The following is a 93,758-nucleotide window of genomic DNA, read 5'->3' on the forward strand; positions in this document are numbered from 1 at the left end:
CGATCGGCGCGGAGCGGTGGATCCCCTGGGTCCGGGATGCCGACGTCTTTCTGGTCGACGGCGGCGACGCGACGTATCTGTGTCATTGGATGCGAAAGTCCGGGCTGGCCGATCTGCTGCCTTCGCTGCCCGACATGGTCTGGGTGGGCGTGAGTGCGGGAAGCATGGTGATGACTCCGCGGATCGGAGCGGACTTCGTCGAGTGGCCCTCCGCGCCGGACGACACCACCCTGGGAATCGTCGACTTCTCGATCTTCCCGCACCTGGACGCTTTCCCGGACAACACTCTCGCTGCCGCGCAACGGTGGGCTGCTGACCTCAACGTCCCGGCCTACGCTATCGACGAGCAAACGGCCATCAAGGTCGTCGACGGCTCCGTCGAGGTGGTCTCCGAAGGGCAATGGACGAAGCTCGGGTGATGCCCGGACCGCTATCCGGATCTGCCGCGTACGGCGCTGCGCGGAGCGTGATGCCTCGGGTGCTGCAGTGCTCACCCGGCGTTCGGCCGGGTTCTCGGAACGACGGGATGAAACAGGGCCGTGAAGATGCGCTGGGGTGTCTCGCTCATCCACCGCGTCGTACGAAGCCTGCCACCGAGGCCGGCAGTTCGTCCTGCGGCATGTCCTCGAAGCCAGGACGGGCGAAGTCAAACAAGAGCACGACGCGGTCGCTGGAGCCGTAGTTCCACGCCTCATGCATGACGGTGTCGTTGAAGACAAAGGTCTTACCTTCGCGCCACTGCCGGGTCTCGTCGCCCACTCGCAGTGCGCAGTCCTCTGGCACGACCAGCCCGAGATGCGCGCGGTAAACGGTCGTAACCCACCCCTGATGTGGCTTGATGTGGGTGCCAGGAGCCATCCGAGAAAACCCAGCGGTCGTCAGGTGAGGGACCGTCGTCAACGCGGAGGCAGTGTTCGGGCAAGCTTCGAGCGCCTCCTCGATCCGTTCCCCGAAGGCGACAAGCCCGTACACGCTCCAGCCCTGGCCGTACATCTCGCGTTGCACCCACGGCTGATAGGTCTCCTGCGGCAGAGCAAGGCACTCATCCCGGATGGCCTCCCACCGTGCCCGAAGATCGGCCAGGAAGGGAAATTGCCGCTGATCCACGAACATGAGAAACCATGATGCACCAACGACGGGTGATGCGGGCTACGGCGCCGCCTCGTGACGATCGTGGCCCTCGTGGGCACCTCCAGCGGTAGACGCACGCTCATGCCGCCGAGCGGGCGTCAGGGGCCGCATCTGCGAGACCGACCAGTCAGCCGACTGCTCGTGGCCAATGTCTGCGCCAACTGCGGCGTACAGAGTGATCCCGCTTTCGTGACCTTTGCCGGTATATCTGATTGTTGGGCATTTGGCTTGGTCCCGAGGCGGTCGAACGGCGGCGGGATCATTGCGGACTCAGCTACCGCAGACGCCTGGCCAGGTCGAGCACCTCGGGCAGTTGCTCGCCGGTCAACCGCCGGGCATCCCAGGCCAACCGGGCAAGTTCAACGTGGTTGCGGTGTAGACGTGGATCGGTGGCCGCAGCAACCCCGGCAACGGCGGCCAAGTCGTCGTCGGGAATACCCAGGACGGTGGCGAACGCGGTCACGTACTGCGGCGTCAGCCGCGTACGACCAGGTCCCAGCATCGCCATCGTGGAGGACGACACCATCGGCCCGTCGCCGATGAAGTACAACACCTTCGGGCTGTACGGCCCGATGTTGCGGTTCCGCAGTAGCCGCAACATCATCTCACCAGGCCCCAGCGGGTAGCTGTAGCGCGGCCACACAGGCGGCCACGCCGGCGGACGCTCGGGTAACGACCGGACGAACTCGTGCAACCGGCGCAGCGACTGCGGCGCGAACTTGGCCGCCATCTCCAGTACCGTCCCGACATGCCAAGGCCCGGTACCGCTGGCAGGCACCAGATCAGGCGGCAGATCGAGCCCGGCGACCACGAACGGATCCGCCGTGTGCAACCCGAGCATCGGCGCCAGCCGCCGCACCAACGAAGGACTGGCCGCGCCGCCGGTCAGCACAGCGTCGAGTTCCGGCCGCAGAGGACCCTCTGCCGCGGCAACCTCCCGCCACCGATGCGCCAACAACCGCCCCAACGCGGTTCCGCTCCCAGCCCCCACCATCGCGGTCAGCGTAGCCACCAACAGGCACCCACATCCATCGAGGGAAACGCCCTGATCTGCCGCGAAGCGCTCGTCACCGAGGGGAGATGTCAGCGTCCGGTCGTGCCGAGGAGAGTGCGTTGTTGGTTCCGAGCAGAGCCGCAAATAGGCCTATGGGTGAGAGGCGCTGGTAGGTTGCCGGGTATACGTACTTGATGATCCGGATCTGTCTGGACGTGCCCGGGTAGTCCTCGCGCAGCGGTCCCGCCGGAGGCCGTGCATGACCGCCACCGACATCCGCTCAAAGGCCGTACTCCGCCTCGACGACCGGACCGAGGCGGCGCCCTGCGAACTGGTCGAAGCGATGGTCAGGTTCGAGGAGCGCTACGGCGGCCTCTGGTACCCGGTCCTCGGCTCCAATGGTATGGAATACGGCCTCGATGGTGATGCGGCAGTTCACCGCAGCCCACTCGGGGCTGCCTTCACTGGCATCCTGGACGGCGACTGGGCCTGGGGCGTCGATGTTCTCGCTGACGGCCGGACCGCTATGGGACCTGGCCGGTGGACTTACCGCGTGATTGATCGCTCCGTCGACCAGCGCCTGGAGAGTCACGCACTGCTCTTGACGGTCAGTGGCTGGTTTCACCGAACCTTCACCTGCTACACGCCACGTGACGTCGTCCCAGTGGCGGACGAGCGGCGCTTACCGCCACGTGCACCCGAGGCAACCGGACCGACCGAGCTCTGGTGGCTGGACGAGGATGCCAGCGTCGCTCTCCAAGCCAAGCTGAGCGCCTGGCCGCGTGAGCGAGACGAGTGGACGGTGCGGTACTTCACCCGAACACCGGCGCAGGCTGCCGACGCCAACCCCACGGTCTTCGGCGCAACAGCCCACGAGACGGTACCGGCGCTGTGGTGCACACTGTGTTCCCACGCGGTCAACCCGGGGCGCACCTGCCACCGTGCACACCCGTACTGATGAACGACGCGGATGGCTAACCCGCAGACAACGAGATCGCCGCAGTCGGGGGCTGGCGGGCACCGTGATCGGGTACACGGATCTGCCGCGAAGCGCTCGTCACCGACGTCGGCGCCGGTAGCCGACGTCTTGACGTGCCGATGTACGGATGGTTGATCACGCCGTCTGTCGGACACAGTGGCGATTGCCGAGTCAGCGGATTGTGGCGATGAGGCGTTGCAGGGCGGCGTGGGCGGGTGGGCCCCAGGTGGGCTTGCCGCCTGGGCGGCCGTGGACGCCGTCGTCGCCGATGAGGATTCCGCCGAGGGCGCGTGCCATCGCCCAGCCGCGGGCGCGGCGCATGGTGGGGTGTCCGGGGTCGGTTGGTAGGCCGCGTAGAAGTGGTCGGTGGTGTTGTCCGGTAGCAGGAGCCACGCGGCGGCGAGGTCGTATGCCGGGTCGCCCGCGCAGAGGTCGCCGAAGTCGATCACGCCGCAGAAGGTGCCGTCGGCGGTGAGGATGTTGGCTGGGTGCAGGTCGGCGTGGAGCCATAGCGCCGGGCCCGTCCATTGAGGCGCGGTGACCGCGTCGTGCCAGACGGCGCGGACGGCGTCCGGGTCGTGGATCAGCCCTCGCTCGGTGGCGGAGGCCAGCCCTTTGGCGAACTGGTCGGCGTGGTCGGCCAGTGGTCCGCCGCGGTCCCGGCCTGCGGGCGCGCCGCTGGGGGACGGTTGGTGAAGGGCCGTCAGGAAAGTGGCCAAGGTTTTGGCCGCGTCGGAGGCTCGCGTGACGGGGATCCGGTCGGCGGGTGTGCCCGGAACCCAGGTGGTGATGAGCCAGGGCCGAGGGAACCGTTCGGAGGGCTTGCCGAATCGCTGCGGGACCGGGATCGGTAGCGGAAGGCGCGGGGCAAGCGTGGGCAGCCAGGCGTACTCCTTGCGCAGCAGCGCGTCCGCGGACACGGTCGCCCAGGGAAGCCGGACGGCCAGGTCGTCACCGAGCCGCCACAGCTGGTTGTCCCACCCACGCGCGCCCAGCCGAACCGGACGATCGGCGAGGTCCGGGTGCTGGTCGCGCACCAGATCACGGACCAGGTCGGTGGTGATCTCGATCTCGAGATGGGTCATGCGGAGCAACAGTAGCCTCGCGACATCGCCCGATCACCCGGCAGTGGATCGCCGTCAACTACTGCTCACACCGGTCCGTATCGCGCGTCGTCTGGCCCGACGTCCGCTCACCCTTCAGACAGGACACCCTCCACCCACGCATGCCGGACCCGCATGCGCTCATGCCGCGATCAGCTCACTACAGAACGTCAAGGCACGTCGAGTCGGCAAGCTCGCGGACATGCCGATGGGCGCGCGTGCCTTGCCGGGATAGCGTTGGTGGCGTGACGGAGCCTGACTACAGCCTCGCGAAGATCACGCTCCTGGAGTTCGACGACTCCGTACGCAAGCTGCCCGGTATGTATTTCGGGGTAGGCAGGGAAGATCCTCGTCTGGCGACTCGGGTGCTTTGCGCGGTTGTGGGGCACGCGTTTCATCCGGCAACCAGGGTCGCCGCGAGCCACACGCCCGACGTCGTAGCGGAGATCACCGCTGATCTCGTCTTCTCGGTGACCGACGACCAGGCGGACATCCTGCCCGGCCGGGGCATGCCGAAGTTCGGCTACTACGACTCGCTGCTCACCTGCGATCGGTGGTCGAGCGCCGCAGCGGCGGCCGTGAGTTCGCAGACCTTCGTCGAAGTCTGGCGACATGGGCGCGGTTTTCGGCAGAGCCTCGTCGGCTTACGGCCGGTCGAGCCACCTGCGGAGTTCTCCGCTCCCGCCGGAGCCGGCACCCGTGTGGCCTACATCCTCGATCGCGCCTACTTCGGCTCGGCCGCGATCACAACCGATCTCGCCAGCCTCGACGTGCACGGCCCGCACTGCACCAACACCACGGGGCCCGGCAAGGTCGTCATCCGAGACCGCAGAGAGCGGAGTCGCCCGAACGAATACCGGTGTGCCTGACTCGGGCATCCGGATCTGCCGCTGATATGGCGCGCCAGCCGTCCCGACACCGTCACTGTCAGCCCGGCATCCAGGTCGGCCGCCGCGCCGTCAGACCATGATCGTTGCTGCGGATCTAGCCACCAGCATCAGGGTCGGCGTGACTCACCGTGATTGCTGGACCGGCCATCAACGCGAATACAAGACAGTTGGCCTACCTGACCCTGCCAGTCCGGTAGGCCAATTGGGTCCGAGCTGGTTTGCCGAGGCCCTGGGGAAGTACTTGAGCATGATGCTGAGCAGTGCGGAGGGATGCGCCGCCACCACGTTTCCGGTAGCGGCGCACACTCGATCGGCGGCCGGCCCGCTAAGAGGTGAGCCTCTTGGCCATGACGTGCTCCCGACGCAGGCCGTCGGGCATGAGGTCGCCGGGCTCACCCGTGTCACGGAAGCCGTTCCGCTGGTAGAGCGCCCAGGCGTTCTTGTTGCTCTCCACCACGGCCAGGCGCAGCGTCCCCGCGCCCACCAGCCGAGCCCACTGCTCGACCGCCCGCACGAGGTGGTCGCCCACGCTCCGGCCACGTCCCAGCGGCGCCACGTACATCGAGATCAGCTCGACCACGCCGTCCTGATCGGTCGGCACCCCGCTGGCCATGCCGACGGGCTGCCCGTCGAGCGTCGCCACTACGTTGTATGAGCCGGGGATGGCCAGCCGACTGCGCCAGCGTTCCTCCCGGTCGCCGTCGCCCTGCCAGTCCGCCAGTCGGGAACCGAAGGCGTACGCCGCCTCCGTCAGCGCGGCGAGCCGCAGTTCCCGCCAGACCTTCCAATCGCCCTCGGTGAGCACACGCGTCTCGATCACGCCGCGAAGGCTGCCGCAGGTGTGGAGACCAGGCAACCTAGTTCCCGTCGTAGGGGCGGTACGTCGGTTCACTCATCTACCGCTGACCTGGCGTCACCGTACGTAACAGGTGAGCGGCAGCGTCCGGTGCGCGGTCGTGCCGAGTTGAGTGCGTTTAGCCAGCCAGCCCGTCGGAGCTCGGAGGCGCTCGGCTCGACTGACCTAATTTTGCCACCTACTCGATCGCTACTTCGCCGGCGTTAGCAAGATTCGGTGAGTCCACTCCAGCAGACGGGTCACACGGAACGGGCCGGTCCAGCCGACCGGCGGGGCATTATCCTCATACTCGACCGCCGACCAGCAGTCGTCGAACATGACTGTGTACTCGCGGTTGCCTGGAAAAACGTTGGTGACAGTTCCCACGACAACTTTACCCTCGGAGTACCGTCTGGTGATCGCGGCCCATTCCTCACCAGACCAGCGCAAAAAGCGGGCCCCACGACCTCGCATCCCGGCGTCCAACGGAAACAGCCGCACCTGGCCGGGCCGGTGTTGCCCCACCTCGAAGAGCCCAGCCTTGCCGACCGGAGGCCAGTCGGTCGGGTCATCCGGCAGGTGTAGGACGTCAACCCATCCTTGCGGCGGCTGGCCAAGGTCTACCAGAACCCCTGCCCGTCCCGCGCCCATCGGGACGGCACTCACGGTGCCTCGCACCCGATCGCCCACCGGGAAGGCGAGACGTGCCGCGAACAGCTCGTCAGCGCTCGTCGCCAACCGGCAGTCCTCCCTTCACGCCGCGTGCATCCATCACCTGCATTATGGTCCCCTGCCGGTCGTTGCAGATGCACTCATCTGCCGCGATCAGGGTGGGGGAGCGTGGAGTCAGTGTGCCGTCGGTGCCGGCCTGCGGCGAATCCGCGACCACATGTGGACGAGGATCGGTGGCAGCGCGATCGCGGCGCCGGCGAACGCAAGTGCCCGGGTGCGCCGTTGCTGGATCTCTTCACGTAGTTCTTCGTAGGTGGCCTGGTGTTCGATGACGTCGCTGCGGGACCGTACGCATTCGTCGCCGGGCCCGATCAGGGCATCGTGGTTGGCCGGGTTGGCCTCGAAGCAGGCGATTCTGGTCGGCTTCAGTTCCCAGTTGACGCGGTCCCAGTCGACGTCGATCCACGACTGCGATGTGCACATGTCGCCTGAGCAGGAGGTTCGCACCGGCAGCTCCCAGCCGGAACGCAGCATGAGAGCGCCGAGGAACAGGCCCAACAGGACAGAGCTGAGGGATACGACCGCGCGCATGTCAGGTTGGACCGCTGGCAGTCGTGCCTGGTTCCACCAGAGGCTCCGCGCGGTCATTGCGATCGACAAGCCGATCCGCCGGCGACGGGTCCTCGGTGGCGCGATCAACGAATACCCCGAGCCGCTTAATCCACTCGCAAATCCCCAGCTCACGAATGCGACACACAATTTCGGCACGGTACAGGGGCTCCGCGCGGGCGCCGACGACTACGTGGTGAAGCCGTTCTCCATGGCGGAACTGTAGGCCCGGATCGGGGCGGTGCTGCGCCCGACCGCCCGCGCCGCGCGGGCCGAGGCGACGCTGTAGGTCGCCGACCTGCGGGCCGACCTCTACGCCCGGCAGGTCTGGCTCTCCGACCGGGAGGTGAACCTGACCCGCAAGGAGTTCGACCTGCTGATGGCGTTGGCCCGGCAGGCGGGCACGGTCGTGTCCCGCGAACGGTTGCTGATGGACGTATGGCAGACCACCCGGAAGGCCGGGCACACCCTCGACGTCCACGTCGCGGCTCTGCGCGGCAAGCTCGACGACGTCGGCCTGGTGGAGACCGTACGCGGGGTGGGCTACCGGCTGCGGCGAGCTGACGACACCGGCCGATTCTCAGATCATCCTCAAGAAATCCCGCCCCGTCGGCCGCTGGCGGCACGGCTAGCGTGTGCTGTCGCCACCGTGTCATCCCCCCTGTTCTGGAGCTTCTATGAGAGACAGACGGACGGCCATCTTCTCCGTCCTGCTCGCCGCGACCCTCGCGGCGACCGTTGCGCCCACACCCCACGCGTCCGCGGCCGGCCCCGGCGAGGAGCGCTTCCAGCCGAGTGTCACCTATGACCTGTCGGTGACCGACGCCGAGCGCGACGCGATCCACGCGGAAGTCGAGGCGTTGGCTGGACGCGTCAACAGCGCGCGGGCGGGGGACGGCAGCTACGACCCGCTCACTCTGGTCGGGGCGATGCTGGACGGGTCGATCTACGACTCCATCTCCCGGGGCGGCACGGCCGCGACGGCGTACCCCTTCCCGGTCAGCAACACCGAAGCCAACCAGCACGAGTACGACCGCAAGGTCGCCAAGCTCGCCTGGGTGGTCAAGCTGGCCACCGACCTGGGTTTCCCGGTGGTCGTCCAACGCCAGCCCGACAAGTACGTCTACGCGGAGATCGGTGACCCGGACGCCCCGGAGATGGTCATGGCGTTGAGTCACCTCGACTCGCCGACGGCTTCCGTTTCGCCGGCCCAGCTGGCGCGCTGGCGGGACGCCGATGGCAACCTCGGCACTCCTGGCGCGTACCACTCGCCGTACGTCAAGGACGGTTGGGTCTACGGGGCGGGCATCCAGGACGACAGCGGCCCGACGCTGGCGACGCTGCTCGCGGCCAAGGCGCTACTCGAGGCGGGGTTGCCCCTCGACCGACGCATCCGCATCGTCATGGGAATCTACGAAGACGGCGGTCCCGGCACGCCCTCGACGACGAACACCGCCACCTTCCAGTCCATCCCGTACAACTCGAACCCGAGCTTCTACGACAACTGGGCCTACAAGAACCTCAACCGCGAGGAGATCCCGATCGCGGCCTACACCTCCGACTCGCGGTTCCCGGTCATCGTCGGCAACTCCGGATCGGTGACCCCGTCGGTGTCGATGAGCCTGTCCGCGGACAGCACCAAGGCCTTCCGGCTGACGGCTGCCACAGCCGGCGTCACCCTGCGCGAAGGCGACCCGACGCTCAAGGACATCGCCTACGGCAGCACCACGCAGATCGCCTCGCGGGCCATTTTCACCCTCGACGTGGCGGGGGCCGGCTCCGCCGAGCGCGGCCGGTTCGTGTCGGCGATCACCGCTGCCGCGACCACGAAGGGTTGGCTCCCGGCTGCTTCCGGCACCACCCCCAAGGTGCAGACCACGATCACCGGCGACTCGCTCACGCTGGAGATCAACACCGATGTGGCGATGGAGATGCCGACCCCGCAGTACGGCAAGAATGCCGTCGTGTGGGGGATGTTCCTCCTCTCCCAGGGCCTCGGCGCACTGGGAAGCACGGCCGCCGACCTGCAATTGAAGAAGGCCGCCGACGGCATCACCGACCTGTTCTTCCGCGACGGTGTCGAAGGCGAGGCCTATATCGGCAAGTACATGGGCATCCCGGCGAACCTGTTGCGCAACCCGAGCAACGGCACGCCGAACCTCACCTTCGCCCTCATGGGCGGCATCAGTTCAGAGACCCCGACGAGCTTCTACACGGACGCCTCCGGCAGCCTCAGCATGCCGATGTACGTGCGCAGCATGCACGTCACCGCGGCTGACTCCGGCCAGGCGACGGCGGCGGTCACGGCCGCCTTCCAGTCGAAGGGGTTCACCATCGGCAACCTCGGCCCGCCCGTCGGCGCCGGGTTGTACGTCACGCACGACAACCCGCTGACCGCTCTTCAGTTCGGGAGCTACCAAGCCTCGATCAACCGCAACCCGGGGGCGTTCCCCGATCCGTATTCCCTCCGGGACGTGGTCTATCCGCAGGGCACGACCGGTGGCACCCTGGCCAGCAGCTTCCGCAACAAGATGACCGCCTTCGGCGCCGTCATCCCGGGTAACGAGCGCTGGTGGCACACGGCCAACGAGCGGATGAAGGTCGACTCGGCAGTGCAGATGACCAAGATCATGGCCGATGGCATGCTGGAGATGGCCCGGTACTCCGGGCCCGCCGGTGCCAAGTTCATGTGGGCAAGCATCCCGGGGCTGAACTCCGACCGGGCGGACCTCGACCTGCTCGACGTCACGATCGGAACCTACAAGGACGCGTCGGCGGCTGTCGGCACGAGCCAGTTGGGCACCCAGGCCCTGCTCGGCGCCACCTCGTTCAACATCCCGATGTGGAACGGGCGCGGCAACTCGACCCCGACGGCGTCGGCTTTCGCACTGGGGCACGCCCCGGGAGGGGTCTACTTGCCCCTGACCGACACCGAGTACCTGAACACCACGTACGTGGCGCCGATGCGTCTGGAGTTCAAGGTGGAGCGCCCCGACTACATGTCGGACGCGGCTTGGGCGAAGTTCGTGGCCGGCGGCTACGGCGACTTCCAGTTCAACATTCTCGTCGGCGACGCGGTTGTGCCGCTGGCCGTTCCTGCGGGGCAGAGTGCGGACAAGTATTTCTCCTCGCGCATCTCGGCCAACAACCCCGACGCCATCTACCTGTCGGTCAACCTCGCGATCACCGATGCCCCGTACACCGGGGTGCAGGCCATCCTCGCGGATTCCAAGACGGACCTGTACACGGTCAATCCGACGTACTTGGCCTCAAACCCGGATCCGTTCCCGGGGCGCGGGGCCATCGAACAACGGGGCTTCTTCCTGTTCGGTGATGGGCAGAAGAACGCGGAGTTCTCTTCGCCCGACGCGGTCTACGTGACAGTCGCCAACGCGGTCATCGATGCGAAGCCGTCGGCGGTGGTGAAGAAGTTGAAGGGCAACACGAACGAGTTGACCATCACGGTGAAGCAGACCCGCATCGACGGCAGCGAGTCTCCTGTGACGGCCACGTTCACCATCGACAACAACGCTGCTGGCACTTACACCGTCGGCGATTACAAGGTATACGTCGATACCAAGGGCAACACCCAGGTGCGGTCGATCTCCATCGTGTGACGCGTGTGAACCGGAAGTTCAGCGCGCGCACGAGAGGGGGCTTACTACGGTAAAAGGCCCTCCGGCTGACGAAGTTTGTTCGCCCGTTTCTGGTGCGACGAGCCGTGGGCCAGGTGTGGAAACAGACGTGGTGGCTTCCCGCCCGGCGGGGAGCCACCACGTGTTTCTGCGAGCAAGAAAACCCTACGTATGCAATTAGATCCCGACTCCTTGGCTGGCACGTCGTAAGCCGCGTTCCTAACGGCATGACCTTGTGTAAAGCCTGGTGTGGTGAAATTGTGCGCCGTTTCACTCGGCGCTCGATTTTCTGGCCTTCGGGCCTGCTGGGGCAATTCACCAACGGCCGCTTCGGGTACGTCCTGGCGTCGGAGCCGACCTGTGGTGCGCTGGAGGAGGTCGATCTGTTCGCTCCGGCCGACGCCAAGGAGATCGGCACGGTCGAGCAGCAGCGTGAATCGGCTCTCCGGTTCTACGGACTGCGCCATCAGCGCAGCTGAAGAAGGTAGCGCGCCGGGCCATCCACGGGCCGGTAACCGTGGCGCGCAGCGGTCATGAGCGGCGGCAAACCCCTGGCCGAGCACCAGCTCGTCGCCCGACACGTGGCCAGCTGCTGGCCGCGGAGAAGACCGCGACGAGGATGTGCGCACGCCAGCCACGGCTGGGACAGCCGGCCGCCTGAAATGGTGTCGGCGACCGTGCTGGCGAAGTACCTGAACTCCCAGCACGCCGCGGCGAGTGCCGCGACCGCAGTCCAGGTGCTCGCCTCCGCGGCGCGCGGGACAGCCACCCCGTCGCACGGGCGTACCGCGACGCCAAGCTGATGGAGATCATCGAGGGCAGCAACGAGATCTGCGAGCTGATCCTGGCCGAGCACGCCCTCGGCATCTACGCCTGATGAACCACCGAGAGGACACGGGTGAGCGAGAAAGCCACGACCATGGTCAAGTGCCTGGTCTGGGATCACCCTGCCCGAGTTCACCCCGGCCGCCAGGACGGTGGATTCAGGAAAGCGGCGCGCGATGTACCAGGCGAACCTTCGCCGCGACGCCGAACGGGCCGAGTTCGGCGGCCCCGACGAGGCGTTCCTGTGCTCACTCGACCTCGAACTGCGGATCCTGCGGGCCACTGAGGTCGAGCTGAGCCGGGTGGAGGAGTTGACCCTGTGTACCAGCCAGATGAACGCGACCGGCGTGCACTATTCCGACGAGACGCTACGCCGACTGCTCGTCGACGAGGGCCACGACGTGCTCGTGGCCACCTTGACCGACAGGTTCGGGGCGCACGGCGCGATCGGGGTGCTGCTGGTGGAGCAGCGCCCCACGGTCTGGCACCTGAAACTGCTGGCCACCTCGTGTCAGGTGGTGTCCTTCGGGGTCGGCGCGGTCATCCTGAACTGGCTGGCGGGTGAGGCCGCCGCAGCCGGGGCCCATCTGCTCGCGGACTTCCGGCGCACCGAACGGAACCGGATGATGGAGATCGCCTATCGGTTTCGCCGGGTTCGACGACCGGGACTGCGACAGCCGGCGGTCCGTACCCGCGGCCGAGGTCGACGGCGTGCAACGCCTGCACCTGCTGGTCGAGCGCCGCGACCCGCCAAGCACCATGCGCCTGATCATTCCCAGCCTCGCCACGCCGGCACTTCAGGAGCAGACACCAGTGCGGGATGACCCGGGACAGGCCGGCCGGTCGTCTCCCGGCGCGATCCTGCGGCCCGGAGACGACCGGCTGCCGGCCGGCCAGCCGGACGTTCTGCGCGCCAGAGTCACCCCGTCGGCCAGGGGCAGGACACACGCCTCCACCAGGTCGTCGGTGTGGATGAGTTCGTTCACCTCGCGGATGGCGACGGTGTCCGGATCGTCGGCGGTCGGATCGATGACCCGACCGAAGAGCAACGTGTTGTCGATCGGGTGCCCGACCAGGCCCACCTCAGGCGTCGGGCACGTCGAGCTGGCTCAGCCGGGCGGCGGGGTGGGAGGTCACCTGTTCCAGTAGGCGTTCCAGGCCGCCCGCGAGGCGTTCGACGGTTTCCCGGTGGAACAGGTCGACGCGGTACTCCACGGAGCCGAGCACCCCCTGCGGCCGGCCGTCCGCGTCGCGCCGTTCCGCGAACCGGTACGACAGATCGAACGCCGCGGTGTGGTTGCCGACCGGTTCCGCCTCCACGCCGAGCCCGGCTAGGGCGACGCCGGATGAGATCGCGGGTTGGGTCCCCGTCCTGACCTGGGCCAGCGGGTGCCGGCCGGCCGGGTGCACCGGGTCGAGCTGCTCGACCAGCCGTTCGAAGGGCAGATCCTGGTGCTGGTACGCGGCCAGGTCCGTGGTCCGTACCCGGACCAGCAGTTCCGCAAAGGCCGGGTCCCCGGCGGTGTCGACCCGAGTGACCAGCGTGTTGGCGAAGCGTCCGACGAGCCGTTCCAGGGCGGCCTCGGCCCGACCGGACCCCGTGACCGCGAACGGCAGATCGGTGCCCGCCCCGAACCGGGTCAGCAGTGCGGCCACCGCCGCCTTGAGCACCATGCTGACGGTCGTGCCGCTGGCCCCGGCCAGTCCGGCGAGCCGGACATGCAGGTCGGCGTCGATGTCGACCGGGACCAGGCCGACGTGTGACCGCGAGTCGGCCGGCCGGGCCCGGTCGAACGGCAGCACGAGTGCGTGCGGTATGCCGTCCAGGTATCCCTTCCAGAAGGTCAACTGCCGCGCCGTGACGCTGTCCGGGTCGTCGACGTCGCCCAGCAGATCCCGCTGCCACAGGACGTGGTCGGCGTACTCCACGGGCAACGGCTGCCAGCGCGGCGCAAGGCCGGCGAGCCGGGCACCGTACGCCTCGGTCAGGTCGCGCAGCAGCGGATGCCATGACCACTCGTCGGCGGCGATGTGGTGCAGGACGAGCACGAGCGCCGAGCGGTCCTCGTCCACGAGGAACAGCATGGCCCGTATGGCGGGCTCCCGCTGGAGGTCGAAGGGCTCCTGGGCGACGGCCGTGACGGAGTCGGCCAGCTTCTCCGCGCTCACGTGTTCGACGACCAGGGGCGGCTGGACCGAGGTGGCGTCGACGATCCGCGCGACAGGTGCCCCCTGGTGCTGCGGGAACAGGGTGCGGAGCACAGCGTGCCGGCGTACGACATCGGTGAGCGCGGCGTCGAGCGCCGCCACGTCGACCCGACCGCTCAGGTGGAGAAGGTACGCCCCTTGATCGGCTGGGGAGGTGCCGGGCGTCTGATGCCGGAACCAGAGATGTCGCTGCGCGTGCGACAGGGGCACCACGTCACCGTCGGTACGTCGGGTCAGTGGCGGACGACCGGTCGCGGCGGTGATCTTCGCGGTGATCGCGGCGACGGTGGGCGACTCGAACAGCTCCTGGATGCTCACCTCCAGCCCGAGGACCGCTCTGATCCGCGTGACCAGGCGGACAGCGGTGAGCGAGTGTCCCCCCAGTACGAAGAAATTGTCGTCCGGGTCCACCACGGGATGGCCGAGCGCCTGGGCGAAGAGCTGGCAGAGCAGTTCCTCCACCAGCGACCGTGGCGCGCGACCGGTGGTGGCGGCGAGGGTCGGCTCCGGCAGGGCCGACCGGTCGAGCTTTCCGTTGACGGTGTGGGGCAGCGCGTCCAGCAGCACGAATGCCGCCGGCACCATGTAGCCGGGCAGGACCAGCGAGAGATCGTCGCGGAGCCGGCGCTGGTCCGGCGCGGTCCCGTCGTGGGGCACGACGTATCCGACAAGGCCCTCGTCCCCGGTCGGCAGGGTACGGACGGCCACCGCGCCGGCGCGTACCGCCGGTTGTCGGACCAGCGCCGCCTCGACCTCGCCGAGCTCGATCCGGAACCCGCGGATCTTGACCTGGTCGTCGGCCCGGCCCAGGTACTCGATGTCGCCGTCCGGTCGGAGCCGTGCGAGGTCACCTGAACGGTAGCCGCGGATTGTCCGCCCGTCGGCGTCGGTCAGCTCGACGAACCGTTGCCGGGTCAGCTCGGGCTGCGCGTGGTATCCGAGCCCGACACCCGGACCGATGACGACGATCTCGCCCGCGTCGCCTGGTGGCACCGGACGGAGCTGGTCGTCGGCCAGCAGGAACGAGGAGTTCGGCAGCGGTACCCCGATGAGGCTCGCCCCCTGGAGCAGGTCGGCCTCGCGGACCCGGCGGTAGGAGGCGTGGACGGTCGTCTCGGTGATGCCGTACATGTTGATCAGCTCGACCGCCTCGTCGCCGTACTTGGCGACCCACGGTGCAAGGCTGGCGAAGCGCAGCGCCTCGCCGCCGAACACGACCCGACGCACCGACAACCTGTCGTCGTGCCGTTGCTCCTCGGCGATCAACTGGTTGAAGGCGGTCGGCGTCTGGCTGAGCACCGTCACTCCCCGGTCCCGCAGCAGCCGCCGGAACAAGGCCGGATCCTGGACGGCGGGCTCCGGTACGACGACCACGGAACCGCCGTAGAGCAGCGCCCCCCACATCTCCCAGACAGCGACGTCGAACGCGAAGGAGTGGAACATCGACCACACGTCGTGAGCGTCGAACGCGAAGAGGGAGTCCGTCGAGTCGAACAGGTGCAGGACGTTGCCGTGGGATATCCGTACGCCCTTGGGCTGGCCGGTCGTGCCCGAAGTGAAGATCATGTACGCGCAGGCGGAGGAGTCCACCGACGGCGGTGAGTAGCGCAGGTCCCCTGGCCGATCGTGGTCCAGCCGGATCACCGCGGTGTCCGGTGGCAGGTTGCCTGCCAGGTCGCTCGTCGTGATGACCAGGGAAGGTTCGGCCACGGCGAGGATGCGTTCCAGCCGGGCCCGGGGGTTCGCCGGATCGAGCGGAACGTACGAGCAGCCCGCCTTGATCACCGCGATCGCCGCCAGGACCAGGTCGGCGGTCCGGGGCAGGAAGATGCCGACGTGGGCGCCAGGGTCGACGGCCCGGTCCTGAAGCTGCGCGGCCACCGCCTCGGCGGCCTGGTCCAGCTCGGCGTAGGTGAGCACTCGCCCGTCCGCGATGACGGCTGTCCGGTCGGGATGACGACGCACGGAGTGGGTGAAGCCGGCCAGCAGGGTCTCGGCCCAGCCGCCGACACCACGGCGCGATTCGGTTGGGGTCATGCTCATCCTTCACTCGCGGTGACGCAAGCACGGCGCTGACGGTGAGCCCGGCCAGTTCGGGGGTGCCTGCTCGGCAGTGCCGATACGGCACGGTCCAGGCGCGCACCAGAGAACAGAGGCCCGGCGAATTCTCAGATCATGTCGTTGATGCATCGGCCTGTCTTCAACCAATGGTGGAGGGCGTGCGCCCAGCCTCCACCATCGGTGGAGGTCCGGCACCGTGCGTGGCCGGCCGCCCCGACCGGCGACCGGCGACCGGCTCCCGCCTTCCACGCCGATTCCACAGTGTTTCCACAGCCGAGTGCTTCACTGGGCCGAGATCCATTGATGAAAGAGAGTGTGCCGCATGGCGCTGGAGCCAATAACGCGTGGGCTGTGGCGGTACCGCGGCGTTGCCGGCGAGCCCAGCCGCCCTGCCGCCCGTACCGTGGTGGTGGCGCCGTACGGCGGCGGCAGCGCCTACTCCGTACACGAGTTGCTGCGGCACGTGGCACCCACCGCCGACGAGACGCTCGTCCTCCAGTACTCGGGACGGGGACCACGTATCGGTGAGCCGCCCACGGCCAGCCTGCACGATCTCGCCGACCAGTTGGCACAGGACATCGACCAGCACACTGTCGGCAACCTGGTGCTCCTCGGGCACAGCCTGGGCGGGCTGCTCTGCTTCGAGCTGGCACACCGGCTCACCCGCTCCGGCCGCCACGTCGAACTCGTGGTGATCTCGTCGGCCCAGCCGACGGCGTTCAAGACACTGTGCGCCGACGAGATCCAATCACGCGGTGTCGAACAGTGGGTCGCCGTCCTCCGGGAGGAGAACGCCGTCACCGAGGAGATCCTCGACGACCCGGAGATGCGGCGCCTCGCGATCCAGGCGATCCGCTCCGACACGCTGCTGGCCGCGCGGCACGTCGCGTCGCCCCAGCCCCTGCCCTGCCCGATGTTGATCGTCGGAGGCGACGCCGACCCCGACATCACTCCCGAGCACCTGCGTGGCTGGGAGGACCTGACCCTCGGGCCGGCGACCACCATCCTGCTGCCCGGTGGCCACTTCTACTACCGCGACCGGGAAGCGGAGCTCGGCGATCTCATCCGCCAGCAGCTACCCCTGCCGTGCGGGACCGGCTCGGCACCGATGTGCCCGACGCGGGGAGAGCGAGGATGACACAGTCGTCCGACCGCGCGGACGGTTGCCGCCGGAGGGGAGGCGAGTCGTGAAGCGCAACCGCTGGCTGCTGCGCGACCCGTCCGACGAGTCCGTCGGCCGCATCTTCTGCTTCCCGTACTCCGGCATGGGCGCGTCGATGTTCAACCGGTGGCCCCGCTGGATCGACGGGATCGAGGTCTGCCTCGTGCAACTACCCGGTCGGGAGAACCGCGTCCGTGAGCCCCACTACCGCAGCTACGCGCAGTTGGCGGACGTACTGTCCGAACAACTCCTACCGCTGCTCGACCGACCGTTCGCCTTCTTCGGTCACTGCGCCGGCGCGTTGCCGGCGTACGAGACGGCGCGCCGCCTGCCCGTCGACCGGCTGCCGCACCCGGCCAGCCTCGTGGTCTCGGCCCAGGTCGCGCCGCACCACTGTCCGCACGACCGGTTCCTGGCCCTCACCGACGAGGAACTCCTCGACGAACTGGCCGACCTCGCGGTGCGGCGCGGCGGGCAACCGGATCCCGCGATGCTGGCACTGAGCATGGCGGTGCTGCGCGAGGACCTGGAGGCCAACCGCCACTACCGACGCGACGAGCCGGCGCCGGTCCCGATGAACATCTCGGTGCTGCACTGGGCCGACGACCCCGAGGTGACCGAGGCCGAACTGCGGGGCTGGGAGCACTACAGCGACGACGTGCGGTTCGACGTCCTCGCGGGGGGCCACTACGAGTTCCTGAACGGACCCAAGACACTGCTTGCCCTGCTGTCGGCGCAACTACAGGAGCGTGCCCCGCGATGATCGACGAGCTGTTCCGGCAGATCGCCCCACGGCACTCCGCCCGGACGGCGGTACGGGCCTGGGACGGCGAGTTGACCTACCTCGAGCTGCACCGGCGCGCCGACCGGCTCGCCCACCGGTTGCAGCAGGCGGGCACGGCCCCGGGGGCGGTGGTCGGAGTGCACCTGCCACGTTCCGCCGCGGCCGTGGTCGGCCTGCTGGCGATCCTCCGGTCCGGCGCCGCGTACGTCGCGCTCGACGACCGCTACCCGTCGGAGCGCCGCGATGCCATCCTGCGGGACGCGGCCGTCGACCTGGTCCTCACCACACCCTCCGGACTGCCGGACCTGCCGACCGGCTGCCGGGCCCTGACGGTGCCGGACGCCTTGGACGACGGGCCGGCAGCCCCGTCCGTGGTCCGGGCCGGCCCGGACCACCTCGCCTACCTTGCCTACACCTCGGGCTCCACCGGCAGGCCCAAGGGGGTGTGCGTACCGCATCGGGCCGTCGTCCGCCTGGTGGTGGAGAACGGCTTCCTGCCGATCCGCGACGACGACGTGTTCGTCCAGTACGCGCCGCTGGCGTTCGACGCGTCCACGCTGGAGGTGTGGGGCCCGCTGCTCAACGGGGCCTGCCTCGTCATCCCGCCGCCGGGCGATCTCTCGCCGGAGGAAATCTGCGCCTACGTCGCCGCACAGCGCGTCACGGTGCTGTGGCTCACCGCCGGCCTGTTCCACCGGGCGGTCGAGGCCGGCCTCGACAACCTGCGTGGACTGCGGCACCTGCTGGCCGGCGGGGACGTCCTCTCCGTACCGCACGTGAACCGCGCCGTGGCGGCGCTGCCCGACACCGTACTGATCAACGGGTACGGGCCGACGGAGAACACCACCTTCAGCACCTGCCACCGGATGACTTCCGTGGTCACCGGCAGCACCGTCCCGATCGGGCAGCCGATCCACGGCAGCACGGCGTACGTCCTGGACGATCGGCTCAGGCCGGTGGACGACGGTCAGGTCGGCGAACTCTACGTCGGCGGGACGGGCATCGCCCACGGATACCTCGGTGACCCCGCGCTCACCGCGACCCGCTTCGTCGCCGACCCCTTCGCCGCCACCCCCGGCTCGCGCATGTATCGCTCGGGCGACCTCGTCCGGCGGACCGGGGAGCAGCTCGAGTTCGTCGGCCGGCGGGACCGGCAGGTCAAGATCCGGGGCTTCCGGGTCGAGCCGGCGGAGGTGGAGGCCGTGGCGGTCGGGGCGCCGGGCGTGACCGACGTCGCGGTCGTGGTGCAGGACGACGCGCGCGGGAGCAGGCGCCTGGCGGCCTTCTTCACCGGGACCGCATCCGTGCTGGAGCTCCGCAGACGGCTGAGCGAGGTGCTGCCGTCGTACGCCGTCCCTGCTCGGGTGACCAGGCTGGACGCGCTGCCGCTGACCGCGAACGGCAAGGTCGACCGGACGGATCTGGCTGGCCGGGAGTCCCACAGCCGTCCCGAGGTCAGCGCCGATCACCGGAAACCGGCTACGGAGCTGGGGCTGAGCATCACGCAGTTGTGGGAGGACCTCATGGACCTCGACGGCATCGGTGCCGACGACGACTTTTTCGAACTCGGCGGCCACTCGCTCCTCGGGGTGCAGATCCTCGCGGAACTCCGGCAGGCACACGGCGTCGAGGTGTCCCCGCTGTCGTTCTATCTGGACCCGACCCCGGCCGGACTGGCCCGCAGCGTGCAGGCCGCCCACCAGATGCAGGAGATCCGGTGAGGATCTCCAGCGGCGCCCAACCCCTGACGACGCCGGTGGCGGACGTCGACCTGTTCGCCCCCGACTTCTACGCCACGGGTGACCCGCACCCGGTGTGGGCCGAAATGCGGGCCCGGCACCCGCTGCACCGGCAGGAACTGCCGGACGGCCGGACCTTCCTGTCGGTCACCAGGTACCGGGACGCCTGCCGGGTGCTCAGCGACCACCGCGAGTTCACCTCGGAGCAGGGCAGCCTCCTGCAACAGTTGGGCCACGGCGACCAGGCGGCCGGACTGATGTTGGTGTCGACCGACCCGCCCCGGCACACCGAGCTGCGCACCCCGCTCAACCGCGTGCTGACCGCCAGGGCGGTGCGCGACCTCGAACCGGACGTCGTCCGGGCGGTCCGCCGGATCCTGCTGCCCGTGCTCGATCGTGCGGAATGGGATCTCGCCGAGTGCGTCGCCCAGCTGCCGATGGCGGTCGCCGGGATGCTCATGGGAGTTCCCGAACCAGACTGGGCCGAGCTGACGCGGTGGACCGCGATGGCCGCCGCGCCAGCGGACCCCGGGCTGTGTGTGCGTCATCCGGCCGCAACCCTGGCCATCGCCCACCACAGCCTGTTCGACTACTTCGCCAGGCAGTTGCGCGACGACGGATGCCAGCGACGGGACGACCTGATCGGGCACCTGGCCAGCATGCTGGCCGGTGGTCGGCGGCTGACCACCGAAGAGGTCATCTACAACTGCTACAGCCTGCTGCTCGGCGCGAACGCCACCACCCCGCACGCCGTCACCGGCACCGTCCTCGCGCTGATCGAACACCCGGCGCAGGCCGTCGCCGCACCGGAGGCACTGACCGGCCTGGTGGAGGAGGGCCTGCGGTGGACCTCGCCGGCCAACAGCTTCCTGCGCTACGCCCGGCAGGACGTGGAACTCAGCGGCGGCCTGGTCCGTCAGGGCGAGGCGGTCGCGGTCTGGGTCGGGTCGGCCAACCGGGACGGGGAGGTCTTCACCGATCCCTACCGGTTCGAAATCACCCGCCCGGACAATCGGCACATCGCCTTCGGATTCGGCCCGCACTACTGCCTGGGCGCACCGCTGGCGCGGATGACGCTGGCCACCTTCTTCGCCGAGTTGTTCCGGGTGTTCGAACGGATCGAGCTCAACGGTCCGGTGGAGCACCTGGCATCGAACTTCATCGCCGGCATCACACACCTGCCCGTGCTGACCCGGCGGCGCACGGCATCCCCGAGGGAGTTCGCCGAATGAGCGACACGACGCAGGCCATGGTGGAGATCTGGCGGAGGCACCTCGATGACCAGCCGATCGGCCCGGATGACGACTTCTACGCCCTCGGGGGAGACTCGCTGATCGCCCTACGGGTCGTCGCGGACGCCAACGCGCGGGGCATTCCGGTCGAGCTGCGCGACCTGATGTTCTTTCCGACCGTCAGCGAGTTGGTGGCGGCGGTGGCCGGTCGCGACGGACGTGCCGACGGGGTGGGGGACTATCAGCCGTTCAGTCTCCTGGACCCCTACGACCGGGCGCTTATGCCGGCGGAGGTACGCGACGCCTGGCCCACCTCGGTCCTTCAGGTGGGGCTCATCTACCTGAGCGAGGCGTCGGGCGACCCCCGTCTCTACCAGGACCTCATCGGTGTCGAGGTGACCGGGCCGTTCGACAAGGCGTTGTTCACGGCCGCGCTCGACGAGCTGTGCGGCCGACACCAGGCCCTGCGTTCCTCCTTCGACCTGGGCGGTTTCAGCGTCCCCGCGCAACTGCTGTGGTCCTCGGTGGACCCGCCGTTGACCGTCGAGTACGCCACCACAACCGAACCGGTCACCCGCTGGCGTGAGACGCAGCTGTCCCAGGCCATCGACTGGGGCCGTCCGCCGGTCCTCCGTTGCCACGTGGTGGCACTCGAGGGCTGCTTCTACGTCACCCTCACACTCCACCACGCCCTCCTCGACGGCTGGAGCTACGCGCGACTCTGCTACGAGCTTCTCGCGCTGTACGACGCGAAGCTCACCGGCCGGCCGGCGGACCTGCCGCTGCCACCGGCCTCCGGGCAACGGGAGTTCCTCCGGCTGGAACGGGAGGCCATCGACAACCGGGAGGCCGCCGACTTCTGGCACGCCGAGGCGGACGTGCCCGGGCTGCTGCTCGACCGTGGGCGTTTCGGCGGCGCGGCCGACCCCCGGGAGATGCTCACCTTCGAGGTCGGGGAGACCCTGCTGGAGGGCCTCAGAGCGGTGGCCGGCACCATCGGCGTCCCCCTGAAGAGTCTGGTTCTCGGCTGTCACGTCCGGGCCCTGAGCACCTGGACCGGTCGGGACCGCGACGTGGTGACCGGGTTGACGGTCAACGGGCGGCCGGAGATCGCTGGCGCGGACCTCCTCGTCGGACTGTTCCTCAACACTGTTCCCATCCGGGTGCCGGTGGTGCCCGAGGACCAGGTGGAACTGTGTCGCAGCGCCCTCGCCGCCGAGCAGCGGGGGATGCGTCACCGGCGGTACCCGCTGGCCATGATCGAGCAACGGCTGGGCCGGCCACCGTTCGACACGGCGTTCAACTTCACCCACTTCCACGTGTACGACCAACTGGAGCAGTTGACCGCGATCAGGCCCGGCGCGTGGTGGGCCTTCGACAAGACCAGCTTCCCGTTCATGGTCGACTTCATGATCAACTCGCGTGACCTGGGCACCGCCGTCGCGGTGGCCTACGATCCCGACCTGTTCGACAAGGCGCAGGTGACGACGTACCTGGAGTTGTACCGTGGTGCGCTGCACGCGGCGGCGGGGATGCCCGACTGATGGCCGGCCCGCTGGTTGTCGTGTACGACCGTGGCGCCGCGTCGGCCGCGGAGATCGCCGTCGGACTGGGGACGCTCGGCCCGGTGGCGTTCCTGGTCAACCCGAGCGGATACACCGACCGGACCGGGGAGGTGCTGCGCCGGCTGGGTGACGTCGTACCGTTGACCGGCGACCGCGAGGCGGATCTGGCGGCGGTGCGTCGGCTCACCCCGGCGGCGGTCCTGACCTTCTCCGAGCCGATGCTGCCGGTCACCGCGTGGCTGGCCGACGCGCTCGGCCTGCCGTTTCACCCGATCGCCACGACCGGGCTGCTGACCAGCAAGGTGCGGCAACGTGAGCGCCTGCGTGTGCGCGGCGTCGATGACGTACGTAGCCGCCCGATCTCCTCGATCGACGAGTGGGCCGCCGCCCGGGACCACGTCGGCCTGCCCGCCGTGGTCAAGCCCGTCTACGGCCAGGGCAGCCGGAACACGTACGTGATCACTGACGACGCGGTGGCGCACCGGGTGCTCGCCCCACTCCTGCCGGCCGGCCGCGCGTCCACAGTGGTGGTCGAAGAGCTGCTCGTGGGCCGATCGGGCGGACCGTACGGCGACTACGTGTCGGTGGAGAGCTACCACGGGCCGCAGGGGCTGCGGCATCTCGCCGTCACCGGGAAACTCCCGCTGGTGCCGCCCTTCCGGGAGACAGGGCAGTTCTGGCCGGCGGCGGTGACCGACGTCGAGCGGAAGGAGATCCTCGATCTCGCCACGCGTGCCCTCACCGCGTTCGACCTGGGCCCCGGTCTGACCCACACCGAGATCAAGCTGACCGAGCGCGGGCCACGGATCATCGAGGTGAACGGTCGCCTGGGCGGCCACATCGGCGCACTGGCCCGGCACTGCGCCGGCTTCGACGTGGTCCGTCTCGCCGGGCAGCTGGCACTCGGCCAACCGGTGACCGTGCCCCCGATCGACCAGCCGGACAGGGTCCACTTCCAATACCACACGTTGGCTCCGGTCGAGCCCTGCGAACTCATCTCGATCAGCGGCGCGGCCGACGTCCGCCAGGTCGACGGCATCGACGGCTTCCGGGCGTACGCACGGGTGGGCGACGTCCTCGACGCCGACGTGATGACCCGGCATCTCGACCTGCACTGGGGGCGTTGTGACCGGCCTGCCGACCTGGCCGCGCTCATCGCCGCGGCGCAGCGTCGGATCTGTTACGAGTTCCGGTTCCGCGACGGGACCCGGCGACTGAGCGCAGCCGAGCTGCATCGGGAGGTGCCGGTATGACGGTGGTCCAGGATGCGACGCGCCAGTTCCGGTCGCGATCGAAGGCCGACGGTGGCGAGACCCGCGCCAGGATGCGGACCCGGGTCCTGGTCGCGGACCACGATCCGCTCTGGCGTCACCTGCTGTACGACGTGCTGAACGGCGACAGCCAGCTCGACGTCGTGGCCGAGGTGGACAGCCGCCGACCGCTGGCGGACTGGCCGCTGCAACGTGTCGAGGTGGCCGTCCTCGGAGCCAGCCACGGGGAACCGATGGTCGGTGCGATCCGACAGTTGACCGCCCGGCGGATCAGGGTCGTCCTCCTCTGCCTGGACTGGTCCCGGCGCAGTCTCGACGCCGCGGTGGCGGCCGGCGCCGCCGGCTGCCTGGTGAAGGAGACCGATCTCAGCGGTGTGGCCGGCAGCGTGCAGGCGGTCGCCGGCAGGAACCGGGTGTTCTCCGCTGCCCTGCTGAATTTCTACGTCGACCCGGCCGGGGTGAACCGGCCGTCCCAGGACGCGGTGCAGAAGCTGACCGCCCGGGAACGCGAGGTGCTCTGCCGCCTCGGCGAGGGACTCACCACCGCCGAGGCGGCGGAACTCTGTGGGGTCTCGAGCGCCACCGTCAAGAGCCACGTCTCGCACGCCCTGGCCAAGCTCGGCGCCCGTAACCGCCTGGAGGCGGTCCTCATGGTGCGTGACACTCTGGGCGCCCCGGTGCCGGGGGCGTACTGGGCCCCGGATGCCGCCGCGGGCTGACCACATGGAGCCGGGTTGTCGAACACGATCAGCAGCCGACGGTCGACGAGCAGGCTGCGGTACAGCGCCAACTGGCCGTCCACACCGACTGGCGCGTCCCGACGGAAACCGTACGTCGCAGGATCCTCCGTTGGAGTTCGTGAAGGTCGGGTGCGTCGAGGCCACGGCACGCCAACAGGGTCAGCCCCTCCCGACAGACCTCAGCCGCCTCGTCCACCCGCTGGTCGGCATAGAGCGCCAGCGCCAGCAGGCGCCGCACCTTCTCGTTGTACGGGTCGACGGCGATCATGCCGGCGAGTTCGCCCGTGGCCTCCAGGTAACTGCCGATCTCGACCAGCGCCTCGGCGCGGATCTGCATCGCGGAACGGCGCAGCGCGTCCAGACGGTTGATCTCGGCCGTGGCGCCCCACCAGTGGGCGATGTCCGCGAAGGCGGTGCCCCGCCACAGAGCCAGCCCGTCCCGGAGCAGCTTCGCCGCCTGCCGCGCCTCGGTGGTACCGCCGGTTCGCAGCAGCCGGCTGCCCTCCACCACCGCGCTCTCGAAGACCTGTGCGTCGATGCTGCCCGGCGCCACCTCCAGCAGGTAGCCCCGGCTGGCCGGCGTGCCCACAGTCCGCACCGTGGCCACCGGACCGCCCTGGCCGGGCGGGAGTCCGAGCTTCTGGCGCAGGTGTGAGACGTGGCTGCGGAGAGTCGTCTCGGCTGCCGCGGAGGCGGACTTTCCCCACAGCAGGTCGACGAGTTGGCCCGCGTCGACCGGTCGGCCGGCGTGGAGCACCAATGCCGAGAGGAGACCGGAGACCTTCGGCCCGAGTTGCACGGTGTGATCGAGGTGCTCGAGGCGCAACGGCCCGAGGACGGAGATCCTCGTCGTCGCCGACCCGGACCGGTGGGCGGGTGCGGATCTTTCCTGACTGAGGTTCGTGTTCATCGGATTTGCGGCGTGGAAACCCGGCCGTTCAGGGCCGGGAGGAAACGCCGCTCCCTTCCCCTCGCTGATCGTCTTACATGGACGGTTGGTAGGTGTGAGGCGTGGGGTGAGGTGGTGAAGCGGGCATACAAGTACCGCTTCTACCCATCCGCTGAGCAGGCCGGGCAGTTGAACCGCACCTTCGGGTGTGTGCGTCTGGTGTACAACCGGGCGTTGGAGGCCCGGACCCGGGCGTGGGCGGTTGACCGGCAACGCACCACGTATGTGCAGTCTTCGGGGTGGCTGACCGGGTGGAAGCGCACCGATGGGCTGGCGTTCCTGAACGAGGTGTCGTCGGTGCCGTTGCAGCAGACGTTGCGGCATCTGCAGGCCGGGTTCGTGGCGTTCTGGGACAAGCGGGCCCGGTATCCGCGGTTCAAGTCCAAGCGCAAGTCGCGGGCGTCGGCCGAGTACACGCGCTCGGCGTTCCGGTGGCGTGACGGCCGGCCCACTCTGGCCAAGATGAACAGTCCGCTGAACATCGTGTGGTCCCGGTCCCTGCCCGCCGGGGCGGAACCGTCGATGGTCACGGTGTCCCGGGACGCTGCCGGCCGCTGGTTCGTGTCCATTCTGGTTGAGGACCCGGCGGTGAAGCCGTTGCCGCCCGGTGCGGCGGAGGTTGGTGTGGATGCGGGCATCACCAGTCTGCTCACCCTGTCGCGTCCGATGCCTGGGGTGAGTGACGAGCAGGGCAGGGTGGCCAACCCGCGGTACGGGCAGGCCGACCGGCGGAAGCTGGCCAAGGCGCAGCGGAACCTGGCCCGCAAACAGAAGGGTTCCGCGAACCGGGCGAAGGCCCGACTGAAGGTGGCCCGGATCCATGCTCGTATCGCCGACCGGCGGCGGGACCATCTGCACAAGCTGACCACTCGCCTCGTCCGTGAGACCCAAACGGTCGTGATCGAAGACCTCAGCGTGCGTAACATGCTCCGCAACCGGCGCTTGGCCCGCGTCATCTCCGACGCGGCCTGGGGTCAGTTCCGCAGCATGCTGGAGTACAAAGCCCAGTGGTACGGCCGTGAGGTGATCCCCGTCGACCGGTGGTACCCGTCGTCCAAAACCTGTTCGACGTGCGGGCGGATCAACAGCACCCTCGCCCTCAACGTGCGCACCTGGACCTGCCCCGGCTGTGCAACTGAGCACGACCGGGACATCAACGCCGCGACAAACATCCTCGCCGCTGGGCTGGCGGAGAGGTAAAACGCCTGCGGAGCTGATGTAAGACCTCAAGGGAATCCTCCCGGCAAGGCAATCGGCGATGAAACAGGAAACCTCACGGGCGACCGTGGGAATCCCGGCCCTTCAGGGCCGGGAGGATGTCAAGGAGAGATCAGGATCCGACGACGGGTCGCGTGCGTCGCCTCGGCGGACGAGCAGGCGCAGACGAGCGAACAGACCATTTCCGCCCTCACAATCGGTGGCTGTGCGGCACTGGTTCTCCCCATGAGTCACATCCGGAGCGGCCAGTGGGTACGGCGGTGGAGCAGGACTGCGAATCAGTGGTCAGGCGGTGGCACGGGTTACCCGCGCCGGCAGGTCGACGCGGCTGGCCGTGTCGACGGTACGGGTGGTGTACCGGTTGATGTCGATCTCCGGCCCGGCGCCGAAGACGTGGCTGGTCAGGCGTGGGGTGCTGGCGGCGGCGTGGGAGTCGCCGTCGGCGTAACCCAGCACGACCACGGGTGTGGTCAGTGCCTCGACCGACAGCAGCAGGTCGGCGAAGTCGCCCGCCGGGGCCCGACCGATGGGCTTGGCGGGTACCGGTTCGAAGCCGAGGCGGGTCTTGAACAGGAACAGGCCGGGCTTGGCGACGTGTCCGTAGAGGTTGGGGTCGTTGCCCAGGGTCACCTCGGGAAATCCGCGCCTGCGGGTCTCCTCGAAGGCGTGCAGGTAGATGACCCGGGCGAGGCTGTGTTGCCGCCAGCGGGCCTCGACGGCGGAGAAGAGCAGCCACACCGAGTTGTCCTGCGGGAACTCCCGGCACAGGCAGCCGCCGACCAGTTCACCCTTCTCGTAGGCGAACACGCCGAAGGTCGTCGGATTGTCGATCATGCCGGCGCGCATCGGGCCGGCCAACGAGAGGCCGAAGGTCATGCCGTTGACCCGGCTCTCGTACAGGGTGAGGAACGGGTCGAGTTGGTCGGCGCTGAGCGTCTGGTGCACCTCGATGTGCACGTCGGCGCTGGCCGCCCGGTCGATGGCTCGGCGGAGGTCCTGGCGGGCCTTGCGGGCGAGCCGGGCGGCGTAGTCGTCGACCGAGCGTGGAGTGGGCGCCCGCCAGCTCAGCCAGATCGGCTTGCGAATGAACCCGGCGTGGGCGAGGTCCGCCCAGGTGTCGCGGGGCGGTTCGGGAACCCTGATGAGGGCGACCGGGGGTAGGGCGCCGGCGCGGTGTGCGGCGAGTGCCTCGTGCGCGTCTGCTTCGGCGATGGGAAGCCCGTAGTCGTCTCGAACGTGCATGTCGTGGGCGCCTTCCGCAGTGTTGACCGGTCGCGTATGGATCGGGGAGGGGGACTGTCGGGGGTTGCCGGCAGCTTGCCGGGCCGGGCGACGCGCGCCGTGCCGGGCGGCCCGGCCGCGGACGCCGGGAACGGTAGCGATCGGGTGGCCACGGTGGTGTTCACGTCCGGACCGGTTCGGTGGTGTTGGCCATGGTGGGCGGTGGTTCGTCCAGGCGGCGCCACCGGGCGGGGCGTAGCACCAGGGTGAGCGCCACCATCAGGTACAGCAGTCCGCTCAGGGTGATCGCGGCGGTCAGTCCGAGGGCGGAGGCGGCCCAGCCGCCGAGCACGCCGCCGATCGGGATGCTGGCCCAGGAGAACGCGGTGGCCAGGCCGAACATCCGGGCCTGCAAGGGTGGCGGGGTGCGTTCCAGGATGGTCGCGGCGATGATCGGGTTGACGGAGGACAGCGCCAGGCCGCAGACGAAGGTGATGGCGGTCACCACCAGCAGGTCGTGGCTGAACGCCATGACCAGGAAGCGCGGGGCCCCACCGACGAGCAGCCCGATCGTGAAGGTGACGTAGCGGGGCAGCCGGGTGGCGGCGATGGAGAAGCCGATGTTGCCGACGATCGCGCCGAGGGCGAGCGCACCGCTGACCGCGCCGAGCGCGGCTGGGTTGTCGAGCACCTGGTCGACCCAGAGCGGGATGTAGACGGCGACGCTGGCCTGGTTGAACAGGTTGATGATGAACATCACCGCGAAGATCCCGACGGCGACTTGGTCCTGTCGCAGGTGGCGCAGCCCGATGCCCAGCGCCTTCAGGTACGGTTCCCGCTCCGTCGTGGCGTCGTGGATGGGCCGTCCGATGGACGCCGGGATCAGCGCCGTCACGACGGCGGCGGCCACGGCGAAGGTTGCCGCGTCGATGAGGATGGCCTGGGTGATGCCGAACCAGGCGATGATCACACCGGCGACCGGTGCGCCGACGAGGATGCTCATCCGGTGCAGACCGTCGTCGATGGCGCTGACCCGCGCCATCGAAGCGCCCGCCGCGGCGATGGTGGCGTGCGCCATCGCCCGTTTGGCGTTGTCGCCGAGACCCCGGACGACGCCGATGACGGCGACCAGCCCGAGCAGCAGGGCGAACCCGAGCTGGTAGGTGGCGGCCAGCAGCACCATGCCGGCGGCGCTGGCCAGGTCGGCCGTGATGGAGACCCGACGGGCACCGAGTCGGTCCACCAGCGGCGGGCCCAGCGCGCTGGTCAGCACGTAGGGCAGCATCTCGGCCGCGACGACCAGGCCCATCCGGGTGGGGCTGCCGGTGCTGACCAGGACCAGCCAGGGCAGCGTCACCGTGGACACCCGGGTGCCGGTGTCGGAGATCGTTCCGGCGGTGAGCAGCCCGACGAGGGCGGCCCGGCGCCGGTTGGACACCGTCACTCCGGTGAACCGACTGCCGCGCCGGTACGGGCGAGATAGCGGTCACGCAGTGTGCGTTTGTCGACCTTCCCGTAGCCGATCATGGGCAACGCGTCGACGAACTCCACGTCACGCGGCGTCCAGTTGGTGTCGAGGCGTTCGGTGATCAGGTCGCGGAGTTGCTCAGGGGTGACGGTGGCACCCGGTACGGGCACGACGAAGGCGTACGCCGCCTCACCGTAGGCGTCGTCGGGCACGGCGACGACGGCCGCGTCGTGGACGTCGGGGTGGGCGGTCAGGACATCCTCGATCGGTCCCGGGTAGACGTTGACGGCGCCGGGACCGGTGACGATGAGCTCCTGGTCGCGTCCCACCAGGTAGAGGTAGCCGTCCTCGTCGAGGTGCCCGGTGTCCCCGGTGCGCAGCCAGCCGTCGACCAGTGTCCCGGCGGTCAGCTCCGGCTGTCCCCAGTACCCGGCCATCACCAGCGACCCGGTGATCCACACCTGGCCGTGCTGCCCGGGCGGCAACTCCCGTCCGGCCTCGTCCCGGATGGCGATGCGTACGTCACCGTAGGCACGCCCGCAGGAGCGCAGCAGGTGGGGCCGGCTCGGGTCGTGTTCGTCGCCGTTGAGTTCGGTGATCAGGGGCGCCTCGCTCATCCCGTACGCGACGCGCACGATGGGCCCGAAGCGTTCGAGTGCCTGGGTCAGCCGGGCGGGGGCGACGGTCGAGCCGCCCAGGGTGATCATCTCCAGGCTGCTCAGGTCAGTCCGGCCGAGCAGCGGGCAGTCCAGCAGCTCGTACAGGCGGGGTGAGGCGGCGTTCGTGCTGGTGATGCGCTCCTGCTCGATGAGCGTGAAGAACTGCCTGGCGTCGAAGGAGTCGCACATCACCTGCGTCCCGCCGGCGAACAGCATGCCCATGACGCCCAGTTGTGAGCTGACGTGCCAGAAGACGCCGTAGTAGAGGTGGCGGGTCGGGCGGCCCTCGCCCGCCCACCTGGTGGCGAGTTCCAGGATTGTCTGGAACAGCACGTTGCGGTGGTGGACCAGCTTGGGACGTCCGGTCGTACCGCTGGTCTGGAACACCGACGCGGGTTCGCCCGTGGCGTCGGCCGGGTCCAGGGCCCGCCGGGGTGCCTGCCACAGGTCGGTGCCCAGGGCGGCGGGGCCGAGGCTGAACACGGCCGGGGCAGCCGACCGTCGGGCCAGTTCGACGCCGGCCTCGGCGTGGGTGCGGGGGTCGTACACCAGCGCGTCCGGGCGGGCCTGGCCGAGGAAGTCCAACTGGTGTTCCAGAGGCGCGTGGGCCACCCAGATGGACCGGCAGCCCAGCAGGTGCAGGGCGAAGTGCAACATGACCACGTCCGGGTGGTTGTTGGCGACCACCGCCACCGCCCGGCCCGCGACCATTCCCTGCCCGTTCAGGGCCTCGGCCAGGTGCAGGACGCCGTGCCGCAGGTCGGCGTAGGTCAGCCGGCGGCCCTGGTGCACGATCGCCTCCGCCGGACCGTACTTCTCGAACAGCGCCAACGCCTGCGGGACGTAGTTGGCGGGTACAGCGGTTGGGGTGTCCACGGGGCGATCTCCTCGGGCCGGAAGCTCGGTGTGTGGGGGCGCTAGGACGACTCTGAGCCGAGCCGGATCGCGCGCGCGACCTGCTCCCGGCGCAGCCTGTCGACCTCGTCGGCGACGTTCTCGTCCTCGGTCATCAACCGGTCGAGGTTGGCGTCCTGGTAGCTGAGCACTCCCATGTCGGCAAAGGCCCGCTGCAGTTTCGGGCCGAACAGGCCGATGTCCTTGAGTGTGGGCACGATCCGGGAAAACAGCTTGGATCGGAAGTACTGGTAGTGCTCGGAATCGCGCATGAAGGCCATGCACTCGGCGGCGTCCAGGTCGAGCGCGGTCCAGACCTCCTCGCCGACGAAGCGTTGCTGGAGCATGTGGCAGGCCTCGATGCAGAATTCCTCACGTTCGTCGCGCTCGGCCTGGGTCAGCTCGGGGTAGTAGTCGCGCAGGGCCAGCCGACCGAAGGCCACGTGACGCGCCTCGTCCTGCATGACGTAGGCGTTGAGCGCCTGGGCGAGTGGTTCCTTGGAGTAGTCGCGGATCTGCCCGAAAGCGGCCAGGGCGAGACCCTCGATGAGGACCTGCATGCCCAGGTAGGTCATGTCCCAGCGGGAGTCGGAGATGATGTCGTTGAGCAGGCCCTTGAAGTGCGGATTGATGGGGTAGGCGAAGCCGATCTTCTCCCGCAGGTAGCGGGAGTACGCCTCGACGTGGCGGGCCTCGTCGACGACCTGGGTCGCGGCGTAGAACTTGGAGTCGATGTCCGGTACGGTCTGCACGATCTTGGCAGAGCAGATGAGGGCACCCTGTTCACCGTGGAGAAATTGGGAGAACTGCCACGAGTTCATGTGTAGCCGGACGTTTGCCTTTTCTCTGCGGTTCATTGATTGCCAGGTGCGCGACCCGTAGATGGCCACCGACTCTTCCGGTATGCCCATCGGGTCGTCATGATCAATTTCGATGGTCCAGTCGAGTCGTTCCGCCGCGTTCCACTGCCGCTGTTTGCCCTTTTCGTAAAGGGTGAGCAGTTTGTCCCGGCTCTCGTCGTAGTCCCAGTCGAATACGGTGGTGTTCCCTGCCTTGATGTGCCAGCCCGTCTGGTCGACGGGGAGGGCGTACAGCCGGGTGCTCAATGATGCCTCCGCCTCATAAATGGCTAACGTCGATTATGGACTTGTGGTTGTTTGTCGGGCACTGGGGAGTTCCCTAGGATCAGGGGCATCCGTAGGTCCGGGTCTGCTGCGTGGTGCGGCTTTTGCGTCGAGAGTCATGTCACAAGAGCCAATCGAATCCTGCTAATGTCTTATTGGCGGATGGCGGCGTATCGTCGAAGACGGGAGTCGATCTAGAATGGCTGGTCCCGGGGTTACATGGAAACCAGTCGGTGGCAGCGGGTATGCGTCGGGACAGTGGTGCTGATGCCCCCGTTCGTGGGTCGTGACCCCGAACTTGCAGTCCTGCGCAGCGCCCTGGAGGCGACAGGCCGAGCCGGCGTCCGGGTCGTGGCGGTGACCGGTGATCCCGGCATCGGCAAGACCCGGCTGCTCAGCGAGTTCGGTGAGCTCGCCCGTCGCCGGGGAGCCCGGGTGGTGTCCAGTTCGGCCACCCGGGGCCAGCGGTCACAACCGTTGGCCCCGCTGCTCGACGCGCTGGTCGACTGCGACCGCTGCGCGAACCGGAAGACCGACCCGGGTGAGGCGCCGACGGGGGCCACCGCCTCGATCCAACTGGTGCGCGATCTCGTCAACCGGACGGGCGACGCGGACGCCAACAGCCTGGTCGTCCTCGTCGACGACATGCACTGGGCCGACGAGGCGACCATCGCGCTGCTGACCCAGCTCGTGCGTACCCCGTCGCCGGTGCCACTGCTGGTCGTGCTGGCCTACCGGCCCCGCCAGGCCCCGGTACGCCTGCACGCCGCGCTGGTCGGCGCGCCGGGTGACGAGTGGGTGCGGGAGGTGCCGCTCGGGCCGATCAGCGAGAAGGACGCGCAGACCCTGCTCGGTCCACAGTGCAGGACGCCGTGGCAGTGGGCGGTCTACCGACACAGCGGCGGCAACCCGTTGCACCTGCACGCGCTGGCCGCCGCCGCCACCGGGCTGTGCAGCACCGCCTCGGTGGTCGTCGGCGAGCTGCCCGTCACTCTGCGGATGAGGCTGGTCGGGGAGCTGGAAGCCACCTCCCCGCTGAGCCGCATCGTCCTCGACGCGGCGGCGGTGGCGGGAGAGGTGTTCGAGCCGGCGCTGGTCGCGCAGATCGGCCAGTGCCGTGACGCCGAGGTGCACCGTGCGTTGGACGAACTGGCCGAACTGGACGTTGTCCGCCCGGTCGCCGGTGGCCGGCTGATCAGCTTCCGGCATGCCGTGTTGTGGCGGGCCGTCTACGACGCGGTCAGCCCGGGTTGGCAGCTGGCCGCGCACGACCGGGCGGCGGCCGCGCTGTGCCGGCGCGGCGCCCCGCCCGAGGCTCTGGCCCCACACGTCGCCCGCACCGCCCGCCCCGGCGATCTGACTGCGGTGTCGATACTGCACCGGGCCGCCATGGCGGCGCAGCACCACGCCCCGGTCACCGCGGCGCACTGGCTCCGTGTGGCCCTGCGGCTGCTGCCGCATCGACCCGACCACGACCTGCGACGCGTGGTGCTGCTGGTCCGCCTCGCCCAGTTGGCCGCCGTCGTCGGTGACCTGGTGGCGAGCCGCAACGCGCTGCACGAGGCGCTCAAGATGCGCCAACGTCGCCCGACGACCCGTCGCGCCCATGCGGTGGCCCTCTGCGTCATGGTGGAGCTGTCGCTGTCCCGACGTGCCGAGGCGGGCGCGTTGGCCCGGGCGGAGCTGGCCACGTTGCCCGCCGCCCAGAGCATCGGACGGGCCATGCTCAGCTTCGAACTCGCCTGTCTGGAGTTGGCCGCGGGCCGCGCCGACGTCGCCCGCGAACTGGCCGCCGTGGCGTACACGGCAGCCCAGCGCCATCAGGCCCGCTCGGCGGAGGCCACCACGCTCGCCCTGCTGGCGGTGGCGGACACCGCCGCGCTGGACATACCGGCCGCGCGTCGCCGCCTGGATCAGGCGGTCGACCTGCTCGACGCGATGCTCGACGGCGAGTTCGTTCGCAGTCTGCGGGCCGCCAAATGGGTGATCGAGGCGGAGATACTGCACGAGCGCTTCGACGACGCGCTACGCCACCTGGACCGGGCGGTCTCCGGCGCCCAGCACAGCGGGCAGCTGCTGCTGCTGGCCCGGCTCTACGCGGCCCTGGTGGTGACGTTGCAGGTCAAAGGAAGGCTGCCGCAGGCACAGGAGTGCGCGCAGCGGGCGGCGGAGGTGGCCACCGCGGTCGGCGGGGAGCGGGAGATCGCCGTGGCCCGCATCCTGCGGGCATGGTTGGACAGCCAGGTACGGGCGACGGCGGAGACCTACCCGGAGGTGGATGCCCTGCCGGTGCTGCCCGACGGACCGTACTCGCTGTTGGCCCGCCGGTTGCTGGTGGAGATCGGGCTGGCCGGCGGGAACGTGGCCGCGTACCTGACCCGCACGCAGCTCGGTGACAGCCCCGGCCCGTCCGCTTCCGACCTGTGCTCGCAGGCCAGTTGGTGCGAGGCGATGACGCGGGCGGAACTCGCCGCCGGTCGGACCGAGGTCGCGGCGCACTGGGCCGACCGCGCCGACGCGGTCGCCGCCGTGCTCGACCTGCCAGGCCACACCGGTCTGGCCCTGCTCGCCAGGGCACAGGTGCTGGCCACCGACGACCCGGCGCGGGCGGTGGCCACCGCGCAGGTGGCGGCACGGGAACTGGCCGCCGCCGGCATGGTGGTGGACGCTGCCCGGGCCCGGATGGTCGCCGTCGGACCGCTGGCCGCACTCGGCCTGGTCGACGACAGCTACCGGGAGATCAAGGCGGTGCAGGCCGCGTTCGAGGGGTGGGGCGCGCACCGGCTGGCTCGACAGGCCGCGTTGGAGCGGCGTCGCCTCGCGGCGCGTTCGTCGCGCCGTACGGGCCGGGACGACCGCGAGGAGTCGGCTGGCCTGAACCTGCTCACGCGTCGGGAACGGCAGGTCGCCGTGCTGGTCAGCCAAGGTCTGACGAACCGGCGCGTGGCGCAGGAGCTGTTCGTGACCGAGAAGACGGTGGAGATGCACCTGGCGAACATCTTCGCCAAGCTCGGCGTGTCCTCCCGAGCGGTGGTAGCCCGTCTCATCGGGGCCACCGGGCAGCCGGTCGGTGCGGCGGTGCCGGCCGGGGAGGCGGCAGCGACCTGAGGGTGGCCCGGGCCGTCGGTGCACCCGTGGCCGGCGGCCTTCCGCCGAGGCGCCGGGTCACCCCGGACCGTCACCGCGGACGTGGCCCCGCCGCGCCGTGGCGGCGTCCCCGCCGTGGGGACTGAACACGGCGTGGTTGGCACCCCCGGCGCCAAGGGCGGCCGGTCACAGCGGGATGTTGCCGTGCTTCTTGGCCGGACCGATGACCCGCTTGTCGACCAGGGCGCGCAGTGCGCGGACGACCGTGGGTCGGGTCTCCGACGGCAGGATCAGGTCGTCGACGCAGCCGTGCTCGGCGGCCCGGTAGGGCGTGAGCAACCGGTCCTCGTACTCGTGGACGAGAACCTGGCGCAACAGCGCGGGGTCGTCGGCCTGGGCGAGGGTACGCTGGTGCAGCAGCGCGACCCCGCCCGCCGCGCCCATCACGCCGATCTGCGCGGTCGGCCAGGCGAAGCACAGGTCGGCGCCCAGCTCCCTGGATCCCATGACCGCGTACCCGCCACCGAAGGCCCGCCGTACCACGATGGTGATCTTCGGTACCGTCGCCTCGATGTAGGCGAACGCGAGTTTCGCACCCCTGCGGATGATGCCCTGGTGCTCCTGGGCGGTACCGGGCAGGTAACCGGGCACGTCGACGAGGGTGAGCACGGGGATGTTGAACGAGTCGCAGAAGCGGACGAACCGCGCGGCCTTCTCCGCGGCGTCGATGTCGATGGCACCGGCCAGGTGCAGCGGCTGGTTGGCGACCACCCCCACCGTGACGCCGTCGACGCGGGCGAAGCCGCAGATGATGTTGGGGGCGAAGTCGGGGTGCACCGGCAGCAGGTCGCCGTCGTCGACGATCCGCCTGAGCACCTCGTGCATGTCGAACGGGGTGGTGGCCCGATCGGGTACGAGCGTGTCGAGTTCCCGGTCGGCGGCGGTGGGCTCCAGCAGGGACGCCGGTGGCCAGACCGGGGCCGGGTCGAGGTTGTTGGCCGGCAGGTAGGACAACAGGTCCCGGACGTAGTCGATGGCCTCGGCCTCGCTCGCGGCGGCGTAGTGGGCGTTCCCGCTCCGGGTGGCGTGCACCGTGGCGCCGCCCAGGGCCTCCATGCTGACCCGTTCCCCGGTCACCGCCCGGATGACGTCCGGGCCGGTGACGAACATGTGCGAGGTGTTCTCCACCATGACCACGAAGTCGGTGAACGCCGGGGTGTAGACGGCCCCGCCCGCGCAGACACCCATGATGAGGGAGATCTGCGGGATCACCCCGGAGGCAGTCACCATCCGACGGGCCACCTCGCCGTACGCGGCCAGCGCCAGCACCCCCTCCTCCACCCGGGCGCCGCTGGAGTCGTTGATGCCGACCACCGGGCAACCGACGTGCAGGGCGTGGTCGAGGATCTTGCAGACCTTGGCGCCGAAGACCGCCCCCGCGCTACCACCCCGGTGGGTCGCGTCGTGCGCGTAGACACACACCTGGCGGCCGTCGACCGTGCCGAAACCGGTGATGACACCGTCGCCGGGCGGCTGCGGCCCGGCGTACCCCTCGACGTCCCGGCGGGCCAGCCGGTCGGTCTCCACGAACGAGTCGGGGTCGAGCAGCGCCAGGATCCGCTCCCGCGCGGTCATCCGGCCCCGGGCAGCCAGCCGGCGGGCGGCCCGCGGGGAGCCGGGCTGCTCCGCCTCGGCGCGTCGGCGGCGCAGCTCGGTTACCTTCTCGGCGGTGGTCGGGGCGCGCAGGTCGGCGACGGCGCCGGCCGGCCGGCCGTTGGCCCGGGCCGGCCCCGCCGCGGCGGTCATCGGCGGGTGTCCGCGCGGCGCCGGGGTCACTTGCGGGTGTCCTTGACGATCTCGCCGTCGCGGACGACGAGGACGACCCGGTCCGGGTCCTCGAACAGGTGCGGCTCGCCGAGCGGATCGAAGTCCACCGCGACGAGATCGGCCAGCTTGCCCACCTCGACCGACCCGACCCGGTCGGCGACCCGCATGATGCGGGCGTTGACCGAGGTGGCCGAGACGATCGCCGCCATGGGCCCCAGGACGCGGGCCTTGAGCGCGAGCTCCAGTCCGCGGTGGTTCTGGTCCGGTCCGATCAGGTCGGAGCCGGAGCCGACCAGCACGCCGGCCTCGCGGGCCAGCAGCATGGCGTCGATCATGCGCTGCGCGGTGTCGCCGACCCGGTCCCCGAAACCGGGAGCGAGTCCCTGCCGCGCGGAGTCGGTACGCATCGTCTCGGCGATGGCCAGGGTGGGCACCAGGTGCACGCCGTGGGCACCCATCAACGCGGCGGTGGCCTCGTCGATGCCGGTACCGTGTTCGACGCAGCCCACGCCCGCCTCGACGGCGTTGCGGATACCGGCGCCGTTGTGGGCATGCACGGTGACGTAGGTGTTGCGGGCGCGGGCCTCGGCGACGGCGACTGCGATCTCCTCGACGGTGTACTGGGTGTCCTCCAACGAGTCGGACACCGAGATGACCCCGCCGGTGACGGCCATCTTCAGGAACGACGCGCCCTGACGGAAGCACTCGCGGGCGGCTCGGCGGACCTCCTCGACGCCGTCGGCGTTGGGGGTCATCCCGGTCAGGCCGCGTACCGACAGGGGCGACGGGCCCGCCGGGGCCAGCGGCGAACCCAGCCGGCCGTGACCGCCGGTCTGGGACAGCGCGACCGCGGCGGCCCAGATCCGGGGACCGGGTACCAGCCCTCGTCGCACCGTACGCAGCACCCCGAGGTCGAGGCCACCACAGTCACGGATCGTGGTGAACCCGGCGTCCACGGTCTCACGCAGGTTGCGGAAAATGTCGGCGGCCCGTTCGGCCACCGACAGTTGCCCGTTGAGCATCGCGTGGACGTCGCTGGAGTAGCCCACGTGGGTGTGCGCGTCGATCAGCCCCGGCAGCAGGGTCAGCCCGCTCAGGTCGACCAGGTCGGCGCCGTCGGCCTGAACCCGGGTCCCCACCTGCGTGATCCGGTCGGCGTCGATCCGTACGGCCCGGTCGGTCACCGGTTCGTCGCCGAGCCCGTCGATGAGCGTGGCGCCGGTCAACAGCATGGTCATGTGAGCAGTTCCTCCTAGGCGGCGGCGGGGGAAACGGCCGGCGTCGTGCCGGGACGGTCCGGACCGGCGTTCGGCGGCGCGGGCAGGACCCCGCCCCGGGCGAGGAAACCCAGCATCCGCGCGAACAACGCGGCGTCCAGCTCCGGTGGACGGGCCAGGCCGGCCGGCAGCGCCGACCAGACGTTGTCGCAGCGCATCCGGGGCATGTCCCGGTCCGGGGTGTCGCCGAGCATCGCCATCAGCGGGGCGAGGTTGTTCGACGTCTCGTCGGCCTCGATCTGTTCGGTGAGCTGGTGGTGCCAGCGTTGCCAGTCGACGCTCGGCACCCGGTAGCCGCAGGTCCGCAGGTGGGTGAACATGTCGTTCCAGTCCAGCGGGTCGGGGTTGACGGTGTGGAAGGTGCCGCCGAGGGTCTCCGGCCGCAGGGACAGGGCGACCACGGTGCGCGCGACGTAGTCGACGCTGGCGGCGGCGAAGGCGTACCGGCGGGCGGGGGCCAGACCGAGGTCCAGGCAGCCCTGGATGACCTTGGTGACGTAGTCCTCCCGGTTGGTCGCGCCGGTGCGGCTGTCCCCGAGCACGGCACCGGCCCGGTAGACCGACACGGGTACGCCACGTTCCCGGGCGAGGCCGATGAGACCCTCGGCGACCCACTTGCTCTGGCTGTAGGCGGTGTCGTGCCCCACCGGCGGCGGGAGCGGGTCGTCCTCGTGGATCTGCCCGACGCCGGCGGCGACGGCTCCGGCGAGCACGGCCAGGGTGGAGATGTGGTGCACCGGCGTCGGCCGGCCCCGGGTGGACAACCGCAGTACCTCCTCGGTGCCGCGCACGTTCGTGGCCTTGAGGGACCGGTAGGGGCGCACGAAGTTGACCCAGGCACCACAGTGGTAGATCGCGTCGACCTCGTCGGCGAGGGCGTCGAAATCGGCCGGCGCCAGGCCGAGTCGGGGTCTGGCCAGGTCGGCGGGGACGACGCGCAGCCGGTGCGCGGGTGGCATCGGCAGGCCGTAGGAGGTCAGGGCGGCGTGCAGGCGTTCGGTGCCCTCCTCGGGGTTGGCGGCCCGGACCAGGCAGACGATCTCGGCGCTGGTCTGCCGGGCCAGTTCGGCGCAGAGGAACGCGCCGACGAACCCGGTGGCACCGGTGAGCAGCACCACCCGAGGGGGCCCGGTGCGGGCCGGCGCGTCCTCGTCAGGGGCGACCGCCGGGTCGAGGACGACCTCGGCGGCGAGGTCGGGGCCGCTGCCGCGCACCTCGATCAGCGGTCGCCCGGACACGGCGGCCTCGATCCGGGCGGCCAGCCCGGCGACGGTGGGGCTGGCCAGGACGTCGCGGGCGGTGAGCTGGGGCGCGCCGAGACGGCGTAGTTCCCGGGCGGCCTGCGTGATCATCAGGGAGTGGGCGCCGCAGTCGAACAGGTCGTCGGTGACGCTGACGCGGTCCACGCCGAGCAGGTCGCACCACACCCGCGCGACCTGACGTTCCCGTTCGTCACGGGGGCCGAGGTAGCCGTCGTCCGGTGCGTCGTCCGGGTCGACGCCGGAGGCCGAGGCGGCGGAGACGTCGGGGGCGGCGGCCGGTCCGGCGTCGGCGCCGACGGCGGTCGCCCCCGGCTCCACCCAGTACCGGCGGCGCTGGAACGGGTAGCCGGGCAGGCTGACCCGTCGGGCCGGCCGCGCGGTGTGCAGCGCCGGCCAGTCCACGCTCACCCCGGCCTGCCAGAGCCGGCCCACCGCGGCCATCAGGTGCGCGGTGTCCGGCAGCCGGTCGCGGGGGTGGCCCAGCGAGGCGACCGCGGCCGGGGTGGGGGCGAGCCGCTGTCCGGGTACCAGCGCGGTCAGCGCCCGCCCGGGCCCGACCTCCAGCAGCACCCGGTCGGGCGTGGCCAGGACGGTCCGCAGCGCGTCGGCGAAGCGTACGGGTTGACGCAGGTGACGCGCCCAGTAGTGCGGGTCGGTGGCGTCCTCGGCGCGGATCCAGGTGCCGGTGACACAGGAGACGAACGGGGTGTGCGGTGGACGCAGGTCGCACTCCTTCACCCGGGCGGTGAACTCGTCGAGCATCGGTTCGACCAGCCAGGAATGGCTCGCCGCCGGTACGTTGATCCGCCCGCAGTCCACGCCCCGGCCGGCCAGCAGCCGGTCGAGGGCGGCGACGTCGTCGTCCGGGCCGGCCACCACGGTCAGCTCCGGTGTGTTCACCGCCGCGATCGACAGCCTCTCGTCGAGCAGTTCCGCGACCTGTGCCTCGGGCAGCGGTACGGCGAGCATCCGGCCCGGGGCCATTCGGGCGAACAACTCACCACGGGCGTAGGTGACGGCGAGCGCGTCGCCGAGGGTGAACACCCCGGACAGACAGGCGGCGACGTACTCGCCGAGACTGTGGCCGAGCAGGGCGACCGGCTCCACGCCCCAGGACATCCACAGCATCGCCAGCGCGTACTCCACGGCGAACAGCGCGGTGACCACGCCGGGTCCCTCGGCGCGGCCGAGCGCGCGTCCCCGTCCCGACCCGCCACCGCCCGGGAACAGCAGCGCGGTGAGGTCGACGTCGAGCCGGTCGCGGAGCAGGGCGGCGCAGCGGTCGATCTCCTCGCGGAACACCGGCTGGCTGCGGTAGAGGTCGACACCCATGTCCCGGTGTTGGTTGCCGCCGCCGGGGAACATGAACACCGCCCGGTGGACGGACTCCGGGGCGGTGCGGGTGACCAGCCGGTGCGGGTCCTCCCCCCGCAGCACGGCCACCAGGTCGGTCAGGTCGGCGCAGGCAGCGAACCTGCGTACCGAAAAGGCATGCCGCCCGTCCTGGAGGGTGAAGGCGACGTCGGCCAGGTCGAGGTCCGGGTGGTCCTCCAGATGGTCGGCCAGCCGGCGGGTGGCGGCGTCGACGGCGGTGCGGCTGCGCGCGGACAGCGGTACCAGGTGCCAGCCGGTCGCGGGCGCCGTGCCGGCCGGGTCGGGGATGGGCGGTGGCTGTTCCAGGACCACGTGGGCGTTGGTGCCGCCGACCCCGAAGGCGCTCACCCCGGCGCGGCGTGGTCCGGCACCGGCCGACCACTCGGTGACGCGGGTCGGCACGTAGAAGGGCGACGTGTCCAGGTCGAGGTCGGGGTTGGGGGAGCGGAAGTTCCGCATGGGCGGGATCCGTCCGTGCTGTACCGCCAGGGCGGCGCGCATCAGGCCGGCGGCTCCGGCGGCGGCGTCGAGGTGGCCGATGTTGGCCTTGACGGAGCCGAGGGCGCAGAAGCCCCGCCGAACGGTGCCGAGGCGGAACGCCTGGGTGAGCGCGGCGACCTCGATCGGGTCGCCCACCTGGGTGGCAGTGCCGTGGGCCTCCAGGTAGCCGATGCTGCCCGGCGAGACCGCCGCCAGGGCGTGCGCGGCGGTGACGACGCGGGCCTGCCCGTCAACGCTCGGCGCGGTGAAACCGGCCTTGACCGCGCCGTCGTTGTTGACCGCGCTGGCCCGGATCACCGCGTAGATGTGGTCCCGGTCGGCCAGGGCGTCGGAGAGCCGGCGCAGCACCAGGGCCACGGCGCCGTTGCCCGGTACGGTCCCCTCAGCGTCGGCGTCGAAGGGCCGGCACTGCCCGTCGGGGCTGAACACCCCGCCGTAGGTGTGCGAGTAGCCGGCCTTCAGCGGCAGGTTGATCGCCACCCCGCCGGCGAGCGCCAGATCCGACTCGTAGGTCAGCAGGGACTGGCAGGCCAGGTGGGTGGCGACCAGGGAGGTCGAGCAGGCGGTCTGCACGGTGTACGCGGGGCCGTCCAGGTCGAGGAGGTACGCCACCCGGGTGGCCAGGAAGTCCTTGTCGTTGAAGATGCGGGCCAGGGGTGCCATCGCCGAACGTTGGAAGCGGGGGTTGGTGGCGAGGTTGGCCATCAGGTACTTGTTCATGAACATGCCGGCGAACACGCCGACGGCGCCGTCGGTGCGGTCCGGGGTGTGGCCACTGTCCTCCAAGGCCGCCCAGGCGGTCTCGCAGAAGACCCGCTGCTGCGGATCCATCGTCTCGGCCTCGGCGGCGTTGTAGCCGAAGAACTCCGCGTCGAAGTGGTCGGCGTCGTCGATCATCGCGCCCGCCGGAACGTACTCGGGGTCGGCGAGCAGGTGCGGGTCCACGCCGGCGGCGCGAAGTTCGTCGGGGGTGAAGCGGGTGATCGAGCCGACGCCGTCGAGCATGTTGGCCCAGAAGCCGGCGACGGTGTCGGCACCGGGTACCCGGCAGGCCATGCCGATGATCGCGATCGGTTCGACCCCGTCGGGCGGACCGCCGTCCGGGGCGGTTCCGGTGCTGTCCAGGTATGCGGTCACGGCCGGTCAGCTCCTTCGCGCCCGGCGTGATACGGCGGCGGACAGGGCGGCGGCGCGTCGCCCGGCGGCCTGCTGGGTCCCGGCCAGCGCGTCGGGGCGGTCGCCGGTGGTGGCGCAGGCGGCGGCGAGCGCGCGTACCGACGGGTAGCGGAACAGGTCCACCAGGGACAACCCGGTCACGTCGCGGGCCAACAGCCGGGCCCTGGCCTGGACCGCCAGCAGCGAGTTGCCGCCGAGGTGGAAGAAGTTGTCGTCGAGACCGACCCGGTCGCGGCCGAGTAGTTGAGCCCACACCTCGGCGATGGTCTGCTCGATGTCGGTCCGCGGAGCCAGGTAGCGGTCGGGCCCGGCGGTGTGCGGGTCGGGCAGCCGGTTGCGGTCGATTTTGCCGTTGGAGGTCAGCGGCAGCTCGTCGAGGACGGTGACGGTGGCCGGCACCATGTAGTCCGGCAGTGCGCGGGCCAGCGCGGCCCGCAGGGCAGCCGGGTCGGGTGCCGGTTTGCCGGCGCGGGCCGGCTGGCAGTAGGCGGCCAGGCTGCGGCGGGCACCGTCACCGCGTACGACGACCACGGCGGCACGGACGTCCGGCTGGGCGGCCAGCACATTCTCGATCTCGCCGAGTTCGATGCGATGGCCGTGGATCTTCACCTGGTGGTCCAGCCGACCGAGGAACTCCAGCGTGCCGTCGGGGCGCCAACGGGCCAGGTCGCCGGTGCGGTACAGGCGGGAACCGTCGGCGGCGAACGGGTCGGGAACGAAGCGTTCCGCGGTCAGCGCGGGGCGGCCGTGGTAGCCACGGGTGACGCCCGGACCACCGAGCAGCAGTTCACCGGGCACGTTGACCGGAGTGGGCCGCAGGTCCGCGTTTACGACGTAGGCGCGTACGTCGGCCAGAGGACGGCCGAGCGGCACGGTCGCGGCGACCGGCCGGTCACCGGTGACCCGCTGGGTGCTCGCCCACACGGTCGCCTCGGTCGGGCCGTACATGTTGTGCACGCCGCCACTGACCAGGCCGGCGAGGTCGGCGCCGAGCGCGGCGGGCAGCGACTCCCCACCGACGACCAGGCGGCGCAGGGCACGCAGCGCCGCGCGGGTGTCGGGATCCTCGGCCAGCACACCGGCCAGCGACGGGGTGCACTGCAGGTGGGTGACGCGGTGGCGGCGCAGTTGCACGGCGACGGGCTCGTCGGCCAACGCCACCCGACGGCGTTCCTCGCTGATGTCCCGGGCGGCCCGCAGGTGCGGTAGGGCGGCTAGGACGTGGTCGTGGTCGACCCCGAAGTCGATCAGGCAGGCGACCTCGTCCACCTCGATCGCCTTGAGCCGGTCCACCAGGTCCGCGGCGGCCTCGGGGGTGCCCAGCAGGGCGGCGGTGTCGAAGAACCGGTCGAAGGCCTGCTCGACCAGGGCGTCGAGTTCCTCCTCGGGCAGGGCGCGGAAGTCGCTGCTGCTGCCGGACACCGCGCCGAGACCGGAGAGCAGGTCGAAGGAGCTCTTCAGGTACCCGTACAGCGGCACGCGGACCAGCTCGCGCACGTGCTCGGTGTCGGTGCCGAGGAAGGTGTGCAGCATCAGGGTGACGTGGCCGGAGCCGGCGTGGCCGGCCTCGCGCCAGGCCCTGCGGTAGATGGTGATCTTCTCGCCGAGTTCTTCGACCGAGTGGCCGAGCAGGTGCGTGAGCAGCCCAGCCCCGATCTCACCGGCCATCCGGAAGGTGTCGGGGCTGCGCGCGCTGGTGACCCAGACGGGCAGTTCGGGCTGCACCGGTGGCGGGTACACGCGCACGCTGACGTGGTCGCCACCGGGACGCGGACGGCTGACCGTTTCGCCCCGCCAGAGCCGGCGTACCTCGTCGATGCCCGCCAGCATCAGGTTCTTCCGGTCGGCGTACCGCTCCGGAGCGAGGACGAAGTCGTTCGGTTGCCATCCGGAGGCGACCGACATGCCGACCCGCCCGCCGGAGAGGTTGTCCACCACGGCCCACTCCTCGGCGACCCGGAGCGGGTCGTGCAGCGGTACGACGACACTGCCGGCCCGGATCTGCACCCGTTCGGTGATGGTGGCGATGGCGGCGGCGGTGACCGACGGGTTCGGGTAGAGCCCGCCGAAGTCGTGGAAGTGCCGTTCCGGGGTCCACACGGCGGTGAACCCGTGCCGGTCGGCGAAGCGGGCGCCCTCGACGAGCAGCCGGTACCGGTTGTCGGCGGCGCCGCCCTGGTCACCGCCGAAGTAGAAGAGGCTGAAGTCCATCGGCCGGGCCTGCACCTCGGCGGGCACCGGGGCGCCGGTGGCGGTCGCGGCGCCGGAGGTGGGTTCGTCACCCCGGACGACGACCTCGAAGCCACGGGTGAGGGTCCACAGCAGCTCCAGCACGGAGATGTCGAAGGAGGCGCTGGTCACCGCCAGCCAGGTCGGCCCGATCGGGTCCCGGCCGCCGTCGGCGTCCGGACCGAACTCGCGGTCCATCCCCGCGAAAAAGGTACTCACGTTGCGGTGGGTGACCAGCACACCCTTGGGACGTCCGGTGGATCCGGAGGTGTAGATGACATAGGCCAGGTCGTCGGCGCGCGCCGGCCCGGCCGCCCCGGTCGGTGCCGGGTCGGCGGGTGGGGTGCCGGGGGCGACGGTGGTGACCGGCAGGCCGCCCAGCCGGCCGGCGAGGTGGTCGGTGGTGACCACCACCCGGGCACCGGAGTCGGCGACCATGAAGGTGAGCCGGTCGGCCGGCAGGGCGGCATCCAGCGGCAGGTATGCTCCGCCGGCCTTGAGGGTGGCCAGCAGGGTCACCACCAGGTCGGTGCCGCGGTGCAGCAGGACACCGACCGGCACGTCCGCGCCGACGCCGTGGCCGCGCAACGTGGCGGCGAAGCGTTCGGCGCGCTCGTCGAGTTCGCGGTACGTCAGCCCGGGCTGGTCGCCGGGGCCGGCGTCCCGCACGGCGACCTGGTCGGGGGTGCGCCGGGTCTGCGCGGCGATGAGGTCGTGGACGAGCACGTCGGTGCGGCGTTCGACGCCGGTGGCGTTCCACTCGGTGAGCAGCTGGTGGCGCTCGTCCGGGGTCAGGACGTCGAGCTGGCCGACCGGGGTGTCCGGACGGGCCAGAGCCGCGGCGAGGACCTGACGGAAGCGGGCGGCCATCCGTTCGGCGCTGTCGGGATCGAACAGGTCGGTGCTGTACTCCAGGCGACCAGTCAGGTCCGGCCCGCGCCGGGTGAGGGACAGGGTGAGGTCGAACTTCGCGGTGGCGGTGTCACCGGGGACCGGGGTGACCGTGCAGCCGGGCAGGGCCAGCCCCGCCGCGTCGGTGTCGTGGTAGCTGAACAGCACCTGGAACAGCGGGTTGTGGGCCAGGTCCCGGCTCGGGTGCAACTCCTCGACGAGCTTCTCGAACGGCAGCTCCTGGTGAGCCAGGGCATCGCGGGTTTCGTCGCGGGTCCGCTCGACGAGCTGCCGGAAGGTCGGGGCGCCGCTCAGGTCGATGCGCTGGACCAGGGTGTTGGCGAAGAAGCCGACCAGTGGCTGGATCTCGGGGCGTTGCCGGCCCGCCACCGGCGAGCCGACGACGACCTGCGCCGTACCGGTGTGGGCCCGCACGACGATGGCGAAGGCGGCCAGCAGCACCGCGAACGGGGTCGCGGCGGCCTGCCGGGCCAGCGCGGTCACCGTCCCGGTGACATCGGAGTCGAAGCGCAGGTCCAGGTGCGCGCCGCGGTAGGTCTGCGTGGGCGGGCGGGGCCGGTCGGTGGGCAGGCTGGCCAGCAGCGGTACGTCGGCGAGCCGGTCCCGCCAGTGGTCGACGAGCCGGTCGAGGGTGGCACCGGTCAGGTGACCGCTCTGCCATTCGGCGAAGTCGGCGTACTGGACGGGCAGGTCGGGTAGCTGCCGCCTGTTGTAGGCGGCGGTCAGTTCCCGCTCGATGATGGAAAGCGACCAACCGTCGCAGACGATGTGGTGGACGGTGAGGCACAGCCAGTGGTCCTCCGGGCCCAGCCGCAACAGGGTGGCCCGCAGCGGCGGGCCGTTGACCAGGTCGAAGCGGGTACGCGCCTCGGCCCCGGCCAGCGCCTCGGCCTCGGCGGCGTCGGCCACGTCGAGCACGGCCAGGGGTGTCTCCGCCGGTGGTAGCACGACCTGGCGCGGCTGGCCGTCCACCGCCCGGAACACGGTACGCAGCACCTCGTGCCGCCGTACCACCGTGGTCAGGGCCTGCCGCAGGGCGTCGATGTCGAGTCGGCCACGGATGCGGTAGCCCAGCGGGATGTTGTAGACGGGGTTGTCGGGGGTGAGCTGGTCGAGGAACCACAGCCGTTGCTGCGGGTAGGACAGCGGGTGGCTGCGCTGGGCCAGCCGTCGGGTCAGGTGTTGGGCCAGCAGGGCCCGCCGCGCGTCGGTGCCGGTGTCACTCATCGGTCCGCCTCGTTGTCCGCGAAGTCGTGCAGCAACTGGTCGACCTGCTCGGGGGTGAGTTGGTCGAGGTTCTGCAACAGGTCCTCCATCTGGTGCCAGTTACCGGCTGCGATGCCGCCCGGCCCAGCCGCACCGCCGTTCGGCGTACGGGTGTCGAGGGCGGCGACCAGATCGGCGACGGTGGGGGTCCGCAGGAAACGGGCCAGTGCCACGTCGGTGCCGAACGTCTCGTTCACCCGGGCCACCAGCCGCATGGCGAGCAGGGACTGCCCACCGAGGGCGAAGAAGTCGTCGTCGAGGCCGACCTGGTCGAGCCCGATCAGGTCGGCGCAGATCGCGGCGACGGTCCGCTCGGTGTCGGTTCGTGGTGGACGGAAGGCCACCCGCAGGCTGATGCGTTCGACCTCGGCGGCGGGCAGGGCCGCCCGGTCGAGTTTGCCGTGCTCCGTGAGGGGGAGGGCGGCCAGGGACACGTACGCCGCGGGCACCAGGTAGGGCGGCAGCCGCTCGGCGAGCCAGGCCCGCAGGTCCGTGGCGCTCGGCTCGGCCTGGCCGGCTGCGGGAACGACGTAGGCGACCAGGCGTCGACCGGCCTGGCTGTCGACGACGACCGCCGTGCCGGCCACCGCAGGGTGGTCGAGCAGGGTGTTCTCCACCTCGCCCGGCTCGATGCGGAAGCCGGAGATCTTGACCTGGCTGTCGATCCGACCGAGGAACTCCAGTACCCCTCCGGTGCGCCAGCGCACCACGTCACCGGTGTCGTAGAGGCGGGAGCCGTCGGCGTCGAACGGATCGGGGACGAACCGCTGCGCGGTCAGCGCGGGCCGGCCGGCATAGCCCCGGGCAAGACCGGGACCACCGAGGTAGAGCTGACCGGGTACGCCCTCGGGCACCGGGCGCAGCTCGTCGTCGAGCACGTACGCGGTGGTGTTGGCGATGGGTCGGCCGATGGGTACGGAGGTGGCCTCGTCGGGCAGGTCGGTGATGTGGTGCACCACGGCGAAGGTGGTGGTCTCGGTGGGGCCGTAGCCGTTGAGCAGCCGGGCCGGGGCGTGCGGGCTGCGCAGTAGTTGACGGATGCGGACCGGGTTCAGCGCGTCCCCGCCGACGAGCAGGTTGGTCATGGTGGCGAAGCTGTCCGGCCGATGCGCCATGACCTCGTTGAACAGGGCCGAGGTGAGGAACATGGTGGTGATGGCGGACCGACGCAGCTCGTCGCCCAGGTGACCCGGGCTCAGGATGGTGTCGCGGGGGATGACGCAGACGGTGCCGCCGTGCAGCAGGGCGCCCCACACCTCGAAGGTGATCGCGTCGAAGGACGCGTCGGCGACCTGGGCGATGCGTTCGTGCGGGCCGAACCGGACGAAGTCGGTGCCGCAGACCAGGCGCAGGATCGCGTGGTGTGCGACGGCCACTCCCTTGGGTCGGCCGGTGGAGCCGGAGGTGTAGAGGACGTAGGCGGCGCTGTCCGGGCGGGCGGGGGACTCCGGGACGGCGTCGAGCTGGTCCTCCGGCCCGGCCTGCGGGTCGTCGCCGGTGACCACGTCCACGTCGTCGGTGGGCAGCAGCCCGGCCAGGTCGGCCCGGGTGACCACCACGCGGGCCCCGGAGTCCGCCAGCAGCCAGCGCAGCCGTTGCGCTGGGTAGCCGGGGTCGAGCGGGACGTACGCGCCGCCGGCCTTGAGGACGGCCAGGAAAGCGGTGATCAGGTCACTGCCGCGTTCGAACAGGACACCAACCGGGGTGTCGGCGCGGACACCCCGGCGGCGCAGCAGCCGGGCCAGCCGGTCGGCGCGGGCGTCGAGGTCGGCGTAGCTGAGGGTCTGCCCGGCGGACTCGACGGCGGGGGCGTCCGGTCGCCGGGCCACCTGTTCGGCGAACAGTTCGGGCACGGTACGGTCCGCTGGGAAGGCGGCGGCGGTGCGGTTGTACGTGTGGACGATCCGGTCCTGCTCCGCCGTGTCGAGCAGTGGCAACCGGCCGACCGGCTGGTCGGGGTCGGTCATGGCCGCGTCGAGCAGCCGGATGTAGTGCCCGGTCATCCGTCGCATGGTCGACGCGTCGAACAGGGCGGTGGCGTACTCCCAGATCAGGGTGATCGCCGCGGCGTCGTCGCGGTGGCCGTGCCCGGCGTGCTGTTCCGCGCGGGGCAGGACCACGATGTTCAGGTCGGTCTTGGCGGTGCCGTTGTGGCGTTCCAGGACGGTGCCGGTCAGCCCGGCGAAGCTCAGCCGCGGCATGGGGGAGTCGTGGAAGCTGAACATGGCCTGGAACAGCGGGTTGCGGGACGGGTCGCGCACCGGGTCGATGGCCTCCACCAACCGGTCCAGCGGCACGTCGGCCCACTCGTAGGCACGCGCGGCGCGGGTGTGCACCCGGCGGACCAGATCGGTGAAGCCGGGACGGCCGGACAGGTCGACGCGCAGCGGCAGGGTGTTGACGACCATCCCGATCATGCGTTCGGTCTCGGCGAGCCGCCGGTTCGCCACGCCACTGCCGATGATCATGTCGTCCTGGCGGGCGTAGCGGCTCAGCAGGGCGGCGAAGCCGGCGAGCATGGTGGCGTAGAGGGTGACCCCGTGCCGGCGGCTGTACGCGCGCAGCCGCGCACACAACTCGCCGGCCAGGTCGATCCGCAGTGACGCGCCGGTGAAGCTCTGGGTCAGCGGGCGAGCCCGGTCCAGGGGCAGCGCCAGCTCGTGCGGTGCGCCGGCCAGTTCCCGGGTCCAGTGCGACAGGTGCCGGTCGAGCGCCTCGCCCCGCATCCACCCGCGCTGCCAGAGCGTGAAGTCGCGGTAGCGGCAGACCACCGGCGGCAGGTCCGGCTCCCGACCGGCGGCGTAGCTGCCGTAGAGGGCGGTGAGCTCGTCGATGAAGACGGCGAAGGACCAGCCGTCGTGGACCAGGTGGTGTTCGACGTGGACCAGGGTGTGGTCATCAACGGCGTGCCGGATCAGCGCCCACCGGGCAAGCGGTGGGCTGGCCAGGTCGAATGGTTCGCGCAGGTACTCGGCCACGGTCTGCTCGGCCCGCTGGCCGCGCTCCGGCTCGTCGTACGCGGACAAGTCGACCACCGGGAGATCGATGGCGCAGTGGGCCGCGGTGCGTTGCTCGGGACCGTCCGGACCGGCGACGAAACCGGTACGGAAGATGTCGTGCCGGCGGATGATCTCGTTGAGCGCGGCCCGTAGTGCCGCCCGGTCGAGCTGCCCGCGCAGCCGGATGGTGGCCTGGGCGTGGTACGCCCGGTTACCGGGGTCGAGTTGGTCGAGGAACCAGATCCGCTCCTGGGGCAGGGACAGCGGCACGACCGCGTCGGGTGCGGCCGGGCGCAGCGGCGGTGGGCTGGGTGCGCGCTCGGTGTCGTCGGCGTCGTCGAGCGCGGCGGCCATGGCGGCGACGGTGGGGGATCGGTAGATGACCCCGACCGGCAGTTCAGCACCGAGCTCGGCGCGGACCCGCGCGGCGAGCCGGCCGGCCATCAGCGAGTTGGCGCCGAGGGCGAAGATGTCGTCGTGCACGCCGAGGCGCTGGTCGGCCGGCGCGGCGTCCGTGGCGCTGGTATGGCCGAGCAGGTCGGCGACGAACCCGGCGAGGAGCTGCTCGGTGCCGGTGCGCGGGACGGCGACGATGTCGGTGAGGCCGGCACTGGCCCGGTCGGGTTCGGGCAGGGCGGACCGGTCGATCTTGCCGCTGACGGTCAGCGGCAGCGCGTCGAGGGTGACCACCACGTCCGGCACGAGGTACGCGGGCAGCCGTTCGGTGAGGTAGGCGCGCAGCTCGGTCGGGTCGTGGTCGCTGGCGGCGTACCCGACCAGGCGGGTGCCGTCGCCGGAGCCCCGGGCGACCACGATCGCGTCGGTGACGGCGGGATGCCCGGCCAGCACGGCCGTCACCTCGTCCGGTTCGACCCGGTGCCCCCGTAGCTTGATCTGGTGGTCGATGCGGCCGACGTAATCGAGGGTGCCGTTGGGGTGGCGGCGCACCTGGTCGCCGCTGCGGTACCCGCGTGCGCCGGGCGGACCGTCCAGGTCGGGGACGAACCGCTCGGCGGTCAGCGCGGGCCGGGCATGGTAGCCCCGGGCGACGCCGGCTCCGCAGATGACCAGCTCACCGACCTCGCCGTCGGGTACCGGACGGCCGTCGGGGTCGACCACGGCGACGTGAACGCCGGTGACCGGTACGCCGATGGACGGTCGTCGGCCGTCGGCGTGCACCTGTGCCAGGGTGGCCCAGACGGTGGCCTCGGTGGGGCCGTAGGCGTTGTACATGCGCCGGCCGGGAGCCCAACGCCGCACCAGCGACGCGGGGAGCGCCTCACCGGCGCAGATCAGCACGGCCAGGTCGGGCAGGGGCTCGTCGGGCAGGACGGCCAGTACCGACGGGGGCAGCGTGAGGTGGCTGATCCGGCGCGTCCGCAGGGTGGCGACCAGGTCCGGTCCGGGGGCGATGGCGGCCCGGTCCGCCAGGACCAGGGTGGCACCCGTGGCCAGCGCCATGGTGGTCTCGAACACCGAGGCGTCGAAGCTGGACGGGGCGAACTGGAGGACCCGGTCGCCGGGGCCCACCCAGAACGCGTCGGTCTGGGCTCGGACCAGGTTGGCCAGGCCGCCGTGACTGATCAGGACTCCCTTGGGACGTCCGGTGGACCCCGAGGTGTAGATCGAGTAGGCGAGGTGCCGACCGGTCGGCGGCTGCGGCGGCGGATCGGGTGTCGGCCCGGAGTCCGCCACCGCCTCGGCCGGGTCGACGCGGCGTACCCGCCCGGCGGGCAGCCGATCCATCGTGGACCTCGCTGCGACGACCAGGCCCACGCCGGAGTCGGTGAGCATGTAGGACAGCCGCTCGGCGGGGTAGGACGGGTCGAGCGGCACCCAGGCGCCGCCGGCCAGCAGGGTGCCGAGCATCGTGACGACGGATTCGATCGACCGGTCCAGGGCGATCCCGACCGGTACGTCGGGCCCTACGCCGTGGCGGCGCAGGTGGCGTGCCATGCCGTGGGCGTGCGTGGCCAGTTCGGCGTAGCTCAGCGACCGGTCGGCGGACTCCACCGCGATCGCGTCGGGGGTACGGGCGGCGTGTGCGAGGACCGCCTCGTGGAACAGCACAGAATCGCCGGGCATCGACGTACCTATCCTCCGGCCGGTGGGGTGAACGTCCAGTGGGCGGTGCCGTCCTGCCGTAGGACCAACCGCGAGGTGCGGCCGAAGACGAACTCCTGGTGCCGCTGCGGTGCCTCGTGCAGGTCCGTGGTGATGTCGAGAACCCCCTCGGGGGCGGTGGCCGAGCCGACGAGGGTGATGTCGACGCCCGGGCCGGTGATCCGGTACGTCGGGCCGGTGTCGGAGGCGGCATCACCGGTGAGCCCGGACGGGGCGGGCGTGAGCCGGTAGCCCATCGCGGTGAGCGCGTCGGCCATCCGGGCGGCCCGCTGCGGGCGGGCCCGCAGGGTGACCGCGGTGATGTCGCGCAGCCACCGCCGGTCGTGGGTCCCGGCGCCGAAGGCCGCGTCGAGGTAGCCGCTGCGCAGCAGCTCCCCGTCGGGTCCCCGGCGGGCGGAGACCGAGTCGAAGTACTCCCCGGTGACCTCGTTGAGGAACATCAGCAGCGGGCTGTCCTCGCCGAGGTCGACCCGAAGCATGTGGTACCAGGGCCTGGCCTCGCCGGTGTCGGCGCTGCTGCGGTGCACCAGTTCGTAGCGACCGCCGGGGCCGGCGTCCAGCACCTCCCGGGCCCGCTGCACAGAGCCGGGGTGTTCGAAGGAGAAAACCAGCCCGCCGGTGAGGCGGTGCGATCCGGGAAGCGCGCCGTCGAACAACTCCAGCAGGGTGTTCTCGCCAGCCACCCCGAGTGCCGAGTACTGCCCGGCGACCGAGCTGGTGACGTTCTTCGGTTTCACCCGGGCGAACTGTTCGCGCAGCATGTCGCAGGCGAATATCTCTTGGAAGGTGACCCCGTCGAGCAATACCACGACGTGGTCCAGTAGTGGGGCGGAAATGGCGTGCGCATGGCCCTGCGCGAATGGCACGGCGATTTCCTCTCGTCGTTATACGGACGCTCCACCATGGGATTAAGGCGTGATCAGCCTAATTTCGCCGCCGGTCCTTCGAGTACTGGGGGAAACCCCACCGGGCAGAACCTAGGGGGCGCGGTGCGGGTGTCGCGGTGTTAACTGGCTACTGGCTGGAACTCAAAGAGATGCAAGGGATTCAATATGAATCTGCCTGTTCGGCGGGTACCGTGACGACCCGGTCGGCCGTGCTCGCCGGGGTGGGTGGCTGGGTGCCGCCGCGCGTGGTCACCAATGCGGACCTCTCCGCAAGACTGGACACCTCGGACGAGTGGATCCGGTCCCGTACCGGCATCGCGCAACGCCACCTCGTCGATCCCGGCATGTCCACGGCGGACCTGGCAGTCGAGGCCGCCCGGCGGGCCCTGGCCTCCGCCGGGACGCCCGGCGTCGACGCCGTCGTGGTCGCCACCATGACGCCCGACCGGTCCTGCCCGGCCATCGCACCCGAGGTCGCCTCCCGACTGGGGCTGACCGGGGTGGCCGCCTACGACCTGAGTGCGGTCTGCAGCGGGTTCGTCTACTCCCTGGCCACCGCCGCCGGCCTGATCGCCACCGAACTCGCCGACCAGGTCCTGGTCATCGGCGCCGATGCGCTCTCCAGCGTGACCAACCCGGCCGACCGCACCACCGCCGTGGTCCTGGCCGACGGCGCGGGGGCGGTCGTGCTGCGCGCGGGCGGACGCGCCGAGCCCGGCGCACTCGGCCCCTTCGACCTCGGCAGCGACGGAGACGGAAGCGACCTGATCCAGGTGGCTGCCGGTGGAGCCCGGCAGCGACTGTCCGGTCGACCGACCGAGCCGGCCGACTTCTACTTCACCATGGACGGACGCGAGGTGTTCCGCAACGCGGTCACCCGGATGGCTGCCTCGTCCCGCACCGTCGTGCGGCGCGTCGGCTGGCAGCTCGACGAGGTCGACCGGGTGGTCAGCCACCAGGCCAACATCCGCATCCTCAGCGCCCTCGCCGACGAACTCGATCTAGACCGCAAGCGAATCGTGTCCAACATCGACCGGGTCGGCAACACCGGTGCCGCCTCCATCCCGCTGGCCATCGCCGACGCCGACGCCACCGGCGTGCTCACCGCTGGCGATCGAGTCCTGCTCACCGCCTTCGGCGGAGGCCTGACCTGGGGATCGACGGTACTCGTCTGGCCCCGGTTGCGGCCCGTCGAGCGGCCGGAAGATCCACCGAGACCCGCCGCCGCGACGGACCCGGCCAGCGCCAGGACGGACCCCGCCCCGGCACTGCACCAACCGACGTCCGAGCCGTCGATCATCGGCCCGGCCACGCGGCGACCCACGGACCACGAGGAGCGTGTGACATGACCGACGTCTACCAGCAGATGGTGGAGATCCTCACCACCCGCTTCGAGACGGAGCCCGACGAGATAGGTCCGGACGTGACCTTCGAGGAACTGGACCTGGACTCGCTGTTCATGGTGGAACTGGCCCTGGTCCTGCAGAAGGAGTTCAACATCAGGATCGCCGACGAGGACGCCACGCCGCGTACCACCATCGGCGCGCTCGCCGGCGTCATCGAAGCCTCGTTGGCCCGCGCGGCGTGACCGGGATGGAGACCGCCGTCACCGGCCTGGGACTGGTCACCCCGGGCGGGATTGGCGTGGCGCGGACCTGGCAGACGGTCTGCGCCGGGGTCTCCACGGCGACCCACGACCCCCACCTGGCCGGTATACCCGTCGACCTCTCCTGCCGGGTGCCCGACTTCGACCCGCGCGCCGCACTCGGCCGCCGCCACTGGCAGTACGACCCGATCGTGCAGTTCGCGTTGGTGGCGGCCCGGGAGGCGGTGGCCGACGCCGGCCTCGACCCCGCGACCTGGGACGGCGCCCGGGTCGGCGTGGTGATCGGCTGCGGTATGTGGGGGGTGTCCACCACGACCGCCCAGCATGGCGTCCTCGCCGCCGAGGGGCCGCACCGGGTCTCCGCGCTGACGCTGCCGATGATGCTGTCCAACATGGCCGCCGGCCACGTCGGCATGGACCTGCGCGCGGGCGGTCCCAACCTGGTCACCGCCACGGCCTGCGCCTCCGGCAGCACCGCCATCGGGATGGCCCATGACCTGCTGCGCAGCCGGACCTGCGACGTGGTGGTGGCCGGAGGCACCGAGGCCGGCATCACCCCGCTCGTCGTCGCCGGGTTCGCGCAGATGGGAGCACTGTCGAAGCGCGCCGACCCGACCGCGTCCCGGCCGTTCGACGTCGGCCGGGACGGCTTCGTTCTCGGTGAGGGATGCGGCCTGCTGGTCCTGGAACGCGCCGAGGACGCCGCCGCCCGGGGTGCCCGGGTACGGGCCCGGCTGCTCGGCTTCGGCGCCAGCGCCGACGCGTACCACCCCACCACCCCCGATCCAGAGGGCCGTGGTGTCGAGCGGGCCGTGCGCGTCGCGCTAACCGGAGCCGGTCTCGTACCGGGCGACGTGGACCACGTCAACGCGCACGCCACCGGCACGCCCGCCGGTGACCTGGCCGAGGCGCGGGTACTCCACCGCCTACTCGGCCCGTCGCCGGTGGTGACCGCGAGCAAGGGGGCCCTCGGCCACGCCCTGGGTGCCGCCGGTGGGATCGAGGCGGCCCTGACCGTGCTGGCGGTGCAACACGGTCTCGTCCCGCCGACCGCGAACCTCGACGAACAGGACAGCGCCGTCGACCTGGACGTGGTCACCAAGGCAGCCCGAGAGCAGCGCATCGAGGTTGCCCTCAGCAACTCGTTCGGCTTCGGCGGCCAGAACGCCGTCCTGGTGCTGGCCGCCGCCTGACACCACACGTCGCCCGGCGGGCACCTGCCGGGCGGAAAGGGGCAACACACGTGACAGCGACACCTGCGGGCGCCGATGTCGTCGTCGTCGGTGCCGGATCCGCTGGCTGCGCTCTGGCCCGCCGGCTGGTCGAGCGCGGACTGCGCGTGGTCGTACTCGAGGCCGGCGGTGAGGACACCAACCCCGACATCGGTACGCCCGGACGGCTGGCCTACCTCTGGTTCGCCGAGGAGGACTGGGCATATCACACCGTGGCGCAGCCGTACGCCGGGCACCGGCGACTGCACTGGCCGCGCGGACGGGTTCTCGGCGGCTCCAGCGCGCTCAACGGCATGATCTGGGCACGGGGCGCCGCCGCCGACTACGATCACTGGGCGTACCTCGGCAACGACGGATGGTCGTGGACGGACGTCCTACCGGTGTACCGGCGCATGGAGGACTTCGACGCCTTGTCCCCGCTGCGCGGCACCGGCGGACCGATCCACGTCATGTCCCAGTACCGCCCGGATGCGATCTTCGAGTCCTGCATCAAGGCGGCGCAGGAGATCGGGGTCGGGATCAACCCCGACTACAACTCCGGCGAACTGGACGGGGTGTCGCAGACCCAATTGACCATCCGGGACGGCCAACGGCAGAGCGCCGCCGCCGGTTACCTGCGTCCCATCCTCGACCATCCGGGGCTCACCGTCGTCACCCGTGCGCACGCCCGCCGGTTGCTGTTCAGCCAGGACCGCTGCACCGGGGTCGAGTGGGAGCGCGACGGGCTCACCCACACCACCCACGCCGGCGTGGAGGTGATCGTCTCCGCAGGCACCATCGAATCCCCCCGGCTGCTGATGCTCTCCGGCATCGGTGACGCCGCCGAACTGCGCCGGCACGACATCGACGTCCGGGTGCACCTGCCCGGGGTGGGCCGCAACCTGCACGACCACCTGCTCAGCCCCGTCATCTTCAGTACCACCCGCCAGGTCGGACGCTCTCCCGACCTGACGCCGATGCAGAGCCACCTGTTCTGGCGTACGCGGTCCGGCCTGCCGGTACCCGACGTGGAGGCGCTGCACTTCCCGGTCCCGATGTACCAGCCGGGGATGTCCGGCCCATCCGACGGGTTCACCCTCCAGGCCGGCCTCGTCCGCCCGGTGAGCAGGGGACGGATCAGCCTCGTCGGCGGCGACCCGCACGCCGGGCTCGACATCGACCCCGCGGCGCTGGCCTGCGCGCAGGACGTCGACGCGCTCGTCGAGGCGGTGATCCTGTGCCGGGAGATGGGTGCCGGTTCAGCCCTGGCCGGCGGGTGGGGTGCGCGGGAGGTCTATCCGGGCCCGACGGTGCGTACTCTCGACGACCTGCGCGCCTACGTACGCGCCACCGCCGGTACCTTCCACCACCAGGTCGGCACCTGCAAGATGGGTGCCGACGACCAGGCGGTGGTCGACGCCCGACTGCGGGTGCACGGTGTGCGGGGACTACGCGTCGCCGACGCGTCGATCATGCCGGCGGTGACCACCGCCAACACCCATGCCCCGGCGGTCCTCATCGGCGAACTGGCGGCCGACTTCGTCACCGCCGGCCACCACACCCGGCAGGAGCAGTCGTGACCCCGGCGACGATGACCGACCAGGTGTGCCAGCTGTTCATCGACGGCGACTGGCTCGAGACAGCACCGGGCGGGTACGGCACCTCGCTGGACCCGGCGACCGGGCAACCGCTGGCCCGCTATGCCCAGGCCGGCCCGGCGGACGTCGACGCGGCGGTGGCCGCGGCCCGCGCCGCGCTCACCGCCCCCGCCTGGGCCCTGATGACGGCCGCCGCGCGGGCCCGGCTGCTGTGGCGGGTCGCGGACCTGATCGACGAGCATGCGGACACGCTGGCCGAACTGGAGACCCGCGACCAGGGCCAGCCGCTGCGCGCCGCCCGTGGCTGCGTGGCCGCCGCAGCCGAACACCTGCGCTACTTCGCCGGCTGGTGCACCAGGATCGAGGGCAGCACGGTGCCGGTGTCCTACCCGGACACGCTGCACTACACCCGCCGAGAACCGGTGGGCGTGTGTGCCCTGATCGTGCCGTGGAACTTCCCGCTGCTGATCGCGGTCTGGAAACTCGCCCCGGCCCTCGCCTGCGGCAACGCCGTGGTGCTCAAGCCGGCCGAGCAGACTCCGCTCACCGCCGCGTACCTGGTGGAGCTGTGCCGGCAGGCCGGCGTGCCGGCCGGTGTGGTCAACCTCGTCACGGGCGGGCCGGACACGGGCCGTGGCCTGGTCGCCCACCCCGGGGTGGACAAGGTGTCGTTCACCGGTTCCACCGCTGTCGGCCGGGAGATCGGGCGGGTCTGCGGCGAGCAGCTCAAGCGGGTGACGCTGGAACTCGGCGGCAAGGCGCCGGTGATCATCGCCGGGGACGCTGACCTTGCCGCCGCCGCAGCTGGCTGCCTCAGCGGCGGGCTGGTCAACAGCGGCCAGTCCTGCACCGCCTACACCCGGCTGTACGTGCAGCGGACGCGGGCCGACGAGTTCGCCGAGAAGCTCGCCACCATGGCCGGGAAGGTGCGTGTCGGTCCCGGCCTGGCCCCCGACAGTCAGCTCGGTCCGCTCATCTCCGCCCAGCAGTTGCGGCGGGTGGACGACCTCGTGCGCACCGGTACCGCCGAGGGCGCCCACCTGGTCACCGGGGGAGGGCGGATCACCGCCGGCCCCCTCACCGCGGGCTTCTTCTACCAGCCGACCGTGTTCAGCGGGGTAACCGACGAGATGACCATCGCCCGGACGGAGATCTTCGGGCCGGTGCTGTGCGTCCTGCCGTACGACGACCCGGCGGAACTCGTCGATCGGGCCAACGACAGCGACTACGGCCTGTCCGCCGCGGTGTGGACCCGGGACCTGGCCACCGCTCACCGGCTCGCCGGGGCGATCCGGGCCGGGGCGGTCTTCGTCAACATGCCGCCACAGCCGGATCCGGCCGGGCCGTGGGGCGGCGTCAAGGCCAGCGGGATGGGCCGCGAAATGGGCGCAGCCGCGATCGAGGCCTACACCGAGATCAAGGGGGTGTGGCTGCACACACCCGCCGCCGACCACCCCTGACCGGGCCACCCGGCGGGGTGCCGAGCAGAGGCGGGTGGCGGCTCGAGATCAACCTGCGCGCGCCTACGCCGACGCCGCGAACTGCCGCTGCCGCCGCCGGAACACCGACTGCGGGCCGATGCCGGTGTACGGGAGAACCATCCGTACGAGCGGCGGGTGGCAGACCCGACCGTCCAGCACCCAGCACTGGGGAGGAACACCATGACCGAGCCCGTCGATGACTCTCCGCCGGTTCGTGCCGATCCGGACACCCTGCGGGCGGTGCTGCGCCACCAGGCCAGCACCGTCACCGTGGTCACCGCTCCCGGCGCCTCGGCGGTCGGCTTCACCGCCACGTCGTTCACCTCGGTGTCACTGCGGCCGCCAATCGTCCTGTTCTGCCTGGATCTCAGTTCGTCGAGTTGGCCCACCGTCTCCCGGGCCCGGCATGTTGGCGTGCACCTGCTCACCCGCCAGCAACAGGAACTTGCCCAGAGGTTCGCCACCAGCGGGATCGACCGGTTCGCGGCGCCGACCCGTTGGCGGCACGGGCCCGAGGGGGTGCCGATCCTCGACGACACCCTGGCCTGGCTGCTGTGCCGGGTGATCGACCGGGTGGTCGCGGGCGACCATGCGATCATGCTGGCCGAGCCGGAGCTGCTGCGGCACAGTGAGGTCGACTCGCCGCTGCTCTACCATCGGGGCCGGTACGCGGACCTGGCCAAGCGACCCGAGCCGGTCGCCGGGCGAGCGGCCTGAGCCGCCGACGTGGGTAGTTTCAGCGCTGGCTCCGGGCGGAACCGATCCTCGCGCCTGCCGGGCGTCCGAGGACCAGCGTGCCGTGACCGTACCGGAGCCGCCAGCGGCCACCTGAAATCGCCAACAGCGAAGTCGACACCCGGATCCTCGTTGACCTTGATTTACCGTAATGGATGTGATTAGTGGCTACGCCTCCGTGGGGCGATCAATTGGATTTGTGATGGCCGCCGATGGGGTAACGCATCGGGTGGTTGGTCGATATAATGCTCATGTCTAATCTGTGGACACCGCCACACCTGGAGGGCAGTGATGGAAGCATCTGAGGACCTGCGCCGATACCACGTCGTGGTAAACGACGAGGAACAGTATTCGATCTGGTCGGAGGGATCGGAGATTCCGGCTGGGTGGCGGGCGGTAGGCGTCACCGGCGACCGGGCGACCTGCCTGGCGCACATCGACGAGATCTGGACCGACCTGCGTCCGCGCAGCCTACGGGAGCATTTGGAAACGCAGGGCTGATCCCGATACCACCGCACCATTGCCGCCTGCCGGGAACCGGTGTGCCCCGCCTTTGGGTCCGCCTCACCAAGATAGGTGATCGGCGTCCCGGGGACCTCACCGCGACCGCTGAACCTCCTTTTGTAGGGCATTGTCGGGTCCGGTGGTATTGGTCGCGGTGTGACGGTTCACCGGCTAGTGCCTCGTCATGCAGCCTTGAACGGGTAATCCGGATGGCGAATCTTGGAGCCGGCGGCGAACCCGGATTTCGGTTTGGCGCGCTGGTTGCGCCAGCGGATGTAGTCGCCGATGGCGGCGGCAGCGCACAGCGCGGACGCCGACCGACACGTGCTGCCCGCGCTGGCGAATCTTTACACGGCCGGGCACTACGGCGTCCAACTGGCCGCCATACCAGGAGCGGACAGTACTGGTACACGTGGTCAACGGCGTTGCGGAAGTCAGGACCGCCCCCGGCGTTACGCCGGGGCCCTGAACTCAGGCCGGCATTACGAGCACCCTGAGCGCCAAGGCCTCGGCCGGAAACTGCTCCAGACGGCGGACTAGCCGCGTGGGAAGGTGCAGCAGCGTCACAGCCACTTTCATCTGGAAATCCGCTCCAACCTCCCGACCTGAACTCGCGACGAGTCCACTTTCACCCAATACCGCCTCGATCTCACGAAACACGCCCTCGGTCCACCGACTCTCGATAACCACCAGCGACTCCCCGAACAGCGGGGCGAGGGCTGCGCGGGCCTTTGCGACATCCGTGGCGAGCGCGATGTGCCGTTCATCGCCAGTCCCTCGATCGGCCGTCCACAGGTCCAGCAGGTGACCGTCTTCCAAGAGGGAACGCTCGACAGGCGGCCTACACCGAAGCTGTTTGTGAAGCGCCTGCCCGGTAAAGGACGAGGCGGCATCGTTGGCTCTGCGGGCAACGACAGCGGCCTCGGGTCGCACAATGAGACTGCTCGCCTCATCGATCGCCAGCTTGCGGTCCGTCCAGGTGCCTTGAGCCACAACTGCCTGGCTTTCTAAGCGATCAAGGTCAATCGATGAGTCAACCACACATAGTTCCACCGGAGTCGACGTAGCGACAATTTCGCTGTCGGAGGTGACCACCGTTCCGCCGTCTGGGATGAGGAGTACCGCATGGCCGAGCCGAATCAGCAGTCCCTCTGCACGGGCTGGCTGCCCCTCGTCAACGACCAGGGGCAGCCATGGGCTACTCACCGAGCATCCCGGGTCTCACGCATTTCCTAACCACATGCAACAGACTCCGAGTCAGTTCTTGTTCTATCCTCAATGCGAGCCGCAGGAGCGCGATCTGCATCTACTTCGAGTATCCAATACGTACAGGGAGGCAAGCCCTCCTCTACACACCTGAGGGCCGACAGGGGGATTTGGTAGGTCTGGCTAATGTACTGCTTGCGCGCTAGGCACTTTTCCAGCGTCGTGATGTGAAAACCGTCCCAGGGAACCCAAGTAGCTAGCGGTGCTATCGACGGGGATCTCAACTGGTAGCTAGCTTGTGAGGCGGAAACGGCAGAAGCCGGTGTGGGCGCGCTGCCGCTCGCGATTACTGGGGTGGCCGGCGCTAAGGTGAGCGCCGCGCTTACAAGTCCTGCGAGAAGCAGTGATTTTGATCGACGTCTGAGTATCGGCTACCTCTTTCCCCTTAGCACTTCTATTGGTACCAATTTACCAATACATCTAGATGTATTCCAGCGGCAGTGTAGTCAACCAGCCCGAACCGGTGGGCATCTCTGGCTCGTTCAGCCAACGATGTATGTACGTTCACCGGAGCCAGGGGGTGCGGCGTGGGGCGCGGCCCGCCGGTCGGCAGGAACGTCAGGCTGGATCGGGAGAGGTTTTGGGTGACGATACCCCGGCCCCTTGCCGGCTACCGCAGGAACAGGGCCAACAGCCCTTAACCCTCCACCGGACGCTTGAGACCCACGATGGTGTGCAGCAGTGTCGTCTTCCCGGCCCCGTTCGGGCCCAACAGAACCGTCACCCCGCGCGGAACCACGACGTCGAGATTGCGAAACACATTCCGCTTCCCGTACCGCTGCGCCAGTCCGTGTCCGATGACTGGGTCGTCCATCGCGGGTCCCCCGAATGCGTCAGGATCAGCAGGTGGTCACCTGAAGGTTGCCGGTGTCCTCATAGGTCGGGTGAGAGGTGAAAAATGAGCGGCCGTAGTAGTTCGCGGTCCGTCCGCCGTCGCAGCTGCTGGTCTTAGCGTAGTAGATTTTGCCCGTGTAGTAGTCGTCGTAACTGGACACCACCGGGTCGGGCAGAGCGCTCACGTCCCTCTTGATCTCGATGCGGAAGGTGCGGGTCGCGGACGTGGAGCAGTACGCGTCGTTGTCGGCAGTCATGTAGCCACCGCTCTGGGAAATCGTCGGGTTGCCCTGGGAGCAGCCCGACGGGTTCGCCCATGCCGGACTGGCCACCGCGATAGTGGACAGCCCGAGGGCGACCGCCGTCACGGCCGCCGTCGATCGCCTCATGCGATTCTCCGATCCTTGCTACGGATGGCACACGCGCATGGCTGTGATGATGACTAGTCGAATTCACCCAAGCACAGTCAGTCGCCGCCGTCAATGGCTGACGATTTGCTGTCTGCCATTTGTATGACTTGGAGGTCCGCTCCTGTCTGGAGACGCACGAGAATTAATGACGAAGAGAGTATCTCCGACTCATGCGTCTATGTGCACCAATTTCCCTTGCAGGGGGCATGTCGACGCAGTGACGCCGCCACTCGGCAGTCTCACGTCCCCTGGGAAAGAACCGGGCCGCTGCGCATCACCCTGTCCGGCTTCAGTGGGCAGGGTGATACAGACGTCAGAACTGCTGAGTCTGGTCGGGAAGTTGACGGGTTGAGATAAATCCTGGACATAATTCGCAGGCGTACGGCAACGGTGTGGACCTATTCTGGCCGTCATGACCGACTGGAAGAGCGTCGAGGCCGCCGACTGTGCCGTGCCCGCTGACCGGCCCATGGACGACCTCGTCCGCGAGCTGTCCCGTGCCCTGGCAGATCCCGATCCACTGGTCCGGGACGGCGCGCCCTACGCCGTCCTCGCGACCTGGATCGCTCGCGGGGCGATCGGGACGTCCCGGCGGCTGGAGTTGGGGGACGAGATGGCGACCCGGTTCACCGACCCGCGGGTCGAGGCCCGCACCTTCGCGCCCCTCGTGCTCGACATGCTGGTGGCCGCGGGGGACTTCAAGGCCGGCTGGGTGGAGGCGTTCGAGCACTGGTACCCGGCGGAGCAGGATCTGCGTGGCCACGACGAGACGCTCGGCTGGCTTCACGCGGTGGCGCACGGCGCGGACCTGCTTGCCAGCTTCGGTCGCCACCCCGGGGTGGCGCCGGTGCGGATGCTGAACCTCGCTGCCGCGCGGCTGACGGCGCCCACCGACCACGTCTACGACCAGATGGAGGACGACCGCCTCGCCCGGGCGATCGCCCGGGTCCTCACCCGTACCGACCTGAGTGAGCGCGATGCCGTCGGCTGGCTGGATCCGATCGCCGACCGCTTCGGGGCCGACCGCATCAGCACTCCGGTACCCGCTCACATCAGCAACTGCCTGCGTACCCTGCGCCTGCTCTACATCCTCGCCGACCGGGGCGTGCGCCCCACCAGCGAACTGCCCGCGGAACCCCTCCACCACCGCGACGCGGTCAAGTCCGGCATCGCCACAGTCCTCGACCGGATCGTCAGACGCTGATCGACGGCACCCGGTTCGGCCGGGCACCCCGCCGGCTCTTCCCCAGCCGGCCCGCCCCGACCACCTTTCCGCGGTCATGTGCGGGATCGGCGTCCCGGTCGCAGCCGTCCGCGGTGCCGCCATCCGACAGCAGCTCCTCGAACTGCCCGCCCCGTCATCGCGGACGCTCTCGGCTACCACGACAAGACCACCAGCCGCCTCCTCGAGGAGACCGGCGGGACGCGGAGCCGTACGCGGCTGGCGATCACACAAGGTCACCAGCCGGTTGGACTCCTCGCAGAACTGGCGACAGTTGAATACGAGAGCCCACCAGTAGGGCGGGCCGAAATCAGAGGCTATCGGCGTCGGGAAGCTGCGCAAGCACCTCCGGTGGCGCCGGCTCGACGGGCAGCGGCCGCCTTCGTCAGATACGCATTCACATCGCGGTTGACCACCACGGCTCAACGGCTGGCGCTGTCAGCGGCTCGGCTGCCCCGCCTCGCCACGTGCGATACGGGCCATGCTGAGCATCCGCAAATGCCGCTGACCGCGCGCCCGCTCGTGCGCGATGACCGTGTGTCTGGACTCGGCTGACGATCGCGGTGTGGCAGTCGCGGGCGGTGGGGCGTGGTTATGTGTGGGGTGGGGTGGCTGTAGTGCCTGGCCGAACGACCGGCCACGCCACTGCGATCTGGGATACCTGCGTACGCCGTACCGCCGCCCGGACGGCAGGGTCGGCTACCGCTGCCCCGCGGAACCCGTCGACGAGTACGTACGCAAGGGCGGGTTGGTCGACGACACGGTAGGCAGCCGCTGTCTGTGCAACGGGCTGATCGCCACCGTAGGGCTCGGTCAGCGGCGGCCGGACGGCCACGTCGAGCCACCGCTGGTGACGCTCGGGCAAGACCTGGCCTTCCTCCCGCACCTGACTCGCCGAGGTGACGGCTACACCTCCGCCGACGTCATCGCGTATCTGCTCGGTCCGACGGCACCGGGTAACCGGCTCCTGAGCTAAGGCCTGTCAGTCCGCTGGGACCGTGGAGGGCGCTACGCCTCGATCGATTCAGCCTCGGTTTCGTGCTCGGTCGCCGACACCTGGCCCGGGGTCTCGTGCCGTTAGCGGTGACCGCCCTCACACGTTGAACCGGGTGCGCCCCTGCTCGTATACGTGACCAGGAGGTGAGGCGTGGACGCTGGCGAGGCGCTGATGCGGGCGCTGCACGACGAGCACGCGGGTGCCGTGTATGCGTTCGTCCGGCGGTACGAGCCGGACCCGCAGCGCGCGGAGGACGTGGTGCAGGAGGCCTTCCTGCGGGTCTGGCGGGGCATCGACCGCCTCGACACGAAGCGGCGCAGCCTCCGGGCGTACCTGTTCACGGTGGCGCGGAACGTGCTGACCGATCTGTGGCGGGCCCAGCAGCGGCGGCCGACGCTGGTTGCCGACCAGGACGCGCTGGCCCGGGTGCCCGCCGAGGACGAGGTCGAGCGGGCGCTCGACGACTGGCTGGTGGCCGAGGCGCTCACCCGGCTGTCGTACGAGCACCGACGGGTGGTCGAGGAGATGTATTTCCACGGCCGTACGGTCGCCGACGCCGCGGCGGTGCTGGGGATCCCGGAGGGGACCGTGAAGTCTCGGGCGTACTACGCGGTGCGGGCGCTGCGGTCAGCGTTCGAGGAGTTGGGGGTGACGCGATGAGCCCGGAACACGACGCGATGCGGCTGCAGCTCGGGGCCTACGTGCTCGGCGGGCTGAGCGCCGCGGACCGCGCCGCGGTGGAGGCGCATCTGGCCAGCTGCGTCGCCTGCCGGGACGAGCTGTCGAGCTTCGCGGTGGTGCCGGCCCTGCTGGCACGTGCCCGCGACACGGTGCGCGACAGCGCCGCCGCGGAGCCACCTCCCGCGCTGCTGCCCCGCCTGGTCGATGCGGTACGCGCCGAGCGGTCGACCGTACGCCGCCGCGCCCGCCGGCTCCGCCTCGCCACGGCGCTCACCGCCGCGGCCGCGGCGGTGGCGCTGGTTCTCTCCGGCGTGGCTCTGCGCGGCCCGTCCCCCGACAGGGCTCCCACGACCCCGATGACGGCCGCTCAAGGGTTCACCGCGTCAGGGAACGCGGAGCTTGAGGCCCGCCCCTGGGGTACGGCCATCGTGCTGGACCTGTGGCAGCTGCCGCGCGATGGGCGGTTCGTCGCCTGGGCGGTGGCTGCCGACGGGCGGCGCGAGCAGGCAGCCACCTGGGGCTCGACCCCGAACGGGCGGGCCCGGGTGGACGGCGCCACCTCGATACCGCGCACCGAACTGGGGCGGGTGGAGGTGGTTACCGAAACCGGCCAGACCGTACTCGTCACCACGACGTAACCCGACAATTCAAGGAGGAGCAGCATGCACGTACCCATGAGAAAGCTCACGCTGACCGCAGCCGCCGCCGCACTCGCTCTCGCCGGCACGTCCGGGGCCTCGGTGTCGGCCAAGCCGGCCCCGTCGGACGTGCGGGTCGAGGTGCTCACGCCACGCGGCGGAGACAACGCCGGGATCGGCGGGCGGGGTTGGATCGTCGACCTCGCCGTGGACTACCCGAGCCTGCAGGCGGCCGGCTTCTCCGGGCTCCAGCTCACCGGCCCGGCCGCGCACAACAACACCGCCCCGTTCCCGGGCACGTTCTCGCCCGGCCGGGACGACCGGCTGCCCGGTCTGGTCGTGCTGGTCTCGACCACCAGCGCCTTCTCCGGCCCTGGCACCAACCTGGCGAACCTGTTCAACGTCACCGGTGTGACCAACCGGGGCGAGGATGTGGCGCAGGTCTGGGACAACTGGATCGTCGGCGCGCCGCTGTTCGGCGTCGACACGGAGTCGGTGCTGACCGTGGCGGTGGTGGACGACCTGGACGGCAACGGCGTGTACGACGACGCACCGAACGTGGTGCCGGACGCCAACCACGACGGCCGGGTGGACGAGGACGACCTGAAGCAGATCGGCATCGCCTCGAACGTCGAAGAGGTGCGGTTCCGCATCAACGGTTCGGCATGAGCCACCTGCCAGGGTGAAGCAGCCGCTTTGACATCCGCAGTCGAGCGGCTGAGGTGAGCCGCCGCGCCGGACGAGCACCACGCGAGCACGCCGGCCGCCGCAGCCCGGCAACGACAGAGGCGCCTGGCCCGCGATTTCCGCTGGCCAGGCGCCTCGTCGGCATGACCATGCTGCGCATGGTCCTCGTGTACTGACCGGGAAATGCACGGGAGCGGCGGCGCTGGAGTCGCTGCCTGCGCTACACACCCTCGACGTCTCGCTGGCGCACCTCGACGACCCCGATGTCCCGACCCGCTTGGAGGCCCGCGGAACGACGGTCCACCGTTGACCGTGCCACAGCAGAGGCCGTTGCCTCACAGAGGCCGGGAGTCCTGGGTGGGGAGCAGGTTGGTGCCCGACGCCCACTGCCTCGGCGCGGCCGACGCGCCCCCAACCGCATACATCTGCGGCGTCTGAGCAGTACAAAAGCGGTCGAGGTGCAGGCCGATCTACACGGCGGGGCGTCAACCTGCGCCAGCCGGCGGCAGCGATGCGCTGTGCCTGGTTGCCGCTCGCTGGTGCACCCCGTAGTACTACCGGCCTGCATCTTTTCGGTTATTAACTGCCGTGCGTCGGCCCGGGCTCCGGCACCCTTCGGGAAGTACAGGTTGCCCTTGCCGGAGACCTGGCCGCCGTAGCTCTACACGCGTTGACCCGGCAGAGCAGCAAGGTGCCCGGCCTGACTCTGGCCAACGGCTGGGGGGTGCACGACGCGGCCACCGCCGAGTTGGCGGTGGCGCTGACCCTTGCCGCCCGGCGCCGGCTGCCGGACTTCGTCCGGGCGGGGGGCGAGGGCTGCTGGGCCTCGGGTTGGTCGACCGGGCTGGCTGACGCCTGGGTGCTGATCGTCGGGTACGGCTCGATCGGCGCCGCGATCGAGCGCCGGCTCGCCGGGTTCGAGGTGGAGATCAGCCGGGGAGCGCCCGCCCCGGCGTACGGCCGGTTTCTGAAATTTCGGAGATGTTGCCACGAGCGGATGTTGTTGTCCTGGACACGCCGCTGACCCCGGAGACCGAGGGCCTGGTGAGCAAGGAGTTCGTCGCCAGGATGGCCGACGGTGCCCTGCTGGTGAACGTGTCACGGGGGCGGGTGGTGGACACCGAGGCGCTGCTCGCCGAGCTCAGCACGGGCCGGCTGCACGCTGCCGTGGACGTCACCGAACCCGAGCCGCTGCCCGCCGACCACCCGCTGTGGTCCGCACCGAACGTCCTGATCAGCCCCCATATCGGCGGCCTGACCGCCGCGTTGGCGCCCCGGGCTCGCCGGCTGCTGGTCGACCAGGTCCGGCGGTACGCGGCGGGCAAGCCACTCGCGAACGTCGTTGTGGGGCCGTAACCTCCGGGTTGATGCCATCGAGGGCCTACACAGCGGGCCGGGCTGCCCGCCGTGTAGGCCCTCGCTGACGAGGTGTCGGCTCCCAGGCAAAGCCCGGGAGCCGACGTGGTGAGGCACTACGTCAGCCCGCAGTCGGGCCGCACTGCCAGCGTCAGCAGTTGGCCTGGTACAGGGCGAGGCCCTGCTGGTAACTCGTGAAGTAGCGGCTCGCCAGGGTGCTGTAAAAGGTGCGGGTTGCCAGATCCTTGCTGCTGAGCGCCAACATGTTGTACTTGAGGTACATGTTGAGGTCGCTGGTGTACTGCGCCTGCAAGCCAGCGCAATACGTACTGGTCACCGACGCGGCCGCATCGGCTGCGTGGGCCGGTCCGGCGAGGCCTACCACTGTGGTGGCGGTGATGGCGGTGGTGAGTGCGATGCGGGAAAGGGAAATGCGCACGGCGCTCCTCCTTAATTGAGTCTCGTGAGTTTGCCGGAGTCGGTTCGCCAGGCGGACCAACCTCTCGCAACAACCGGCCGCGAACTTGAATGCTTGAAACGGCCTCGGCCGTGGGCGATTGCGATCGCTTGTTGCTGACATGGATGTTAGGAACGGCGTACCTGCTGGGTCGTCGACCGCGGGGTTGAGCAACGGGTGGAGGACACCTGGTCCTCGCTCCACCCCTGGGTGGACCCACGGTGGCCGCCCGGGCTCGGCGCGAGCAACCACAGGGCTGGTTTATGCCGACAGGTCCGGACGATGAACCAGCGCGAAACGTGAGCCCGCCGGCCGGATCGCTTACCGAGGCGGCGGCCATTGCGCCTCGGTGCACCCGGCGAGAACGCCGGTTCAGGCGCCAGTGTCACGGGTAGCGGCGTTGTGCCTATCATCGGGTCTCTCGACCAGCCACTTGGACATCTGCCACTCGTACGGCTCGGATGATTCGCCGAACTTCACGCCGATGTCCCTGCGGGCAGCCGCGTAGAAACGGCCTCGTGCCTGACCGGTAGCCCGTACGGCCCGGTTCCACGTCAAGTCACTGGACTGGCCGACAGCCAGGCGCATGAGGCGGAATGTCACCTGATGCCACTCCCCGCGCAGCCGCGACAACCGCATCATCGCCCAGCATCAACACTGCCTCCCACTTAATTGTCCGTTTCTCCTCCGCCGCGAGCAGGTCCGCTTCGTCAATCTCCCCACCAAACAAGAGGTCGTCCTCGTAGACGCCCCGCTTGGCGGCGAGGCGTACCGCAATCGAGACGACCTTCTTGACGACGTGTGCGTAGTCCGAGTAGGCGACAATCCGCCGCTCATCCCAGCGGATCGCCTGTTTCCGGCGCCAGCGACTCCGCTCTTGCGCCCGTAGTGGGATCGTCGGGCTTGGGCTCGGGCTGTTCGTCGCCAGGTCGACCAGTGTGCGCTGGTGATAGTGGCCGGGCGAGGACGAAGGCGTTGAGGAGTCGGCGGATCCCGGCGACGGTCAACGCGATGATCTCCGGGTCGGCGTCGGGCTGCTGGGCGGCGAGGATGGTCAGGACGGCCAGGGCGAGCATGGCCAGAGTGGTGAAGCGGTGCCAGCCGGTCCAGCCACGGACCTGGTAGTGGTCCAAGCCGACCTGGCCTTTGCCGATCTGGAACAGTTCCTCGATGCTCCAGCGGGCTACCACGCTGCGGACCGGCCAGTCGTGCAGCCGCGCACGCGGGCGCCCCCGGCCTCCTAGAGGTGGAGGAGACCGGGGGTGCTCGGGTCGGCAGCGGTCAGGCGGTGATGCGGTTCTTCGTCGGCTCAGGAGCGGCGAACACCTCGGTGGCCAGGGTGCGGAAGGCGTGCACCAGGCCGGCGATCGACAGCAGCAGGAGCAGCCCCGCCCCGATGAACGTCACCAGAGCGGCCTGCCCGGCCTTACGGCCGAACTCACTGAAGCCGTACGAGGTGAGCAGCATGCCGCGCAGCGTCTCGCCCTTGAACACGGTCTCCCGCTGGCCGCTGACCTCCGCCAACTGCTTCTGCAGGTCGGCCAGGGCCGGGTCGTTGGTCTGCGTGGCCTGCTCGACCCTGGCCCGCAGCTCGCTCTCCGGCGCGCCGAGGTCGGCGTACGTCTTCCCACCGGCCATGGACTTCAGGTGCAGCCCGATGAACTCGTTGGCGTAGCACTCGGCCTGCTTGCCGGTGGTCATCTTCTGGCCGGCGTACTCGACCAGGCAGTCCGCCTTCTTCTCCTCGTCGGTCAGCTTGTCGGCCGGCTTGAAGGTGATGTGCTGCGCGCCGAGCTGGTCGCGTACGTAGTCGTTGGCAAAGTTTGCGTTCGTGGTGAGGACGAGGCCGGCGATGAGCAGCAGGACGGTCAGGCCCAGCCCGCCAATGCTGAACAGCAGGTCAAGGGTGCGTCGCTTCATTTCGGAACTCCCGTGAGGATGGCATCGTCCGTTGGTATCGCGTTTCATCCTGGATCACCATGGCGGCCCCTTGTCAGGGCCGAACCACCTGTCCGGTCCGTGACCTTCGGCTCCCCGCCCCGGGCCGTCCGGCTACCTCAGGGCCATTCCTCGGCCGGTCGCCGTCGCTCGCGGCTGCCCGTCGTCGGCGCGTGCCGCCGGCGTGCCGCCGTGCGTCCACGGGGTCTCCTCGGGCGTCGGGAACGCCCCGGCCGGCAGGAACACGTTGGACAGGGCGGTGTAGCAGAGCCGCTTGCCCACCTCGGGCACGCTGCCCGGCGGTGCGGTCGGACCCCGGCCCATCCCGCCGGAGAGCTCCAGCACCACCTCCGTCCTGCCGTCCGCGGGCCGGGGTCAGGAAGATCACTCTCGCCTTCTGCGTCGGCCGGGTCGGCGACCACAGCGTCGAGCATGGCCGCCCTGGTCGACCGACGAGGTCATCCGCACCGAACGGGCCTGGGACGCGTGGGCCAGCATGGGAGGCGAGGGCGACAAGTACGTCAGCAAGACGACCCACCTCCGAGCGGCCCCCCTTGAGGTGGAGGAGATCTCATCGTCCGCTTCGCCGATCCGGTCTGCCGGCGCACTGCCGAGACGCTGTCCTGCGTGGCCGACCGCAACGGCCAGCCGGACGTCGTCTCTACATCCGCGTTCACATGGCACTGCACGCCGCGGGGTCACCCCCCGAACTCATCTGCGAGTACGTCGAAGCCGGCCTGGACGCCGCTGGCGCCACCACGCCGACGTGGGCAGCGTGATGAGCGAGGATGTGGTTGGGTGCCGTCAACGATCGTGTCGCGAGCCCCAACGCGGATGATCGTGGGTTGATTGGCCGTACTGGGCCGCCCGTGCGAGCATCTGCTTCTGTCGATGACAGCGCGTCCGGGCGTTGCGCTGGCAGATGGCCGCTCAGTGCTGCTTGTGCACCAGGCGAACCTTGCCGTCCTGAACCGCGTAGTCCGTGAGCCTCAGTTCGAGTGTCGGACGTTCACCGGGGAAGAGTTGCCGTCCGCCCAGCAAGGACCGGAACGATCCCGACGGTCAGCATGTCGACTGCGTCGGCTGCAAGGAATGACTCAACCAACAACCTGCCTCACCTTCTTGCCGAGAGCCACGTAATCACAAAATCGATGCCCTGGAGGATGGGTCGGTGCTTCCTGCGGCTGGGCGCCGGGCGTCGTGCTGACACGATGCGCACCATGACGGGGGACGTAGCGGGGCAGGACATCACTGGTGCGGAAGGGTTCCGTGGCCGGCGCTCGTGGTGGCGGGTGCTGCGAATCGTATTGGTGGTGGTGTGGGTTGCCTGGGCGGCGTTGAGTTGGTGGTCGGCGCCGCGTGAGGCGAGTAGGGCGCAGGCTCGGTCCGACCTGTCTGCTGGTCGGATGGTGTCCTACCAGTGGGCCGACGGGTGGGACAGTACTGGTCGATGGGGCTGGACCGATGGACGGACGCTGCGGTGCACCGGTTGTTTCGGGCCGCTGTTCGTCTGGCGTACCGGTAACTGGCGGGTGCACTACACCGAGTTCGACCGTGGCTCTGTTGGTTCCGTCTCTCCCGGTTTCTTCGATGCGATGCAGCACTCCGGCCCCCTGGCCGCGGCCTTCGACCAGGCGCTGCAGTCGGCTAACTTGCAGCCGCGTTGGCAGGGCGTGGATGCCCCGCTGCCGGTGCGGGCGCTGCCGGTGGTGCTCCTGCTCAGCATCCTGACCGTGCTGGTATTCGGACCGGATCCCGCTCGAGGCACCCGATGGTTCTGGTTTTGGTTGCTCACCGGGGTGCCGCTCGGCCTGGGACTGATTTGGTGGCTCGCCCGGGAACGTCCCTGGTATCCCACCGACCCACCACCGCCGGACCCGTCGGGCCGTGATCCGCGGGACCGGTGGTACGTGGGCGTGCTCATCGGGATAGCAACATCGATAACGGTCAGCGTCCTGCTGTACGGGCTACGGCGCGTGCTCGGTGATTGGTACGTTCCCCACGACGCCGGCAACTGACAGCTTCAGCCCGGCCGTTGAACGCCATCCGGGGCATGATCGGTCCGGTACGGGTACTTGACCATGGTCAGAGGCGACTCAGCTGCGTCCGGCGCCCTCTACGAGGGCTTCCGGGCCGAGGACAATTCCGTTCACGTCGAGCGGAATCACCGAGCCTGCCCGAGCGGTGGTTCCGATCACCGAGGCGGGAACGAGAAACACCCCAGAGTGGAACTTTGCGCGCTCCTGGGTTGGCGACCCGACCGCGACGGCCATCGTGCCAGCGGTGGCCACCTGGCCAGGACTACGGCGCATGTCGATCGAAGTGTTGCGATGACCGCGTCGTCCCAGCCCAGCCGAACTGCCACCGCGCCGTTTGTCGGTCACCCCACGGCCAACCGGTCCGCAGACGCATACTGGCGTACGTACTCCCAGACCGGATCGGAGAGCTCCTCATCGGATCGCTTCCGGCCCACCACCTCGTACCAGGCAAGGTTCTCGATCCAGAACCGGGCAATGAACCGGTCGAAGTCGTCGGCCACCCGCATCCGGTCCTCATGCGCTTCCTCCTGGGGGACCACCCGCATGTCGTACGCCTCCCCACCTCACAGAACCTCGTGACGGCCGTCCGGCAGCAGGTCGGCTTCCAGTAGCTGATCTGGTCGTGCTCGCCGGGGTCGAGGGCGCTCAGGTCGACCTGTGACAGCGGGGTTTGGGACCGTTCAGCCGCCGGTGGTGGTCGCCGCGAATGCGACCACCGCCTTCGTGGCCGTCGGCTCATTGCTGCCGCAGTCGACGTAGCTGATCACGATGGCGCCGATGGTGACCCGGTAGTTGAACCCGTCCCGGCACTGGTTGTCGCCGGGCGTGGGCCGGGCCTCGCCGGGCAGCCGGGGATCGTTGACGAGGCGGCGCAGTTCGCGTTGCTGCTCGGCGGTCAGCCGACCCGAGCGTTGTTCCCCGCGCTGGCTGGTGCGGGTCCAGCCGCCGTCGGGCTCGACGACCGTGGTTTCGTGTACGCCCGCGAAGCCGCCGGTGCGCTCCACGGTGACCTTCGGGGCGTTCATGCCGGTCGGGGTTGCCGCCGGTGTGGGTGAGTCGGATCCCTGCCCGCAGCCGGCCGTCACGCCGAGGACGGCGATGGCTGCCACCAGTGGATATCGATATCGCCTCATGCTGCTAATGACGCTACCGCAGGTGGGATGGTTCCACGTCCGGGGCCGTGAGCCGGGGTGGCCTTAATGAACGTTAAGTCGCTTCTGCTGAAGGTCTTTCATCTTCATCGATCTTTCGATATACGTGGATGCATGTGACTGCCGTCACATGCCACCTCTGTGTTGGAGGACTCGTGAGAAGACCCATCGCAGTGGCCAGCGTTGCCCTACTCGTGGGTGCCCTGCTGACCAACGCCGCCACGTCAGCGTCGGCGGCACCGCCCGCCGAGCCGGGTCCGGCCGGGGCGGTGGCCCGGGCCGACCAGGCGCTGGGCCAGCACCTGGGGGTCGTCCGGGCTTCGGGCGCCGACCGGTTTGCCGTCTACAGTTCGAAGGTCGACGCTGACGGCGCCGCGCACGTGCGGTACACCCGTACCTACCAGGGTCTGCGCGTCCGTGGCGGGGACATCGTCATCCACACCGCGCCCGACGGCGACTACGCGGGCAGCTCGGTCGGACTGGTTGCCCCGTTGACGCTCGGCACCACACCCAAGGTGTCGGCGGCGAAGGCGGCCAAGGCGGCCAAGGCCCAGTTCCGCGGGTCCTTGACCGCGGTCGGCGCGGCCGAGCTGTTTGTGGAGGCCTCCAGCGGCTACGGCCGGCTGGCATGGGAGACGGTGCTCGCCGGTTGGGCGCCGGACGGGCAGACCCCGTCCCGGCTACACGTGATCAGTGACGCGATGACCGGGAAGTTCATCGGCTCCTACGACGAGATCGAGATGGTGGACGGCACGGGCAACTCGGTCTACGCGGGCACCGTGACGGTCTCGACGACCCAGTCGGGCAGTTCGTACCAGATGGTCGACCCGACGCACGGCAACGGCAACACGTGCGACATGAACAACGGCACGTCGTCGTGCACGACCTTCACCGACGCGGACAACGTGTGGGGCAACGGCTCCCCCTCGAACGACCAGTCCGCCGCGGTGGATGCGCACTACGGCGCCGCGTTGACCTTCGACTACTTCAAGAACGTGCACGGGCGCAACGGCATCTTCGGCAACGGCCAGGGCGTCCCGTCGCGGGTGCACTACGGCAGCAACTACGTCAACGCGTTCTGGGACGGCTCCCAGATGACGTACGGCGACGGTGACGGTAACGCCAACCCGCTGGTCTCGATCGACGTGGCCGGGCACGAAATGAGCCACGGCGTCACGGAGAACGTCGTCCCCGGCGACCTCACCTATTCGGGCGAGTCGGGCGGCCTGAACGAGGCCACCAGCGACATCTTCGGCAACATGGTCGAGTTCTCCGCCGGCAACAGCAGCGACCCCGGCGACTACGACGTCGGTGAAGAGATCGACATCAACGGCGACGGGACCCCGTTGCGGTACATGTACAACCCGTCGCTGGACGGAGCCTCACACTCCTGCTGGTCGACCACCACCAAGAACATCGACGTGCACTACTCGTCCGGTGTGGCCAACCACTTCTACTTCATGCTGGCCGAAGGGAGCGGCGCCACGCCGTACGGCACCTCCCCGGTTTGCGGGACCGCGCCGGCGGTCACCGGCATCGGCCGGGCCAAGGCGGAGAAGATCTGGTTCCGCGCCCTGGACACCTACTTCACCTCCAACACCTCGTACGTCAACACCACCAACCCGGCCAACACCGCCCGCGCCTACACCCTCAGCGCGACGACCGACCTGTACGGCCTGTGCTCCACCGAGTACAAGACCGTCCAGGCCGCTTGGACCGCCGTCAACGTGGCCGGCAACGACCCGAGCTGCGCGGCCAATGACTTCACCGTGGCGGTCTCGCCGGCGGCGGCGTCGGTGGACCCGGGCAACTCGACCGCGACGACCGTGTCGACCACTCTGATCCGGGGCTCGGCCCAGACGGTGAACCTGTCCGCCTCCGGCCTGCCGTCCGGTGCCACCGCCGCGTTCAGCCCGTCCTCGATCACCTCCGACAGCGGCTCCTCGACCATGACGATCAGCACCTCGGCGTCAACCCCCAGTGGCGTCTACACCGTGACCGTCACCGGTACCGGCACCGAAGCCACCCGCACCACCTCCTTCACGCTGACCGTCAACGGCCTGCCCGGCTGCTCTGGCAGTAACAACACCGACGTGGCGATCCCGGACAACTCCAGTGTGGAGAGCACGATTGTGATCTCCGGTTGTGCGGGTAACGCATCGGCCACCAGTACCGTCGAGGTGCACATCGTTCACACCTACATCGGTGACCTTGTGGTCAACCTGGTCGCCCCGGACGGCACCACCTACCTGCTGCACAACCGGACCGGCAGCGGCACCGACAACATCGACCAGACCTACACCGTGAACGTCGCTGGTGAGGCGGCCAACGGCGCCTGGAAGCTGCGGGTACAGGACGCCGCCAGCGTTGACACCGGTCACATCAACTCCTGGGCGCTGGACCTGGGCGGCGGCACCGTGCCGCCCGATTGTGGAGCAACGAACGGCACCGACGTGGCGATCCCCGATCTCTCCACGGCAGAGAGCAGCGTCACGGTGTCGGGTTGCACGGGTAACGCCTCCGCGACCAGCACTGTCGAGGTGCACATCGTGCACACCTTCCGGGGTGACCTGGTCGTGCACCTGGTCGCCCCGGACGGCTCGACGTACCTGCTGCGCAACGGCGGTGGCGGCAGCGCCGACAACCTCGATGAGACGTACACCGTCGACCTGTCGAGCGAGACACGCAACGGAACCTGGAAGCTGCGGGTACAGGACACCACCCGCCGCGACACCGGCTACATCAACTCCTGGACCCTCGCCCTGTAGCACAGCCGAGAACCGTTACCGCATGTGAAGAGTGTTCCGGTGCGCCGATCGGCGTACCGGAACACCCTCGCCTCCAGGCGCACAATGCAGAAGCCGTCCACGTCGGGCGCTGCCCGCGCGTTCTCCCTGACCACCCATGAAGGAAAGCGTCATGAGACGAAGCAATGTCATCCGACGTGGTGTTCTGGCAGCGGTCGCCGTGTCAGCGCTGGTACTTTCTGGCGCGCCGGCCCCTGCGGCCGTACAGACCGGAGTCGCCGCGCCGGCCACGCTCACGTCGCCGGACCTCTCACTGTCGAACGTGAAGGCGCACCTCGACCAGTTCCAGACGATCGCCAACAACAACGGCGGCAACCGCAGTTCCCGGAGCACCGGATACACCGGGTCGGTGAACTACGTCTACGACCGGCTTACCGCAGCCGGGTTCACCGTGGTCAAGCAACCATGCACATCGGGATGTACCAGCGGCTCCGGTCCGAACGTGATCGCCGACTGGCCCGGCGGCGATCCCGACCAGGTCATCATGCTGGGCGCCCACCTCGATGGCGTCTCGGCCGGACCGGGCATCAACGACAACGCCTCCGGCTCGGCCACCATCCTCGAGATCGCGCTCACCCTGGCCGCGCAGAACCCGACCATGCTCAAACACGTCCGGTTCGGCTGGTGGACCGACGAGGAGCAGGGCCTCAACGGATCCGACTTCTACGTGGACCAGCTGCCCGCGGCGGAACGCGCAAAGATCCAGGCCTACTACAACTTCGACATGGTCGGCTCGATCAACGGCGGCTACTTCATCAACCGGATCACCAGCGAAGCCGGGCAGGTCCTAAAGGCCTACTACGACTCGATCGGTGTGGAAACCGAGGAAAACTACGAAGGCGCAGGCCGTTCCGACGACGCGTCATTCAATGCGGCCGGCATCGAAACCAGTGGGGTGGCGGCGGGCGCCAGCTACCGGAAGACGGCGGAGCAAGTGGCGAAGTGGGGTGGCACCCAGTCCGCCTTCGACCCGTGCTACCACGCCTCCTGCGACACCACCGGCAACATCAGCGACACCATCCTGGACCGGGCTGGCGACGCGGCGACGTACGCGCTGTGGACCACCGCCGTCGCCGGTGACCCGGCTGACGTGGTGGTCGCCGACTCGGGCGACCAGTCGTCGGCAGTGGGCGTCGCAGTGTCCCTCAACACCTCCGCTTCCGGTGGTACGGCGCCATACTCATGGTCGACGTCCGGATTGCCCGCCGGGCTGTCGATCGACGCGTCGACAGGCCAGATCACCGGTACCCCGACGACAGCCGGCACATCAACGGTGACGGTGACCGCGATCGACTCGGCAAGTCCACCCCGATCGGGGAGCGCCACGTTCACGTGGGCGGTGTACCCCACCAGCGGCGGCTGCTCCGACAGTAACAACACCGACGTGGCGATCCCGGACAACTCCAGTGTGGAGAGCACGATTGTGATCTCCGGTTGCGCCGGCAACGCCTCGGCCACCAGCGCCGTCGAGGTGCACATCGTTCACACCTACATCGGTGACCTTGTGGTCAACCTGGTCGCCCCGGACGGCACCACCTACCTGCTGCACAACCGGACCGGCAGCGGCACCGACAACATCGACCAGACCTACACCGTCAACCTCGCCGGTGAGGCCGCCAACGGCGCCTGGAAGCTGCGGGTACAGGACGCCGCCAGCGTTGACACCGGTCACATCAACTCCTGGGCGCTGGACCTGGGCGGCGGCACCGTTCCGCCCGACTGCGGAGCAACGAACGACACCGACGTGACGATCCCCGATCTCTCCACGGCAGAGAGCAGCGTCACGGTGTCGGGTTGCACGGGTAACGCCTCCGCGACCAGCACCGTCGAGGTGCACATCGTGCACACCTTCCGGGGTGACCTGGTCGTGCACCTGGTCGCCCCGGACGGCTCGACGTACCTGCTGCGCAACGGCGGTGGCGGCAGCGCCGACAACCTCGATGAGACGTACACCGTCGACCTGTCGAATGAGACACGCAACGGGACCTGGAAGCTGCGGGTACAGGACACTACCCGCCGCGACACCGGCTACATCAACTCCTGGACGCTTGACCCTGCCAGTGGTGGCTGACGTCGCGGCCCTCGGAGCCGTACCCCGTCGCTGCCGGGTCTGTGGATCTAACGGTGTTTCCGGCCTGACCCGCCAGGCGTTGTGCCTGGTGAGGAGGGTGCCGTGATGACCGCGACACTGAACGACCAGACCGGACGCAAGAAGCGGCCGACCCGGCAGCGGAGGCGAGGCCGCCGCCGAGTTGGTCCGGTCGGCCAAGGAGCAGGGCCTGTCGCTGACCGGCCCAGACGGGCTGCTTAAGCAGTTGACCAAGGCGGTCCTGGAGACCGAGCTGAACGAGGAGATGACCGAGCACCTTGGCTACGAAAAGAACGATCCCAGGTCGCCGGACGGCTGCTCTACTCCCGGACCACCACCGCCGAACAGCCGCCGCGGGCACCCACCCGTCCCGCCGCCGAGAACACCGGTCGAAGACACGCTCACGGCCGCGCTGCCTTCGGTCGAGGGACAGCAGGCCAAACGCTGCTCGGCCACCACGACCAAGCGCCAGCCCCTGCATGATCGACTCTCGGCCATGCGGCATGTGCCACGTCCACGACCCGGCGGTGCGGTGCGGCGCCATCAACCGCAAGGGCCGGCGCTGCACCATCGCCACCGGCGGCGGCCGCTGCGAACGCCACCAGCACGTCGACGGCCACGGCCCCGGTCTGTTCGCCCGTCTCGATAACGCGCACGGCGACACCCTGCTCTGACGGGACCGTGCCCTACCGCTGACATCGAGCCGGAAAGCCTCGCAACCGGCAGGAGGGTTGGGGGAGGGGGTGTCGGGGCATCGTTGCCGTTTGGCACATCCGTCCTGGCCGCGCACACGCCCCCATCGGAACCCGCCGTTGTCCTGGTCGGCCATATCCGTTGATCGACCGACGTAACGCATCTGATCGATGTGCCGCCATTTCGGGCAGAGCCGGCGTCGATCTTTCGATCGGATCGGCCGATCCGAGAGGTGCCGCACGTACGAGCACCCCCTCCAACCAGGGAGTTGCATGTCCATCCTTCGGCGACGTCCAGGCGTCCTGCTCACGCTGATCGCACTGTCCGCCAGTCTCGGCGCGGCGGCCACTGCTGTACCCGCGTCAGCCGCCCCGAATCGGGCAGATCTCTCCGTCGATCTCGCCGTCAGCCCCACGCGGGTCCCGGTGAACGGCAAGCTCGTCACCGCTGACATCCACGTCGCGAACGCGGGGGCCGCGAGCGCGGACGGCATCGCGGTGACGATCGAGATTCCCGCCACCGCCATCATCGCCGGCGAGGGCCCCGGCACGGATTCGCCCTGGCAGTGCGTCCTGGCTCGGCCGAGCCGGTGCACCCACCCCACTCTGGCGGCCGGACAGAGCGCCACCCCGCTCAGCCTTCCGATCAGGCTCAGCGAGGGCAGCGACGGTCAGTCGGTGGCCATCACCGCCAGTGGCACGACGACCAGCCACGAGTCGTCCACCGGGAACAACCTCGACAGTCAGTCGGTCATTTATGACGCGAGCATCGTCTACCCCGACCTGCACGTCGAGAGCGCCGTACCGATCCCGAGCTACCAGGTGATCGAGGGCGACTGGGTCAAGTACCCGATGCGGTTCGGTAACGCCGGCAACGTCGCCGCCGCCGACGTGCGGGCCCACGTCGTCGCCGCGCCGGGCCTGTTCTGGGGCGTGGGCAACCAGTCCGACCCGTCCTGGCAGTGCACCACCATCGTGGTCGATCGGGAATGGGACTGCGCCAACGGTCCCCTCGCGGTCGGCGCGGTGACGCCGACGCTTTCCTTCAGCGGGCCGGTACCTGCGGGCGGTCAGCCCGGCGACCGGCTGCCGGTGACCGTGACGCTCTCGACCAGCACCCCCGGCGAGGACCCGGCCGGCAGCGTGCACGAGGGTGGCTTCGAATACGGAACTCCGGCATACGTCAGCGGGCGGGTCTGGCTCGACGTTGACCGAGACGGCCAGCGGGACGCCGGGGAGGGTACGCCCGTACTGGACCAGCTCAGCGTCTCCCTCGTGCCGGCGGACGGCAGTGCCTCCGTCAGCGTGTCGGTGAACGCGGACGGCACGTACCGGATTCCGGTGCACGCCGGCCAGTACCTGCTCGAGGCCGGTTTCGCGCCGGGCTCGTACCAGTTCACCACCCCGAACGTCGGCGACGACGCCACCGACTCCGACGTACATGTCACCTACGACTCCTGGGACTACGTGACGGCGCAGAGCGATCCGGTGAACCTCGCGGAGGGCGATGAGGCGACCCTCGACATCGGCCTGGTGACCGTCGGCTGAGCCGAGCCGGTGGGCCGTCCGTGTCGAGGCGGCCCACCGTCCGAGGCCGCAGACCGATCCGCAGCGGGGCCGGAGGAACCCCGACGCAGACCGGTCTGCGGCCGACCGGCCTACTTGACGGCCACGGGGAGGCCTTCGGCGGCAGCTGCCAAGAGCACCCGACGTCACCCGAAAGTCGCGACCGCGACGAGCCGACCAAGACCCGGATCACGGGCGGTAGCCCCTGCCCGGCTCGGTGATCAGGTGCCACCCGGCCGCGCCGGGATCACGAACGTCGCAGCGGCCGGGGGTCGGCCGACCCCACGCCTGGGCCAGCCTCACCACCGGGCAGGAGTCGGCCACCGAGCCGGCACCGCCCGCCATTGCGCCTCGGGCTCAAAACCGCGCCGCCTGGCGCCTTGGAGTAGCCAGCGGCGAAGCCCCGCAGGCCGACAGCGGCGATTTCAATGTCCCGTCGCCGCCGACAAATCGGCGATGAGGTCGTCGAGCACCAGTTCCTCCTCGACTCGGACCCCGGCCGCGAGTATCGCCGCAGCGAGTCCCGGATCCCAGGCCGCGTCGGTCGGCGTGCCACTCAGCGACCCTCCGGTACTCGGCCGGTCGGTGCGGGCCGCGGCCCCGGCCAGGTAGTCGGCGGTCCCGTAGCGCCACGGCTGCCAGGGCACTCTGCCGTGTAGCAGGTTGGCGATCCGCAGGCCACCCCAGTCGAAGTCGCCGTGATACCGCAGGCGGGCGCCGAACTGGACCAGGTTGGCCAGCAGCCGCAGCGCCGCGGTGCTGGGCTGGCCGCCGACGCAGACCAGCGGCGGGCACGCCGCACCGAGCTGGTCGGCTGCGGCGGCCAACACAGTGGGGTTCTCGCAGACGTACACGGTCCGGGCAGCGAACCGGGGCTCTCCGCGAGCGAGCTGGCGCAGGGTCACGACGACCGGCTCCCCGAGTGCGGCGGCGGGGGCGACGAGGTCGTGCAGCCGGCATCCGGGGATCGTGGGCAGGTTGACGGCGAGCACAGTCGAGGAGAGATCGTCGAGGAACACCCCGGCGGCGTACCAGAGCATCCGGCGTTGCTCAGCCGCCGACTCGGGCAGTGGTGCGTCCCCCCACCAGGTGGCCCGGATGGCCGAGCGGGCCACTGTCTCCAGTACCCGGCCGGCGTCGAGCGCGTGCGCGTCGCCGGTGGTGCGGGCCGCGATCCGGGCCAGCGGTTCCCCGTCCGCAGGCAGCGCGGCGAGGACGGCAACCAGGTCGGCCACGAGCCGCGCCGCCGCCGGAGGCGCACCGGCCAGCCGCCGCAGCAGCGCGGCCGTGCCCGAGGCGCCGCACCATTCGGCCAGTTCGACGCGCACGCCGCCGAGCGCGGCGAGTGGTGCCAGGGAGTTCTGCCAGGCGGCGGCCTCGGCGGCCCGCACCTCGGCGAGCACCGCGACGCCTCCGGTCAGCGCCTCGACCGCCCCAGCCAAGCCATCGGCGTGCATTCCACTGCGCCGGATGATCCGATCCAGCTCGTCGAGGTTGATGGTCAGGGTGCTGCCGCGACCGGGCGGGCGGCCCAGGACCCGCTCCACCGCCCGCCGCTCGTCCGGGCTGGGCCCGTCCAGGCTCAGGGTGCCGGTCAGCGGCTGTCCCCGGGCGATGCGGCGGCGTAACCGCTGGAACAGCCGTTCGGTCTCCGCCCCGCCGAGCTGCCGGCGTAGCCGTTCCAGGTCGCTCACGGCACATCCCACAGGCCCGGTGCCGTCCCCGGCTCGGGCTGATGATCGTCCTGCTGCGGGTTCCGCTGCCGCGGCGCCCGCCGCTCCGGCGTGGACAACAGGTGCCGTTCGCGTCCATCCCAGCGCCACGGGGTAACCAACACCGCGTCGATGCCGTCGTGCCGGGCCAGATGGGCGATCCCGAGGCCGGGCACCTGCGGATAACAGCCCCACTCCCGCTCGCTGGTCATCACCACGTCGAGGTCGAAAGTGGCCAGCAGGCCAAGGCACTTCGCGCGGGAGTCATCGTCCACCCCCGCGAACGCCTCGTCCAGCGCGATCAGCCGCGGCGCGAACGGGTTGCCGGCCGAGCCGTAGTAGGACGACGCGGCGGCGAACAGCGGAACGCTCGCCGCCAGCACCCGCTCACCGCCGGACGCGGGCCCGGTCGCCGGGCGCCACTGCCCGTCCTGGTGCCGCTGGATCGTGAACTCGTGCCACGCCCGGTAGTCCAGCGCGCGGGTGAGCTGCTCCGACCAGGTCGCCGCGTCGTCGCGCAGCCGCTCCCGGTTGATCTGCTCCTGCAGGAAGGCGCCCACCGCGCGGCGGTCCTTGTCGTTCCAGACGTCCGTGCTCTGCCGCAACTGCTTGGCGCGCAGCTCGGCCAGCCCGGCCGGGGCGTCGCGGGTCGGCCGCCACAGCAACCGCAACCGCATGCCGGTCGAGGTGGGCCGCACCTCCAGCTCCTCGTTCATCGCCGAAGAGGCAAGAAACGATCACTCGTCGCAGTCATGCACAAGATCATCACCAGCACATGGCACATGCTCACCAACGACAGGGACTACCAAGACCTCGGCCCTGACCACTGGGTCACCAACCCTCACCAAGCCGAGCGTCGCCGACGCCGTCTCCTCGCAGAACTCCACGCGCTGGGAGGCGACAACCTCCCACCAGCACCCAACTGACCACCCCACCGTGCCAGCTTCTTTTCGAGTCAGATTCTGGCCAAGCTCCGCTGCTGCCCCCGACGGGCCACCGCGATCATCAAGGCCATCCTCGCCCTACATCACGGCCCGACCAGCCAAAACCCACGATGAAAAGCGCTTACTGGACAGTACGCATGCAGGGGTCGGTGTACTGGGCCGTCCGCATGCGTCAGGTGAACGGCTCATACGAGTACCTGGACACCTGGGGCGGCTACGAGCGGGCAGGTGCCGCCGCGGGAGCGGCTGCGCAGTTGACCTGCCACCAGGCGCGTGAGGATGTGCTCAGGCCGCCGGACAAGTCAAAGCTCCCGCTGGCGGACGAGCCCGACGAACTCGAGGACGAAACGGCGGCGACGGGGGCGTGTGTACGGTTCCGGCATGGCCTGTCGAGCCCCTTTCAGGCCCTGCTCTCGCTCTCGGTCATGCTGGACCTGGTGGGTGCGACAGTCTCCGAGTCCACCCAGCCGGTCAGCGCTTCGAACACGTCATGGACGTCACCGACACCCATCTTGTATTGCACCGCCCTGCCCCCGTGCGCGGCGAATGCGGTGCAGTTGTCGGCGCGGTCGTCGATCAGCGCGGCGTCGGCGAAGGTGAAACCGTGCTCGGCGAGCCAGGGGCCGAAGAAGCGCTCGGGGTCTTCGGCCTTCAATGCCGCTACCTCACTGGAACAGATGATGTCGTCAAGAATGATCGCCCAGTCGGAGAGTGTCTCGGACTGCGGGGTCGGGCGTCGTTTCCTGGAGCGTGCCTTGTCGAACGTGTGCAGGAAGCAGTCCATGTTGTCGGTCGCCAACACCACCAGGACGTACGACTTGATCTTGCGAAGCATCTCGAACAGTTCGACGTTGACCCGCATCTTCGCGCAGTCGATGTACAGTCGCCGAGTCAGGAAGTCGTCGCCGAATCGGCCGTCGAGCTCGATGTTCATCGAGCGGATGATCTCCTCGGAGGAAAGCAGCCCTTTCATCCATTCGTTGGCCTTGTTACTGAACACCTCGGCCAGATTCGCTTCGAGTTGCGCCTTCAACGGATGCGTCGCGCTCTCGCGTATCGACATCCAGAACGGGTCGCGCGACAGAACGCTGTGCCAGTCCACGAAGACGACCTTGCCCGATAGCGGCAGCTGCTTCACGAGGAAGCCCCTCCTGGTCGGCGGCGGCTGTGGTCAGTAGGTGGCTGACGCTTGCCTCGGCGAGTGTGACCAGCTCGTAGGGTTCGAGCGTCGCGTCGAGCCACACGATATCCTGCTCTCCGGTGATCCCGGTGTAGTACGACCGGATCCCCGCGTTGAACTTCGCCTCGATGAAGATGCTGTCGTGCGGGAACTTCCCGCGGTTGCGCTCGTGCACTGATTCCTGCGGTATGTCCAGATATAGTACGAGATCCGGCCAGGTCGGAAGGCGCTCCTCCGCCACGGCGCGCCGCGCCGGGCCGAAACACTTCAGCCCGGTCACTTGCTCGATGGCGTACCGATGGGCGAGCAGGGTGTGCGCCCCCCGGTCCAGCAAGATCAAGTCGCTGTCGGAGCGCAGCGCCGCGTCGGTGCGTGCCCGTTCGAGGCGGACGAGTTCCTGCAACCCGGCGGCGTCCTCGGCCAGAGTCCGGGGCACCGGGTCGGGGAGGTGGCGGCCACCGCCGGCGAAGTCGGCGTAGCACCGCACGTGTGCGATGGTCAGCTGCGGCAGCGCCTTCAGCAGCCCTCGGCTGAGGGTCGTCTTGCCCGCGCAGCAGGGGCCTTCGACGGCGACGATCACAGTGTGTGAGGTCATGGTCTAGCGGCGCTCGGTCTTCCCGATGCCGGAATCTCCTCTCAGCAGGTTGACGGCGCCGATGAAGCCACCGATGCCGAACAGAACGTGGGCGAGGGGGCAGGCCAGCACACGGGTCGCGCGCCGTCGCGGGGCGCCGGGCGTGCCCAGGGCGAGGTCGGTAGCGAGGAGTTGGACGAGGTAGGTCGCGGCAACAGCGGCAGCCGCGAGCTGAAGCGGCCCGCGCGCGAGGAACAGCGCCGCGAGGATCGCCGGCACCACGACGGCGCAGCCGAGCCACTCGCCGGCCGAGCCGAGCGCCGAGGCCGCCTGGAGCTTCCCGCGTACGCCGGGCCCGGTGGACGGATCGCGGAGGTAACGCACCGCGCGGGCCGGTCCGAAGAACCAGCGCGAAGCCTGCCGGACCTGGGCCGTGATCGTGTCGGGCACCGCCGCGTGGTCGAGGCCGGCGACCGGCACCATGAGGATGTCGTGTGACCCCAGGTGGAAGCTGTACTGCATGTCCTCCAGCGGCGAGCCAGCCGGTAGCGGATGATCCAGCAGGAACGACAGCCGGACGCACAGCCCGTGCCCGGTGACGTGGGCGTAGACGTACGAGCAGGCGGCGCGCTTGAGCTGCCCCACCTCGCCGGACCGGTTGACCAGTCGGGGGATCTCGAACCCCAGGACGAACCGGTTCGCGCGCAGCGCGCCACCATCGCAGACCGCCTGGGCCAGGCTGCCTAACGCCCCCACCTCAGGGCCGGTGGGCCCGCGTAGCTCGAACCGGGCCGACTGGTGAAAGACGCTCGCCTCACCGTTGGCGGCTATGGCGGCCTCGAAGCGGATCAGTGCGTCGAGTGGCGGCCGCGAGTCGGCGTCGTAGCAGACGACGTACGCCTCCGCGGGTGAGCCGCCTCCGAGCAGGGTCGACGCGCAGTGGGCAGCAGCGAAGTTCACCTGGTCGCCCTTGAGCCCGCGTGGGTCCGGATAGTGCAGGTGGGTGAACGTCCCGGTGGTGGCAAGCTCCTTCACCATCGTCGCGGTGTCGCCGCCCGGGGAGGGCTCGGTGGCTTCCCGCTCCGTGGTGACGATAACGACCCGCGCCCGGTGCCCGTCTGTCAGGCGCACCATGTGCTCGATGGTTTCGGCGATGATGCTGCTCTCCCGCAGGACCGGGACCACGACGAACAGAGCCGGCGTCTCCGTTGCAAGGTGCGCCGGAGGGGGCGCGGCAGCCAGGAAACTCCTCGATCGCACGATCGCGGCGAGGATGAACAACTGCCGTACCAGAATCGCCAGCACCACCGCCAAGGCGATCATGACCGCCGTGGGCGTTGCCGCGTGACGCCGGCTCTGCCGTCGTCGCCCATGGCGAGCCGGGTCGCGGCGAGCGCCTCTGGATCCGCCTCCCCGGGGCGGTCATCGCCGGTGGCGTAGCGGATCTTGCGCTGTTGCTTCACGAAGTGCGTCGGATCGTCGATGAGCGGCCCGTCGTAGGGCCTGGCCTCGTCGCCTCCCCAGCGGGTGACGTACTGCTTGTGGAAGCCGTCGCAGACCTGGCGGAGCGCGCAGCCGGCACAGGCCGCGACGTGGCCGTAGTTGTGGCGCTGCTGCTGCCTGCGCGAGGCGTCGAGGTACCACGCCGGATCCGGCGCGCCGTCGTGCCCGGCGTCGTACCACGAGTTGTAGTCCCACTCGTGCGGGTCGTAAGGCAGCTGATAACCGGTGTAGACGTGTGCTTCGTGCCCGGGTAGCTGGCAGGGCGGCAGGTATCGGACGTTTGCCTCCACACCGAGCGCGGTGCACCGGTCGATCGCGCGTGCCAGGTGCGGCGCTATCTGGGAATGGCGCGCCTGGAAGGAGATCTCCGGGTCGGCGGACCACTCGAAGTAGGGGTTGAAGGTCAGAAAGTTGACGACGCGGGCACCCTTCTCCGCGGCCAGCTCCGCGATGGCCTCCAGCTCGGTCAGGTTGTCCCTGATCATCGTGACGTTGAAGCGGAACGGAATCCCCAGCTCACGCAGGTTGTCCAGTGCCGCGATCTGCTTGGAGTAATTGTCCCGGCCGCGGCCGTGGATCTCGCGCACCGTGTCGCCGATGCCGTGGATCGACACAAGGAAGTCGTGGATTCCGGCGTCGGCGAAGGCGCGTGCACGGTCGAGGTCGGCCAGGTGCATGCCATGAGTGATCATCGTCGGGCGCAGGCCGACGTTGGCCGCGTGCCTGACGATCTCCAGCGCCTGGGGGTGCAGGGTCGGCTCGCCGCCCATGAAGTCGACGAACTCGTTCTTGTAGAAGTACCGGAACTTGTCGATGACGGCCCGCGCCTCGACGGGCGGCATCCATGCCTTAGCGTTCAGCGAGAGCTTTTCGTCGTAGCAGAACTTGCACCGGACATCGCAGGTGAGCCCAAGCCACAGCACACCCCGGCGGGTGATCTGCCGTTGGGTGGTCCAGTCGGTCGCCAGCGGTGCTGACTTCATGAGCCGCCTCCTCCACTGCCCTCGGGTTCGTCGTCTGGTCACAGGTAGGGCTGCCGGAACCGGACAGCTCCTTCGATCTCCCCGGCGAGCACCCCGGCGGCCTCGATGAGTTGGAGGAGCATCCGCGAGGCGGGTCCGGCGTCTCCACGCACGAGTCGGGCCGCCGCGCGAGGGCCGTCGAGGATCGCCTGTGCGGCGCGCCGGAACGGGTACCGGTCGAGCACGAGCCGCTTGCCTGAGTGCTGCTTGTACTTGGCGAACAGGAGCACCTGGTAGGTGGCGTAGAAGCGGAACCGGCGAAAGTGCGCCCGCACCGTGGGTCGGTCCTCGTGCCACACCACCGCGTCGTGCGCGATCGCGGCGCTGCAGCCGGCCAGTCCGAGCTTGTAGCAGACGTCCACGTCGTTGCCTGACCGGAGATCCTCGTCGAACCCGCCGACCTCACGCAGGCGGTCCGTCACGAAGCCCGCGTTGGCCCCGGCCACGTACGGCAGGTGCAGCGCGGGCAGGTAGTTCAGCCGGTCTTGCCCATCGACGATCGTTATCGCGTACCTCTGCGTCCACGTCCTTGGCGCGTACGGCCGGATCACTCCACCGACCACCGACGCCGACCCTTCCTGGAGCGCCGCCGTCATGCGCTCGATCCACGAAGGATCGGCCACGCAGTCCGCGTCGGTGAGCAGGAGATACCGGCCACGCGCCGCTGCCAGACCGGCGTTTCTCGCCGTGGCCGAGTTGGCCTCCGGCAGCCGCAGATACCGGATCACGTCTCCGGCGGCGGCCAGGTCGCCGAATCGCCGGCTGCCGTTCTCCACGACGATGACCTCGTAGCGGTCGTGCGGCAGGGTTTGCCGTCGCAGGCTGTCGGCGAGCCGGTAGACGCGCTCGTCGTCCTTGACCGGCACCACCACGGTGGCGAGAAGGTCCCAGGTCATGGGCGGAACTGCCGGCACATGGTGGGCACGAGGCCGAGGGTCATGTTGCGCGGCGACGAGCACTTCCGGCAGAACGGGATGCGCTTCTCGCGGAACTGCTCGAACGCGTCACCGGTCCACACCTCGGCCAGGGGCGTGTCCATCACGTTGCCGACAACGCCGACGTGCGAGATCTCCACCAAACAGCAGGGCAGCGCGGAACCCTCGGGCTCGATGAGGGTGTAGAAGTTCGGTACGCGGCAGGCCGTCTTGACCGACTCCATGTCCGGCCAGTAGACGCCCTGGGCGTAGTTCTCGTCCGGGTTCTCCCGGGAGAAGATGGTGCCCATCACGTACTCGGCGTTGTCCTGGACGATCTGCGGCACTCCCTTGGCGCGCAGAACCGCGTGTATCGCGGGGACCACCTGGTCGCGGAACTCGTTGATCTCCGGCACGGTCAGCAGCGATTCGCCGGTGTCGTCCCCGTAGACATTCATGAAATAGATCGAGGCGATGCCCGTGTCCACACAGTGGGCGACCAGTTCGGGGATCTCACGGAAGTTGTGGCGGGTGATGACGCACATGTAGTTCATGCGGAACTCCGGAACGTGCGATCCCGCCTCGCGTACCGTCTCGATGGCCTTCATGATCGTGGGCAGGGCATTGCGGACGCCACGCAGCTTCTCGTACTTCACCGGGTCCAGCGTGTCCACCGAGAAGTTCCACGCGCCGAGCCCAGCGTCGATGATCTCGCGAGCCTTGTCGACCGTAACACCCGTGCCGACCGAGTTCATGAGCACGAACACGCCGGGGTGCCGCTTCGCGGCCTTGATCACCTCGATGAGGTGCGGGTACAGCAGCGGGTCGCCGCCGCTGAGCTGCAGCTCCTCCATCCCCAGGGCGGCGGCCTCGTCGATCGTGCGCAACGCCGTGGCCAGCGGCATGTGGCCCGGGTTGGGCATGCGGACGCCGGCCCGGCGAGGAAGGACCTTGAGGGCCTGCTTCCGCTCGGCGACCATGCCGCTGTAGAAGTCCTGCCGAAGATCGCAGTACGGGCACTTGTGGTAGCAGTAGACCGTCGGCTTCAACACGAACTGCTTGAGATGACGAGTCGGTGTGTGCATCGAGAACATCTCCCGTCACGTGGTGCTGAGCGTCGGCGACTCAACGTGCAGGCGTGCCGCGTATAGACGGTCGCGGCGACACCGCGCCCGCCGGACGCTCAGGCGCGCAGTTCGCGACGGTCCCTTGCCGGGCGTGGCGCATGTGGGAGGCGCGGCGAGCTGGGGGCTCGGGGCGCTGGCACCCAGTTCGAACTCCTTTGTGGGCACTCAAAGTAACATCGATATGACTGCCGGTGTAGTCCGGTGTTCGGTGCGAGTTCTGCCCGCCGGACGCAGTCCAACACCACCGTCACGGTCGATTCCGCGCGGACGTGCCGCGGTCGGATTCAGGAACAGCGCACACTCCCATCGACGCCGGGACCACCCGCACGCGCAACATAAGTCCGGGCAGGGATTGTCCGTGCCGGCCGCTTCCTGGGCTGCGCGGGGGTGGGTGCGCAGCACCTTTCGGACCTGGTCGGCGGTGACGTGTGACCAGCCGCTCTGCTGGAGATGGCGGGCGATCGTGGTGTCTTTGATGCCGGGCATCCGTGCCTGGAGCGCACGGGCGGTGACCGCCAGTTCCCGCCGCCTTGAGTCGGTGCGGCGCTTGGTGTTTCCCGAGGTGGACGTGTTATCACCGCTCCGACGCCACGACCGTTGCCATCGGCGGTCGTCGGTGACCCGACAGTTCCGTCCGTACGACCTCGGCGAAGTCCTGCCGTAGTGCGGCGAGGTCAACCGGGTGGCCTGCCATCCTGGCGCACAGTTCCGACAGCGGCCAGGCGGTGTAGTGGCCAAATCTGGCGGCATAGACGGCCACGGTATCCAGCGTGAACCTGTCGGAGTAGTCCAGCAGCACGTACCCCAGCAGTTGGTCCAGCTCCTCGCGGGCCAGCTTGGCGGCCCGGCTGCCGTCCGCCCGCGGCCTGCCTCCCTGGCTGGCCTTGAAGTCCACCAGTACGCCACCGACGATGAGGTCGGCGTCGGCGTTGAGGTCGGCGCTGCCGTCGAACGTCGTCCCGGTCACCACGGGACCGGACGGCAGGGCCGGCAGCAGCCGCTCGACGGCGAGGTCCCGCATGGCGATCAGATCGGCGACCTCGTCGGCGTTGGCCAGCGCGAGCAGGTCACCGGCTCCGCTTCCCGCGCCGAGCCGCAGCAGCCGCGAGCCGTCGATCCGGGGTGACCGGTACAACTCCACCAGCAGCGCCAGGGCGTACGATACTCGCGCCCACCACTCGTCGGAGCGATCAGCGAATCGGGCAGGGTGGATCTGCTGGACGGCCCTGCCCTCGTCGTCGATGGCGCCCAGATGATGCAGCAGTTCGAGGCCTGCCCGTCGGCATGGCACCCGGCGTGCGCGGAGCCCGGCTGCGGCGAGACCGACCGAGGGGGCCGGGTCGACCAGGAACCGCATCCACCAGTCGATGGCCGCGCCCTGGGTTCCCAGCGCGACCGCCGGGGACGGCAGCACCCGGGCGACGCCGGCCGCCTCCCGGTAGTCGGCCTGCACGTCGTGATGGTGCGGAAACGTCGACCGCAGCCACCGGGCCACCGGACTCTGGGCGTTCTTCACCTCGGCTGTCAGCGCGGACATGACTTCCCCGATCGTGTGGAGGTACGACAGCCTCGCCGACGGTCACCCGACTTCCTTGGCGATTGCCGGCAGCAGCTCGGTCAGGTCGATCAGCTCGACGTGGCCCGCTGGGCCGGCGGTGAAGTCGCGGATCGGCACGTCCAGCGAGCCGAACCGCTCCTCGAACCGCTGCCGCAGCACCGGGGAGGACCGGTTCAGAGCCCAGGCCGCCGAGCCCTTCGCGGCGCGCAGAAAGTGGATCGCCGGCGGCCCGGCGACGAAGAGTTGAGCCCGCCGGCCGGACTGGTCCAGCGCCAGATGCACCAGGTCGGCGAACGCGCCGCGCTGGCGCATCGCGTCGGCACCCTTCCAGACCGACATCTTGAACTCGGCGATCCTGCGGTCGGTCTCCAGATCGTACGGACGGCTTGGGTCGTTGCCGGCCGCCAGCGACGGCCGCCGCAGCACCCGCTCGCCCTCCTCGAGGATCAGCGGTGCGACCTGCGTGATCACAGCGGCGTGGATGATGTCGCTGAGCCGGCCGGCGTGCTTGCGTACCAGCAGCGCGGCGAGCAGGAGGTCGAGACTCACCCCGGAGTCCTCGGCCAGTTCGGCCGCCGCCGATCGGTCGGCGCCGTCCATCCGCGTTTCCAGGTCGGCGATCCGTCGGGTCAGGTCGGCCGAGCCGATGAAGGCGAGCAGCGTCGCGAACGCCTCCGCCGGATCCGCCCCGCTGTCCGACGCTGGGACGAGAGCCGTCGTCTCGGGATGCGCTTCTTCGGCGGGAAGCCGACTGGTCGTGAAGCCCACCGCTCGGAGGTGCCGCAGGGCCGTGTGCGAGGTGAACCTGAGCCGGGGTACGCGCAACGCGGACTCGAACACCTGCTTCACTGGCCATCGCGCACCGTCGACCTCGACCCAGTGATCGCGGATGTCCTCCCGGATCAGGTCCGTCAACCGGGTCCGGACGGTGTCGGCGTCGAGGTGGTAAGTCTGACCGTCCAGCCTGAACGTGTGGATCATCGCCCGCTGCGCTTTCCCTCGGCTGCAGGTCGTCGGAGTCTAGTACGGCAGGCGGTCGTGCGAGAGCCCGCTGACGGGAGCGGTAGGCGTGGCGCGACCACCGCGTGTCGTCTGTGCATTGTGGAAACGACTTCGGATCTGGCCGCGACCGCGTGCCACAGCGTAACCGGGTTGACTGCGACCCAGGTGGACGCTGTTCGAAGCGCCCACGCCGCAGGGGTCTCAATCAACCAACTCGCCAGTACGGCGTCCACCGTTCGACGATCTGGCGCAAGGTCCGCTCGGCTGGTCGAATGGGAGACCCAGTTGGGACGGGACGACTTAAGGAGGTCAAGGCATGGCAACAGATGCCCTCGACGGACCGGTCCCGGAAGTAGCCGTACGTGGGCAGCGAGTCCTCGACCTCTTGGATAAGGCAATCGCCGTCCAGAGCCCACTGGTGCGCAAGAACATCGCCCGAGCCCGCCAGCGGAACCCAGAGGCGACACCAGCACAGGTAATCCGCAATCTGGAGCGGATGTACGTCAGCGCCTTGACCGGGACGGGTGCTGCAGTTGGAGGAGCCGCGGCGGCGCCGGGCGTCGGCACGGGAGTCGCACTGGCACTGTCGGCCGGCGAAGCTCTCTCATCTCTTGAGCTGAGCGCCCTCTTCGCGCTCTCGATCGCCGAAGTCCACGGAGTCCCCATCGACGAGATCGAGCGGCGCCGAACGATCGTGATGGGAATCATGCTCGGCGGGTCCGGCTCCGCCACCATCACCAAGGTCGCCGAGCGTACGGGGCAACACTGGGGACGTCAGGTTGTCGCCAAGGTGCCTGCCGAGACGTTGCGTCAGATCAACAAGATCTTGGGGAAACACTTCATCACGAAGTACGGCACCAAGCAGGGAATCATTGTTCTCGGTCGAGTGGCACCGTTCGGCATCGGCGCTGTGATTGGTGGTGGCGCCAACGCTGCCCTCGCCACTCTGGCTGTGAGGGCCGGTCGTCGCGCATTCGGCCCACCCCCGACGTCATGGCCATCGCTGACGGGCACCACCCCGCCAACGTCCGAGAACTCGCATGGCTGACCCTCGGTGCACTGAAGGGCGAGCGACCATCGATACCCTCATCCCGAGCGCTGTGCGGTAGGAGCGGGCCTGCGCCGGTTCCTGCAGCAGGACTACGGCATCGGCCCGGAGGCCGTCTACGTCGGACGCATCGAGGACCGGTCCGCGATCACCCTCGACCGGTCGCCATGCTGACTCCGCCCGACGAGGACGAGGGCTTCGGCTGGATTCTCACCGGCGACACCGAACTAGTGCCGCGTCAGGCAACGTTCGCCCTGTTGACTACCTGACGTAGGCGCTTGTCGGTGGCGTTCTTGTTCCGCCAGATGATGTAGCGGCGG

69 protein-coding genes and 6 pseudogenes are annotated in these 93,758 nt (G+C 69.7%); 38 read left to right on the forward strand and 37 right to left on the reverse strand.

Features of this window, described 5'->3' with window-relative positions:
* The coding region (locus tag ABZ793_RS23750; protein ID WP_357460947.1) for a Type 1 glutamine amidotransferase-like domain-containing protein at nt 1–419 on the forward strand (419 nt) is incomplete at its 5' end.
* Between the two features lie 145 nt (nt 420–564).
* On the opposite strand, the gene ABZ793_RS23755 is transcribed toward ABZ793_RS23750, so the two are convergent.
* Nucleotides 565–1,113 carry an aspartyl/asparaginyl beta-hydroxylase domain-containing protein gene (locus ABZ793_RS23755; RefSeq protein ID WP_357460950.1) on the reverse strand — a complete coding sequence of 183 codons (549 nt, stop codon included), beginning with the start codon at nt 1,111–1,113 and terminating at the stop codon, nt 565–567.
* Between the two features lie 292 nt (nt 1,114–1,405).
* The gene (locus ABZ793_RS23760; protein ID WP_357460953.1) at nt 1,406–2,143 is read right to left on the reverse strand and encodes a hypothetical protein; all 738 of its coding nucleotides are present in this window, start codon (nt 2,141–2,143) and stop codon (nt 1,406–1,408) included.
* 241 nt (nt 2,144–2,384) lie between these two features.
* On the opposite strand from ABZ793_RS23760, the gene ABZ793_RS23765 reads away from it, so the two are divergent.
* Nucleotides 2,385–3,083 carry a hypothetical protein gene (locus tag ABZ793_RS23765; protein WP_357460956.1) on the forward strand — a complete coding sequence of 233 codons (699 nt, stop codon included), beginning with the start codon at nt 2,385–2,387 and terminating at the stop codon, nt 3,081–3,083.
* Nucleotides 3,084–3,275: 192 nt separating this feature from the next.
* Here ABZ793_RS23765 and ABZ793_RS23770 read toward each other — a convergent pair.
* Nucleotides 3,276–4,189, reverse strand: a pseudogene (locus tag ABZ793_RS23770) (aminoglycoside phosphotransferase family protein).
* Between the two features lie 263 nt (nt 4,190–4,452).
* On the opposite strand from ABZ793_RS23770, the gene ABZ793_RS23775 reads away from it, so the two are divergent.
* Complete coding sequence (locus ABZ793_RS23775) at nt 4,453–5,076, forward strand: hypothetical protein (protein WP_357460959.1); 624 nt, start codon at nt 4,453–4,455, stop codon at nt 5,074–5,076.
* Between the two features lie 346 nt (nt 5,077–5,422).
* Here ABZ793_RS23775 and ABZ793_RS23780 read toward each other — a convergent pair whose 3' ends face one another.
* Complete coding sequence (locus ABZ793_RS23780; protein WP_357460962.1) at nt 5,423–5,917, reverse strand: GNAT family N-acetyltransferase; 495 nt, start codon at nt 5,915–5,917, stop codon at nt 5,423–5,425.
* 861 nt (nt 5,918–6,778) lie between these two features.
* Nucleotides 6,779–7,195: a hypothetical protein gene (locus ABZ793_RS23785; RefSeq protein WP_357460965.1), complete on the reverse strand. Its 417-nt coding sequence runs from the start codon at nt 7,193–7,195 to the stop codon at nt 6,779–6,781.
* 178 nt (nt 7,196–7,373) lie between these two features.
* Here ABZ793_RS23785 and ABZ793_RS23790 point away from each other — a divergent pair.
* The 5 genes and pseudogenes from ABZ793_RS23790 to ABZ793_RS23810 all read left to right on the forward strand — a co-directional run.
* Nucleotides 7,374–7,769, forward strand: a pseudogene (locus ABZ793_RS23790) (response regulator transcription factor); the annotation flags it as partial.
* A gap of 121 nt (nt 7,770–7,890) precedes the next feature.
* Nucleotides 7,891–10,830 carry a hypothetical protein gene (locus tag ABZ793_RS23795; RefSeq protein ID WP_357460968.1) on the forward strand — a complete coding sequence of 980 codons (2,940 nt, stop codon included), beginning with the start codon at nt 7,891–7,893 and terminating at the stop codon, nt 10,828–10,830.
* Nucleotides 10,831–11,075: 245 nt separating this feature from the next.
* Entirely contained in the window at nt 11,076–11,327 is a 252-nt protein-coding gene (locus ABZ793_RS23800; RefSeq protein ID WP_357460971.1) for a hypothetical protein, read from the forward strand.
* Between the two features lie 54 nt (nt 11,328–11,381).
* Nucleotides 11,382–11,725: pseudogene (locus ABZ793_RS23805) on the forward strand (acyl-CoA dehydrogenase family protein).
* A gap of 124 nt (nt 11,726–11,849) precedes the next feature.
* Nucleotides 11,850–12,497, forward strand: a complete 648-nt coding sequence (locus ABZ793_RS23810; protein WP_357460973.1) for a hypothetical protein — start codon at nt 11,850–11,852, stop codon at nt 12,495–12,497.
* Here ABZ793_RS23810 and ABZ793_RS23815 read toward each other — a convergent pair.
* Complete coding sequence (locus ABZ793_RS23815) at nt 12,471–12,755, reverse strand: hypothetical protein (protein ID WP_357460976.1); 285 nt, start codon at nt 12,753–12,755, stop codon at nt 12,471–12,473. The two genes, ABZ793_RS23810 and ABZ793_RS23815, sit on opposite strands and share 27 nt — an antisense overlap.
* A 1-nt stretch (nt 12,756) precedes the next feature.
* A complete protein-coding gene (locus ABZ793_RS23820; RefSeq protein ID WP_357460978.1) occupies nt 12,757–15,918 on the reverse strand; it encodes an amino acid adenylation domain-containing protein in 3,162 nt (1,053 codons plus the stop codon).
* Between the two features lie 346 nt (nt 15,919–16,264).
* On the opposite strand from ABZ793_RS23820, the gene ABZ793_RS23825 reads away from it, so the two are divergent.
* The 7 genes from ABZ793_RS23825 to ABZ793_RS23855 are packed head-to-tail and all read left to right on the forward strand — an operon-like array spanning nt 16,265 to nt 24,414.
* A complete protein-coding gene (locus ABZ793_RS23825) occupies nt 16,265–17,080 on the forward strand; it encodes an alpha/beta fold hydrolase (RefSeq protein WP_357460981.1) in 816 nt (271 codons plus the stop codon).
* A gap of 49 nt (nt 17,081–17,129) precedes the next feature.
* Complete coding sequence (locus ABZ793_RS23830) at nt 17,130–17,867, forward strand: thioesterase domain-containing protein (RefSeq protein ID WP_357460984.1); 738 nt, start codon at nt 17,130–17,132, stop codon at nt 17,865–17,867.
* Nucleotides 17,864–19,609 (forward strand): non-ribosomal peptide synthetase, encoded by a 1,746-nt coding sequence (locus tag ABZ793_RS23835; protein WP_357460987.1) that lies wholly within the window; start codon nt 17,864–17,866, stop codon nt 19,607–19,609. Before ABZ793_RS23830 ends, ABZ793_RS23835 begins: the two co-directional genes overlap by 4 nt.
* The gene (locus tag ABZ793_RS23840) at nt 19,606–20,859 is read left to right on the forward strand and encodes a cytochrome P450 (RefSeq protein ID WP_357460990.1); all 1,254 of its coding nucleotides are present in this window, start codon (nt 19,606–19,608) and stop codon (nt 20,857–20,859) included. Before ABZ793_RS23835 ends, ABZ793_RS23840 begins: the two co-directional genes overlap by 4 nt.
* Complete coding sequence (locus ABZ793_RS23845; RefSeq protein WP_357460992.1) at nt 20,856–22,403, forward strand: condensation domain-containing protein; 1,548 nt, start codon at nt 20,856–20,858, stop codon at nt 22,401–22,403. The genes ABZ793_RS23840 and ABZ793_RS23845 overlap by 4 nt, the downstream gene beginning before the upstream one ends.
* Nucleotides 22,403–23,677 carry a hypothetical protein gene (locus ABZ793_RS23850; protein ID WP_357460995.1) on the forward strand — a complete coding sequence of 425 codons (1,275 nt, stop codon included), beginning with the start codon at nt 22,403–22,405 and terminating at the stop codon, nt 23,675–23,677. Before ABZ793_RS23845 ends, ABZ793_RS23850 begins: the two co-directional genes overlap by 1 nt.
* On the forward strand, nt 23,674–24,414 hold the full coding sequence (locus tag ABZ793_RS23855) for a response regulator transcription factor (protein WP_357460997.1): 741 nt from the start codon (nt 23,674–23,676) through the stop codon (nt 24,412–24,414). Before ABZ793_RS23850 ends, ABZ793_RS23855 begins: the two co-directional genes overlap by 4 nt.
* Before the next feature lie 28 nt (nt 24,415–24,442).
* Here the strand turns inward: ABZ793_RS23855 and ABZ793_RS23860 are convergent, their stop codons facing one another.
* Complete coding sequence (locus ABZ793_RS23860) at nt 24,443–25,234, reverse strand: AfsR/SARP family transcriptional regulator (protein ID WP_357461000.1); 792 nt, start codon at nt 25,232–25,234, stop codon at nt 24,443–24,445.
* Between the two features lie 225 nt (nt 25,235–25,459).
* Between ABZ793_RS23860 and ABZ793_RS23865 the strand changes: the two genes are divergently transcribed.
* Nucleotides 25,460–26,584 carry an RNA-guided endonuclease TnpB family protein gene (locus ABZ793_RS23865; protein WP_357461003.1) on the forward strand — a complete coding sequence of 375 codons (1,125 nt, stop codon included), beginning with the start codon at nt 25,460–25,462 and terminating at the stop codon, nt 26,582–26,584.
* A 303-nt stretch (nt 26,585–26,887) separates the two neighbouring features.
* Here ABZ793_RS23865 and ABZ793_RS23870 read toward each other — a convergent pair whose 3' ends face one another.
* The 4 genes from ABZ793_RS23870 to ABZ793_RS23885 all read right to left on the reverse strand — a co-directional run bounded on the left by ABZ793_RS23870 (nt 26,888) and on the right by ABZ793_RS23885 (nt 31,950).
* Nucleotides 26,888–27,844 carry a GNAT family N-acetyltransferase gene (locus ABZ793_RS23870; protein WP_357461006.1) on the reverse strand — a complete coding sequence of 319 codons (957 nt, stop codon included), beginning with the start codon at nt 27,842–27,844 and terminating at the stop codon, nt 26,888–26,890.
* Nucleotides 27,845–28,004: 160 nt separating this feature from the next.
* Nucleotides 28,005–29,261, reverse strand: a complete 1,257-nt coding sequence (locus tag ABZ793_RS23875) for an MFS transporter (protein WP_357461009.1) — start codon at nt 29,259–29,261, stop codon at nt 28,005–28,007.
* A 2-nt stretch (nt 29,262–29,263) separates the two neighbouring features.
* Entirely contained in the window at nt 29,264–30,826 is a 1,563-nt protein-coding gene (locus ABZ793_RS23880; RefSeq protein WP_357461012.1) for an AMP-binding protein, read from the reverse strand.
* A gap of 41 nt (nt 30,827–30,867) precedes the next feature.
* Nucleotides 30,868–31,950 (reverse strand): ferritin-like domain-containing protein, encoded by a 1,083-nt coding sequence (locus ABZ793_RS23885; RefSeq protein WP_357461015.1) that lies wholly within the window; start codon nt 31,948–31,950, stop codon nt 30,868–30,870.
* 285 nt (nt 31,951–32,235) lie between these two features.
* Between ABZ793_RS23885 and ABZ793_RS23890 the strand changes: the two genes are divergently transcribed.
* Nucleotides 32,236–35,076, forward strand: coding sequence for an AAA family ATPase (locus ABZ793_RS23890; protein WP_357461018.1), 2,841 nt, complete (start codon nt 32,236–32,238; stop codon nt 35,074–35,076).
* A 165-nt stretch (nt 35,077–35,241) separates the two neighbouring features.
* Here the strand turns inward: ABZ793_RS23890 and ABZ793_RS23895 are convergent, their stop codons facing one another.
* Genes ABZ793_RS23895 through ABZ793_RS23920 form a run of 6 tightly spaced genes read right to left on the reverse strand, consistent with a single transcriptional unit; the run spans nt 35,242 to nt 52,868 of the window.
* Nucleotides 35,242–36,861 carry an acyl-CoA carboxylase subunit beta gene (locus tag ABZ793_RS23895; RefSeq protein ID WP_357461020.1) on the reverse strand — a complete coding sequence of 540 codons (1,620 nt, stop codon included), beginning with the start codon at nt 36,859–36,861 and terminating at the stop codon, nt 35,242–35,244.
* A gap of 26 nt (nt 36,862–36,887) precedes the next feature.
* Nucleotides 36,888–38,120 (reverse strand): amidohydrolase family protein, encoded by a 1,233-nt coding sequence (locus tag ABZ793_RS23900; RefSeq protein ID WP_357461023.1) that lies wholly within the window; start codon nt 38,118–38,120, stop codon nt 36,888–36,890.
* A 14-nt stretch (nt 38,121–38,134) separates the two neighbouring features.
* Nucleotides 38,135–42,433: a thioester reductase domain-containing protein gene (locus ABZ793_RS23905; RefSeq protein ID WP_357461026.1), complete on the reverse strand. Its 4,299-nt coding sequence runs from the start codon at nt 42,431–42,433 to the stop codon at nt 38,135–38,137.
* A 6-nt stretch (nt 42,434–42,439) separates the two neighbouring features.
* On the reverse strand, nt 42,440–46,840 hold the full coding sequence (locus tag ABZ793_RS23910) for a MupA/Atu3671 family FMN-dependent luciferase-like monooxygenase (RefSeq protein WP_357461029.1): 4,401 nt from the start codon (nt 46,838–46,840) through the stop codon (nt 42,440–42,442).
* A complete protein-coding gene (locus tag ABZ793_RS23915) occupies nt 46,837–51,963 on the reverse strand; it encodes an amino acid adenylation domain-containing protein (RefSeq protein ID WP_357461032.1) in 5,127 nt (1,708 codons plus the stop codon). Before ABZ793_RS23915 ends, ABZ793_RS23910 begins: the two co-directional genes overlap by 4 nt.
* Nucleotides 51,964–51,971: 8 nt before the next feature.
* On the reverse strand, nt 51,972–52,868 hold the full coding sequence (locus ABZ793_RS23920; RefSeq protein WP_350711940.1) for a DUF5829 family protein: 897 nt from the start codon (nt 52,866–52,868) through the stop codon (nt 51,972–51,974).
* Between the two features lie 212 nt (nt 52,869–53,080).
* Here ABZ793_RS23920 and ABZ793_RS23925 point away from each other — a divergent pair, with 212 nt between their 5' ends.
* The 7 genes from ABZ793_RS23925 (at nt 53,081) to ABZ793_RS23955 (ending at nt 60,021) form a co-directional block, all read left to right on the forward strand.
* The gene (locus tag ABZ793_RS23925; RefSeq protein ID WP_357461036.1) at nt 53,081–54,238 is read left to right on the forward strand and encodes a beta-ketoacyl-ACP synthase III; all 1,158 of its coding nucleotides are present in this window, start codon (nt 53,081–53,083) and stop codon (nt 54,236–54,238) included.
* A complete protein-coding gene (locus ABZ793_RS23930) occupies nt 54,235–54,477 on the forward strand; it encodes a phosphopantetheine-binding protein (protein ID WP_350927386.1) in 243 nt (80 codons plus the stop codon). The genes ABZ793_RS23925 and ABZ793_RS23930 overlap by 4 nt, the downstream gene beginning before the upstream one ends.
* Nucleotides 54,474–55,688 (forward strand): beta-ketoacyl-[acyl-carrier-protein] synthase family protein, encoded by a 1,215-nt coding sequence (locus ABZ793_RS23935; protein WP_357461039.1) that lies wholly within the window; start codon nt 54,474–54,476, stop codon nt 55,686–55,688. The genes ABZ793_RS23930 and ABZ793_RS23935 overlap by 4 nt, the downstream gene beginning before the upstream one ends.
* A 50-nt stretch (nt 55,689–55,738) precedes the next feature.
* The gene (locus ABZ793_RS23940) at nt 55,739–57,286 is read left to right on the forward strand and encodes an FAD-dependent oxidoreductase (protein WP_357461042.1); all 1,548 of its coding nucleotides are present in this window, start codon (nt 55,739–55,741) and stop codon (nt 57,284–57,286) included.
* Complete coding sequence (locus tag ABZ793_RS23945; RefSeq protein ID WP_350711945.1) at nt 57,283–58,764, forward strand: aldehyde dehydrogenase family protein; 1,482 nt, start codon at nt 57,283–57,285, stop codon at nt 58,762–58,764. The genes ABZ793_RS23940 and ABZ793_RS23945 overlap by 4 nt, the downstream gene beginning before the upstream one ends.
* A gap of 201 nt (nt 58,765–58,965) precedes the next feature.
* The gene (locus ABZ793_RS23950; RefSeq protein WP_350711946.1) at nt 58,966–59,502 is read left to right on the forward strand and encodes a flavin reductase family protein; all 537 of its coding nucleotides are present in this window, start codon (nt 58,966–58,968) and stop codon (nt 59,500–59,502) included.
* A gap of 309 nt (nt 59,503–59,811) precedes the next feature.
* On the forward strand, nt 59,812–60,021 hold the full coding sequence (locus ABZ793_RS23955; RefSeq protein ID WP_357461046.1) for an MbtH family NRPS accessory protein: 210 nt from the start codon (nt 59,812–59,814) through the stop codon (nt 60,019–60,021).
* A 474-nt stretch (nt 60,022–60,495) separates the two neighbouring features.
* Here the strand turns inward: ABZ793_RS23955 and ABZ793_RS23960 are convergent, their stop codons facing one another.
* The 3 genes from ABZ793_RS23960 to ABZ793_RS23970 all read right to left on the reverse strand — a co-directional run bounded on the left by ABZ793_RS23960 (nt 60,496) and on the right by ABZ793_RS23970 (nt 62,513).
* Nucleotides 60,496–61,230 carry a hypothetical protein gene (locus ABZ793_RS23960; RefSeq protein ID WP_357461048.1) on the reverse strand — a complete coding sequence of 245 codons (735 nt, stop codon included), beginning with the start codon at nt 61,228–61,230 and terminating at the stop codon, nt 60,496–60,498.
* Between the two features lie 697 nt (nt 61,231–61,927).
* Entirely contained in the window at nt 61,928–62,104 is a 177-nt protein-coding gene (locus tag ABZ793_RS23965; RefSeq protein WP_357461051.1) for an ATP-binding cassette domain-containing protein, read from the reverse strand.
* A gap of 25 nt (nt 62,105–62,129) precedes the next feature.
* The gene (locus tag ABZ793_RS23970; RefSeq protein ID WP_357461053.1) at nt 62,130–62,513 is read right to left on the reverse strand and encodes a hypothetical protein; all 384 of its coding nucleotides are present in this window, start codon (nt 62,511–62,513) and stop codon (nt 62,130–62,132) included.
* A 433-nt stretch (nt 62,514–62,946) separates the two neighbouring features.
* On the opposite strand from ABZ793_RS23970, the gene ABZ793_RS23975 reads away from it, so the two are divergent.
* From ABZ793_RS23975 to ABZ793_RS24005, 7 genes and pseudogenes are all read left to right on the forward strand, one after another.
* A complete protein-coding gene (locus ABZ793_RS23975) occupies nt 62,947–63,738 on the forward strand; it encodes a DUF2785 domain-containing protein (RefSeq protein ID WP_357461056.1) in 792 nt (263 codons plus the stop codon).
* A gap of 652 nt (nt 63,739–64,390) precedes the next feature.
* Nucleotides 64,391–64,732 (forward strand): annotated as a pseudogene (locus ABZ793_RS23980) (nitronate monooxygenase); the annotation flags it as partial.
* Nucleotides 64,733–64,921: 189 nt separating this feature from the next.
* Nucleotides 64,922–65,413, forward strand: coding sequence for a sigma-70 family RNA polymerase sigma factor (locus ABZ793_RS23985; RefSeq protein WP_357461121.1), 492 nt, complete (start codon nt 64,922–64,924; stop codon nt 65,411–65,413).
* Nucleotides 65,410–66,072 (forward strand): zf-HC2 domain-containing protein, encoded by a 663-nt coding sequence (locus ABZ793_RS23990; protein WP_357461059.1) that lies wholly within the window; start codon nt 65,410–65,412, stop codon nt 66,070–66,072. The genes ABZ793_RS23985 and ABZ793_RS23990 overlap by 4 nt, the downstream gene beginning before the upstream one ends.
* Nucleotides 66,073–66,096: 24 nt before the next feature.
* Nucleotides 66,097–66,741: a hypothetical protein gene (locus ABZ793_RS23995; RefSeq protein WP_357461061.1), complete on the forward strand. Its 645-nt coding sequence runs from the start codon at nt 66,097–66,099 to the stop codon at nt 66,739–66,741.
* A gap of 709 nt (nt 66,742–67,450) precedes the next feature.
* Nucleotides 67,451–67,783, forward strand: coding sequence for an NAD(P)-dependent oxidoreductase (locus ABZ793_RS24000; protein WP_357461063.1), 333 nt, complete (start codon nt 67,451–67,453; stop codon nt 67,781–67,783).
* Nucleotides 67,741–68,115: an NAD(P)-dependent oxidoreductase gene (locus ABZ793_RS24005; protein ID WP_357461065.1), complete on the forward strand. Its 375-nt coding sequence runs from the start codon at nt 67,741–67,743 to the stop codon at nt 68,113–68,115. The genes ABZ793_RS24000 and ABZ793_RS24005 overlap by 43 nt, the downstream gene beginning before the upstream one ends.
* A 151-nt stretch (nt 68,116–68,266) precedes the next feature.
* Here ABZ793_RS24005 and ABZ793_RS24010 read toward each other — a convergent pair whose 3' ends face one another.
* From ABZ793_RS24010 to ABZ793_RS24025, 4 genes and pseudogenes are all read right to left on the reverse strand, one after another.
* The gene (locus ABZ793_RS24010; RefSeq protein ID WP_357461069.1) at nt 68,267–68,554 is read right to left on the reverse strand and encodes a hypothetical protein; all 288 of its coding nucleotides are present in this window, start codon (nt 68,552–68,554) and stop codon (nt 68,267–68,269) included.
* Between the two features lie 975 nt (nt 68,555–69,529).
* Nucleotides 69,530–69,756 (reverse strand): annotated as a pseudogene (locus ABZ793_RS24015) (IS701 family transposase); the annotation flags it as partial.
* A 97-nt stretch (nt 69,757–69,853) separates the two neighbouring features.
* Nucleotides 69,854–70,492, reverse strand: coding sequence for a hypothetical protein (locus ABZ793_RS24020; protein WP_357461071.1), 639 nt, complete (start codon nt 70,490–70,492; stop codon nt 69,854–69,856).
* A 132-nt stretch (nt 70,493–70,624) separates the two neighbouring features.
* A complete protein-coding gene (locus tag ABZ793_RS24025; RefSeq protein WP_357461074.1) occupies nt 70,625–70,855 on the reverse strand; it encodes a hypothetical protein in 231 nt (76 codons plus the stop codon).
* An 875-nt stretch (nt 70,856–71,730) separates the two neighbouring features.
* Here ABZ793_RS24025 and ABZ793_RS24030 point away from each other — a divergent pair.
* Nucleotides 71,731–72,528, forward strand: a complete 798-nt coding sequence (locus tag ABZ793_RS24030; protein WP_357461077.1) for a hypothetical protein — start codon at nt 71,731–71,733, stop codon at nt 72,526–72,528.
* A 362-nt stretch (nt 72,529–72,890) separates the two neighbouring features.
* Here ABZ793_RS24030 and ABZ793_RS24035 read toward each other — a convergent pair whose 3' ends face one another.
* Both ABZ793_RS24035 and ABZ793_RS24040 read right to left on the reverse strand, forming a co-directional pair.
* Nucleotides 72,891–73,088 (reverse strand): hypothetical protein, encoded by a 198-nt coding sequence (locus ABZ793_RS24035; RefSeq protein WP_357461079.1) that lies wholly within the window; start codon nt 73,086–73,088, stop codon nt 72,891–72,893.
* Between the two features lie 141 nt (nt 73,089–73,229).
* Nucleotides 73,230–73,658 (reverse strand): hypothetical protein, encoded by a 429-nt coding sequence (locus tag ABZ793_RS24040; RefSeq protein WP_357461081.1) that lies wholly within the window; start codon nt 73,656–73,658, stop codon nt 73,230–73,232.
* A gap of 197 nt (nt 73,659–73,855) precedes the next feature.
* On the opposite strand from ABZ793_RS24040, the gene ABZ793_RS24045 reads away from it, so the two are divergent.
* The 5 genes and pseudogenes from ABZ793_RS24045 to ABZ793_RS24065 all read left to right on the forward strand — a co-directional run bounded on the left by ABZ793_RS24045 (nt 73,856) and on the right by ABZ793_RS24065 (nt 80,836).
* Nucleotides 73,856–76,468: a proprotein convertase P-domain-containing protein gene (locus tag ABZ793_RS24045; RefSeq protein ID WP_357461084.1), complete on the forward strand. Its 2,613-nt coding sequence runs from the start codon at nt 73,856–73,858 to the stop codon at nt 76,466–76,468.
* A gap of 151 nt (nt 76,469–76,619) precedes the next feature.
* The gene (locus ABZ793_RS24050) at nt 76,620–78,578 is read left to right on the forward strand and encodes a M28 family peptidase (protein ID WP_357461087.1); all 1,959 of its coding nucleotides are present in this window, start codon (nt 76,620–76,622) and stop codon (nt 78,576–78,578) included.
* 181 nt (nt 78,579–78,759) lie between these two features.
* Nucleotides 78,760–78,897: pseudogene (locus ABZ793_RS24055) on the forward strand (IS256 family transposase); the annotation flags it as partial.
* Between the two features lie 202 nt (nt 78,898–79,099).
* Nucleotides 79,100–79,270 (forward strand): hypothetical protein, encoded by a 171-nt coding sequence (locus tag ABZ793_RS24060; RefSeq protein WP_357461123.1) that lies wholly within the window; start codon nt 79,100–79,102, stop codon nt 79,268–79,270.
* 291 nt (nt 79,271–79,561) lie between these two features.
* Entirely contained in the window at nt 79,562–80,836 is a 1,275-nt protein-coding gene (locus tag ABZ793_RS24065) for an SdrD B-like domain-containing protein (RefSeq protein ID WP_357461090.1), read from the forward strand.
* 443 nt (nt 80,837–81,279) lie between these two features.
* On the opposite strand, the gene ABZ793_RS24070 is transcribed toward ABZ793_RS24065, so the two are convergent.
* From ABZ793_RS24070 to ABZ793_RS24115, 10 genes are all read right to left on the reverse strand, one after another.
* On the reverse strand, nt 81,280–82,548 hold the full coding sequence (locus tag ABZ793_RS24070; RefSeq protein ID WP_357461092.1) for a TIGR02679 family protein: 1,269 nt from the start codon (nt 82,546–82,548) through the stop codon (nt 81,280–81,282).
* Nucleotides 82,545–83,282 carry an SbcC/MukB-like Walker B domain-containing protein gene (locus ABZ793_RS24075; protein WP_357461095.1) on the reverse strand — a complete coding sequence of 246 codons (738 nt, stop codon included), beginning with the start codon at nt 83,280–83,282 and terminating at the stop codon, nt 82,545–82,547. The genes ABZ793_RS24070 and ABZ793_RS24075 overlap by 4 nt, the downstream gene beginning before the upstream one ends.
* Before the next feature lie 628 nt (nt 83,283–83,910).
* Nucleotides 83,911–84,510, reverse strand: coding sequence for a hypothetical protein (locus tag ABZ793_RS24080; protein WP_357461098.1), 600 nt, complete (start codon nt 84,508–84,510; stop codon nt 83,911–83,913).
* Nucleotides 84,500–85,270, reverse strand: coding sequence for a hypothetical protein (locus tag ABZ793_RS24085; RefSeq protein ID WP_357461101.1), 771 nt, complete (start codon nt 85,268–85,270; stop codon nt 84,500–84,502). Before ABZ793_RS24085 ends, ABZ793_RS24080 begins: the two co-directional genes overlap by 11 nt.
* Before the next feature lie 18 nt (nt 85,271–85,288).
* Nucleotides 85,289–86,587, reverse strand: coding sequence for a glycosyltransferase family 2 protein (locus tag ABZ793_RS24090; RefSeq protein WP_357461104.1), 1,299 nt, complete (start codon nt 86,585–86,587; stop codon nt 85,289–85,291).
* Nucleotides 86,584–87,750 carry a radical SAM protein gene (locus tag ABZ793_RS24095; RefSeq protein ID WP_357461106.1) on the reverse strand — a complete coding sequence of 389 codons (1,167 nt, stop codon included), beginning with the start codon at nt 87,748–87,750 and terminating at the stop codon, nt 86,584–86,586. The genes ABZ793_RS24090 and ABZ793_RS24095 overlap by 4 nt, the downstream gene beginning before the upstream one ends.
* Before the next feature lie 38 nt (nt 87,751–87,788).
* The gene (locus ABZ793_RS24100; protein WP_357461108.1) at nt 87,789–88,685 is read right to left on the reverse strand and encodes a glycosyltransferase; all 897 of its coding nucleotides are present in this window, start codon (nt 88,683–88,685) and stop codon (nt 87,789–87,791) included.
* Complete coding sequence (locus ABZ793_RS24105) at nt 88,682–89,788, reverse strand: radical SAM protein (protein WP_357461110.1); 1,107 nt, start codon at nt 89,786–89,788, stop codon at nt 88,682–88,684. Before ABZ793_RS24105 ends, ABZ793_RS24100 begins: the two co-directional genes overlap by 4 nt.
* A 616-nt stretch (nt 89,789–90,404) precedes the next feature.
* A complete protein-coding gene (locus ABZ793_RS24110; protein ID WP_357461113.1) occupies nt 90,405–91,367 on the reverse strand; it encodes a hypothetical protein in 963 nt (320 codons plus the stop codon).
* A gap of 42 nt (nt 91,368–91,409) precedes the next feature.
* Nucleotides 91,410–92,369: a hypothetical protein gene (locus tag ABZ793_RS24115; protein WP_357461116.1), complete on the reverse strand. Its 960-nt coding sequence runs from the start codon at nt 92,367–92,369 to the stop codon at nt 91,410–91,412.
* Between the two features lie 337 nt (nt 92,370–92,706).
* Here ABZ793_RS24115 and ABZ793_RS24120 point away from each other — a divergent pair, with 337 nt between their 5' ends.
* Nucleotides 92,707–93,438 (forward strand): hypothetical protein, encoded by a 732-nt coding sequence (locus ABZ793_RS24120; protein ID WP_357461119.1) that lies wholly within the window; start codon nt 92,707–92,709, stop codon nt 93,436–93,438.
* Nucleotides 93,439–93,758: the final 320 nt, after the last annotated feature.

This window comes from Micromonospora sp. NPDC047465 (genome assembly GCF_040643125.1).
GTDB lineage: Bacteria > Actinomycetota > Actinomycetes > Mycobacteriales > Micromonosporaceae > Micromonospora.

Excerpts from the sequence above, each read along its gene's own strand:
- ABZ793_RS23825 (WP_357460981.1), top strand. The coding sequence starts at position 16,265 with ATGGCGCTGGAGCCAATAACGCGTGGGCTGTGGCGGTACCGCGGCGTT.
- ABZ793_RS24100 (WP_357461108.1), bottom strand. The coding sequence starts at position 88,685 with ATGACCTGGGACCTTCTCGCCACCGTGGTGGTGCCGGTCAAGGACGAC.
- ABZ793_RS24005 (WP_357461065.1), top strand. The coding sequence starts at position 67,741 with ATGTTGCCACGAGCGGATGTTGTTGTCCTGGACACGCCGCTGACCCCG.
- ABZ793_RS23855 (WP_357460997.1), top strand. The coding sequence starts at position 23,674 with ATGACGGTGGTCCAGGATGCGACGCGCCAGTTCCGGTCGCGATCGAAG.
- ABZ793_RS23820 (WP_357460978.1), bottom strand. The coding sequence starts at position 15,918 with ATGACCCCAACCGAATCGCGCCGTGGTGTCGGCGGCTGGGCCGAGACC.
- ABZ793_RS23975 (WP_357461056.1), top strand. The coding sequence starts at position 62,947 with ATGACCGACTGGAAGAGCGTCGAGGCCGCCGACTGTGCCGTGCCCGCT.
- ABZ793_RS23870 (WP_357461006.1), bottom strand. The coding sequence starts at position 27,844 with ATGCACGTTCGAGACGACTACGGGCTTCCCATCGCCGAAGCAGACGCG.
- ABZ793_RS24090 (WP_357461104.1), bottom strand. The coding sequence starts at position 86,587 with ATGATCGCCTTGGCGGTGGTGCTGGCGATTCTGGTACGGCAGTTGTTC.
- ABZ793_RS23895 (WP_357461020.1), bottom strand. The coding sequence starts at position 36,861 with ATGACCGCCGCGGCGGGGCCGGCCCGGGCCAACGGCCGGCCGGCCGGC.
- ABZ793_RS24075 (WP_357461095.1), bottom strand. The coding sequence starts at position 83,282 with ATGAACGAGGAGCTGGAGGTGCGGCCCACCTCGACCGGCATGCGGTTG.
- ABZ793_RS24095 (WP_357461106.1), bottom strand. The coding sequence starts at position 87,750 with ATGAAGTCAGCACCGCTGGCGACCGACTGGACCACCCAACGGCAGATC.
- ABZ793_RS23810 (WP_357460973.1), top strand. The coding sequence starts at position 11,850 with ATGTACCAGGCGAACCTTCGCCGCGACGCCGAACGGGCCGAGTTCGGC.
- ABZ793_RS23795 (WP_357460968.1), top strand. The coding sequence starts at position 7,891 with ATGAGAGACAGACGGACGGCCATCTTCTCCGTCCTGCTCGCCGCGACC.
- ABZ793_RS23910 (WP_357461029.1), bottom strand. The coding sequence starts at position 46,840 with ATGAGTGACACCGGCACCGACGCGCGGCGGGCCCTGCTGGCCCAACAC.
- ABZ793_RS23995 (WP_357461061.1), top strand. The coding sequence starts at position 66,097 with ATGCACGTACCCATGAGAAAGCTCACGCTGACCGCAGCCGCCGCCGCA.
- ABZ793_RS23990 (WP_357461059.1), top strand. The coding sequence starts at position 65,410 with ATGAGCCCGGAACACGACGCGATGCGGCTGCAGCTCGGGGCCTACGTG.
- ABZ793_RS23765 (WP_357460956.1), top strand. The coding sequence starts at position 2,385 with ATGACCGCCACCGACATCCGCTCAAAGGCCGTACTCCGCCTCGACGAC.
- ABZ793_RS23755 (WP_357460950.1), bottom strand. The coding sequence starts at position 1,113 with ATGTTCGTGGATCAGCGGCAATTTCCCTTCCTGGCCGATCTTCGGGCA.
- ABZ793_RS24065 (WP_357461090.1), top strand. The coding sequence starts at position 79,562 with ATGTCCATCCTTCGGCGACGTCCAGGCGTCCTGCTCACGCTGATCGCA.
- ABZ793_RS24115 (WP_357461116.1), bottom strand. The coding sequence starts at position 92,369 with ATGATCCACACGTTCAGGCTGGACGGTCAGACTTACCACCTCGACGCC.
- ABZ793_RS23850 (WP_357460995.1), top strand. The coding sequence starts at position 22,403 with ATGGCCGGCCCGCTGGTTGTCGTGTACGACCGTGGCGCCGCGTCGGCC.
- ABZ793_RS23950 (WP_350711946.1), top strand. The coding sequence starts at position 58,966 with ATGACCGAGCCCGTCGATGACTCTCCGCCGGTTCGTGCCGATCCGGAC.
- ABZ793_RS24030 (WP_357461077.1), top strand. The coding sequence starts at position 71,731 with ATGACGGGGGACGTAGCGGGGCAGGACATCACTGGTGCGGAAGGGTTC.
- ABZ793_RS23955 (WP_357461046.1), top strand. The coding sequence starts at position 59,812 with ATGGAAGCATCTGAGGACCTGCGCCGATACCACGTCGTGGTAAACGAC.
- ABZ793_RS23845 (WP_357460992.1), top strand. The coding sequence starts at position 20,856 with ATGAGCGACACGACGCAGGCCATGGTGGAGATCTGGCGGAGGCACCTC.
- ABZ793_RS24105 (WP_357461110.1), bottom strand. The coding sequence starts at position 89,788 with ATGCACACACCGACTCGTCATCTCAAGCAGTTCGTGTTGAAGCCGACG.
- ABZ793_RS23835 (WP_357460987.1), top strand. The coding sequence starts at position 17,864 with ATGATCGACGAGCTGTTCCGGCAGATCGCCCCACGGCACTCCGCCCGG.
- ABZ793_RS23800 (WP_357460971.1), top strand. The coding sequence starts at position 11,076 with ATGACCTTGTGTAAAGCCTGGTGTGGTGAAATTGTGCGCCGTTTCACT.
- ABZ793_RS23965 (WP_357461051.1), bottom strand. The coding sequence starts at position 62,104 with ATGGACGACCCAGTCATCGGACACGGACTGGCGCAGCGGTACGGGAAG.
- ABZ793_RS24020 (WP_357461071.1), bottom strand. The coding sequence starts at position 70,492 with ATGAAGCGACGCACCCTTGACCTGCTGTTCAGCATTGGCGGGCTGGGC.
- ABZ793_RS23970 (WP_357461053.1), bottom strand. The coding sequence starts at position 62,513 with ATGAGGCGATCGACGGCGGCCGTGACGGCGGTCGCCCTCGGGCTGTCC.
- ABZ793_RS23915 (WP_357461032.1), bottom strand. The coding sequence starts at position 51,963 with ATGCCCGGCGATTCTGTGCTGTTCCACGAGGCGGTCCTCGCACACGCC.
- ABZ793_RS23890 (WP_357461018.1), top strand. The coding sequence starts at position 32,236 with ATGCCCCCGTTCGTGGGTCGTGACCCCGAACTTGCAGTCCTGCGCAGC.
- ABZ793_RS24050 (WP_357461087.1), top strand. The coding sequence starts at position 76,620 with ATGAGACGAAGCAATGTCATCCGACGTGGTGTTCTGGCAGCGGTCGCC.
- ABZ793_RS24120 (WP_357461119.1), top strand. The coding sequence starts at position 92,707 with ATGGCAACAGATGCCCTCGACGGACCGGTCCCGGAAGTAGCCGTACGT.
- ABZ793_RS23900 (WP_357461023.1), bottom strand. The coding sequence starts at position 38,120 with ATGACCATGCTGTTGACCGGCGCCACGCTCATCGACGGGCTCGGCGAC.
- ABZ793_RS23785 (WP_357460965.1), bottom strand. The coding sequence starts at position 7,195 with ATGCGCGCGGTCGTATCCCTCAGCTCTGTCCTGTTGGGCCTGTTCCTC.
- ABZ793_RS24110 (WP_357461113.1), bottom strand. The coding sequence starts at position 91,367 with ATGTCCGCGCTGACAGCCGAGGTGAAGAACGCCCAGAGTCCGGTGGCC.
- ABZ793_RS23930 (WP_350927386.1), top strand. The coding sequence starts at position 54,235 with ATGACCGACGTCTACCAGCAGATGGTGGAGATCCTCACCACCCGCTTC.
- ABZ793_RS24060 (WP_357461123.1), top strand. The coding sequence starts at position 79,100 with ATGTGCCACGTCCACGACCCGGCGGTGCGGTGCGGCGCCATCAACCGC.